Origin of the sequence: Acetobacter fabarum (assembly GCF_040702925.2) — a bacterium.
GTDB classification, from domain to species: domain Bacteria; phylum Pseudomonadota; class Alphaproteobacteria; order Acetobacterales; family Acetobacteraceae; genus Acetobacter; species Acetobacter fabarum_B.
Genome location: NZ_JBFCXX020000001.1, coordinates 398,159 through 513,501 on the forward strand (window position 1 = coordinate 398,159; position 115,343 = coordinate 513,501).

The following is a 115,343-nucleotide window of genomic DNA, read 5'->3' on the forward strand; positions in this document are numbered from 1 at the left end:
GACCTTTGTCGTCTGTTATGTCGGCCAACGCATAACCATTGGCTTCCTTGGCGACCTCTTCGGGCATTGGGTCTGCGGGGTCCTGATAATTCCACTGCATATTCAGGACAGGTTCGGGGCAGGCCCCCCCTTCCTTTGCATACAGCGCCCGGAGCTTGGTAAAAATGGTACCGATGATGTGACCATCATTCCATGCATCACCCGGCGGTCTGGCGCCTTCATAGTGCCATTGCAGCCAGCGTGCGGAATTGACGATAGACCCGTTTTCCTCTGCAAAGCAGGACGCGGGCAGTCTGAAGACCTCTGTCTGGATATCTTCAGGCTTTACATCATTGAAAGCACCTTCGTTCTGCCAGAAGTTGGCCGTTTCCGTATCCAGAGGGTCCATAGTGATCAGGAAGCGGAGTTTGGAGAAGGCATCACGCATACGGTTTTTATCAGGCATTGCAGCGAGGGGGTTAAAGCCCTGCGCAATATACCCGTTCACCTTGCCTTGATACATCATTTCAAAATAGGCCAGCATATCATAGCTGCGGTCCCATTTTGGCAGCCAGTCATAGCCCCAGCTGTTTGTGGGCGTTGCGTGATCCCCCCACAGGGTTTTCATCAGGCTGACAAAGAATTTGGGCGTATTGTGCCAGTAGTTGACCTGCCCCGGCTCATCCGCATGGGGCGTTACGGCTTGCAGGTAGCTATCCAGTGTCTGCTGGCTTTCCTTGGGCAGGTTCATATAGCCCGGCAGGCGGACAGACAGAAGACCGAGGTCCGTATACCCCTGAATGTTGGAATGTCCACGCAGGGCGTTCAGGCCACCACCGGGCATGCCGACATTGCCGAGCAGAAGCTGAATCATGGCGGCGGTACGAATGATCTGTGTACCGTTGGTATGGTGTGTCCACCCCAGAGCGAACAGGATGGTTGATGTCAGATCAGGCGCACTGGTTGCCGCGAGGGTTTCGCAGACATGCAGAAAGTCTTTTTCAGGTGTGCCGGTAATCTGCGCCACAACTTCAGGCGTATAGCGTGCGGCATGCTGGCGTAGCAGATTGATGACACAACGCGGGTTCTGCAACGTGGGGTCAGTTACGGCATACCCTTGTGCATCGCGTTCATATGCCCATGAAGATTTGTCATAGCTCCGCTTTGCAGCATCATATCCGCTGAAAAGACCTTCATGGAAACTGAAATCTTCACGCACGACAAACGGTGCATTGGTATAGGCTTTGACGTAGTCATGCTGGATCTGGTCATGTGTCAGGAGATAGTTGATGACCCCCAGCAAAAATGCACCATCAGAGCCTGCACGGATAGGGGCATAAAAATCTGCCACAGCGGCACTACGGTTGAACCGGGGGTCCACAACCATAACCTTGGCGCCATTACGGATTTTGGCTTCCATGACCCATTTGAAACCAACCGGGTGGGCTTCAGCCGGGTTGCCGCCCATAATCAGCACAACGTTGGCGTTTTTAATATCCACCCAGTTGTTGGTCATGGCGCCGCGCCCAAGAGACGAGCCCAGAGCGGAAACGGTAGGACCGTGGCAGAGCCGGGCCTGACAGTCCAAACCCAGCATGCCCAGTGAGCGTGCGAACTTGAAATCCAGCAATCCCGTTTCATTGCTGGCGGCGGAAGAGGCCAGCATACCCGTAGTGAGCCAGCGGTTTACAGTCTCACCTTTTTCGTTTTTTGCTACGAAATTTTTGTCGCGATCATCTTTGAGCAGACGGGCAATGCGATCAGTGGCCTCGTCCCAGCTGATCCGGGTCCATTCCTTGCTGCCCGGCGCACGATAGGAAGGATAATGCAGGCGGCCTTCACTGTGAATGAAGTCAACCAGCCCCGCCCCTTTTGGGCACAGTGAGCCACGGCTTACGGGATGGTCAGGGTCACCTTCAATGTGGAAGATGCTGGGTTTGGCGTTCTTGGCGCCATCTCCCAGAGAATACATAAGCAGGCCACAGCCAACCGAACAGTATGTGCAGTTGTTCCGTGTTTCCTTTGCGCGCAGCAGCTTGTACTGCCGCGTTTCCTGCGCAAGAGCCTGCGGTGGGGCGAAACCAAGGGCAATGGCGCTGGCTCCCCCCACGCACGTTCCTGCACTTTTTAAAAACTCTCTGCGCCCCAGAGCCATCTGCATCATCCCGGTATTTGTAAACAAACAGTAATTCTCAACCTGTATATATACTCTCACAAATTAAAGCATTGATCAGGATCACATTGGCGTGCGGTGTCGGTAGGATTTTGTATTTTTATGCGTAAAATCAAGGAAGTGTTGCAAAAATGCATACATTCACTGTGCCAGTCACGGGCAGAATGGGCTCAACGTAGCAGTTATCTATATTTACATGGATATAGATATATACATACCCGTCTTTAAATTATACTTTATTCATCTGATTCTTCATCAATCTCGGAATCTGTTCCTGACATACCTGTCAGGTAGATAATTTGAAAAATCAAGTTTCAGCTTGCGTGATGGCGGATGCATTGATGAATAAATTACGTAACAATGGTGTGGGACAGAATTTTGTCCCACACCATGACATAAAAAGTATTACCCGGAACAAAAGAAGACCTTACCCAGTCTTTGAGGTCAGGTATTATGCAGCGCTTTTTAGAAATTCCTGATAATATTCATCTGCCATTTTGCGTAAAGAACGCCCGATGGCTGCGTACTGGTATTCGTTCAGATTCGCCAAGGATGCACGGGCTGCGGGTTTCTGCACTCCAAAGCCTTCGCCGGGCAAAAGTACGATGCCGGTTTCATCCGCTATGCGGAACAGCATTTCGCCAGTGCTTGCACGCTTGAGCACCCATTTGGCGAATTTTTTGCCGTACAGCTCACGGGCCACGGTTTCCAGATCGATCAGTGTATAATAGTCAACCGCGTTGGCATCTTCTTTTGGTTCAACACCGAGTTCGCGGTAAAGCGTTGCCTCTCTACGGTGAATAACCGCCTTGAGAGAGGCTTTGTAATGACTGGTTTCATCCATCAGGGCAAAGAGGGCAAAGAGCACCATCTGCACCTGCTGGGGGGTGGAAAGGCCAGCCGTATGATTTAGAGCGACGGCACGGCTGTCAGCCACAAGACGGTCAATGAATTTGAGTGTACTGGAATCTGTAGTCAGGCTTGAATAACGCTGCCCAAGATCTCTACGGACACTCTCCGGAAGAGCACGAAGCAAACCGTCAATGGCATTATCTTTATGGATGCCAATAACCCCCAGACGCCAGCCGGTGGCCCCAAAATATTTGGAGAAAGAGTAAACCAGAATGGTGTTGGCCGGGCACACTGCATAAAGGGAGCGGAAGTTATCTGCAAAGGTGCCATACACATCATCGGTTAGAATCATCAGGTCAGGACGATCGTTTTTGACGATGGATGCAATCAGTTCCAGCGAAGCATCATCCATTTTTACAGATGGAGGATTGCTGGGATTGACGCAGAAGAAAATTTTAACGGCCGGGTCCTTCAGCTTTTCCAGTTCGGAAGCAGGGTACTGCCAGTTCATGCTCGGGTCAGCATGAATGGAAACAACTTCCAGCCCGTATTCTTTCAGTTGTGGAATTTCAATGTAAGGTGAGAAAACGGGCAGGCCTATTGCAACCTTGTCTCCTTTTTTCACCAAGCCATTCTGCTTGAGTGTGTTAAAGATATAAGCCATAGCGGCGGTGCCGCCTTCGGTCGCAAAAAAATCCGTGCTTTCAACAGACAGAGCACTTCCTACCATTTCACGCAGTACGTAATGTCCTGCTATCTGCTCGCTCATGGTCAGCATGCGCGGTGGGGTCGGATAATTGCACCCCAGTATTCCTTCCACCATTTCATGCAGGAAGGCAGATGCGGATAGCCCCATCTGATCGCGCACATAGCTTAGTGCCCGCCCCAGAAAGAAAATGCCACTTTTGTCGCGGTTGTCGGACAGAAAACGTTCAAATCGTTCTTCAATGCCTTCCACGCGCGCCTGGCCGCCCACGCCTGCCGTCATATAGGAAAATGACAGCTCAGATTCCGAAACGGCAAACTGGCCAAGATGGAAAAAAGCCGAGCGAGGAAGTGTGGCCAAAAAGTTGGGGTTACCACGACCGGCATTAAGCATGGCGCGGTCTGTATGGCTGGACGCCAGCCGAATGAGTTCGTCTTTCAGCTCAAAGGGGCTAAGGTTTTTGAACTTGGCGTAATCAATAGCCATCGTGTCCTCGCTTTCATAAAGTGCAAAACAGGATCAGGAAAAAGCAACAACCAGAGGCCCAAGAAGGGTCAGCAGCACGTTTGCCACGGCATAGGTGATGGCAAAGGGGGTTGTTGGAACAGAATTGCCAGCTTTGTTAAGGACTTCGCCAAAAGCTGGATTGGCGCTGCGTGAACCCGCCAGAGCCCCTGCAAAGATGGCCGTGTTGCCGTAACGAAGCACGTAGCGACCGAACAGCATGGTCAGGACAAGTGGCACAAGCGTTACAATAACGCCGAGCATAAACAGTGTAACGCCGTGTTCGATAATGGTTGCCACAGCCTGCTGGCCTGTTTGCAATCCTGTAACCGCAACAAAACCGGAAAGACCAAGGTCCACCAGTAAGGCAGAAGACGCCACAGGCATATTGCCCTTTGTGCTGTGCCTGCTTTGGTACCAGCCAAACAAGAGCCCGGAGAGCAAAGCGCCCCCTCCACTCCCCAAAGTCAGGGGAACCGATCCCATGCGAACCACAACCAGCCCCATCAACAGGCCCAGAACCAGACCACAGCCATGGAAAACAAGATCGGTTTTAACGCTGCTGGTCAAAATTGGTCCCAACTGGGACGCAACGCGCTGCACGTCCTGACTGGTGCCATAAAGCGAGATGATATCACCTGACATTGCGTGTAGATCAGCAGTCAGGGGGAGGGGCTTTCCGTTCCGGTTGATGCCTATAAGGTAAACGCCATGCCGTGCGGATGCAGCCAGCAACTGGACAGATTCTGACACTGTTTTGCCAAAAAAATCTTTGTTGGTCAGGGCAATGTTGCGACGCACCATGGTTACATCCATGCTGTCTGCGTTGCGTATTTCCTTGCCCAGCGCCTGCCCGGCGGCAATAACGTCCGCTCTATGGCCGAAGAGTAAAACCGTATCTCCAGCAGCGATTTGAGTGTCAGGAGAAAAGCCAAGAGTGCTGCCATTGCGGCGTATCTGCTCCACGGTGACCGCTGGAGTTTCTATCTGGCTAACCGTTTGCCCACTTTGCATAACGGTAAAAACGCGCCCGACAAGCTCTGGTAGAGCGGGCTGTTCACCCTCTGCATAAATATGAACACCGCCCATTTGCGCGGCTTCGGCTTTCAGAGCGTCTTCACGAATACTGCGTTTTGTAAGCCACGGTAGAACATTGACGCAAAGAATAATGGGCCCCAAAGAGCCAAAAATGTAAGTTACCGCGTAACCAACCGCGACATTTCCCTGCATCTGCTGGACCTGCGCCAGTGGAAGCCCCATTTTTTCCAAGGCGGAACTGGCTGTTCCAATAATGGCGGATTGCGTTAGGCCACCAGCGGCAATGCCTGCTGCCAGACCTTTATCCAGATGGAAGATACGGGCCACGGCGACAACAGTCAGCAAGCCGCTTATGGCCAGAACAACAGCCATAAGGACTTCGCGCATGGATTGACGCCCTAGAGAACGAAAAAACTGCGGGCCACTTTGAAAACCAACGGCATAAATAAAGAGTGCAAACAGCACTGCCTTAATGCCGGAATCAATGTGAAGACCAATCTGACTGATTGCTACAGCGGCAAGCAGAGATCCGGCAACCCCACCAAGCTGGAAAGAACCAAAGCGGATTTTTCCAATAGCATACCCAATGGCAATGGCCAGAAACAGGGCAATTTCCGGGCATGAATTGAGTAGCGTTTTAACAAAATTTGTTATTTCCATGCAGTAGGAACTTTGCTTCTCCGGTTTTCAAAGCTTACATTTCTGTTGTGACTGGCGGGCTGTCAAGTGACTCTTGCAGAGTTTATAAATAATAAACATATAATTGTTTCAATATCGGATTGTTACGGTTTTAACATAAAGTATAATATGAATGTTTTATCAATAATTATTTATACATTGTATGGAGTTTTTTATCTGACAATGTTATGCACCATGAAACATGGGATCTGTATTGAATGCGGAAAAGAAAGACGAATATGGCAAGTATAAAAAAAATAAAATATCCAAAATTTCTCGCCGCAACTGGTATCATGATGACATTTTATACGGGACCTGCGCGCGCAGCAGAGGATCAGTGGTACACAGGTTCTCTAGTCTCTCCATCAGGGGCACAACCTCGTGCTGGCCTTCTTGGCGTTGAACCCTATTATAGCTACACACAGCCTGTCGGTTATTTTGCATCGGATGGCGGCAGTCACCCACAGCATCCACGACAACAGATGTTTAGTAACTCTACCATGTGGAAATACGGAATTACCGATCACATCAGTATTCAGGCGCATACGGTGGTTAATTACGGTTGGGAGCACGGACACGGTCATTCATCAGGTCCCAAATTCGGGGATTTCCCAGTGGATATGATCTGGAGGTTTTTAGATCCAAATCCTAAAAAATATATTCCAGCTCTTAACCTTTTCGCAGGTGTGTATTTTCCCACAGGAGATTATAATAAATTACAGAACAAACAGGACAGTAATGGCACTGGCGCATATGTTTTTCGTATGGCCATTACTGAGCAGTCGACTTACGTTGTGAACGGAAACCATGCATTGCGTTTGCGCACATGGGGATGGTTCCGTCATGCACTTGCCTCCACTCATCTGGAAGATGTGACCAGTTATGGTACGGGTAATGGCTTCCACGGTCGTGGTAGTCCCGGAATGAGCGGGCAGGCTGGTTTTTCTTTGGAATATGGATTGAACCATTCCTGGGTTCTGGTCATGGATCTAGCACGAGACTGGGCAAATGGCTCCCACATATGGGGTACTGACACTACGGGTAAACATGTTGACCGTATTGCCTCCAGCAGCGGTGACTGGCAGATCGCACCTGCCGTGGAATATAATTGGAGCCCTCGTTTTGGTGTAATTGTTGGCTCTGCAATCTATTATGCAGGCCATAATACTGGTGTAAAAATCTCGCCGCAGTTTGCCGTTAATATGATTTACTAAAAAATATGATCATTGCATGATTGATAAACAAGGCATTTCATTTGCAATGATGAAATGCCTTGTTTACTTTCCGGATAACAAACGAATTACGACAGAGTAAATTCGTTCAGCAACCCTTTGAGCCTGCGGGCCTGTTGCGCCATGCCAGAACTTGCCGCAGAGGTTTCCTCCACCATTGCAGCATTCTGGCGTGTGCCCTGATCAATGGAGGAAACGGCATTATTGACTTCCTGCAACGCCGTAGCCTGTTCAGATGCAGCTTCCGCTATGGCCTTCAGATGATCGCCAATATCCGCAACACTTGAGATGATGGTGCTGATGGCATGCCCAGCTTCTTCCATAATTGAAACACCAGACAAAACCTGCTCACGGGACGTTTCTACAAGTTCCTTGACCTCCTTAGACGCATTCCCAGCGCGATTGGCAAGATCGCGAATTTCTTGCGCCAGAACCCGGAACCCGCTCCCTGCCTCACCGGCCCGTGCTGCTTCCACGCCGGTATTGAGTGCGAGCAGGTTGGTCTGAATGGCAATGTTGGACATGACATTGGTAATTTTGCTGATAGCCTCGGAGGACTTCTCAATCTCAGACATCGCGGCCGTTGCGCGATTGATCATAACTCCGAACTGTTCAGTAATGTTCTGGCAGTTGCTTACAAAGGCGTTGGCTTCAGTCACCCGTGCGGCTGTGGAAGTAACTGTTGCTGTAATCTGCTCAACTGCAGAAGCCGTTTTTTCAACCGATATAGCCTGCTGTTCCGTCCTGTGCGCCAGATCCTGAGCAGCACTATTAATCTCACCAGCCGTAATATCGATTGTTTCTGTTGTGTCATTGACAATCTCAAGTGTGTCACGCAGGGATTCAATGGCACCATTCAGATTGTCACGCATCGGGATGTAAGCTGAAGGCAGTTCCTTATCCATTTTCTGGGACAGGTTGCGTTCAGCAACTTCACTTAGGATGATGCCAAAGCTGTCCGCAACAAAAGTCTGCTCTTTCTGGATCAGTTCATCACGTGATTTCTGGCGCGCTTTCTCTGCCTCTTCCTGATAGACAGAGATCGTTAAATCCATTTCAAGCATGACTGCCGAACATAGGCTTGCCAGAGCCCCGCCTATTTCTTCTATGGAAATGGCTGTTTTTTTTGTAAATAGACCCGGTTTGGACACTAAAGTCGAGATAACGCTCCGGATCAGATGGTTCATAACAATGGCATAACCGCCAATATACCAGCGCGGTTCCAGACCAATCCGTGCGTGTACATTGCCGATAGTATAGACTTTTTCGGCATGTTTTTGGTCAAAATTGGCAGAAGAAATATTTTTCCAATGTTGCTGCTGCGCATGCTTTGCACGTTCGATATGCGTCTCAGATGAAAAAAATTTGCTTGTCTCAGGAGTTTTTCGGACCTGTTCGTAAAAAACCTCCAGCGCAACAGGAAGTTCACGATCAATAATATCTTTGATCAGACGAATGGAGGCGCACTCCTCGTCTGATAATTTCATGAATTTGCGACGGTATTCCAGATCTGCAAAATCATGGGCACGAATTTGTGAATGTTTTATTTCTTTTGAGATGCTATTCATTTCTCTTCTCCTGCTTATATCTTCCTGAGGTTTTCTGGCTGGAAATGCCCTTCTGGCCAGTAGATGCTCTCAATGATTTCGGTAAATGATGTTTGTATCTGCGGCCTAGACCATGGATGCGTAAGAAGGTCTTGTCTGCATCCAATGTAAAAGATCACCTGGCGGCATGGGACGTGCAAAGAGGTATCCCTGCATGACATCGCAGCCCATAGTGCGCAGTCGCGTTTCCTGAAACATATCTTCCACGCCTTCTGTTACAACATGTACGCCAAGTCTTTTGCCAATATTGATCGCGGCTTCAGTCACGATAAGAGAACTGACGTCTTTTTCGAAATTAATGATAAAGCTGCGGTCAATCTTGATTTCTGTCAGCGGCAGATGCGAAATACGCGACAGGGAAGAAAAACCCGTGCCAAAATCATCAAGAGACAGACCGACACCAACCTCGCGCAGGGCGGTGAGTGTTGTCATGGTCTCAATGTTCTGCTGCATCATGCCGCCTTCCGTTATTTCTATCGTCAAGCGGTTGGCGGCAAGGTTGTAACGGGAGAGCAGATTGACAATCTGTTCCGTCAGGCTGGGATTACTAAAATGTGCCGCGGACAGGTTTACACTCACAGTAGGAACATGCAGCCCGATTGCATCCCATTTGACTATCTGGGCACACGCTTCGTTCAGTGACCATAATCCAATGGCTTCAATCTGGGCGGTTTCCTCCGCTATGGGAATAAAGCGTGAGGGAGGAATGGTGCCCAATGTTGGGTGATGCCAGCGCGAAAGCGCTTCGACCCCATATAGCATATTGTTTTTAATGCTGATCTGGGGCTGGTAAAACAACTCCAGTTCAGAATCCTGAATAGCCTTGCGTAAAGCCGAACCGATGATAACACGTGCCCGGACATCATCATTCGCAATGCTTCCAAGTAAGCGGAAGCTTTTACGGGCCGTTTTTTTTGCTTCAAGCATGGCCATTTCAGCCCGGTTCAGAATATGCTCGATTTCAAGGCCGTCATCTGGGTACAGACTTATGCCGATACTTAGCGAGATGATGATTTCCTGATTATTGATAACAACTGGCTCACGCATTGCCGCGGTCAGACTATCCGCAAACGTGTTTGCAATATCGTGATCTCCGTTGGGGATAATAACGACAAAATCGTCACCACCCAATCGGCCAGTTATAAAATTGCTCCGGCATTGCGCGATAAGGCGCTGGGCCATGGTCTGTAGAAGAGCATCCCCCTGATCGTACCCCATAAGGTTGTTGATGTCCTGAAACAGGTCGACATCAAGCACAAGCAAAGCAAACGGAGCGCAGGCTGTCTGGAGGGTCATCTCCTTCAGGATCGTGGTGACCGCATTACGGTTCAGCAGACCTGTCAGCGGGTCATAACGATCCAGCCTGCTCAGTTGCTGGCGGGTTTTACCCCGTTCGATAATAGCGGCGCAGGATGGCACACAACCTGCAACAATTTTTTGGGGCCAGTTGGTTATTTTATCCCGGTTGCGCGAGTAAAGGGCAAAAATACCAATGAGTTCCCCTGCCCCGTTGCAGATAGCCGAAGCCCAGCAATCCAGGAATTCGCTTTCATACCCATTACCGGATTTGTCGTTCCAGACAATGGCGCGCGCTTCTTCCGGGGCCAGAGTGAGTGCTGTTATATCCGCATCAGTCAGCACAATGCGCATAAGCATTGCGATTTTTCTGCGTGACAACCCTTCCCCGGAGAGAATCTTAAGATTTTGTTCAGAATTTACCTGTAAAAGAACAGCTACACTATTAGGAACAAGTTGCTCAGCTTCCGTACAGAGCATGTCCGCGATGTCCTGCTCCGGGGCTTCCCCCGAGAGTTCATGAAAAACACGGTTCTGGAGGTCCAATATTTTTCTACGATGGCTTTCCTCAGTCACACCTTTAAGAAAAGCCATATAATAACGCTGCTTGTCCGGTCCGATTATCGCTGTGGAAATCGACATTTCAGCTGCGACGTAATCACCATTGGTGCGGCTGAAAACAACCTCTCGTGATGTGCCAACTATATGATTAATGCCGGTATTTCTGTTGTGGTTAATATACCCATCATGCTGGGCCCGGTGTTCCAGCGGTACCAGGCAATTCACATTCTTGCCAATCACGTCGGCCGCAGAGCAGCCCCAGAGTTGTTCAGCCGCAGTATTGAAAAAAACAATGTGATTAAGCTGGTTAATAATAACAACGCCATCGGCCGCCTGCTCGAGCATATCAAAATATAATGTTGTGTCATGAGAAAGGGCAGAAGATTCGGAAGTGAGCATTGTTGAGCCTTGGATGCGTAAAAACTATGCAGGGGTAATGAACGAGAGCGTTATTGTGATAAGAGTATAGCGACTGACCTCTATTGCGATTACAAATCCGCAAGTACAGTCCCTGCGGGGAACACCCTGAAGCTTGGTCATTCGAGAAACGACTGCCTCGAAACTTCTTGCTACGTGCACGAATAGCAGTTCCATGCCGTCATGCCGAAGTCTTTACGACTGTAGCATAAAGCTGGAATATCAAACATATCACCCAAATTTCATTTATCGACTCTGCCACAAAAGAATAATTTTAAGACAATATCAAGCTCGTTTAAGCTTTGTTAACAGAATTTCACGCGGTTGAGAATTTTGTGGGTCTGATTGAATGCATGCCTACGACCAAGGTATGCTTGGCATTGACCTAAATCAGCGCCGTGCAATACTTATTCCGCGTGCAGATAAATAAACTTAATCCATTCACGATATCGTCGATTTAAAATTTACTTTAAGTGAATCTGGCATAGCTTGAGTAAAATCTTAAGCCTATGGGAATGGTTGTTATGAAGTTATAGCGTGTGCGACACTGAGAAATGTAAGCCCGCAGCTTATTATGATGGCTTGAGTTAAGCTGCGACTTTCATGCAAATGCGCAAAATACCTTGAAGCAAAAAAGGTATGAAACACAACAGCTTTATAATTGGGAAAAAATCTGGCTGGGGGACCTGGATTCGAACCAGGGCTGACCGGGTCAGAGCCGGTAGTTCTACCGCTAAACTATCCCCCAGCAGTACGACGATTTGGAAGTGTAAAACACCACTTCCGTGCCGGTGACGCTCTACTAGCACTGTCATATTGGGCTTGCAACCCCACTCAACAAAAGAATTTTGTTTGGAGTGCATATTTATCTTGTCCCCAAGCCACGCGGTCCCCAGAATAAGAAAAGATGTGTGCAACCCTGACGACTAAGGACCGGATAGATGGATCACTCTCTTCCCTGGGCCGGTTCCTCGGTCAACAGACTTTCCGCTCTTTCGAAGGGCATGAGTGGGGATGTGGATCTCTTCGGTGCGCTTGATCTGGGCACCAATAACTGTCGCCTGATGATTGCCGCACAAACGGTTGGTGGCTTTAGGGTAGTGGACAGTTTCACCCGCGCCGTGCGGTTGGGGGAGGGTTTGCATCACACGGGTCGCCTCAGCGAGGACGCAATGGGTCGTACGGTCGAAGCACTGCAAATTTGCGCGGACCGGCTGGCTCGGCGAAAGGTGGGAATGTTCCGGGCTGTTGCAACCGAGGCCTGCCGCCGCGCTGTTAATGGGCGGGATTTCATTGCGCGCGCTCAGGCTGCGGCTGGCTTTGACATTCATGTGATATCCGGTCGCGAAGAAGCCAGTCTGGCGGTTGAGAGTTGCGCCAACCTCATTCATAATCCTCGCTTCGGTCCACCGCGGAACAGAGCCCTCCTGTTTGATATAGGAGGCGGCTCTACCGAAGTTGCATGGATACGCAGCGATACCGCGCAACAGACAGAGTCCCTGATCGGCTATCTTAGTCTGCCGGTTGGCGTGGTCACGTTATCGGAACAGTTCGGGCCAATGGAAGACCTGACACCTGAGCGTTACCGTGCCATGGTTGAGTATACCCGTACATTCTTGAATGACTTTGAAAACGTCCACCGTATCCGTTCGGAGATCAGGCGCAATCAGGTCCGGCTGATTGGCACGAGTGGCACGGTTACAACCCTTGCCAGTCTTATCCTTAATCTCCCACGTTATGCCCGCGCGGCAGTTGACGGGTCATTACTGCCCGCCAGTAGCGCGCGTCTTGCCATGCGCAAGTTGCAGGATATGGGGCTGAGCAATATTGAAAGCCACCCATGCATTGGCCCGGATCGCGCTCTTTTTGTGCTGCCAGGCTGCGCTATTTTTGAGGCTATTCACGATATATGGCCAATGCAGGATATTATTGTTGCGGATCGTGGGTTACGAGATGGCATGATTCTACGCATGCTGCGCAAAGCCTCCTCCATGTCGCGTCGTTCTACGCGGCCTCTTCATCCCCGGCAGGCTCTTTCCACACAGAATTTAATGCAGGCAACAGGTTTATGAGCGACAAGAAACCCCGTTCATCAGGGCATTCTTCCACATTGCGTGTTCCCGGGCGTGCGCGCAAAAGCAGCGCAACCCCAGGCGGTAAACTGGCAAAGGATGATGCTGAGGCGCCGCAGCGGATGCGCACGCAAACAGTGTCCCTCAGAACCGCGCGGGGCAGGACGACAGCCCAGCAGAAATGGCTTGCACGCCAGTTGAACGACCCCTATGTGCAGGCGGCTCACAAACAGGGCTGGCGCTCCCGCGCGGCGTTCAAGCTGATTGAGCTTGATGACAAGTTTGGCCTGATCCGTCCGGGGATGCGTGTTGTGGATCTGGGGGCCGCTCCGGGGGGATGGACGCAGGTTCTGGTCAAGCGTGGCGCGGCTCAGGTGGTCGGCGTCGATTTGCTGCCGGTCGACCCCGTACCCGGCGCTGAAATCATAGAAGGGGATTTTACAGATCCCGATATGGCCACCACCTTAACAACCATGCTGGGCGGCAAGGCGGACCTTGTCGTATCGGACATGGCGCCCAATACAACCGGGCATGGCCCGACTGATCATATCCGCATTATCGGCCTGACCGAAGAAGCCCTGCATTTTGCGTTTGAGATTCTGGCCGAAGGGGGTGGTTTTGTTGCCAAGGTGTTTCAGGGTGGGTCAGAAAAAGCCATGCTGGATACCCTGAAGCAGGCATTCTCCCTTGTGCGTCACGCCAAGCCGCCAGCCAGCCGTAAGGATTCGGCGGAACTCTACGTTGTCGCAACGGGTTTCAGGCCACACAGGCTTAAAGCCTGAGAATGCTGCATGGAGTGCGGGCGGTCTGTTCGATCGGGGTGACTTTGAAGCGATGATATTGAAGTGTGATCATGAGTGAGACTGTTCTTGATGTCAGGGGGTTGAGTTGCCCCCTCCCCGTTCTCAAAGCCAATCGTGTTCTTCGTGGCTTGCCCGAGGGAGCGCGTTTAAGGGTTCTGGCGACTGATCGGGCTTCCGTGTCCGATTTTCAGGTTTTCTGCAGGGAGACCGGGCATGCCCTCGTCTCTTTTGCTGATGAAAACGGAGTTTTCGCCTTTACGATCAAACGGCGGGCATAAGGCTGATAATTTCCGGTCATAGCTGAAATTCTACCAGTCATTGACAAGCAAGGCTTGGCAGAAGGCCCCTTCTCGCGCTATTGGCTGCCCTTCATGAAGGATAGGGACGCCCGCACGATGCCGGACAACATCACTTCGCTGTCTTTTGAAGACGCGCTTTCCGAACTGGAAAAAATTGTGCGCGGCTTGGAAGGTGGTCAGATGAAGCTGGAAGATGCCATTAAGGCATATGAGCGCGGCGCGGCCCTGCGGCAGCATTGTGAGGCCAAGCTGAGTGAAGCAGAAGCCCGCGTGCAGGCGATCGTGCAACGGTCCGACGGGTCGTTGGACATGAAACCGATGGACTGAGATGTCGATGACTGAGCCGACGCAAACCACAATCATTCGCGCAACTGACGCTGCGCTCCTCAAACAGGACATGAGCGCACGTGCGGGCGTGATCGAAAGCACGATCGACGCCCTGCTTCCGCCCACAAAGGGAGGAGATGCGCGGCTGATAGACGCCATGCGTTATGCCACTCTGGGCGGCGGCAAGCGCCTGCGTGGCTATCTGGCGGTCACAGCCGCCAGCCTGTTTGGCGTGCCGGAAAGCCAGTCCGCCAGAGTAGCCGCATCTGTTGAAATGTTGCACGCCTATTCCTTGGTGCATGACGACCTGCCCGCCATGGATGATGATGACATGCGCCGCGGTCAGCCCTCCACGCATCGCAAGTTTGACGAGGCAACAGCTATCCTGGCCGGAGACGCCCTGCAGACCAGAGCGTTCGAAATCCTTGCCGCAGCCCATACGCATGCAAGCGCGGATGTGCGCATCGACCTGATTCAGAGTTTTGCCGAAGCTTCCGGTGCCGCAGGTATGGTTGGCGGGCAGATGATCGACATGGAAGGTGAAGGGCGTGCTCTTCCGCTGGATGAAGTCCGCCACCTGCATGCACTTAAAACTGGTTGCCTCATCCGTTATTCGGCTGAAGCCGGTGCTATTCTGGGACAGGCTTCTGCTGATCTGCGTAAGCGTCTGAGGGTGTACGGAGCCAATATCGGTGCCGCGTTCCAGATAGCGGATGATGTGCTGGACGCCACAGCCACAGCTGAAGAACTGGGCAAAACCGCAGGCAAGGATGAAGCCTCCGGCAAGTCCACTTTTGTGGCACTTCTTGGGATTGATGGCGCAAGAAACGAGGCCGCGCGCGTAACTGAAGCCGCGATTGCCGAACTCGCGCCCTTCGGCGCACAGGCCGACCGGCTGCGAGATCTTGCCTACTACGTGATCGAACGGAGAAACTGAGAACATGGCTGACCAGAACGCCGCGTCACCGATTCCCACTTTTGGCCGTTTTCCTGCGCTGGATCGTGTTCGGGTTCCTGCGGACCTGCGCAACCTGTCTGTTGAGCAGCTCAAGCAGCTTGCGGACGAACTGCGGGCCGAAACCGTGGATGCGGTCTCCACCACCGGGGGGCACCTTGGGGCCTCGCTTGGCGTTGTGGAACTGACCGTAGCCCTGCATGCGGTGTTCGACACGCCCGATGACCGGGTGATCTGGGATGTGGGCCATCAGGCCTACCCACACAAGATTCTGACCGGACGGCGCGAGCGCATCCGCACCCTGCGCCAGCCGGGTGGGCTGTCGGGCTTTACCCGCCGCTCCGAGAGCGAATACGACCCGTTTGGTGCGGCCCACTCCTCCACCTCCATTTCCGCCGGGCTGGGGATGGCGGTGGCGCACCACCTGCGCGCGGAGGATGATCCCTCCTACCGTGAACGCAATGTGATTGCGGTGATCGGCGATGGTTCCATTTCCGCCGGTATGGCGTATGAGGCCATGAACAACGCCGCAGTAGCCGGGCCGGGTGCCGAACGCCTGATCGTGATTCTCAATGATAACGAGATGTCCATTGCTCCGCCGGTCGGGGCCATGTCCAACTACCTCTCGCGCCTCATGTCGTCGCGCAAGTTCATGGAACTGCGCGAACTGGCGGGCAAATTCGTCAAGAAGCTGCCCGCCCCGGTGGAACGCACCGCCCGCAAGGCGGATGAATATGCACGCGGCATGATTACCGGCGGCACACTGTTCGAGGAACTGGGCTTTTACTACGTTGGCCCCGTGGACGGGCACGACCTGCCGCAGCTGGTCACGATCCTGCGCAACCTGCGTGATACGGATAAAGGCCCCATCCTGCTGCATGTGATTACGGAAAAAGGCCACGGCTACCGCCCGGCAGAAAACGCGGGCGACAAATACCACGCCGTAGCCAAGTTCAACGTCATTACCGGTGAGCAGAAGAAAGGCCCCGCAGGCCCGCCCAGCTACACCTCGGTTTTTGCGCGTGAACTTGTCCGCCGCGCCCAGACCGACAAACGCCTGACCGCGGTCACCGCCGCCATGCCGTCCGGCACGGGCCTGGATGCGTTTGCCAAAAACTACCCCGACCGCTTTTTTGACGTCGGCATTGCCGAGCAGCACGCGGTTACCTTTGCCGCGGGCATGGCAACCGAGGGCCTGCGCCCGTTCTGCGCCATTTACTCCACCTTCCTCCAGCGTGCGTATGATCAGGTCATGCACGATGTGGTGCTCCAGAACCTGCCGGTCCGCTTTGCCATTGACCGTGCGGGGCTGGTCGGGGCCGATGGCGCAACACATGCCGGGTCGTTTGACATCGCCTATCTGGGCTGCCTGCCGGGCATGACCATCATGGCCCCTTCGGACGAGCTGGAACTGCTGCACATGACAGCCACGGCCGCTGAGTTTGATGAAGGCCCGATTGCCCTGCGTTACCCGCGTGGCAACGGGCTTGGACTGGACCTGCCCGCCGAGGGGCAGGTGCTGGAAATTGGCAAGGGCCGCATGATCCGCGAGATGGGGCGCCAGTCCGGTGCACAGACGGGTGGCATCGCCATTCTCTCGCTCGGACCAAGGCTTGGAGCGTGCCTGCAGGCCGCCGACATGCTGGCGGCACAGGGCCTGCCCCCGACCGTGGCCGATGCCCGCTTCGCCAAGCCGATTGATACGGCTCTGGTGGAAAACCTTGCCCGCAACCATGCGGTGCTGATCACCATTGAGGAAGGGTCCGAAGGGGGGTTTGGCACACAGGTCTGCCACCATCTGGCCCGCACCGGGCTGCTTGACCGGGTGCGCTTCCGCCCCATGACCCTGCCCGACCGCTTTATCGACCACAACACGCAGGACGCGCAGTATGACGAGGCCGGCCTCTCCGCACCTCACATCGTCGCAACCGCTCTTAATGCACTGGGGGTTAACCTCACGGAAGAACGGACGGCCTGAAGGCATGGCCCGGCGTCGCGCTGATCAGATTCTGGTCGATCGGGGCTTGGTCGAGAGCCGCACAAAAGCACAGGCCCTGATTATGGCAGGGCTGGTTTTTAGCGGCTCCAGACGCGTCGCCAAAGCGGGAGACCTGTTGGCGGAGGATGCCCCTCTGGAACTCAAGGGGCAGGAGCATCCATGGGTTTCACGCGGGGGGTGCAAGCTGGCCCACGCTCTGGAGCATTTCGCTCTTTCCCCGGCTGGACGCCAGTGTCTGGACGTGGGTGCTTCCACAGGTGGTTTTACGGATGTACTGCTGACCCACGGTGCCGAGCATGTTTATGCCGTGGATGTCGGGCATGGACAGTTGGCATGGAAACTGCGGTCCGATCCAAGGGTTAGTGTGCTGGAAAAGTGCAATGCCCGTTACTTGGACACAACGCTTATTCCGGTCGCGCCAGAAGTTATTGTGTGCGATGCCAGTTTTATTGGCCTGCGCACCGTTCTGCCCGCAGCCCTGGGCCTTGCAGCGGATAATGCATGGGCCGTAGCGTTGATTAAACCCCAGTTTGAAGCTGGACGGGAGCAGATTGGCGCCAAAGGTGTCGTGCGTGATCCTCTTGTGCATGAAAGCGTGTGCGCCACCATTCAGGAATGGTGGTCCTCCCTGCCGGGGTGGGAGGTGCTGGGTATTGAGATAAGCCCCATCACCGGCCCTGAAGGCAACAAGGAATTCCTGATCGCTGCGCAACGGAAAGCATAAAAAGCAGTGGTTCTGCATAAATCTTAAATTAAATTTTCAGGTTGCTTCCTGATTTTTGCATGGCAGATGATCAATTTTTTTGCCACAATTCTCTGAAGAATACAAAAATCAGTTCACCATCTTAAGGAAAGCAACTCAGAATCATGCGCAAGATAGCGACACTGTTTGGCGCCGCCTTCCTTTTGGCTTCCAGCTCAACTGTCTGGGCCGCCCCAGCTTATCATCCGTCTTCAGCATCGCATCCGGAAACGGAAACTGGTAGCGTTCTGTTGCGTGGGTATGAGCAGGATGGATTGCGGTTGCAAGATGATATGCAGGCAGGTGTGCTGACCATCAAAGCTGACCCGGCAACCCTGCGGGAGGATGGTAATACGGGCTCGGCTGGCCTGTATCGTCAGACGGTCAAGGACGTACTGTCCGCAGCGGCTACATATGCCTATCTTTATTTTGGACAAAATCCGGAAGCAACCAAGCTTTCGGTTGTTGCGGACATACAGGAAGAAGCTCCTGCGCCAGCCAGCATGAATGTCGGGGACGACAAGCACAGAGCACCGGCGCTGACAATGGAAATCACGCGTCCTTCCTTCCCCATTTCTGCCGATACGAAACCTGATGCGTATTCCGCGCAGACCATTGGCATGATCTTGGACAATATGGACACCTCCAAGATGACAATGGCCCCATGGCTCCAGACGGCTCTAAAAGGTCAGAACTAGTCTGCTGCCCAGTAAGGAACGGGAAAGACCGGCATAGTCTGATCAGAAAAGGGTGGGTAAAAGAGGCTGGTATCTGTCAGCCTCTTTTTTTGTTATGAACCCTTCTCTCCTCATTTTATGAAACAGTGCATACTCTCATGTCGTCTCCCGTTTCCCCTGCTTCAATCCCTGCTGATGCCGATGCGGTTACCGCGCTGAATGCCGAAGAGCGTAAGCGCATTCTGGCAAAAGCCGCCATGTTCAGCCCTCCTTCTGCCGTTACGGCGGATGGGCGGCGGGATATTGTTGGCCTTTCACGCGAGGAACTGACGGAAATTCTGGTCGAAATTGGTGAAAAACCTTTCCGAACCAAGCAGTTATGGCACTGGATTTATCATCAGGGTGTCACGGATTTTTCACTCATGAGCAGCATTGCCAAGCCGCTCCAGCAAAAGCTGGCTGAAAAATTTATTATCGCGCGCCCTGAACCTACAACCGTGCAGACTTCGCAGGATGAAACACGTAAGTTTCTTTTTCGCTTTCGTGACGGGCAGGAGGCGGAAACCGTTTATATTCCTGACCGGCGAGAAGATCGTGGGGCTGTGTGCATCTCGTCTCAGGTTGGGTGTACGCTGTCATGCACCTTCTGCCACACTGGCACCCAAAAGCTGGTACGCAACCTTGGTGCGGCCGAAATTGTTGGCCAGTTCATGGCTGCGCGGGATTCCTATGGCGAATGGCCAAGCCCTAAAGGGGACACCCCTCGCCTGCTCTCAACCATTGTTCTGATGGGCATGGGCGAGCCTCTGTATAACTACGAAAATATTGCCAAAGCCATGCGTATTATCATGGACGGCGAAGGAATTGGCCTCTCCCGCAGGCGCATTACGCTTTCCACATCCGGTGTGGTGCCGCTTATGGACCGTTGCGGGGAAGAACTGGGGATTAATCTTGCGGTTTCCCTGCATGCCGTGCGGAACGACCTGCGTGATGAAATTGTCCCCCTCAACCGCAAATACCCGATTGAAGAGGTTCTGGCTGCGTGCCGCCGTTATCCGGCTGCGAGCAATGCGCGTCGCATCACCTTTGAATACATCATGCTGCGTGGCGTAAATGACAGTGAAGCGGATGCCCGCGAACTGGTCCGGCTGATTTCTGATATCCCTGCCAAGGTTAATCTGATCCCGTTTAACCCCTGGCCAGGGAGTGACTACCGTCCCTCCACGCGCGAACAGCAGAACAGGTTTGCGCAAATTGTAATGGACGCAGGCTTTGCCTCCCCCATTCGCACACCGCGAGGCCGTGATATTCTGGCCGCTTGCGGGCAGTTGAAAACGGCAAGTGAGAGGGCAAGAAACACGCCATCCTCATAAAAACATACTTTTTTCCGGCCAGAACGTGGCGTCATCAGGAAAGCGCTCTGGCTCCGGGGCTTTCTCGGTGATAGGAGAAAGGCAAACCTGTTATTCAGAGTGATCAGGAGATTGGTGCATGGGCGCGACTTCCGCCAAAAAAGACGTTAAAAAGGTTGTTCTGGCTTACTCGGGCGGGCTTGATACGTCCGTTATCCTGAGATGGCTGCAAAAAACCTATGGCTGCGAAGTCGTGACCTTTACGGCCGATCTTGGGCAGGGCGAGGAACTGGAGCCCGCACGCAAAAAAGCCGAGATGTTCGGGGTTAAGGAAATTTTTGTGGAAGACCTGCGCGAGACATTCGTGAAGGATTTTGTCTTCCCGATGTTTCGTGCCAACACCCTCTACGAAGGTCAGTATCTGCTGGGCACATCCATTGCCCGCCCCCTTATTGCGCAGCGCCAGATTGAAATTGCTGAAGCTGTTGGCGCAGATGCCGTCGCCCATGGGGCCACGGGCAAGGGTAATGATCAGGTTCGGTTTGAGCTGGCTTATTACGCCCTTAAGCCCGACATTACGGTTATTGCGCCCTGGCGTGAATGGGACCTGACCTCCCGCACCCGTCTTCTGTCCTTTGCCGAAGAAAACCAGATCCCCATCGCCAAGGACAAGCGCGGGGAAGCCCCGTTCTCGGTTGATGCCAATCTGCTGCATTCTTCCTCCGAAGGTAAAATGCTGGAAGATCCGGCTGTTGCACCTGAGGAAATTGTTTTCCAGCGGACCATCGCACCAGAAGCCGCACCTGACCGGGCGACTGAAATTACCATCGATTTTGTGAGCGGTGACCCGGTAGCCATCAATGGTGAGGCTCTCTCCCCAGCCGCATTGCTGGCCCGTTTGAATGAACTGGGCAAAGCCAACGGGATTGGCCGTCTTGATCTGGTGGAAAACCGCTTTGTGGGGATGAAGTCCCGTGGTGTGTACGAAACACCCGGCGGCACAATTCTGCTTACGGCGCATCGGAGCATTGAATCCATCACTCTGGACCGCGAGGCCATGCATCTTAAAGATAGCCTGATGCCGCGCTATGCTTCCATTCTGTATAATGGCCTGTGGTTCTCCCCCGAACGTCGCATGCTGCAGGCTCTGATTGACGCCTCCCAGCATTCCGTAACCGGGCGGGTCCGGCTGAAGCTGTATAAGGGCAATGTGATTTGCGTGGGTCGAGAAAGCCCTAACAGCCTGTATGATACCCGTGTTGTGACATTTGAGGACGATGAAGGTGCCTATAATCAGGAAGATGCGCAGGGCTTTATCAAGCTGAATGCGCTGCGCCTGAGGCTGGGAGCGCAGATCGGCCGTAAAGGTGGCGCGCTCTAAGCGCTACTTTTTCTGAATTTTATAAGGGAGCACACCAGTACCATGTCCCGTCGATTTTCTCTTGTTCCAAGCATACTTGCGGCCAGCCTGGCCTTTTCGCTCACCGCCTGCGGTGGCCATAAGGCGGAAGAAGCAGAACTGACGCCAGCGCAGCAGATGGCAAAGCTGCGCTCGCAACCGGGCGTTACGGTGCTTAAGGATGGCTTGGCTTATAAAGTTCTGGAATCTGGCCCCAAGGATGGTGAACAGCCCCGTAAAGGGGATGTCATGATGCTGATTTACGAAGGCCGTCTGCCTGATGGCTCCATCTTTGACGGCTCTGACCAGCATGGCAACGGTGCCTATATGCAGATGCCGCTGGATGGTCTGGTGCAAGGCTGGATGGAAGCCCTGCCGCTGATGCATGTGGGTGATACCTGGATGCTGTATGTGCCGCCGGAATTGGGCTATGGGCATCGGTCTATGGGGGTTATTCCTTCGGATAGCCCTCTGGTCTTCCGTATTCAGTTGCTTGGGGTCGAGCATACGCACAATACGCCATAATAATTGTGGTGTTCAGGGTGTGTGCTCAGGGCGTTTTCCTCCTCTTGTGGGTGTTCTGCCGAGGAGGAACGCTTTGGGGACCAAGGGTGGCGAGTTTTTATAGCGTGGAAGCCCCCTTCCCTCCTAGGCATGATTATCCGTGAGGTGTTGGTTGCTAAACTGGCCCAATACCATGGGTTTTGGTCAGGCTGCCATATCACTTTATACAAAGTAAAAACGTATAAACCGTTTTTGTAATCATCTGCTTTCGGGGTCTTGCTCCGGCATTTTACAAAAAAAATGCAGCGTACCACTGGTTTTTCTTTTTCCTTACAGACAGTAGCGATAAATCCGTATGCAACGTATTTTTTCTGGCATTCAGCCCTCTGGTGTTCCTCAGCTTGGCAACTATCTGGGAGCAATTCGGAACTGGGTTAACCTGCAGGCTGATCATGAATGTGTGTTCTGTCTTGTGGACATGCATGCCATTACGGTTTGGCAGGAGCCCGCCAAATTGCGCGAACATACGCTTACGCAGGCTGCCATTCTGCTGGCATCCGGTATTGATGCCCAGCGCCATATTCTGTTCAATCAGTCCGCTGTTTCGGCGCATGCGCGTCTGGCATGGATTTTTAACTGTGTCGCCCGGCTTGGCTGGTTGAACCGCATGACGCAGTTCAAGGATAAAGCCGGTAAAGACCGGGAAAACCATTCTGCCGGTCTTTATGTTTACCCTAATCTGATGGCTGCCGACATTCTGGCTTACAAGGCAACCCGGGTACCCGTAGGTGAGGACCAGAAGCAGCATCTGGAACTGACCAATGATATTGCCCAGAAATTCAACCATGATTATGGCGTCGAATTTTTCCCACAGGTAGAAGCACTTATCCCGCCAGAGGCTGCGCGGGTCATGAGCCTGCGCGATGGGACAAAAAAGATGTCCAAATCGGACCCTTCTGCCCAGAGCCGGATTGAACTGACCGATGATGCGGACACCATTGCATTAAAAATCAGACGCGCCAAAACGGATACCGGCGTTCTGCCTGAAGACCCTTCTGGTCTGGCTGACCGCCCGGAAGCCAGAAATCTGGTTGCCATTTACGCAGCTTTGTCTGGCAAGACTATGCAGCAGGTTCTGGATTTGCATCAGGGACAAGGGTTCGGTCCGTTCAAAGCGGCTCTGACAGAGGTGGTTGTGAACGAGATTGCCCCAATTGCGCTAAAGACAAGCCAGCTTTTGCGAGACGAAACGTATCTGGTGCAAATGCTGCATAACGGTGCGCAGCGTGCACAGGCGATTGCTGAACCAATTGTTGCCGAAGCCGAAAAACTGGTCGGGTTTGTAAAGCCGCTATGACTGTTCTCTTCTGCAATATGTCTGTTCAGCCATATTGCAGAGAGGTGCCTTGTACATGTCTGTGGTCATGTGGCGGTCTGGCGTATTAGGGTTTGTGTCAGTTTTAACTAAAACTGGGTTGAATGATCATGCCAGAGCATTCTTTTTCTGAACCATCCGCTTTGTCAGATGCTCAAGTCATGGATGCTGTGGCGTTGCAACGCGCCAATCGTATGCACGAAGCAGTTGCTGCGTATAAAGTGGCGCTAGAGCAAGACCCGGACAATGCTTACGCTCTAAGCAATTATGGTGGGCTGCTCTGTGCGTTAGGGGAGTTCCAAACGGCCAAGCCCCTTCTTGCCCGTGCTGTGCGTATTAAGCCGGATATGCCTGATGCGTGGTCAAATTTTGGGAATGTCCTGTTTGAATTGCAAGATTATAGCAGTGCCATCGAAGCTTATAAACGCTGCCTGACACTGCAACCTCAGCACGCACTCGCGCTCAGTAACCTGGGGGTGGCGCTGGATTGTCAGGGGCGGCACGAACTTGCCTTGAATTTCCATAAAGCCGCAATCCAGATAGAGCCAGAAAACGGACAAAACCGGACTAATCACGCGCTCTCCCTTCTGGCGCACGGAGATTATCAGGAAGGTTTTAAAGCGTATGAATGGCGGTGGAACAGTAACATCATCGGCAAGCATAACCTGCAGGGCCCGGTGTGGAATGGAGAGTCTTTTGTTGGCAAGACTCTACTCATCCACACGGAAGGCGGGTTTGGAGATATGCTGCATTTTGTGCGCTTTGTTCCATATGCAGCCAAACGGGGCGGCAGCATTATTGTAAAAGTCCGCAAAGAATTATTAACCCTTCTGCAGCGCTCCTTCCCCGAACAGCAGTTTATTACCGTCGATGACGTAGCCCCTCCCCACGATCTGGAATGTTCGGTTGGGAGTTTGCCATATCTGCTTGGTACAACGCTGGATACAATTCCTCAGGCCAGTGGTTACCTTACCCCTGATCCAGCCAAGGTTGCTGACTGGAAAGCCCGTCTGGATAAAGACCTGTTCTTTATGTCCGCATCACCCTCACTAAAAATTGGTCTGGTCTGGGCAGGCTCGCCCCACCGGGAGGTCCGTTATGTTGAGTTTGTGGATCAGCGTAGGTCCATAAACCTGCAAAGCATGGCGCCCTTGGCACAGGTGCCCAACATTCTGTTTTACAGTTTGCAGGTTGGGGAAAAAAGCATTCAGGCCAAAACCCCGCCTGCGGGCATGAAATTGGTTAACCATGCCAATCTTCTGCATAATTTTGATGATACAGCAGCACTGATCGCTAATCTGGATATGGTGATCTCTGTTGATACATCCGTTGTGCATCTGGCTGCAGGATTGGGCAAACCAGTATGGATGCTCTCACGCTTTGACCAGTGCTGGCGTTGGCTTTCAGGCCGAACAGATTCGCCATGGTACAGTCATCTGCGTATCTACCAGCAGCCGCAACCCTTTGACTGGACTACTCCCATTAATAAAATGGTTTCCGATTTAATGAAACTGGAAAGAAAAACTCATAATTGAGAGTAGTTATTTGTCTGAGTTGTAAAAATGCAAAAAATACGCCGTCCGACCTCTTATCTTGAGGGATGAGACACGGATAAGCGTTACCCGTTGCTCCTATGTTTTTTGGCGATATCAAAAAAAAATCAATTCGACTTTCAAAAATTCATTCGCACGTTAATCAATAAAAACAGATGTATTTACTTATAATATAATACATTATAATTCTCATATAATATGATTATTGAAAATAATATTCTTTATTTGAATATGTATTTATAAAAAATATCTTGAATAGATAGTGTGTCAGGGCTATAAATTACTGCAACAGCACATATATGTGCTTTTGTTCCCGTGATGCGCGATCTCGTTTTCGTGCCCGTATTTTCATGCCCGTCGAATTATATTCCGGGCCAGCATCACGCATGCCTGCTTCCCTTGCTCCTTAGGGTGTAGCTCAACCTTGGCAGGCTGCAAAAATTATATAAGGAGAGAGCGTCTTGCCAGAGACAAGCCCTCGGTCATCCCTGCAATCGCGTGGTCTTGCTGCCTTTTTAGGCATACCTAAACCACTTTTTTTTGGTTTTGTTGGCCTGCTTCTGTTTATGGTCGGCGATGGCGTAGAAGCCGGATACCTTGACACCTATATGCTCCACCATGGGCACAGTCAGGGTGATGTGAACCTTATGTTTACAACGTATGGTGTTGCCGTCATGCTTTCTGCATGGTTGGCGGGGCCGTTATCCGATCTGTTTGGGCCACGGCGTGCCATGTGGGCAGGTCTGCTGCTCTGGGCATTGCTGGAAGTGGGCTTTCTGTCTTTGGGGCTGGGGCCGGATAACCTGTCTATGACGCTGCTGTTCTATACGCTGCGTGGGTTTGCCTATCCGCTGTTTGCTTATGGGTTTCTGATCTGGATTGCGGCAGCGACCCCTGCACGGATGCTGGGTTCTGCTGCAGGTTGGTTCTGGTTTTCTTTTTCTGCGGGACTGCCAACGCTTGGGTCGCAGTTTGCGCGCTACACCATTCCCTACATAGGGGAGCTGGCGACTTTCTGGTGCTCTTTGGGGTTGGTGATCATTGGTGGTCTGATAGCCCTGCTACTGGTTAATGAACCCGTTGGCTCCAAACCGCTCGTTGCTGCCAATGCCGATAAGAAGCAGGTTTTCTTCGGGTCTGTCAGCATTATGTGGCGTGAGCCCAAAACGCTGGTTTCTGGCATTATCCGGACCATTAACACATCATCCGAATATGCCTTTCTGGCCATTATGCCTGCCTTTTTTGTGGATCAGCTCCACTTCTCCCAGTCGCAGTGGCTGGACCTGCTTTCGCTGATCTTCCTTGGCAACATTCTGTTCAACCTTGCTGCCGGGATGTTGGCTGATAAGCTTGGCCACCGGTTTGTTATTGCCATTGGCGGATGCGTTGGCTGCTGCGTGACCATTCCCCTCTTTTATTATGTGCCGTTGTGGTACCCTGGCAATTTCACACTGGCAGCGATTGCGGGCTTTGTTTACGGGGGCACCGTTGCGGCATTTGTGCCCATGTCCGGCCTGATGCCCCTGATCTGCCCTAAGGAAAAGGCTGCAGCCCTGTCCATTCTGGGGTTGGGCGCTGGCGCCAGTACCTGGGTTGGGCCTGCGGTTGTCAGCGTTTGTGAGGCATGGTTCGGGATGGGGCTCGAAGGCGTGATCTGGAGCTTTTCTGGTCTTTATCTCTTTGCCGGGGTGCTGACCCTGTGCCTACGCATTTCACCCGAAGCGCGCCGCCATACTGAAATGCTGGAAAAAAAGAAAAAACAAACCAGAGCGGTTGATTTCCACGGTGTCCAGCAAACCGCCTGATTGCAGGTTACATTAGGCATCGGACACAAAAAGAAAGGGAGGCTCTACACCTCCCTTTCCCACTTCCGCCAAGAAGTTTTGTCTTTCAACAGGGTCGAGGTTGCTCCCCTGCACGATCACACTGCAATGATATGCATCAAGCTTAGGTGATTTAGGAGGCAGAGCCGTTTGACCGTGCTGCTACAGCTGGATTTTATGCCCCGGCAAGGCCATTCCCGACCATTTTGCTCGGGTCCACAGTCTGATCAAAAACTGTTTCACTGACACCTGAAGCCAAGGCAGCTTCTTTAAGTGTCTCATTCCGTGCCATGGCCCGGTGCGCAATGGCAGATGCTTTATCATACCCGATAACGGGGCTGAGTGCTGTAACCAGCATCACAGAGACTTCCACGTAATGTTGGATGTTGCGCTCGTTCAGGGTTGTTCCTTCAACGGAAAAGACCCTGAAATTTTTGCAGCCATCAGCCAGAATACGGATCGCATGCAACACATTTGCGGCAATGACCGGCCGCATGACATTTAACTCAAAATTGCCTTGAGCGCCCGCAAACGCAACCGTTGCGTCATTCCCCAACACCTGCGTTGCAATCATGATCAGGGCTTCACATTGGGTGGGATTAACCTTGCCGGGCATGATGGAAGACCCCGGTTCATTTTCCGGCAGGTTAAGTTCTGCCAGCCCGCACCGCGGGCCGGAACCGAGCCATCGCATATCATTGGCTATCTTCATCAGTGCTACGGCGAGGCCGCGCAGCCCGGCAGATGCGCGCACCATGGCATCAAGCCCGCCCAGAGCGGAAAATTTATTAGGGGCTGTTACAAAGGGCTTGCCGGTTAAAACAGCAATATGCTCGGCAATTGCCTTGCCAAAGCCCTTGGGGGCGTTCAGGCCCGTACCAACAGCCGTGCCACCGGCTGCCAGTTCGGCCAGATCCGCTCGGGCTGCACGGAGCGTATTCAGCGTGGTTTCAAGCTGCTGTGCCCAGCCAGACCATTCCTGCCCTACTGTTAAAGGCACGGCATCCTGCAAGTGGGTTCTGCCCATTTTGACCACGGTGTTCCACATATCCGCTTTGGCCCGAATACTGGCAATAAGTGCCTCCACCTGCGGGACAAGGGTATTTTCTATTTCAAGCAATGTGACAACATGCATGACTGTGGGGAATGAATCATTGCTCGACTGCCCCATATTTACATCATCATTGGGGTGCACGGGCGTTTTGGAGCCAATCTGCCCACCTAGAAGCTGGATAGCTCTGTTGGCAATAACTTCATTCACATTCATATTTGTCTGAGTGCCTGATCCTGTCTGCCAGACAAAGAGCGGGAATTCAGCATCCAGCAAACCAGAGCTTACCTCGTCTGCCGCCTGAATAATTGCGGCGGCCTTCCAGTTCGGGAGCCGGTTATCTGCCAGATTGACCTGCGCTGCGGCTTTTTTAACAATGCCATAGGCGCGGCAAAGCTCCAGGGGCATCCGGTCCCGCCCAATGGAAAAATGCACCAGACTGCGCTGTGTCTGCGCCCCCCAGTAATGGTTGGCGGGCACATCAATCGTGCCCATGGAATCAGTTTCCTGCCGCGTGCCGGTCGCGTCTATGCCAATGCTTACGTCCCGTAGCGTGTATGATGCTGTCATCTTCTGCCGTTCCCGCTGTAACGTTCCAAGCAAACAGCCCCCTGAGGTCGTATGTTTTCATTGTTTTTTTGAAGCGTGGTGCCAGCTATATGCCACGTGGCATCACGGGAACATACCGAAAGTTCACCCCACATACGTGGTGGTGAGAGAGCATTGCTCTGGCTTCGATTGGCATGAAGGGGCATTTGACTCATGCTACCCCAACGGCCTGTAAATCAGGCGGTTCCTCTGTATAACGCGAATGTGGGAACCTTTAGGAAAAGGTTATCTGCGGGTTTGGATGACTGATGTGAACAGATGCCTCACTCCGTAAAAAAGGTTTTCTCTGCCCGCAGTAGTCTGATGTGTTAAACCACACAGACAGGCTTTGTTCATGCGGGCGTTACGTGGGCAACGCTGCCAGAGCCGCCAGAACACCCTGAGTGCGTATAATTTTACGCAGTTCAATGACCTTCTGATCCAAGGCGGAACTCTCCAAATCCCTCCATGCATCGAACGCAGGCAGCTTTAAACCAGCGGCATAATCATCAGAATGGACAAGGGCTTCCTGTTCTGCCGTGTAGGCTGGCTCAGATGTTGTATAAGTCTGCCCCTGCGCATTGATGCCTCGCAGCATTTCCAGATACGCGGCCATGCCAAAAGCAATGCGGGAGCAGTCTTTATGGCCGAGGAGCAGATCGCGGACTGTCTGTGTCCAGAAGACCTGAATTTTTGCACAGCCATCACTGGCAATACGCAAGGTCTGATCGGCCATGGCGGGGTTGGAAAAACGGCTTAGAACACTTTGCATATAATGCTGCAAGCTCACTCCGGGAGGCGCTTTGAGTGTTGGAATAACATCCCGTGTTAAAAAATTTTCCACATTCTGCTTGAGTGCGGGGTCTTTGACCGCCTGATCCACATGCGCATAGCCCAACAGAATTGCGGGAAAACTGAGCATGATATGGGAGGCATTGAGCATGCGGATTTTAACATACTCATAATCCGTAACATCGGTTACAAACTGCACTCCGGCTTTGGTTAGGTCTGGCCGGCCATTGGTAAAATTATCTTCCAGCACCCATTGGTGAAAGTCCTCCGCCACCACAGGCAGATCATCTTCCAGCCCGCTGGCAGTATTTAGGGCTTTGGCAATATCTGCTGTAACGGTTGGGGTAATGCGGTCCACCATGGCATTGGGGAATGTAGCATTCCGCGCAATCCAGTCAGCCAGCTCCGGGTCACGTGCCTGAGCAAAACCGAGAAAAGCCTTGCGGGCAACTTCACCATTATGCCGCAGATTGTCGCAGGACATGATGGTAAATGCTTTTGTTTCCGCAGCGCGCCGGCGGCGCAGACCTTCTACAACATACCCAAAAACGGTTTGTGGGTTTTCGGGGTTTTGCAGGTCGCTTTGTACGTCTGGGTTGCTCAGGTCGAACATGCCGGTGGTTTCGTTAATATTATAACCACCTTCCGTTATGGTCATGGACACGATGCGGATATCGGGATTGCTTAAATGCTCCAGCACTTTCTGCGGGTTTTGAGGGGCAAGCAGGTAATCCCGTAATGCGGCAATGATCCGCACGGAACGATCCCCCGTTGGAGCGCATTCGGTCAGGGAATACAGGCAATCCTGCGCCTGAAACAATGCGGCTTTTTTGCTGGAATGGTCGCCTTTTGTCAGGCCAACGCCGATAATGCCCCAGTCTGGTTCTGCCTTGAGGATTTTATCAATATAAAATGCTTCATGCGCCCTGAAAAAATTACCAACACCAAAATGAACAATACCTACCTTAATATCCAGCGGGTTATAATCTGGTAAATGCACGGAAGACTTCACATTTCCAAGACATTCAAGCGTGAGCATGCGTTCCTCCAAAATATTTACAATCATAACGGCAACTGTAATGGGTCTGATGCCAAATTTCAACGTGGATATTAAATTATTATAATATCATAATTACTCATTGTGTATTTTTTAATATTTATTTTCATTATGCTACCGCCCCCTTGTTCTGGCGCATATTATCTTCCATGATACCAATATCATTTTCCCCTCTAACCAATAGGCATAAGATGAACAAACGCGAACTTGGCCGTACTGGCATTATGGTGAGTGAACTCTGCCTTGGTACAATGACATTCGGCCAGCAGAACACGCAGGCTGGAGGGCATACCCAGCTTGATCTGGCGCTCGAGCGGGGTATCAATTTTATCGACACGGCCGAACTTTATGCCATTCCACCGCGGGCCGAGACATATGGTGCAACGGAAACCATTATCGGGAACTGGCTTAAAGCCCGCGGCGGGCGCGACAAACTGGTTATCGCCAGCAAGGTTGTGGGGCGTTCGTTATCCCCGTGGTATCGACCGGGAGGTGAGCAGGCGCGCCTGACACCCCGCCAGATCCGCTATGCTCTGGAAGGTTCCCTGCGTCGCCTGGGCACGGATTATATTGATCTGTACCAGCTTCATTGGCCCGACCGCACCATTGGCCTGTTTGGAGAAGGCGGGACCACGTTCAAAGACCTCCCGCCAGATGATGCCGTACCGGTAGAGGAAACACTGGGCGTGCTGGGTGACCTTGTAGCAGAAGGGAAAATCCGCCATGTCGGCCTTTCCAACGAGACAGCATGGGGTGTTGCCAGTTTTCTGGCTGCGTCCAAAACGGGTCTGCCACGTGTTGCATCCATTCAGAACGCGTACAACCTGATCAATCGTACGTTCGAAATCGGGCTGGCAGAAATGGCCCTGCGTGAGCGTGTGGGACTTCTGGCCTATTCCCCCCTCGCCCAAGGGTACCTGACAGGTAAATATCTGGATGGTGCAAGGCCACCCGGTGCGCGCACGACCCTTTTTAATCGCGCACAGCGTTACGAAAAACCCGGTGTGGATGTGGCAATCCGCGCTTATATGGACCTCGCTCGGCAGGAAGGGCTGAACCCGGTGCAACTGGCCATAGCCTTTGTAACAAGCCGGTCGTTTGTTACGTCCAATATTATTGGTGCAACCAGCATAGAGCAGCTTGAAATCCTTCTTGGTTCTCTGAATCTGGCGATTACTCCTGAATTGGAAGCAAAAATAAACGCGATCCATCAGGTTCACTCCAACCCGGCTCCCTGATTACACTGTAATTTATGATGACTGTGTGCCGCATGAGATTGAAAAATAGAGTAGCGGGCTTGGCCCTGAATGCTACCTTTGCTTCTTTGGCAGCGTTCGGCATGTTGGCACAGCCGGTTCGGGCTGTGCCTGCGTTGAGCAAAGCAGCGCAGCAAATCCGTAATGAAGCGCATATAACCGGTGCAGCCCGCTTTACTGCGCCCGACTTCAAGCCCGGTTTAGTGCGGCATATGGTTATGTTCCGCTTTACCCCACAAACGACTCAAGCCGAACGCAATGAGGTTACAAAACGCTTTATTGCACTCCATCACCTCTCCCACCGTCCAGATGGTTCAGCGCCGGTTCTCTCGATCGAAACCGGACCACAGATCAGTGGAGAAAATGCGGATATGGGCCTTGAACAGGCTTATCTGGTGACATTCCGATCCGCAGGAGACCGCAATTTTTACGTTGGTCGCCCAGTTGTATCCGACCCGCGCTATTTTGATCCTGCGCATGATGCCTTTAAAGCGTTTGCCGCCCCTTATCTGGAAAAAGTCGTTGTTTTTGACTTTCCCGTAGAGGCGAGTGGGCCGCACTGAATACAGGCCAAGGCTACTGGATGGGCAGCCTCTTCATTTTGCGGCAAAGGGTCGTCCGGCTAATACCCAGACTAAGGGCTGTGGCGGCCATATTGCCATGGCTGACCACCAGTGCGGACCTGACAACGCATTCGTCCTCCTTTTGCAGGCTTATTTCGGAACCTGCTGCCAGTTCGGTCAAGAGGTTGAGGGAGTTTTGATCATGTCATCCGTCCATCCCATCATCAGGCGGGCGGCATGTGTTGCCCCGGTCACATCTCCATCGTCATTCAGGGCGACGAAGCACAGCGCTCCCATGACTGCTGGATACAGGGATTGCCTGTCGCTGAATCTTTCTCGTGCGCCAGGTACGGCAGAATATCGTCTTCCGCTATTCTTGCCCTGCTCTGGTTGCCATTCATGCGCTCTTCCACATAACACGATTTAAAGAAAATTTTACCTCAACGTGAAAGATTGGGATGCCTCTTATGTATTTCTTTTACCAAAGGTAGACGAACTTCACATAATACGCGTTGGTTTCGGGCGTATTACGCGCCTCAAGGGAGTGCGAATAGCGGCCGGTCACCGAAAAATGCCTGGAAATATTATACATCAACCCCAGCCCTAATGTTGTTTCCCTGCTATTGGAATCATCAAGGTAACGTTTGGCTGAATTGTCGTATGTGCCGGTCACATTCTGCCAGTCAAACGCAACAAACGGTTCCAGTTTTTGCGTTGCTTTCCAGCTGAAGCGTAAATTGGAGTAAAATACCACGCCGGGCGAATAACTATGAGCACCCTTTACATGTTTTGTAGAACCAACAACGGTGCCAGCATCCCCATCGAAGCTGAAGTGTTTCCACTCATAGTCAAAAATAAAGCTGGAAATATTGGACCAGTAATGAGGTGATGTTGCATCACGGGTACCTTCTGGCGTCTGCATAAAAGTCTGTATGCCAAAGGTGCTGTGTGCATCGGGTTTGAACCACGCAGCGGGCCCCACAATGGTTGGGCCCAGCCCCCCATAATCCGTGCCATTAGCCAGAGAATAACTTTCGGACTGGATCAGTTCAAAAGCAAAACCTACATGGGGAATGGCCTCAAAACTGCGGAAATGCACATATTTGGTCATACCCGCCCATGTATGGCTACCACCACGGGCCTGTCGCTGGCCCAGACTGTTATATGTGCTGCCCGCAGCGTTTCCATCCCCATACTGCACCAACACGTTAAAGGGTTTGAAATCGACCGGCAGATCATATTCGTGCGGGCCAATAATGCCGAGTGTCACATCCGCAGCGTGAACGGGAGACGCATAAACCAGAACCACACCGGGTACGACGAGGCGAAGCAAGGAGCGCAGCCGCTCCGGCTTTTCTGTCAGACACATCAGAAGGATTTCCGTATTCAAAAAGAAACGGGGCTCCAGAAAAAAAATCAGGAGCCCCGCATGAAAGGCGGCGTTACGGGGCTTTGGTGCCCTGTGCGCCATCGATCGTGTAAGCGATGATGTAATCACCGCTACGGGTACCAAGGCCCCCGTGGCCACCTGCAGCAATCACAACGTACTGCTTGCCGCCTGCCTCATAAGACATGGGGGTTGCCTGACCACCTGCTGGCAGACGGTCCTGCCAGAGGACCTGACCTGTAGAGAGGTCAAAACCACGCAGGTAATTGTCTGCTGTAGCCCCCATGAACACCACGCCGCCTTTGGTCACAATGTTCCCGCCAATGTTATACATGCCTGTCGGCAATGGAAGGTTGTGGTGGGTGCGGAAAGGCCCTGTATCCCGTGCGGTGCCAACCGGGTGCTGCCAGACGATCTTCTTGGTGACAAGGTCAATCGCGGTCAGCGTACCCCAGACCGGCCCTTTGCAGGGGATCTGCAGCGGATTCAGCCAGGGGTTGGTGTAGGCAATGTACGGCGTGCCATAGTCAGGTGAAACAGACAGTGCGTCACCTTTGGCAGCAGGTTCCTCGCCTTTACCGTCCCATTTCGGCAGGGTGCCGGGGCCTTCCAGCGTCTGGCGTTTTTCCAGACGGATACGGAACGGCAGGTAGCTTGCATTGGCCAGCAGAAGCTTGCGCTGCGGGTCAATGGTAATGCCCTGCCAGTCCACAATGCCATAGAATGCGGGATAGACAATGGTCGTCTGGCCCAGATGTGGCGGTGTAAACTGCCCGTCATAAGCAGACTGACGGTACTGGATGCGACAGATCATCTGGTCCAGCAGGGTCGCACCCCACATGTCAGACTCTTTCAGATCAGGCGGCGTAAGGGAAGGCATGGCTGTTGGGTATGGCTGGGTGGGCGATACGCGGTCATCAGCCACATGCCCGGCCGTGGGTACGGATTTTTCCGCAACCGGATAACCCGGAACAGGCTGGCCCGTACGGCGGTCCAGCACAAAGAACTCACCACGTTTGGTGCTCTGGACCAGAGCGGGAATGCTCTCCCCATTCGGGCCGGGCAGGTCCACCATGGATGGGCCGGAAGGAATATCCATATCCCACAGGTCATGATGTACGGTCTGGTAAATCCAGCGGCGTTCACCTGTTTCAATATCCAGAGCAACCGTGGCGCTGGAAGAGGCATCGTCAAACGGACGGCGCGAACCACCCCAGTTGTCTGGCGGAGCATTACCGGTCGGAATGTAAACCAGCCCCAGATCAAGGTCAGCCGTGTAAACGCCCCAGGCATTCGGGGTGTCGCGCGTCAGCACATCGTTCGGGCCGGGTTTCCATGTTTCGGGGGTGTGGCCGACGTCCCATGCCCACTCAATGGCACCTGTGGTGGCGTTGAATGCGCGAATGGCGCCAGAAGGTTCAAAATTGGCCTGATTATCAAAAATCCAACCACCAGTGATCAGGCGGTTTTTGGCCACCATGGGAGGCGATGTTACAAAGTGGAAGCCGTGCGGCACATGGCCAAGGTAATCCCGCAGGGAGATAAAACCATGGTCGCCGAAGTCATCACATGGCTGGCCGGTTTCGGCATTCACAGCAACCATGCGCACGTCTGCCACGGGGGAGTAGATGCGGTTGCGGCAACTGGTCTGAATTTCGTCCGGGATGTGATAGTAGGAAACACCACGGCAGGCCAGATACACGTTTTTGTCCAGATCAGCCGTTGCTGGCTTGGGGTCAAACTTCCATTTGACCTTCCCGGTCAGAGCATCTACCGCCATAACCCAGCTATGGGGGGTGCACATGTAAAGCGTGTCACCTACCTTGATCGGCGTCAGTTCCAGATTGAACTCATGCCCCTGATCAGGCCCGGCAACAGTGCCCTCACCGCCCTGCTGCACGTCGCCCGTACGGGTCATCCATGCGCGTTTGAGACGGCTGATGTTGGCGGGTGTGATCTGCCCGATGGGAGAGTAGCGATCCCCCCCAACCGTGCGGCCATAAGCCGACCAGTCTGCATCTGCCACACCATTGGCGGCCAGATCGGCCTGCCCCTGCGCGGCCATGCGATCAGCCGGTACCGTGCCGTTGATCGAGTACGAGGCAAAACAGCTAGCCACGACCACAAGAGTGGAAACGGCAACGGCCCCCAACACTTCACGCTTGTCGGTCAGCCAGTCGGCACCCGTACGCCAGACCCATGGCAGCAGAAGCCATGCCCCAAGGCCAATGAGTGTAAACAGCCGGACTTCCAGCCCCCAGATATTGAAGCCGACTTCAACAAGAGACCAGACCGTTGCTGCCAGCAGCAGAACTGCGTACAGGCGAATGGCAAGCCTTGGGTTTTTAAAACCATTAAAAGCCGCCGCCAGCATAACGCCGCCTGCCAGAATATAGAACCAGGAGCCGCCAAGGAAGAGCAGTTCCGCCCCACCCAAAAACAGGAAAAGCCCGATTAGAGCCAGTAAGACTGAGGTTATAATTGAAAATAACCCCTTATTACTCTCTCGCATGTTGTGTTTCTCTCTGAATGTGTTCAGTCAGCCCGAAACATTGAGGCAGGCTGCTACACTGCCCCTGTCCATAGCCAATTGCGTTTGATGAACAGGAAGCACCCAGAAATTGCCACAGTTGATATGGCCGTGCTCACAGATGTTTGTAGCAAAAAACCTAACCTGTTCCAGATATGAGACAGGTTGGGTAAACCACGGGTATTTTGAGGCGGAAAAACCGGTCTAATATCGGCAGAATGCGGACCTTAAACCCCGACCCGATAAAACGGGAAATAGGTGGGCGGTGCCAGATACAAAAACCGAATAAAAATATGGTGCGCCGGGCAGGACTTGAACCCGCGACCAAGCCGTTATGAGCGGCCCGCTCTAACCAACTGAGCTACCAGCGCACGATATTGCAGGCGTTACCCCGGATAACCAAGAGAACGACAGCCCCCTAGCCATACAGATCATCGTGTAAGCTGAAAAGACGCGTTGGCACATTTTTCAGGCCTATTACAGAAAATGAGAGCTCATTTTTATGGCCATGGCCCTCAGGATTCTTTCCCCAGCCTTGAGCGGGGCAAGAAAAAATAGAGCATGCCATCAAGGAAATGGTCCATGGCAAAGGCTCAATTCGCCATTTTCTTCGGTGAACGCTCCGCATGGCTCAGGTGGCGGCCCTAGCGATACTCTTCTGGGGCGTTATGCGTCTTGTGTACCGTTGGTAAGGGCTTGTGAGAGGCAAACCCGTCTATAAATCAGACAATGAACTGCGGCTCTTTGTCATTGTCTGAAATGGAGGGCAGAATGTCCGATCTGAGTCATGAAGAGGCGAAAAGCAGATATTTGCACGGCCGAAGAACGCTGGCCGCGCTGTTCCCAGAACAGGCATTCATGGCCAATCAGGCGCCATATAGATGCTTCATCAACTGCGGGCTGCGCATTTCCACTTAGGAGCATAAATGAAAATCTTGATTGATGCCGATCTGCTCTGCGAGCAGGGCGTGATTTCGGCGGAGATGGCGGCTTTGCTGAAAAACCATGCCCGTCGTGACATTGGCGGCAATGCCATCAATATTCTCGTCGCCTTCGGCTCTATTGCGGTGGCGGCCGGGCTTGTCGGCCTGATGGCATCCGCTGGGTTTTCCCTTATGGCCAGCATCGCGCTTGCGGCACTATTCGGAATGATCACCATAGGCGTAGGCTGGCTGACCTTGAAATTTCACGAGGAAAATTGGGGGCTGTTGGGCCGCATCTGGATGGTGGTCGGGGCGCTGGTGCTGGCCGCATCTGGTGGGTTGTTCGGCCTTCGCCCTCTGGATGCTTGTATTCTGGCCGCGGTAATTTTCACAGGCACAGGCATTGTTGCACAGAGCAGGCTGCTGATCGCGCTGGTGCCGTTAACGCTGGAAGCAGCTCTTGGCGGCAGCGCCGGCTATTGGGCGGGCTGCTATGAGATCTCCATCCGTTCGCCAACGCTGACGATCCTCGTTTTTACGGCTTTGGCCTTCGGAGTCTGGCGGCTGGCTCTGCTGCTGCCGCGAACTGGAGAAAGGGTGGCGCTAATTTTTGTGCTTATCAGCCTAGTTTTGGTTAATATGGGGTTTTGGATCGGCTCGCTGTTCGGAGATGATTTCAACTTCAGGACTGTTTCCCTGAATGACGGCATAAACACGTCTAGCTTCATGCTCCCGACGGTGGCGTTTGTCATCGTCTGGGCCGTGTCCTTATTCCTAACCGGCCTGTGGGCAGCAAGGCGTGGCTACCGAAGGCTGGTGAATCTCGTGACTGTTTTCGGAGCGATCGAGTTCTACACGCAATGGTATGAACGGCTGGGAGCCGAGCCACTATCCATGGTGGTGGGTGGGGTTAGCGCAATCGCTTTCGGGTATGCCCTCTGGCGCTATAATCGCTACTAGTTGGCCCACGCCGCGCCAGCCGATGTGTTTTAGGCCCGTGGTTCGATGGGTTGGATTGCTAATGAATCTTTCCATGCTCAGGACCTGCTAATTTATTGAACTGAGCGGAGTATTGTGATTCACCGCCTTGTCGGTGGAGGGTGAGCCTGTGAGTGACGTGTTTTTGCTTTCTGAGTGCAAGATGGAACGGATCAGATCGGTGGTTCAAAGCGTCTGATCATTGATGCGACACATCTCAAAGCACACAGAACGGTGCCTCCCTGCTTAAAAAGGGGCTTTTCCCCATCATACCGGACGGACAAAAGGGGGCCTGAACTCAAAGCTACACGCTGTATGTGACGGTAAAGGCCGTCCTGTCCGCCTTCATCTGACCGCAGGGCAGGTCAGTGATTTCAGAGGTGCTGATGTGCTGCTGGCGGATATGCCAGAAGAGACAAAAAGGATCATCGGGGACTGCGGTTATGACAACAATAACATCAAGCCCTCTCACACACCACGCTGGCAACAGTGGCCCAGATTTCCATATCCCGTGCAGGATCAACCTCAGTGGTGGATGCGTGTTGTCACCCGATACAAGCCACCACGTGTTGCCCCACTTCTGCAATTCCACCAGCAGAACACGCCCTGCGGCCCAGGCAATGACCAGTTGGCCTGCCTGTGGAGAGCCTGCTGTATCAGCTATCAGAATATCCCCGTCCAGAATGCCACGGGCGGCAAAGGTCGCCCCGCGCACGCGGACCGGGTAACGGCTGGGGTTCATCAGATCCAGAGTCTGGGAAAGGTCAATCGGCCCCTCAACAGAATCGGATGCCGGACTGGCAAAGCCGGTCGCGCGGTCTCCGGTATAGCGTGCATTCATCTACTTTCTCCCTAATGGAGAACATAAGAGGAACATAGTATGCAAAGTCAATCAAAAAGGCGCACGGATTGATGTGGCTTAATATGGGTCGATATGGTCCAATATGGACCGATATAAACCGATAGGACGCTTATTATTTTGTGGATTGTTTTCTGTAACCCGCAGAAAACTGGGGCAAACCGTGGTGGGTGCGACAGGGATTGAACCTGTGACCCCCGCCGTGTGAAGGCGATGCTCTACCGCTGAGCTACGCACCCGGTTTGTGTGGGTTAGATACATCTATCACGAAGGGTTTGGCAAGAGGTGATTTGCCATTAAAGTCAAAAAAATCAAATATTTTGCGGTCAGTTGACACTGCAGGAACGCGTAAGGGGAAAGTATGCTCTTTCAGGAGCAGGAAAAACGGAATTTTGTCACCAACCGGAGGTTGGGTAGTTCTCTCGCTATGATTGCCGGGGCCATTAATGTCGCCGGTTTTATGAATTTTGGATATTACTGCGCCAATATGACAGGCAACGCTTCTGCAATGGCTCTCAATCTCCAGAGTGGAAAGTTGCTGGAAGGTTTTCGCGCTATGGAACTGGGCGGAAGCTTTATTCTGGGAGCCACTGTCTGTACATTTCTGGTCAACAGAGGGCGCAGGCGGCACTGGTACGCGGCTTATGCTTTTAGTATTTTACTAGAATCTGCCATGTTGGCTCTGCTGGGAGTGGCCAATGTTTTTGTGCTGTTTGGCCCACACAGTTTTACTCCTGCGTTAATGCTCTGTTTTCTTATGGGTTTGCAGAATGCAACTGTCACCCGTATCTCGGGTTCAGTTGTGCGCACAACACACATTACCGGCATGCTGACAGACTTGGGAATGGAAATTGCCGACTGGCTGGACGCATGGCGACACAGGGTTGGTCCAGAGCACCGCTCCATTATTTGGCAGCGACTTTGGTTGCACTTGCAGATCATCTGTTGTTTTGTCGGAGGAGGTGTTATTGGGGCCTTTGTTTACCACGCGTGGCCCACATATTTTTTGTTTGTCACCGCAACGCTGCTGGCCGCATGTGTATTGCCGGGTATGGTCGTAAACGGCCTGACACACTTTGTAAAAAGACGGAGATAATCTCCCCCAGACCAGACTCTCCCCGTCTGGTCAGCTGCGTCTGCCATGCGCCGGTCAGACAGGGAGAGATTTGGATTTTAAGCCAGCACTTCCGGGTTTAAGCGATAACCGCCACCTTCGGTTACCAGCAGGGATGCATGGGCAGGATCAGGCTCAATTTTCTGCCTCAGGCGGTAAATATGGGTTTCCAACGTATGCGTGGTGACCGCAGCGTTGTAGCCCCATACCTCGTTCAGCAAAACCTGCCGGGGGACCGGACGCGTGCCTGCACGGTAGAGAAACTTCAGAATGGCAGTTTCTTTTTCCGTCAGCCGGATACGGCGGTTTTTAACCGGTTCCAGCAGCAGCTTGGCAGACGGACGGAAGGTATACGGACCGATTGAGAAAACGGCATCTTCACTGTTTTCAAACAGCCGCAATTGTGCACGCAGCCGGGCCAGAAGCTCGGCAATACGGAAAGGCTTCGCCACGTAATCGTTGGCCCCGGCATCCAGACCGCGCACGATATCGGCCTCATCATCCGAACCGGTCAGCATGATCACCGGCATACGCAGCCCTTCCTTGCGCAGTTCCGCGCAGAAATCCCTGCCATCGCCGTCCGGTAAAGAGACATCAAGCAAGATGGCATCACACCGGGCATCCGGGCCTTTCATTTTCTCGCGTGCTTCTACCAGCGTGGCGGCTTCCTGAACCAGAAACTCACCATCAACCTGTAGCTGTTCCGTCAAAGCGCGGCGGATAACCTGATCGTCGTCAACAACCAAAATGGGGCGTGCACCCGTCATGTGGTTCCATCTCCTTGTGTCAGCCTTCTATGAGTGGCTGCCTGACCTGTTCTTTTGCTATCGTGCCACGAATCTTCACGCAACGTAAGCAGCGACATGATACGTGAGCCACATGGCAGGCCACGAACAGAGGTAATATCTTGAGATGATCATACACGTGTGGCCCGTGGCGGACAGCCGCAGCTACGCAAAACTGCATTGCGGGCTCATAATAATGGATGCAGTGATCGGCAAAAGTGGCATCACCAGCCATAAGCGTGAGGGGGATATGGCCACCCCGGCTGGTCAGTTTACTCTCAGAAAAGTGTATTATCGGGCAGACCGAACCACCCGCCCCCATTCTGTTTTGCCCACGGAAACGTTAAATCCAGATGATGGATGGTGTGATGACCCCACATCTGCTGTGTATAACCAGCACATCACACGACCTAACCCTGCCCGGCATGAAGAGTTGTGGAGAGAGGATGACCTATACAATCTCGTGGTTGTTATAGGCTACAACGATGCCCCTGCCCTACCGGGGAAAGGGTCGGCTATCTTCATGCATCTGCAACGCCCTGACCACACACCAACGGAAGGATGCATCGCCCTGGCAGAACAGGACCTGCGTACTGTTTTAAAATCCGGAGCCACGGCAATTGTCATTCATGCTATGGGGGATACTCCCGACTGTACTGCCTAGGCTCAGGATTCATAACCAGAACATGACGGTTGCGGCGAGGCAGATGGCTGAGAGGAAGACGGTCGGACATCTGTACATAGCACGTTGCGACCTGTCTCCAGTCCCTGAGCCTGCCGAACATGATCTCGATATGATGGCGTCGTTTGTATGTCCGCTTGTCGTATTTGACCGTTTCCCGCAGGATTTCCGTGCCGGAATGCAGTGTTTGATCCCTTTCTCCTCCAAGGCATGCCTGCTGCAGTCAGCGTCATAGCCCTGGTCTGCCAGCATCTATTCGACTGATGGCAGACGTCCAGAAGGGCAGTTGCACCACCAGTGTCATCACTGATCTGGCCTGCTGTCATGAAGAAGTTGAGCGGACGTCCGTTCCGGTCGGTATCCTTCATAAGTTTCCTCAATCTCGCTGCCACAAGGTTTTGGATCAGGTCTTGTGTCAACGCAAACTAGGCTTGATAGAACGTAACTACTGGACCATAATTTCGTTCATCAATGATGCACTCAACTATGAAATTATGTTCCGGGATTTCTTTTTTCAAAATCATATCCCAGGAGAATTTAATAATTTCAGCGATCTCCTCATATACAACATCCGATACAGATTCACTAAAATGGTCAAATATTTCATAAATTAAGGTATTATTCATACCTTCTTCAATTTTTCTTTTATCTCCACCACAATTTCGAACCGCATTGCGAAAATTTTCTTCAGTATAATAATTTTCCAAAATATAGCACCCATCAATAAATACAAAAGATGGAAATAGAAGAGAGCAAAAGAAAATTGCATTATATGGACTGCAATTTCTAGATATGTAAGAAATTTTATCTAGGTAGCTATCTTTTTCTATGGAATTCATTATTGTGTTGGTTTTTTCGATATTAGGTATAGAGTTAATTATTTTTATCATGAGATTTCATCCGGGAATGCTAATTGGGGGTGTTGGTGAAGCATGACCCTTACCTTCCCCTTTGGCAATAAATTCTACCATATTCTGCAACACGAAACGAAGGTGCGCCTCTATATCAGCACACCTATGATATATACTTGTTGCGAGAGTCTGCCGACATTATCATAAATTACGTAGGCTCTGGATTCATAATCAGAACATGACGGTTGCGGCGAGACAGATGGTCGAGAAGAAAACGGTGGAGCATCTGTCATAGCGTGTTGCGACCCGCCTCCAGTCCTTGAGTCCGCCGAACATGATCTCGATACGATGGCATCGTTTGCATGTCCGCTTGTCGTCTTTGACCGGTTTCCCGCGGGATTGCCGTCCCGGAATGCAGGGTTTGATCCCTTTCTCCTCCAGGGCATGCCTGAACCAGTCAGCGTCATAGCCCCGGTTTGCCAGCATCCATTCGACTGGTGGGAGACTGCCCAGAAGGGCAATTGCTCCGGTGTCATCACTGATCTGACCTGCTGTCATGAAAAAGTCGGGCGGACGTCCGTCCCGGTCGGTGATGGCATGCAGCTTCGTAATCCATCCCGCCTTTGGTGCACCCAGTCAGACGGCCTGAGCCCCTTTTTTAACCGCAGACTTGATGCCGTGCGATGCGCCTTGAGATAGGTCGCATCCCATAGTCTCCTCAAGAAGCCTGAATCACATCCTGCTGCCTATACCAATGGATACTGAGCCTGACAATTAATGTGTGAATGACGATGCAATACTCAGTTCAACCAATTAATTGGTCCTGCGTTTAGGCAGCCTCTTCCTGTTTAGGGGGAGGCATAAGACCAATGGCCACCAGCCCTACCCAGAAGGGAGGAGAGGCATCGTCTTCCAGAGATACAACAGTAATGGCTGCACCTTTCTGGATCATCAGAAAAATCAGGAAGTCGCTATTTTCCTTCAAAAGTCGCTCTTTATTTTCTTCCGTAATGTTTTTGGCAACAAAGCACCACCCCTGTTTGACCAGAGTTTCCAGCAAGGTAAAGTTCCATCCCGGTTGCCCAAGCACCTTTCCCCTCGCCTCACGGCTGAGACCGCGGTACTGGTCCAGACGGGCAATGCCGGGGCTGACCTGATACACGCGCTGATGGCCAAAATGAGGAGCCAGATGCGCACAGACCAGTCCATTGTAAATGGCGTCAGGTGTTGCGGCAATCAGGTAATCCGCCGGACGTTCTTCCAGACTTTCCGCCCCTTCTTCCGACAGAACTTCTGCGCAAAGCACCGGTACACCCGCATTTTGGGCAACTGCAAGATCCCTTGCGGAGCTATCGACCAGAAGCACCGGCGTGCCCACTTCGTGCACAACCTGCGCCAGTTGTGTGGACCACTCACTTGCCCCCACAATGGCCAGTGCCGGCTGGTTGGAAAGGGTGAGATTCAATTTGCGTCCAAGCGGAATAAGCGAAAAACCATGCAGAATCATGGTCGAGGCAATAATGGCGAACACTGCGGGCATGACCAGCCCCGCACCAGGGTAGCCGGCATCCTGCAACCGGACACCGGCAATGCCAGCTACTGCGGCAGCAACAATGCCGCGCGGGGCGATCCAGCCCACAAAAAACCGTTCGGCCCAACTCAGGCTTGTGCCAATGGTTGCCAGCCATATGCCCAGTGGACGGACCAGAAACAGAACCGCCAGCGTTAACCCGCCAATAGACCACGAAAGGCCCGTGAGTTCGTGGCGTTGCAGGTCCGCCGCCAGAAGCACGAACAGCACGGAGACAATGAGAACGACAAGCGCCTCTTTCATCCGCTGAAGTTCACTCATACCCGGAATGCGCAGGTTCGCGAGACCCATACCAAAAACGGTAGAAGCGATCAGCCCTGCGCCATCCATGCTCAAAGTCCCGACAACATAGAGCATAAGCGCCAATGTAATGAACAGCGGCAGCTTCATGATGTCAGGCAGCAGATCCCGCACGCAGAGCCACCTTATGCACCACGCCGTCCCCACGCCCAGCCCGATCATCAGGACAGCACTGGCCAGCATATGAGGGACAATGGCCGTGAATACCGTACCCGATCCTTCGCCGGGGCGCATGAGCAGCACTTCAAGCACCAATGTTGCCAGAATAGCTCCCACCGGGTCGTTTAGAATGGCTTCCCAACGTAAAAATGCGGCAATACGGGGTTTAAGCTTGGCATGGCGCAACAGAGGCAGAACCACTGTAGGTCCTGTCACCACCACAATCGAGCCAAACAGGAAGGCAGGTCCCCATCCCATGCCGCCAATAGAATGGGCGGCCAGACTGCCAAGCAGAAAATTAATGGGAAGGGCCACCAGAGTCAGGCGTAAAACCCCTTCCCCGGCCTCTTTCAACTGCCGAAAATCAAGTGCCAGACCACCTTCAAAAACAATCAGGGCCACAGCAAGTGACACAAGGGGATGAAAAGCCGAGCCGATCATTTCCGACGGGTGCATGACCTGCAGGACAGGCCCGTAAAGCAACCCGAGCGAGAACAGCAGCACAATCGCGGGCAGCCGGAAGCGCCATGCCGTCCATTGTGCGAGCATACTGCCACCCAACACAAAAAAGACGAAAATGATTAAACTATCGGTCATGCGGGTCTGTCTCGGAGCCAGATGTGATCCATGTTCTTTCGTGCTTAAAGCATAAGGGCATGAAAGTTATACACCAAACTGGGAAGATAGACCGCAAAAGCAGTGGGGAAATAGCCTTTTGTAAAAAATGCTCAGTCTTTCTGTCCCTGTCGTTCCAGCACAGCTGCAAAAAAACCGTCAGTCTCATCGCGTGCGGGAGTCAGGCTGATCATGGACATCTCACGCAAACTCTCGGGGAGCGTCGGGGAGCCGGACGCAACAAGATGGAAGTCCGGATTGCGGGCCACAAACTGTTCGACCTGCCCGGCATTTTCGGCCTTCAGGAGAGAACAGGTGGCGTAGATCATGCGGCCGCCGGGTTTAACCAGCGCGGCCGCCCGGTCCATAATGGCTGCCTGCTTGACCAGTAGTTCCTCCAGATCGACCTGCGTGGTGCGAAAACGCGCATCCGGGTTACGGCGCCACGTGCCCGTGCCGCTGCAGGGCGCGTCCACCAGAACACGGTCAAACGAGGCAGCGCGCCTTTTGGCCCATTTATCCCCTTCGGTCAGCAGATGGCGCTCCACATTATGCACCCCTGCGCGGCGCAGTCTTTTAACAGCGCCTTCCAGCCGCACGACAGAAACATCACATGCGACAATATGGCCCTTGTTTTCCATCATCATGGCAAGAGCCAATGTTTTGCCACCGGCACCCGCACAGTAGTCCAGAACGCGCATGCCGGGGTCAACACCCGCCATGGCGGCAACAAGCTGGCTGCCTTCATCCTGAATTTCGACCAGACCATCACGGAAAGGCTTGCTGGCGGTTACAGGCTGGCGGCCTTCCAGCCGCAGTCCCCAAGGGGAAAGCTTTGTTTCTTCCGCATGCAGCCCTTCGCGCGCCAGAGCGTGCATGGCCTCGGAGCGGGTTGTACGCAGCATGTTAATGCGCAGGTCCAGGGAGGCAGGTTCGGCCATGGCCTTGATTTCTGTCTCAAGGTCCGCCCCAAAGGTTTCTTCCAGTCTGGGGAGCAGCCAGTCTGGCACCTCAAGCCGAACGGCCCGTGGCATATCCGCGCACTCAAGCGCCCTGCCGATCAGGGCGTTCAGCACCGCCTGTTCAGACTCACTTAGTGCTCCCGCGGCAAAACGACCGCCACCGTAAATGGATACCAGCTTTTCCATAGGGGTGCGGTCAAACACCAACTGGGCGCCTGTCAGCATGCGGGGGCTGGCTGTGCCCCCGTTCTGCTCAAGCCACCAGCCCAGCTTGCGCCAGTTGCGCATGATGTCCCACACCAGCCCGGAAATGGCACGCCGGTCGCCGCCGCCAATATAGCGTCTTTCTCTGAAAAAGCTGTTGGCAACGGCATCCGCTGGTTTGCGTGGTGCCGCCTCCATAGCCGCAAGCAGGTCGATGCTGGCGGCAAGTCTGGCTGTAGGGGTCATAAAGGCAGATCAGTCCTGACGGTAGTTGGGGGCTTCACGCGTGATGGACACGTCATGCACATGGCTTTCGCGCAGGCCAGCCCCGGTAATGCGGCGGAACTTGGCACGGACCTGCAGGTCACTGATCTCGCGCGAGCCAGTGTAGCCCATGCCAGCCTTCAACCCGCCAACAAGCTGGTGAATAACGGCAGACATGCTGCCCTTATAGGGTACGCGGCCTTCAATCCCTTCTGGGACAAGCTTGAGCGTATCCTTGACTTCCTGCTGGAAGTAGCGGTCTGCCGAGCCACGCGCCATGGCGCCAAGGCTGCCCATGCCCCGGTAGGATTTGTAGGAACGCCCCTGATACAGGAAGACCTCACCCGGCGCTTCTTCCGTGCCAGCGAGCAGCGAACCGATCATGACCACGTCAGCCCCGGCGCCAATGGCCTTTACGATATCGCCCGACGTGCGGATACCACCATCGGCAATGCAGGGAACGTCCATTTCCTTACAGGCCAGAGACGTTTCCAAAATAGCGGAAAACTGCGGCACACCCACCCCGGCAACAATACGCGTGGTGCAGATGGAACCCGGTCCAATACCAATTTTAACACAATCAGCTCCGGCGGTAACCAGTGCGCGTGCGGCTTCCGGCGTTGCAACGTTACCGGCAATAACCTGAATATCATCATCCAGCGCTTTCAGGCGCTCGACTGCGGCCAGCACACCAGCAGAATGACCGTGCGCGGTATCCACCACCAGAACATCTACCCCGGCATCAATCAGCAGTTTGGCGCGGCTAAAACCGTCTTCCCCCACGCCGGTTGCGGCAGCACAGCGCAGGCGTCCCATGTTATCCTTGATTGCCAGAGGATGGGCGACCGCCTTGTCCATATCCTTGACGGTAATAATCCCAACGCAACGGTCGGCATCATCCACAACCAGCAGCTTTTCAATCCGGTGCTTGTGCAGAAGCTGGCGGGCCGTATCCGGGTCAACGCCATTTTTAACCGTAACCAGACGGTCCTTGGTCATCAGCTCGGAAACACGCTGGGTAGGGTCAACCGCAAAGCGGGCATCGCGGTTGGTCAGAATGCCAACCAGCTTCTGGGTGCCGGGCTGCACAACCGGCAGGCCGCTGATACCATGCCGGTGCATGATCTCGCGCACGTCTGCCAGTGTCTGGTCCGGACCGACCGTAACCGGGTTGACCACCATGCCGGATTCAAACCGCTTGACCCGGCGCACATGCTCGGCCTGCTCTTCGGGCTTGAGGTTTTTGTGAATAACCCCAAGGCCACCCTGCTGCGCCATGGCAATGGCCATATGCTCTTCCGTTACCGTATCCATGGCGGAAGAAATAAGCGGAATGTTAAGCTCGATGGAGCGCGTCAGATGCGTACGCACCACGGTCTGACCTGGCACGACATCGGAAGCAGCCGGGACGACAAGAACATCGTCAAACGCCAGAGCTTCAGTAACACGGCTGTATGGAGAGGAAGTCATGCAGCGGGCACCCTTGCTGAATTACAACGTGGCGGGTTAACCCTGTAGCAAATCACTGCCGCGGGTCACCCGACCTTTGGCGCTTCCTCTTATGACTTTGGTTGGACAAACGCAAGCGCCCAAGGCCATTATTCATCATGTTTTTTTAAACATCGCCTTTTTAAACGCAATGCGTGCAGCATAAACCGGCAGACACAAACCTGCCAGAACAGCCTGACATACGGACAGGAACAGGAAAATTATTTATAAGCCGCATTATTACGAAGCATACGGGGCTTCTGGCGCAAAAAGACCACCTGTGGAGAACAGGCCCTTACCGTGCTGCCTTCAACCAGAGCGTCCCGCTCCCATGCACTCAGCAGCGTAATGCGCCAGCGTTCGCGAACGGCCTCACGCCAACGATCCGAGGTTTTGACCTGCGTCGTCTGCACAACCTGATGAAGATGCATATTCGCCTCCCGCTTTGCTGTAACGGAATACTACACGTAAAAAAAACAGTTTAGGCATGACTGTTTTGTGAAAGGTCAAAAAATACGCGCACGTATTTGCAGCACTGGGCAAACCTGCGCAGGCGAAAAAAAGCATGATGATAATCTCCTGACAGGCGATGCCTCGCATAAGGCGCTTGATCGCCTTCAAGCTGGAAAAAACCGAGCGGGGCGATGCGCACTGCGGATATCCCGCCCATTTCCAGTTTGAACAGCACCGCAAAGCACGCCATACTTTGGGCATGATACAATGGATGCCTTTTTTACTCCCCTATCTGATGGCTTTTGGCCTGCTCGCCTGTTCCGTGCCCCCTGCATGGGCCACAAATGGGCAGCCTGAAGCCCATAAGGGAGGCACGCTGCATATTCTCGCCCAAAGTGACGCAGGCACGCTTGACCCGCAAATATCTTACATTGCCCTGACAAAAGTGCTTGAAACACCAGTGTATGATACGCTGCTTACCTATCCCAAATTTTCTGGCCCCGGTGCGCATCCGGTTGTTGCCAATCTGGTTGAGGCTGTACCCCTCCCCGAGGATGACGGACGCACCTATCGCCTGACCCTGCGGGACGGGTTATATTTTTCCAGCGGCAAGCCCGTTACGGTTGATGATGTGGCGGCGTCTTTCCGTCGTCTTTTCAAGGTAGGAAGTCCAACCGCAGGACCATATTACGGGGCCATTGTTGGTGCCCGGGCCTGTCTGGAAACCCCCTCCACATGCACACTGGATGGTGGTGTGGAAACGGATGCCCGGACGAGGCAGATCATCTTCCATTTAAACACTCCAGACCCGGAGTTTCTGGACCGGCTGGCATGGATGCATGCGACTATCCTGCCCGCAGACACTCCTGCGCATGACATGGGCAACACCCCCATACCCGGAACAGGCCCCTACCGTATTGCGGAGTATGACCCGACCACTCTGTTACGTCTGGAACGTAATCCATTTTTTCACGAATGGTCGCATCAGGCACAGCCCGCAGCCTATCCGGATGAGGTTCGGGTTTCCTTTGGTCTGGATGGAGAGGCCTCTGTTACTGCCGTGGAAAACGGGCAGGCAGACTGGATGTACGAAAATGTTCCGCTGGACCGTTTAGGGGAAGTCGGGAGCCGCTACGCCAGTCAGGTGCATCTTTATGCCCCGCTCCTGTCATACTTCGCCATGCTTAACGTGCATGAGCCACCGTTTACATCGCTCAAGGTTCGGCAGGCCCTGAATTATGCGGTCAACCGGCATGCCATGATTATTTACCGGGGTGGCCCGTCCGTGGCTTCGCCCCTATGCCAGATCCTGCCCGATGGTACTCCGGGTTATGAGCCGTTCTGTTTTTACACTCAGGGGGCCTCCCCGACACATCCGGCAAAAAACTGGGTTAAGCCGGATATGGATGTAGCCCGCCAGCTCGTTAAGGAAAGCGGCATGGCAGGGCAGAAAGTAACTATTATTGTCCCATCCGAAGAACACGGCAGCGCCACGGCGGAGGATATACGCAATACGCTGGACATGCTCGGCTTCAAGGCGACAGTCCGCAGCATAAGCCCTGCCATAGCGTTTACCTACATCCAGAATACACAAAACCATTTTCAGATAGCGCTGGCTGGCTGGAATGCCGACTACCCTTCCGCTTCCAGTTTTTTACAAACCCTGTTTTCCTGCGAGACCTTCCACCCCAACTCTGACAACTCTCCCAATTATTCGGGCTTTTGTGACCCGGAGATCGACCGGAAAATGCAAGGTGCCGCCATGCTGGCCCTGACAGACAGGGCGGCAAGCAACCACGCATGGTCAGACGTTGACCGGGAGATCATGGCGCAGGCACCCTTTGTGCCTCTCTCACAGACCCAGAGGGTGCTTTTACTCTCCCGTCGCGCCAAAAACGTCATTATGACCCTGAACGATGAAATCCTTTTTTCACAAATCCAGTTACAATAACCCAGATGACTGATCACTCCCCCGCTGTACATGGCGGACGACATCATGGATAAACCGCAGCTTTGTACGTACGCCGGCGGTGAGCACAAAAGGATAAAAATCGGCCAGTCCCATGGACCGGTTCAGACTGTTGACTGCATATGTCAAAGGCAGCCAGGCTTCCATGATGTCATCAAACGGCATGTGCAGATAAGGATCAGACCTGTGGGTCGGAGCAGACTTGCCATCCACCATGGGTCCAATAGTCATATCGTAAGATAAGGCCGTTTCCAGTGTGGACACTATATGAAAATAATGCGCCCATGTTTCGGCAAAATCTTCCCATGGGTGCGACATGGCATAGTGACTGACGTAATGTTCCCGCCAGTTATCCGGTGTTGAACGCGCATAATGTTTTTGCAATGCACTCTGGTAATCTGTCCGGTCATCACCGAATACGGCCCGACACTGTTCCAGACGTCCGCCATCACGGATCAGGACATTCCAGTAATAATGACCAATTTCGTGCCGGAAATGCCCCAGAAGAGTACGGTAATACTCTCCCATTTCCACACGCATATGCTCCCTGTAGGCATCATCCGCCTCTTTGGTCGCTATGGTAATAACGCCATGGCTATGCCCCGTCATGATCGGTGGCCAACTCTGGGGCGAATCATCCAGAAAATCGAATACCAGCCCTTCCTGCGGGTCTTGCCGGCGATTTTTGACCGGAAGCCTCAATCTGAGGATAGTATAAAAAAGGCGGTGCTTGGCAATTTCCAGCTTACGCCAACGCTCCATATTGCCCGGAATGTTCAGGTTGGGAATAACCCGGTTAAACTGGCAGGCAAAACAGAACACATCCTGAACCTGCAAGGCTGGTGTCAGCCAGTTACAGACACCATACGCATGATTGGCGCAAAAAGCGCGCGTGCTGTCTCCTTTATCCTGCCCTAATGGTTGGTAAAGGCCTTTCTCCATAGGTACAAGAGCCGCAAGGCTGGCGGTTTCGGGCATATAGCCCAAAGGAGCATGACACTGGTCGCAACGGGTATTTTCAAAAAAAACCAGCTGCCCACAGGACTGGCAGGTAAAACGCTTCATCCCGCACCCTCCCTTTACATACAGCTCACAAAAAATGCTTTACCGCATCTGCTATCAGGTAAACAGACGCTCGACCTTCATGCAGACATTGAAAGTTGCCTCACACCGGTCCAGTAGCCCCGAAACAGGGGCGGCGTTTTCCGGTCTAGCAGCAACGGCCAGAGGTATATGCCCCTGCCCGGCGAGAAGGCCGGATGTCGTATCAAACCCCAGCCAGCCGCGTTGGGGAATGAAAATCTGCGCCCAGGCATGTAACTCCCCGGTCAGGACTTCCGCTCCGTCTGCCATACCTGCACTTTGAATAAGATAGCCCGAGACAAACCGGGCAGCATATCCCAGATGCCGGGCTATATTGACAAAAAGCCACGCGCTGTCACGGCAGGAACCCGCTTTGCGACGAAGAGTTTCCTCCGGGGACCATACGCCGGGCTCCAGCCTGCGCTGGTAGCCGACTGTTCTGGCAATGCCCCGGTTCATGGCCATCATATCCCCCAGCATGTCCCCTCCTGTTCCTACAGGGTAACGAGAGAGAAAATCCCTGACCCCCTCCCCGCACTCGGGCTGTGCCGAATGTTCTTCCAGAGGCATGTCGCTATGGTCATCGGGGGCCAGAGTTTGCAGGAGCGGGTCGTAAGCGGTCATATCCGCGACCAGAGACACCTCAATGTCAAAATGTGTCAACCGGTCCAGAAAGCCCACGCAGGCTACATCATTTCCGCAGGAATCACGCTCCCATTTCAGGTTGAAACCTTCTGGTCGGATATGCAAACCATATGATTCAATAGGCGTGCGGCAGGTTTCCGTCGGACGTAGCCGTATTGTCTGTGTCCCCATAGCCACGGGGCGGTCGTAACGGTAGCAGGTCCGGTGCAAAAGCGTTACCTGTGAACTCATCAGAAACAAGGCCCTGCTCATGTTGCGACCCAACGCCGTGGGCTGCCGATATCTGTTTGGTATCAGAACAATAATTTAGCGCAAAATCATATCACTCCGTGCAACACATGCAAGGGACCCATGCGGGTTTGTGCAAACAAAATACGAGTGCGTATTTTGTGCTTGGCAAATGCCGGAAATCCTGCTCCGTTAATGCATATTCGAAACGTTTTGGCAGACAGGACCAGATCTTCTTCAGTCCCGGATGCCAGAAGGGAGGCTTTAATGACGAACGCCCTACACCTTGCCCCTCCCCTAACACGCGGACTGCTGGACAACTACGCCACTCCCGATTTTTTCTGCGAGTTGATGAACCGCAAAGCCCCTGCTCCACCCCTCATAGATTGCGTAAAAAAACGTCTGTCCGCATTGCAGATACAGGAACTCCAGAACAGGACAGCCTCGGCCGAAGCTCAACTTTACAGAATGGGCATTACCTTTACCGTTTATACGGACCGGGAAGCCATTGATCGTATTTTACCCTTTGACGCCATTCCGCGCATGATTACCGCAGAAGAATGGCAGCATATTGAACGTGGAGTTCAACAGCGTATTCAGGCTATCAATCTGTTTTTGCATGATATTTACCATGAGCAGCATATTCTGAGGGATGGTGTGGTTCCGGCCGAACTCGTGCTGCAAAACGCCAATTACTGTCAGGCCATGGTTGGTTTGCACGTGCCCGGTGGCGTTTATGTCCATATCAATGGAACAGACCTTATCCGTGACCAGCAGGGCCGCTTTCTAGTTCTCGAAGATAATGCACGCACGCCTTCTGGCGTATCCTACGTCATAGAAAATCGCCACATGATGCTCAGGCTTATGCCGGATCTGGCATCTGGCCTGCCCATACGCTCGGTGGAGGAATACGGCTCACGCCTGCATAATGCCTTGTGTGAGGTCGCCCCCGAAGGTGTTGACGACCCTCAGGTTGTTCTGCTCTCCCCCGGCATTTATAACTCTGCATATTTTGAGCATGTGTTCCTCTCGCGTGAAATGGGTGTGCCGTTGGTCGAAGGCCGCGACCTGTTTGTGGATGAGCACAAGGTTTTCATGCGCACCGTTATGGGGCCAAAACCTGTCCATTCCATTTACCGTCGTCTCAATGATGAATTTCTCGACCCGCTTGCGTTTAATCCCGATAGTCTTCTGGGCGTGCCCGGTCTGGTCGAGGCTTACAGGCGCGGCAATGTCACACTGGCCAATGCGCTGGGTACCGGGGTTGCGGATGATAAAGCCGTCTATGCCTATATGCCGCGCATCATCCGCTATTATCTGGATGAAGACCCAGTTCTGGACAGTGTGGAAACACATATCTGCGCTGAGCCCGAAGGGCTGGCGTACACTTTGGCTAATCTTGACAAGCTTGTTGTCAAACCCGTTGGTGAATCTGGCGGGTACGGGCTGCTGATCGGCCCGCAGGCCACACAGGCGGAGTTGAACGATTTCAGCCAGAAATTGCGTCATAACCCGGCGAATTACATCAGCCAGCCAACAATCGGCCTGTCTGTTACACCAACACTTTGCGGGGATACGGTGGAAGCCCGTCATGTTGACCTGAGACCTTTTGCGGTTACAGGCCGTTCTGTCTGGGTCATGCCCGGAGGATTATCCCGCGTTGCCCTGCGCAAAGGCTCACTGGTCGTCAACTCATCCCAAGGCGGCGGTTCAAAAGATACATGGGTCATGGCATCATGATAATTGTTTCCCCCACTCCCCTTCTATCGCGCTATGCGGAATGCATGATGTGGCTTGCGCGCTACATGGAGCGCATGGAAAATCTGGCTCGTCTTCTGGAGGTTACGGAAACCTTTGTCCGTAACGCCGAGGGGCAGACGGCCTGGGATTCCATTCTGGCCATCAACTCGGATGAAAGCCTGTTCCAGCGGATACACAACACCACACAGCACACGGAAATCGTGCCGTTTTATGTCACGGAAACCCGTAACCCTTCATCACTGGTCTCGCTTGCGCAGGAAGTACGTGAAAATGCACGTGCGGTCCGCCCTCTTGTCTCTATTGAACTGTGGACACAGCTCAATGTGTTTTCCCGAAACCTGCTTAATCTCAAAAACGGAGATATGGCGGATCACAATCTGGCTGAACTCTGCACTCGGGTAAGACAAGACTGCCAAACCCATTTCGGGATTGCTGAAGGCACATTGTACCGTGATCAGGCCTGGCTGTTCTACCGACTGGGTAAAGCTCTGGAGCGGAGTGACCAGATTACCCGGCTGATAGACATCCGCTATCATATGCTGCTGCCTCAGTCTGAAGTGCCGGGGTCCGATATTGATCTGACGCAGTGGACATCCGTATTACGCTCGGCTGCTGCCTACCATGCCTTCCGCCGACTGCGCCCTGTCACCCTGACACCTGCCAATATTGTTGGTTTCCTGCTCAAGAATGATGGTTTCCCGCGCTCTCTGAGCACCAACCTGCGCCAGATCGACGAAACGCTTACGCTGTTGTCAAGCCATGACAACCTGCGCCAGCTCTGCTCACCTTTGCTGGAATGCGTGGCTGAGCTTCGGGCCAGCCTTCAGGACCAGACAGCTGAGGAAATTATCATCCGTGGTTTGCATGACTATATGAGCTGGATACAAACTCAGCTCAGGGACTTACAAAATGCCATAGCCGTAACATTCTGGCCGGTCATTACACTGCATGAAGCCACTCCAACAAAAATGGCTGAACAAGAGCAGAGCTAAGTGTAAGTTCACAGGCACAGTTTTAAACATGCCCCTACCGGAGTGAAAACATATGGGATGCTTAGGGTGATCAGGAAGACAACATTTTTAAACGCCGTATCAGGCTTTTTGGTCACGCTTTCTGTCGTAATCAGCGCATGTCTGAGCACCGGAGCGGCTCATGCAGCCTTATCCGAGGGAAGCAGTGCCCCAGATTTTACACTCCGAGGAGCTCTGGCTGGCGAACCCTTTACATTTTCACTCAAAACGGCTCTCACACAAGGGCCTGTAGTCCTCTACTTTTTCCCTGCCGCATTTACTACGGGCTGCACGCAGGAAGCGCATGATTTTGCAGAGGCTGCAGAGCAGTTTCATGCTGCTGGAGCCACGCTTATTGGCATAACTGCGGGGAATACTGATAGGGTTGCTGAATTTTCAAAAGTGGAATGCCGGGATAAATTTGCTGTTCTGGCAGACCCGGGAGCTTTAACAGCTATTCTGTACCACTCAGTTAATACAGAGCGTCATACTTTACTCTCACAGCGCACATCTTATGTTATTGCACCAGATGGGACTATTCTACTGAGCTTTACCAGCAATAACCCGGAACAGCATGTTTTGGAAACTCTGGATGCCTTGAAAAAGTGGCGTGAAGGTAAAAGACAGAAATAAACCACACTGGTAACACGACATTAAAATCCGATTTTTTGCTCATTTCAGTATGACCTGTAATAATATAAGACATGAGCCATAAATATAATATGTTGAGCCGCAGATTTTTTGGTTTTTCCATCATGGGGTTAGGTCTTGCCTCTCATTTTGGAAAAGCCTTCGGAGACAACGCTCCCCCTCCCGCCCCTATTCCCAGAGCTGCGTTACCCAAAGCTAGCCCGGAAAAAGCGGCAAAAAAAATTGGACCGCGCATTTTATGTTATGTTGGCGGCTATACGCGTTCAGGCCCGGCCGAGAGTAATGCAACTGGCATAACCTTATTTGAAATGAACCCGGAGAGCGGTATCTTAACCCAACTGGGGCACGTAATCCCTGCGGATAATCCTTCTTTTCTGGCGTTCTCTCCGGACCAGAACAGCCTGTACACGGTTAATGAAATCAGTGATTTTGAAGGCGGACATACGGGGTCCGTCACGGCTTTTCAGGTCAATCGCCGTACCGGGGTGCTCACCAAATTAAACGTCATGAGTAGCGGCGGGGCAGATCCTGCGCATTTAAGTGTGCACCCATCGGGCCAATATCTGTTTATTGCCAATTATACCGGTGGCAGTGCAGCCGTCATGCGTATTCAAGCTGATGGTAGTCTGGGACTGTTGACTGATCTTGTGCATAATACCGGGCCTAAAATGCCAGAACGGGCGGCGGATAACCCTCCCGGTAATTATGCGGTGAGCGACCACTCTGGCTCCCATGTGCATATGATTCAAGCTGATGTGAACGGCAAGTTTGTTCTGGCCTGTGATGCCGGGCTGGACAGGATTTATGTGTGGCAGTTTGATATGGAAAGCGGCACTTTAAAACCTGCCGAAAAACCCTGGTTGAGCATGGAGCCGGGTTCTGCGCCTCGCCATTTCTGCTTTAGCCATGACGGGAAGGTTATTTACATTCTGGGAGAACAGGATTCCCGTGTGGTTGTAGCGGATTATGATGCCAAGACAGGGGCCATGCAGGTCAAGCAAACAGCTTCAACCGTGACTGCCCAGTTTAGGGGAAGTACACTTGCCGCTGAAATTATTTTGCATCCGACGGGAAAATTTCTCTACGTTACTAATAGGTTAGGCAATGCCATTGCCTGCTTTAAAGTGCATGAAGACGGGTCGATCACTTTGTTTGATGAAGTCTGGGTACATGCAGATTACGGGCGAGCTTTAAGTTTTGATCCGTCCGGGAAGTTTGTGTTTGTTGCCAATCAGCGGAGTGATTGCATTACATCCCTGCGCGTCAATACAGAAACAGGTACGCTTGATTTCACCTGGCACTTTGTACCCATTGGAACCCCAACATCTTTTGCATTTACTGTTCTTGACTCTGTTTGATCATTAAAAACGCGTTGCACATTAAAGTGCAACGCGTCATTTCAGTTTTACTTGTAAAGACTATCAAAAACGCCGCCGTCAGAGAAATGTTCTTTCTGCAGCTTGGTCCAGCCACCCAGGCTCTTTACATCAAAGGTATTCACTTTAGGGAAGAGTGCCTTGTTTTCTTCCAGAATTGCAGGGTCAACAGGACGGAAATAGTGTTTTGCACCAATTTTCTGCCCTTCAGGCGTAAACAGAAAATCCAGATATGCTTTGGCTACCGCTTCGGTCCCATGCGCCTTGACATTTTTATCTACAAGCGATGCAGGAGGCTCTGCCAGAATGGTCTGTGATGGCACAACAATTTCAAACTGATCCGGTCCAATATCACGCGTGGCCAGAAGTGCTTCGTTTTCCCACGCTAGCAGAACATCGCCCAGATTACGCTGCACAAAACTGTTTGTAGCGCCTCGTGCGCCTGTATCAAGCACCGGCACGTGTTTGAACAGGTTTTTCAGGTAGGCTTTGGCGGTTTCTGGCGTACCATCCTTTTGGTGCAGAGCCCATCCCCATGCTGCCAGATAGTTCCAGCGCGCGCCACCAGATGTTTTGGGGTTGGGAGTAATAACCTGCACGCCATCACGGATCAGATCCGGCCAGTCATGAATGTTTTTGGGATTACCTTTACGAACCAGAAATACAATGACGCTGGTATATGGGGTTGCATTATGGGGTAGCCTACCTTGCCAGTCAGCCGCAATAAGGCCATGCTGAGCCAGCAGATCAATGTCATAGGCCAGACCGAGTGTCACCACATCCGCTGGAGCCCCTTCCATTACAGAGCGCGCCTGTGCTCCTGAGCCGCCGTGCGCTGATCTGACACTCACGGTATCTTCCGGATGATTTTTATGCCACTGCGCAGAAAATGCTTTATTCACATCGGCGTAAAGCTCACGCGTTGGATCGTAGGAAACGTTCAGCAGGCGATAGGATTCCGCATGACCTGCTGTTATCTGTGAGCCTGCCAGAAAAAAAACACCCAATACCGCCGTTACTTTGGAAACGGCACGACGAACATTAAAAAAGTTTTCCTGCTTCATAAGCCTGGTCCTTCATTATAAAATCAGATCAGAATACAGCCTGTACACGGCCAGAAACAGCGTTGCCACTGCGGCCAAAGAAATTGGCATCCGTTGATTTTGCACCATTGTAGCTGGAAACACTAAAGTGTGTATAATCCAGCATGACCTTGATATGCTGGTTGGGGTACCAGTTCAGCCCACCTTGCCATACGGTCTGCTTATTGCCTGTTTCTCCATTGGTGTTAATGATATTACCAGTCATTTTCGTTGTGCCAGATGTCCGCAGGTCGGTAACACTCCAGCGCCCGCTAACCTCCAGCGCGCCCCAATGCCCCTTGGACGGATCAAAATCATATTCAACCCCGGGGGTCGTAAACGCAGCAGTTTTTTCGTTATAACCACGTCCATACCCCAACAGAGTATAGTTTGCAGCTACGTACCAACCGTCAAAGCCAATGGCAGGTGGGTTTATGCTCGCCGCTACGTTATCGTGCTGCGCTCCAATATGATAATATTCCCCCTTAAGCAGGAGTTTTTTATACCGAAAGCCAAACTGTGGCCCAGCAGCCCATATCTGGGAAATATTTGTTAGAGCACCAGACGTCAACAACTCAGTTTCACCCAAAGAGACTTCAACATTATTCTTGAAAGTTGTAATCCTTCCATTATTTGATTGATTAACTTTAAATGCCACCGTTGCTCCAATCCCGACATGCACATCAATATCTCTGGAAACATAAGGGCGACCCGCCGCACGGAATACAGCGCCAGTTTGACTGTCTGTTATAGTTTTGTCAGATGTCCGATCACCAAATTTCTGCCCAGTAAAATATCCTGAAACAAGCCAACGTTTTTCGTAATGCTCACCACCTATGCTAAAGCGGGCTACGCCCCCCGCAATATTACGGACCAGATCAACAATAGTCGGACGCTCCAGAAATTCAAATGCTCCCGAACGCTCGGCATTTTCTTCTTCCATACGGGGCTGAAAATACCCGATGGTCAGATTTGTATTGTGCAGGCCAGTGTAATTCAAATTGGCTTCAAACAGACTAACAGTGCCATCACTGTTATTGGCACCAAAGTCTGGTGTTACGTTCACGACCCAATCTTTATACCGCCAGGACATATAAATACGCATACGCCTTGCATTTTCAGTAAACTTGTTGAAGTTCCCTGCACTTTCCTTCCCGCGCTGACCAACCCCCATAAAACCTCCCAAATCTTCCTGCGCCATCAGGCCAATGGAAACGGCATAAGCCTTATCATCCGATGCAATGGTTAGCCTACCTTTGGGAAAACCGATTTTAATGCCACCAATATCCACACTTTCATCTTTGGCGGATGCTGCCTTGAAGCCATTCCATGACTGTACCGGCCCTCCTGGCAGGGCAATACGGCTATCATTGGGGCTACGCGGGCCATTATCGGCGGGCAGAACAACCGGGGCTTCCCGGAACCGGGGTTGTGCATCATCCGGACCGGCTGCCATTAACGTGCGAGGGGTGTGCCCTACTTTGCGACTATGCAGATTGGCGACATGCTCATACTTGTCCACCCGTGCCTGAAGACGGTGGATTTCTTCCATCATTTCCCGGTGCATTGCAGCAATCTCGCGCCGTAACGCTGCGTTTTCTGCATCCGATGTTGCTGCCATCGTTACATATGGAAAAAAAAGGCCTGATACTGTTGTTGTTAACAGAACACCAGCCCGAACAGACACCACCATAAGCTCCCCCAAACTTAAAAAGTTTTATTTTAATATGGTGTAATACCATAAAACAAAGATGATTATGTTTTGACCCCGAACCATTCAAAACACAACAAACGCCCCACTACCTACTTTTTGCAGATAATGTTCGACACAACCAATATGAATTACGAAAACTGTCTGATGCCAGTGGCATCATGTCAAACGATTGCTGGCCCCTGCTGGCGCGGTTAAACCGCGCTCAGGTTCTGTTGCGCAAAAGTTGTTTTGAATTTGCGAATAACAGATGTCCGCAAATCCTGCCCATTCGGGTAGCGCTTGTTATGCAAGCTCTGCACGCTTTCATGCGCTGCATAAAAACGGCGGGTCTGGCGATCTTCTTCAAGAATAATGGCACCAACAAAAGTGCCATTAATTTCAATAATACGCGATTCAAACATGATTTTTCCCCACCAGGTAATAACCGACCCGGAAGGTAATAAAACCCACAGGTCAGGCGTTAAATGTTTTAACGTCGTAACATCGGCCTAGCCGACACATTCGATCCCACAGGTTTTGCATCTTATATACGCTCCTCATGTGCCACGCGCTTAACGTGTGGTTGTGTATCACCCATATTTCCACGATAGTCAATTATATAATTTTAAAAATAGTTGTTTTTTTATATCACGATAATTGTTGTTATTTTATAGGTATCTCTCTTGGTAACCATCAAACTGATAAACCTGCCCCGGGCTTGCGGCTCTAAACCGCTCTAAACTGCAATTTCCCGCCAAAAGAGCGGCTTGCAGAGCTTTTTCCGGTGCTCGGATACCTTCATCCGTAAGCTGAAAAGTACCCCAATGGATCCCTATGGCCTGTCTTGCCTGTATGTCTTTGTAAATACGCACTGCTTCATGTGGATTGACATGCTGCTCTGCCATAAACCATCTCGGTTCGTAAGCGCCAATTGGAATGATGGCTACGTCCGGCGCACCATAGCGGGCATGCAGGGCGTGGAATAATGCGCCATCGCCGTAGGCTGTATCTCCGGCAAACCAGAGTTTTTGGCCGCGGATATTCAACCAGAACCCTGCCCACAATGCCATTCGCCGGTCAAAAATGCCGCGTGCAGACCAGTGGTATGCTGGTGTCAGCGTTACACTCAATGCCGGGGGAATAACCTGTTGCTCATACCAGTCTCCAGTAAGAATACGGGCTTCTGGGATGACTTTTTTAACTATGTGATCATTCCCTAAGGGCATGATCATCAAAGGGTTATGTGCGGCCTGTAACCGCTTGAGTGTCGCCAGATCAAGGTGATCATAATGATTATGGCTGATCAGCAGCACATCAATCGGTGGTAGATTTTCAAACGCGATGCCCGGTGCATTAACCCGTTTGGGACCAGCCCAACGCAATGGGCTGGCTCGCTCTGACCATACCGGATCGGTCAGGATATTGAGCCCTGCTGCCTGAATAAGCACTGTAGCATGGCCAACCATGGTGATACGCAGGGCATCCACGCTTTTTTCTGGCACAGATGCCGTTATGGAAACAAACTCTGGCCATGGAGTACGTTGTGACGTACTTCTCCAGCGCCACAGATCACGCAAGGAGCGGTCTGTGGAAGGCTGCCCGGGATTGAAAAAACGGGTTCCATCAAAATGGTCTGTTCTAGGACCTGCATAGTATTTATTGTGCGTTAGAAAAACCATGCACGCCCCTCCCCAAGGCCGAACATGGTGCGCCCAATGATACAGACGCACCATGCATAAAGCTGGAAGTGTGTTCGGCTCTCAGCCTTGCTGCTGTTTCAGCTCTGCATCAATTTCCAAGGCCTGCCGAGCCATTGCCAAAGCCCCCTCCCGGCTTGCCGCGCCACAAATAAAGCGCGCGGGATGAGCAAATACTGCATCGGCAACACCACAGACTGCGGCAAGGTCCTGCCCGTTCAGGCCACCCCATGCTTCTGGCAGGGATATGCGCTGGCCGAAAGCACCGCGTTCTGGCGGAATAGCCTTAACATTCCATTGCCCGCTACCCGTGGGCGAAACCACGTAAATAACGGGAAGATCATGCTCAAAAATAACTTTTTCGGTTGGCATGCCCGTTTCCATCAGCAGAATACGCTTGTCCTGCGCATTTTTATACGCGGACAAAACGCGCTCGGTCGCTTTCAGGCTGGCACGAACACGATCTACCGTGTTGACCAGATGCGATGCGACTGCGGTTGCCGCATTGGCAAAACCAAGGGTTTCACGCCGCTTGGCTTCTTCCGGGCCGTGGAGTTCCGCCGTGTCCCATGGGGGGCTACAGGCCGAAACAATATCCGCCAGTGACAGCTTGCCCATCTTGGCTATGCCATTGTCATCCTGATCGATCGGCACAACCAGTGATTTATCAATACTCTGCCAGATAGCCGTAATTGTAGCGTCATCCACATTAGTGCGCACCAGATTGCGTACAGCAGCCTTACCGTAGTCTTTCCACAGCAGCCCGGCGGCACTGTATGGCGTGCCATCTTCGCGCAGGGGTTTATCCTTCATGTGGTGGTCGTAACGGCCTTTTGGAGGGTCATAAACTCCTCCAACATCGAACACGATATCAGCGGCCTGAATGCGCTCGGGATCGCGCGAGCGGTGGAACTTCAGGCAATCATCGGGGCCTTCGCCCAGAATACGGGCACGTAGATCCCCCATTGGGGCCAGCGCATAATGGAGAACAACATACCCGAGTGTTTCATCAACATGGAAGTTACCCGAATGGGTCAGTGCGGTTGTGATGGTAGCCTCATGACCGAGACCAATAGGGGTATGTTCAGACATGACGATGACCTGCTACAGACTGAGGATAAATTTTCATAAGCTTCCTCATGCCGCAGGCTCTGGTATCAGACAACCGGCTTTGTCAGAATATATGAACTTAATCCGGTTTTTTCGGGTCCATGCTCAGACAGAGAAACTGTGTTTGCTCCCTAAAAACACAGTATGCGCCATCCCTCAGTTCTGCGGGATGGCGCACGGGGCATAAACTCGACCTATATCCGGGAATTGCTGTTTATTTGATAACCGCACAGGCTACCCGATCCCCTGCCCCGCCAATCGGCTGGCTCTGGTAATCATCGGGATGGGCATGAATGACCAGTGACGAGCCATCCGCATCCAGGAGGGCAGGCTTACCTTTACCAGCTTTCAGTGCAACCAGAGGGGAGAAAAGCTCTACCGTAGCTGTGCCATCAGCTCCCACAAACACGTTAGGCAGATCGCCTGCATCGTTCGCATTAGGGTTCAGCAGTCCATGCACAACCGGAGACGTTGCATGGACATGTGGTCCAGCCGTTGTAAACTTTGGCCCTTCGCACACGCCCTTGTCGTGGAAGTGCATTCCATGCCAACCTGGTGTCAGCCCTTTTGCTTCCACCCGTAGTATAACGCCTTTGGGTGCGTCGGTAATGGCAAGAGTGCCGTGTGCCGCACCATCCGCGCCCACCAGAGTGCCCGAAGCTGTATCGGCCGCATGGGCCAGAGATGGCAGCAGAGCCATTGTGCACGCCAGAAGAACCAAATACTTTGAATGAACCATAACCATGGCGCATGTCCTTTCAGTCAGAAATCAAGAGGGTTTGCCCCCCTTGGCGTATCATAAAATACTGGCCACGGGGTTTAGTCCGTGTGTTTACCAGAGAACCCTAGAACATCGTGCGGCAATCCACCACGTCTGATCGGAGAGGCAAAACAGTCCTGTGTAGATACAGTCATGCCGCATCCCGGAGCGACTGTCTGGAAATCCAGATAAAAACGCACTCTACCCTAGTAGGTTCCCACAGCAATTCCAGGCTCAGGACCTATTAATTTATTGAACTGAGCGAGAGGTTGTGATTCACAGGCTTACCGATGGAGGGTGGCCTGTGAGTGATGTGTTTATGCTGTCTGAGAGCCAGATGAAGCGGATTGAGCCGTTTTTCCCTCTGGCGCACGGAGTGCCACGCGTGGATGACCGGCGTGTTCTGAGCGGGATCGTTTATGTGATCCGCAACGGTCTTCAGTGGAAAGACGCCCCGAAAGCGTATGGTCCGCACAAGACCTTATATAATCGCTTCATCCGGTGGAGCCGCCTGGGTGTCTTTGACAGGATCTTTGTCGCCCTGACAGAACAGGCCGGCTGTTCAAAGCGTCTGATGATCGATGCAACACATCTCAAGGCGCATCGGACATCGGCCTCCCTGCTCAAAAAGGGGCTTTTCCCCGCCATATCGGACGGACAAAAGGCGGCCTGAACTCAAAACTTCATGCCGTGTACGATGATCAGGCCGACCTGTCCGCCTTCATCTGACTGCGGGACAGGTCAGTGACTTCAGAGGCGCAGACGTACTTCTGACAGATCTCCCCGACGAGACAGAAGAAGTCATTGGGGACAGAGGCTATGACAGCAACCGGATCAGGTTATCGCTTGCTGAACGCAATATCACTGCCTGTATTCCCCCGAAAAAGAACAGGACATCAAAGCCACCTTACAATTGGCATCTGTATAAGAAGCGCCACCTCATCGAAAACATGTTCGCAAAGCTGAAAGACTGGTGACGGGTGGCAACACGATACGACCGCTGCGGCTCATACCTTCATGTCTGCAATCCACATCGCAGCAAGCTTCATCTTCTATCTCAAAGAATGTGTCCTGAGCCTAGAAAAAATGAAATGGCAATGCTACGTGGAATGCAGTTGCTTTCAATATCTAGATGTTGGGCGGCATGAATTTTGTGTAACCTTGAAGGGGTGACTCTTTGTCTTACTGCTTGCAAGTTAATTGGTCTGGAATGAGTCTACTATGTCTGGAGTCTTCGGGTGAAATGGTAGGTAGAGACGAAGTCAGAGAGGTTCTGGCGTAACTGGCCATCCGTTTTGAAGTGAAAATTTTGAGGATTAAGCAATCATAGAGAGCTGTAAGCAAAAAATAAAATATTTTTACAACATAAATAAATGGGAAAGGTTTTAATAAAACATGGGAATATTAATCAGAAAACAAGACGAAAAAAGAATATTATTTATTTTTATTTTTTATATATTATTTTCTTTTCCTATATTTTTGGCGAATGTTTACTATAATGATGATGATGCGAGAGCATTATATGGAGCGACTTGGAGTAGAAGTGGTAGAATTTTTTCTACTGCTTTAATGAACTTATTAGATTTACGGTTTAGAAATATTTTGGATTTATCTCCTTTGGGGCAAATCCTAGGTTTACTAGTCCTTGCTTATGCTGCTGTCCGTTTTACTCAAAGAGTTACTCAGTCTACACAACCAAGCTATTTTGCATTATGTATGTGCGGATTGCCATTAGCAATACAACCATTTTTCTTACAAAATCTATCGTATAAATTTGACTCATTGACAATGCTAATGGCTCAAGCTTTAGCTGTGTTTGCTTGTGTATTGCCTGCGCAGTGGTCGAAAAAACGAAAGTTTAGTGCATGTTTTATGTTACTTATTGGAGTAATGGGCTTCTATCAAACGGGTGTGAACACATTTTTAGCATTATCCCTACTTATTTTTTTATGTGATTACCAATATGATAATACTCTAAAGACTTGGGGTGATCTTGGTATAAAAATAGCAGCCTTTTTTGTAGCTGCCTTGTTGTATAAAGAGCTGATTATACCCGCTACGATACATGGTCAGCTTGAACGTCATCAGGCTGTTACGCTTGATTGGAAGACGTTATCATTTCATGTTTTTTCAGATAATATAACTAATATCTTAGTTTTAGTTTCATCGTTACTAACGCAGGGAGCTAAGCCTTTATTATTGGGTTTATACAGCTTTGCTACTTTGGGTTCGTTTATAGCTGGTGTTCAGTATTTTTGTAGGAAAAATCTATCTGATGTTTGTGTTGGTATTTTGTGCTGCATTCTCCCTTTTATAAATTTATGCCTATTATCGGGAATGCTGTTAATGCTTAAAAATGTTGAATATGTTCCCCGTGTTTTAACGTCATTTTCAGCATGCATCATTTTTGTTAACTTATTTTTCATGAAAAGTTTTTTAAGAAAAATTAGATGGATAGCATTTATTCCTATTTTATATTTTTTTGTTATTTCTTATAGTTATGGAAATTTGCTTGCGGAAAATTCACGTTTTGAACTGTATCATATACAGCGTGTTGCTTCTGCATTAAAAGATGCAGGCTTTCATTCGGGTGATAATTTGTTCTTATATGGCAATGAACCTTTGTCTCCTATTGTAGAAAATGCAGTCAAAGCCATGCCGATTTTAGATCATTTAAAGCCGTATCTCGCTATCCGTGATGATGAGTATTTTGGTTATATTATTTTACGAAGCCGTGGGATTGATGGAAAGGAGCATACTGCACAAGCTTGGGTAGACGCACGAGGCTGTTTGAATCGAGCTAATCAAGTATATGTCACTGCTGATTTCATGGTTTTTCGTAATGATCGAACATTTTGTGTAAAAGAACAAAATGGGAGTTATTAATAATAAATAGGATTTTATTCTAATTCTTGGAGTGATTATAATGATCACTCCAAGTCATTGGGTGTATAAACACTCTCCATATTGGCAATTTCAAAAAGAATTTTAAATTTTATATGTGTCTATTATTGAGGGTTCACTTATCACTTTCTGGTTTAGAATCATAGTTGTGATAGGACTCTACAAAATAAAGTGGCCTGTTTTTTGTTTCATTAAATATTCTTCCTATATATTCTCCAATGACACCCAAACTTATAAGCTGCACACCGCCTAAAAATAGGATAACACTCATTAGGCTTGCATAGCCTTTTACATGAGACCCAATTATAATAGTATTCATTATTATCCATATACCATAACATGCGGAAACAAACGATACAGCGAAGCCAAAATATGTTACTAATTGCAGAGGGAATACAGAAAATGAGGTAATCCCTTCTAAGGCTAGATTCCAAAGTGACCAATAATTAAAACTTGTTTTTCCACCTGATCGAGGGGCTCTCTCATAAAGTAACTCTTTAGAGGGATAACCAACCCAACAAAAAAGTCCTTTCATAAAACGATGGCGTTCACGCATTTGCAATAGATCATTAAGTAATCGTCGGCTCATAAGTCGAAAGTCTCCCGTGTCAGGTGGAATGACAATCCGGTTACCTAGTTTTGCCATGACGCGATAAAACATCCAAGATGTTATTTTCTTTAAAATACTTTCGCCATCTCTTATGCGTCGTCGTGCATACACCATATCTATATCATGAGACCACACAGAAACCATACTTTGTATTACTTCTGGTGGATCTTGTAAGTCGGCATCAATTACAATAACACCGTTAGTGCCACGCGCATGATCCAAACCTGCCGTTAGAGCAATTTCTTTTCCAAAATTTCGTGAAAGATTAATAACGGCAACTTTCTTATCCTGTTTCTGCAAATCATATAAGATAGCAAGAGTTTGATCTGAGGACCCATCGTTCACATATACAACTTCCCATGTGTGTCCTATTGACTCCATTACTATACCTAGTCGTGTATGAAACTCTGCCAGTACACACGATTCATTATAGCATGGAACAACAACACTTATTTCAACAGAGGCCAGCATTTGTGAATTATTACCTTACAGTTACATTATTTCAATAAGAAATCGCCTATATCTCATATCTAAGTGTCTGACCGGAAAGGTGCCTTGGCTAATCCAGCAAGTATTTTTCTTAATTCGGTCGTTACAGCCATTTAGGCTAGTCTGCTCTGCTCAGATACTTGAAGTTGCGTGTTAGTAGTGCCTAGAAAAAGAGTCTTTACACGTGATTTCCTTTTTTAAATTATCTTTTCAGGTTAATACAAAATTGCAGGAATAACAAAAACGAAATGATTATAATTAAGAACTCGGTAAAATTCCAGAGCTGCTGTAAAAAGGCTGATCCGCGAGACGCGCATTGGTGATCTATATATCCGACGCTAGGTGTTTAGTCCCGGGATTTGATGGGTTGGATTGACGATGAATCTTTCTGGCTCTGAAGTCCAGATCTTGCAGATGTATTCATAGGGTGTGAGGCCTTTGAGTGTCTTGAGCCTTCGTCTGAAATTATACGCGCCATAAAGTCATTGAGATGCGCCCTCAACTGGTCATGGCTGTCGTAATGGAAGCGTTTAACGGTTGCCTCCTTGATTGTACGGTTCATTCGCTCGACCTGACCATTGGTCCAGGGGTGATTGGGTTTCGTCAGGCGATGCTCGATTCCGTTGGCTTCGCAGATCATGTCAAAACGCATGGAACGTGACCAGGCCGTGCTCCGGTTGCGGGGCTGCTCAGCGAACTGGATGCCGTTGTCCGTCCCGTCTTCTGGTCTTCGACAGTCTGGCGCTTCCGCCATTTCGCAACTGTTTTCGGGTTGATCCCGAACTCCTTGCTCAGCGACGAGAGCGAAGCCTGCGATCGCTGTAGTGCTGCTCGCACCGCGTGCGTGGTCGTGGCGCTCCCATGATGTATCTGTCCCATAAGACTTCCTTACCACTCGTGTGAAAATATCACACCATCAAATCCCGGGACTAAACACCTAGAATACCTACGCGCCAATGTTGGCCTCATGACCTGTTGTTCAACGTTTTTTCTGATCTTTGTCACGCAACCCTGTGGCAGGTCAGGCTTTATGAACAGATAATTTTTTACCAGAAACATCACTTAATAAAATACTATCAGGCGGGTCGGATTCCAATAATGCACATGACATCGGTTGTGCTTCTACTCTTGTTGATAACGGCGGTAGCAGGGCCTGCTGCCCGACTGATGCGCCTGCCATTGCCACTTTTATTGATAATCTGCGGTATTGTGGCATCACTTCTCGGGTTTCATATTGATTTTGAACCCGACACCTTTTTGCTCCTCTTTATTCCTCCCCTGCTTTTTTCCGACGCATATCTCATGCCGTTACACGATTTTCGTGAATTGCGCTGGCCTATCCTGCTACTGGCCGTAGGACTGGTTATTTTTAGCACCATCACGGGCGGGTATTTTATTCACTGGCTCCTTCCTGTAGTCCCCCTTGCCGCAGCATTTGCCCTAGCGGCCATCCTTTCCCCCACCGATGCAGTGGCCGTGGGGGGCATGATTGATGAAGAGCGCGTTCCCAGACGCTTTTTACATATTCTGCAAGGAGAAGCCCTGCTGAATGATGCTTCCGGCCTTGTCTGCTTCAAATTTGCCGTGGCTGCCAGTCTGACCGGCACTTTTTCCGTCATGCATGCCCCTGTCGGATTTATGCTTGTGGCCGTGGGTGGCATTTTAATTGGTATGGCTTTGACGTTTGGCTTTAATTTTATCAACCGTATTCTGTCCCGCCATGGTTTTGACGAACCCACAACACAGATCACGCTCATGACCCTGTTGCCTTTTGCTGCTTACCTGCTGGCTGAGCATCTGGAAGCATCAGGCATACTCGCGGCAGTCAGCGCTGGGTTAAGTCTTAACCAGAGCAGGGTATTTGGTTCGGCCCAGACCGCCACACGCCTGCGCGGAAGTGCCGTATGGGAAATGATTACTTTTGTTTTTAATGGTCTGGTCTTTCTGCTGCTTGGGCTACAACTGCCAGATATTGCAACACAAGGCATCAACACCGCCAATCAGGCGGGAGACAGCACATGGTCTTTGGTTGGCACCATTATCCTGCTGACCAGCATGCTGCTTCTGCTCCGTCTGGTCTGGATATTTTTCGTGAGCAGCACACGCTACCTGATTGCAAAAATACGTGGGCATAAGACAGGCCGGGTTTCCGTTACGGAAACAGCGGCCATGACCATAGGTGGTGTTCGCGGCGCGGTAACACTGGCGGGTATCCTCTCCCTTCCCATTGCGGAAAACGGTTTGCCGGCATTCCCCATGCGGGATCTGCTTGTAACCTTTGCTGCCGGTGTCATTATGACATCTCTCCTGATCGCAGCACTTGTATTGCCACCTTTAAGCCGCCGCCTCCGCCATGATGGTGGAGACCCGGTTAACCGGAAAGCAGATGAAGCCCGGACCCTGCTTGCGCTGGAAGCGATTGCGGAAATGGAGCGCCAGTCTGCCCTTGTCACCAAACAGCTGGACGAAATTACCGCACAGCAACGTGCAGAAGTGACAGCAGCTTTGATTGCTGAATACCGCTTCAGACTGCGGCTTCTGGAAGACGCCCCTGATGACAAACTTAAGGCCGAAGACTGCCAGAACCCCGACGGCCCGCACCGGGATACGGCTTTGGCAAGGCGGCGGTTTGAGGCAGCCCTGCGTCTCCATCTACTCCGGACAGAGCGTAAGGCTCTGGCGCGCATGCGGCAGGAAGGACAGGTGAGTGACGAAATAGAACGCCTTTTAACCCATGACCTCGATCTGGAAGAAACCGCACTTTCGGGCAGTGCTCGCGCCCTGCCGAGACATCTGCACTACACGGACGGCCCCAAAATGTTCAACCCGCTCATTTATACGGGCTGAGTGATGGCTCTGTGCGCCATGTTCAGGATGCAATATCGGTCAAAATAACAACAGCGTCCTGTGTGGCCATGACAACCACACGTTCCGTCTGGGTCAGCATTGCTCCGTCCCCCTCGCTCAGAGGCATGTCACATATGGTAATGCCTCCACGAACCACCAGCACATACAGGTCCCGGCCCGGCATTGTCTGGTAAGCTGCTCCTTCCCCTGCGGAAATGTCAGCATGCAATACCCTGCTGAGCGCCCTGAGTGTTACGGGGGCGCCGTCATCTATGATCTCCGTCTCCTCCGGATCATCTTCGGGAAAACCGGAGGCGACAATCCGAAAACCGCCATCTTCCAGCTTTGGAAAAGCCTCTCTCGCTTCCTGCGTGGGCTCTCCGCCCTCCGTATCAGCCAGAAGCCAGAACTGGATAAACGAGGCCCCGTCCGCCCCAGCCTGCCACGCCATGGCGTGAACACCCATCCCGGTGCTGAGCAGATGCAGACCGCCAGAGTGTATGGATTCTGCTGGAAAATCCTCCACATGTGTCCGCAATGAACCGGAGCGCAACCATGTTATAATATCCACATTGGCTTCTGGCCCCAGTTGGTAACAGCCTTGCGATGGAATTGTTCCAAGATTGATCGCCCTTAGCCGCCCCTCATGCTCATCATGCTGCGGCGCCTGATAATCCGCAAAGGCAAAATGGCACCGCAAGGTAAGCGTATCGGAATGGGCCAGACCCAGACTATCCGCCCGACGGATGGTTATCATGGCGTATTCTCACACATGCTTGGACGTCTCTCCGGCGTCTGGGTACAGTATTTCCCAGCCACCGCCAATGGCACGGTAGAGATGCGTAACAGAACCCGCCACATGCGCGGTGGCCTCGACCAGTTCACTTTGTGAAGCCAGCAAGACGTTCTGCGCACTCAGCACATTCAAAAAGTCGGATGAACCCTGCACATACTGCGCCTGGGCAACACCAAGGGCTACCTCGTTCTGCTGTACGGCCTGCGCCAGTTCATCCCGTCTTTTCTGTGCGGCGGTAAAATCAGCCATGGCGTCATCAATTTCCTGCCATGCCTTGAGCACTGTGCGCTGGAATAAAACCGAAGCTTCCTGCTGCTGCGCCTTACGCAGGTGGAGTTGTCCAGTCAGCCGCCCGCCTTCAAAAATTGGTAGTGTCGCGGTAGGGCCAAACCCATATTGGCGGGACGCCCATGACCCAAGCCCACTAAACTGGAGCGCCTGCACATCCAGACTGCCAGACAGTGTAATACGTGGGAAAAAATCGGCCACAGCCACGCCTATACTGGCTGTGGCCGCATGGAGCCGGTCTGCCGCCATCCGAATATCCGGCCGTCGCTGTGCCAGCTCCGATGGCAGGCCGACGGGCACATAATCCGGCACTGGGGGCACCGCCGCTGGCTTCCCCAATACGGTATCAAGAGCACCGGGCTCACGCGCAACCAGAAAGCTCAGGCTATTCAGCAAATGTGTGGCCTGCGCCTGCAGGGGCGCTGCACGGGATTCAAACATGTGCAACTGCCCCGTTGCCTGCGCCACATCCAGCCGGGTTGCAGCCCCCTGCTCCAGCCGCATGGTGGTGAGTTGCACACTGTGACGGGCAATGGCGATATTATGGTCCAGAATACCAATCTGCGCCTGTGTGGCACGCAGGTCTATATAGGTCTGGGCAGTTTCAGCCATAAGGGAGACCAGTATGTCACGCCGGAATTCTTCCGTGGCATGTACGGCAGCAGTTGCCGCCTCGACCTGCCTGCGCACATGCCCCCACAGATCCACCTCCCATGAAGCATTCATTCCGTATTGTGGAAGGTTAAAAGAAGGGTTGCCAACACTCCCCGGTAACGCAGCGGGCCCAAAACCCTGAGCACCATTGGCAACGCTTCCCGCTCCGGCCTGCTCCATGCTCCCCATCAGTCCCAGAATACCATTGCTGCTCGCCCGTTCCCGCGCGTAGGAGGCATTGGCCTCCATGTGGGGGAGTTGGGCGGCACTGGCAATGCGTCGCTCCGCCCGGCTCTGCATCAACCGCAGACTGGCAGCCTGCAGGTCCAGATTGGACGCAGCGACTTCCCGCTCCAGCTGTGACAGAACCGGATCATGGAAGAGGGTCCACCAGGCAGGATCGGTTGAGGCCGTGCTGATCCGGCTTTGCGCGGGAGACTGTGTCGCCCGCCATGTCGCTGGCGCACTGACCTGAGGTTTATGGTAATCCGGCCCAACAGTGCAGCCCGCAAGGGCGAGCAATGAAAGGCCGGTGAGGAGCAGGTGCTTCATGCCGTTACTGCCAGATATAGCGTGCATCATGGGCATGTGACCCTTCGGGTTTTGAGGCTGTGTCAATATTCACTTCCACCGACATACCAACCCTGACCTTAGCCGCCATGGGCTGGTCAGGGTCAAATGTCAGCTTGACCGGAATACGCTGGACGACCTTGGTAAAGTTACCGGTGGCGTTATCTGGCTGAATGGGGGCAAAAGCCACGCCAGTGGCAGGGGCCAGTGAATCCACATGGGCCTTGAGTGGCTGGCCGGGAAATGTATCCACCCAGACAGTCGCCCGCTGGCCGGCCTGAACCTTGGTGAGTTGCGTTTCCTGAAAATTGGCAAGCACATAAGCGGACTGCGTGGGCACCACCGCCAGAATACCCGTACCCGGATGGACATAGGCCCCAACGCGCACACCGCGCTCACCCACAACCCCGTCCACCGGTGAGGGAATGGAACAATAGGACAGGTTGAGCTCTGCCTGTCTGGCGGCTCCTTGCGCGTGCAGCAGAACGCCTCTGGCATGTTCAAGCTGCGCCTGAAGCACCGCAACCTGACGCACCGCGGCATCTACCCCCGCCTGATCGCGGGTTATGGCTGCCAGTGCTTCTTTTTCATGTGCTTCGGAAGACTGCTTCTGCTCAATGGTACCGGCCCCACCGGATGAAAGGTTGCGGTAGCGTGTGGTGTTCTGGCGTGCGAACATCAGGTCAGCCTGATCTGCCAGAACAGCCGCACGGGCCTGTGCTATAAGGGCGTCCTGCCGGGTCAGTTCCGCAATCAGGTTTGCAACATCTCCCTCAGCCGCCAGCACATTGCCTTTGGCAATGTCCAATGCTGCACGGTAATCATCATCTTCAATATGGGCCAGTTCCTCACCTGCACGCACACGCTCGTTGTCCTGAGCAATAACGCGGTCTATGCGACCAGCGACCTTGGGGGCTACGGTTGTAAAATCGGCCGTAACATACGCATCATTTGTGTACTGGTTAACACCATCCCCATTAACCAGATATGCGCCGCCCCATGCAGCAAGGGCAAGAACGCCAGCAGCACATCCGGCATAAAGCAGAGGTTTTTTGTAAATCATGATCTGTTATTCCGGTTTAATGAGCGGGAGTATTGGGGGAAGGTGCACGCGGTGGATACACGCGGTGCGGCAGAACAAGATTCATGGCGGCATAACCGAGACAGACCCAGATCAGCCCGTAGTACAGATCGTTCAGTGCAAGAACCAGCGACTGCTCATGCACAAAGGTGTGGAAAACCTGCAATCCATTCCAGGCAACATGCGCACCATCGACTGATGTGCCGCCAAGCTGCTGGTCAATTGGATTACCCATACCCTGTAGCGCCAGTTGCTGTGTGCCGTGGTGATCGAGCAGCATGGTGGAATGATATTGCTCGCGTCTGCGGGTGGCGGTTGAAAAAATGGCAAAAGCGACCGCACTGGCCAACCCTTTGAGCATGTTCACCATACCGGAAATAAATGGCCCATCTGCAGGCCCCATAGCCATTGTCGCCAGCATAAGGGTGGGGATAACGGTCATGGGCTGGCCAAATACCTGAAGTATCTGAAGCGGGTAAAAATTATCCCGTACCCAGTCCACGGTCAGCCACGTGCCTAACCAGGCGGAAATGGCAAGGCACACCATGCCGCCCGCCAGCACGAAGCGGCAGTCCACCTTGCGATTATTGCATATCCAGGCGATCAGGGGCAGCATGATCAACTGAGGCAAAGCCACAACCAGAGATACCGGCACCATTTGTATCGGCCTGTAACCCCGCACGGATTGCAGGTACGCCGCCGGTATTTCCGCCATAATGGAGCAGATGGCCAGAATACCCACCAACGACAGCAGGGATGCCTGGATATTGCGCGAACGCCAGTACTGAATTCTAAAATACGGGCTTGGGTGAAACGCCTCATTGATCACAAAAACAATAAATGCCGCCCCTCCCCAGAAGGTAAGATTGGTAATGATGGGGGAACGGAACCAGTCAAGCCTGTCCCCCTGATACAGCACGATCACCAGAGAGCAGATGGATGGCAGCCCGACCAGAATGCCCAGCCAGTTGAACTTCGCAAACCGTTCAAAATACATTGGATCACGCGGCAGGCCGTAGGCCATCATGGCGATGGCAAGGGCTGCTGTGGGTATGACCTCCCAGTACAGCCAGTGCCAGCCGACATGTTCAAACCAGAATGCTTCCAGCGGCAGGCCAAGATTAGGGCCAAAAGTGGCACTCATGGCGTAGCCTCCAATGCCAAACACACGGAGCTGCGGTGGCAGGTATTTCAGCATCACGGTCATGAGCACCGGTGGCAGACACCCAGCCGATAGCCCCTGAAACGCCCGAAGAATACAAAGTGATGTTACGTCCGGCATAAAGGGAGCCGGAATGGACAGCAGCGCCAGAACCGCGGTCATGAAAATGGAAAACCGGTAGATCGAGAACGTCGTGTAGAACCAGGGGGTAAACGCCATGGCCGCTATGTTGAACGCTTCGTAAATGGCGATAAGCCACGTCCCTTCGTCATGACCAATGTGCATGGCCCCACGAATGTCGGACAGGCCGATGTCGGTCACATGCTCATTAAAACCTGCGACATGCACGGCAAGCAGCATGCCCAGACACCCGATAACGGTGCGCAGGCCAAATGGCGGAATATAGGAAAACTGCGGTGGTGACGCATGGATTACAGGCGCACCAGCCGCTGGTGCAGGAGCGGCATTTGTCATGCCTCACATGTTCCCGATCAGCATGCCAGAAACAACCCCCATTCATGGCAACTGACGATTCCACTTTTCGGAATAATAAATGGTGGTGCCTGCGCCAGATAACGTCTATTTTTGCAGCCATGAGAGGCTATGACCTAGATCTGCTGCGCTTCCTCCAGGTTCTGATAGAAGAGGAAAGCGTCTCGCTGGCGGCGAGGCGGCTGAAGGTAAGCGAGCCAGCCATGAGCCGCCATCTGGCGAAATTGCGCGTGGTTTTTGCTGACCCCATTCTGGTGCAGTCCGGCCGTAGCATGAGCGCCTCTGCCTTTGCCGCAGGCATTCTGGACAGGGTGCAGGAACTTGTTCGGGCGGCAGACAGCCTGATAGAAACACGCGCGCTGGCCAATCTGGCCAACATGGCGCCCACCTTTACCATCCGCGCGAATGATCTGGTTGTGGCATCCCTCGCCCTGCCACTCTTGCAGGCGCTGAAAAAAGAATGCCCACGCTGCGAACTGGTCTGGGCACCAGAGATTGATGACCCGGCCTCCGACCCGCTCCGCAATGGGCGCGTTGACCTCTATATTGGCGCAACGGATGTGATGAAGCCTGAAATCAGGCGCCAGACCCTGTTCCGTGACCATATGCGGGGCGTTGTACGCCGTGACCATCCTATTCTGGCAAAGCCTGTTACCCCCCAGAGCATGGCGCTTTACGATTATATCAGCGTTTCCCGCCGTGGCCGTGCTCAAGGCCCGATTGACTGGATTTTACGCAACCAGTTCGGGCTGACCCGGCGTATCGCCATGGTGGTACCCAATTACCATTGCATGGTGGAAAGCGTGAAGGAGTCTGACCTTATTCTTCCACTACCGGGTATTGTCGTAGAGCATATTTCAATCAAGGCACTAAAGCTGGCAACTTTTGAGTTTCCGTTATCCCTGCCCAGCATTGATGTTTTTCAGGCATGGCACCCACGACGGGATACGGACCCCGTGCATCGCTGGATGCGCGAAACCCTTTTCCGTGTTTCACGGCAGGTTCTGGGGTCTTACACATAATAATCAGGCAGTTTTACAAAAAACCTGCTGTGCGGATATAGGGTCGCAGATCACTCAAAAAAGCCTTGACACTTGCCCGCGTGTGCTGCCGCGTTGGCAGAACAGCGTACAGGTCAATTTTTTCGCCCTGCAGGTCTGGTAAAATACGTACCAGTTTTCCTTCTTCAAGGTCCTGATAAACGTCGCAGAGCAGCTTATAGGCAATGCCCTGCCCCGAGAGTGCCCAGTCGTGAATAATCTCGGCGTTGGTGGTGGACAGACGGGGTTCCACCATAACCACATCTGTTGCTGTCTCGTTCCCGATGACCCACTTGTTTAACAGAGCCATGGTTTTGTTTTTGCGCAGACATAAACAGTCGTGTCTGGAAATATCACGCGGGTGGGTTGGCATGGAATGGCGTGCAATATAGGCAGGGGACGCACACAGCACCCGCATTGTGGAGGCAAGGCGGGTTACCACGGCCCCCGGTGTTTCTGGCAGACCAAGACGGAGCACCACGTCCAGATAATCGTTAAAGTCATAGTTCCCTTCAGGGGCAAGAGCCAGATTGATCATCAGGCGTGGGTGTTTGGCGCTAAAGGCTTCAATAAACGGAGCGATCTGCCTGCGGCCCAGTTCCACCGGAGCACCAATGCTCAACGTGCCACGCGGCGCGTTGGTGCTGGACGATATTTCCTCTTCCAACTGGTCAATATCGGCCACAATGGTCAAAGCCCGTTCGTAGTACAAACGTCCCGTCTCGCTTAGCCCAAAATGGCGTGTGTTCCGGATGACCAGCGTACTGCCCAGCCGCATTTCCAGACGTGCCAGACGGCGGGATACCGCTGCGGGAGATGTGCCCAGACTGCGCGCCCCAGCGGAAAGACTGCCAGCATCCACCAGACTTATGAAAAAACGTAGATCCCCGGTTTCGTCATAAGACACGGCGCCTGCTCCTTTGATAACACACTCTGGTCACCCAGCTTTGCGTTTAGCGTAATATTATTTTTCCTTCACTGTCACTACCGAAGATGTGAAAGGAGAGGCATATTAAGCTCAGAACATCATGGTAAAGCGCAAAACATCCTTTGCCTATCTGTCAAAACACGGACAGATGATACGAACTAGCAACGGAATGAGACAATGCCAATGCAAGCAACCGCCGAGCGGATCAAGGAAGATTATAACGACCCTGCCTTATCGCCCGAAGACACCCTGAGACAGAACCTTATCGGCACATGGGAACTCGTGTCTTACAAGGTGGAAGAGAAAGAAACCGGCAACTTTATCAACGCAATGGGGCCAGCGCCCCGCGGCCGTGTTGTCTTTACCCCTGATGGCTGGGTCGCTTTTAACTTGGAAGGCAGCAACCGCCTTGCCGCGACAACAGATGCCGACCGCTCCCAGTTGATGAAAACACTGGTGGCCTATATCGGGCGCTACCGTGTTGAAGGTGACCAGTGGATTACCAGCGTGCAGACCGCATGGGCACCAGAATGGGTCGGTACCGAACAGCGTAGAACTGTCACCCTTGACGGTGATTACGCGGATGTTGTTACCCCATGGCGTAAAATGCCTAACTGGGCGGCCGGGCGGCTGTCGCGCAGTATTATCCGCTTCCGCCGGGCAGGCACGGCGTAACGCCGCCACACAGAACACCCCACATACAAACCATGCGTTAGGGAAGCATGGTTTGTATGTGGCAGCTTTACCCGGTCAGACCGGGCATACGCCACTTGCGCATTGCAGATGGGCCCAGTCCACAACCTCCTGCACCTTTTCATCCACAATTCCTGCGGTAATGGCTGCAAAACGACCTGCAGAAACTTCCTCCTCCGGCAGATATTCGTAGCCAAGGTCTGAATCCGCACGGCTTGGCAGCACGGCACAGCACCTGACCCCCGGCTGGTACGTAGCGACCATCGCACGGAAATTTTCCAGATCATGACGATCCGTATAAATTTTGAGCGTGTAGGAAACCTGATTCCCCTGCTCTGCACCAATCCAGTATTTTTCCAAAAGTTCCAGCCAGCGAAACTGTTCCTCCGGCGTGGCTTCCGGCGCCGTCAGAACCCGCTCTCCCATACCCAGTCGCTGGATCAGGGGCACCGTTGGAAATCCGACAATGCTCATGCCGGGAAAACTCCGTAATGACCGAACAGGGTAACCTTTTGCCTCGTATGTGGACAAAAGCGGGTCCGTACCATTTTCCCACACGCCGTCTTCACGCCGTACGCCTTTGAACTGTACCCAGCGCAGATACTGCCGTCTGGCAGGCAGGTGTGCCCCTTCGGTCAGGCCGAACAGCTTGGAAGTTGTTCCTGCGGGTTTGACCGTGGTGACCGTAACCGGGCGTTCCGTGCCCATATCCTGCGCATAGGCGTTGGCCTCTGCTTTGGCGATGCAGGAAAGCTGGCGCACAGTTTTCCAAAAAGATGCAGCCCGTTTTTCGTCCAGCATATCCTTGAAGCCAAGGCCAAACCGCAGCCATGCCCATTCATGCAGTCCGGTGGGGCCAATGCCTATGCGGTTTGTTCTGGCCACTTCCTGCGCATACAACGCATCCATCCGGTTTGCCCGCAGCAGAAAACGAACGCCCAGCCGCACGGAATCCCTTACCCGTGCATCCCATGCCTGTTCCAGCTCAAGCGGAAGATCGCCCGGAGTAACGTCCTCCAGAGGCACAGGACATGCCAGCAACGGTGCAAAATCCCCGATAACGCAATAGCCACCAGTTACGTGGAGCGTAATTTCACCACACGGGTTGGTCGTAACCGGAAAATGCGCCGTAGCCGCGCAACCAGCCAGTTCTGCCAATAATGCCGCTGCATGCGTTGCCTGATAGCGGGACGAGCGAAAATCCCTGCCATCCGCATACACGGGTTTACGGCGGGCACTGCCTGTCCGGTTATCTTCCAGCTTGTCGCCGTTAATGAAACCGGGTTCACCGTTAATCCACGCGCAACGGGTTGCTTCCGCAAACACCGTTCTTGCATGCTCGGCAAGTGGTCCTACCTGTGCTGGATCATTCACACACTGCCAGAATTCCTGATCCACCATGACCGAATGATTGGCTGTCCATAGCCCCCCTTCCTCCTTGGCACGAATAAAACGGAGGACTTCCGTGTCCCGCCACGACTTGGTGGCCATACGCGCAGCACGGCGAGCACCACCGACCTGCACCTCAACCGACAGGTAATGGTCCACACGCAACGCCTGCTCCCATTTGGGCATGCCGTTGCTGCGTGCGGGTTCAATCACATGTACGCGCACATTCAACAGCCCACGCAGGAGCGAGATCGGACCAGAGGCGGGCCGCCCCTGCATACCGGCAATAGGACTACCCGCGCAGCGAATGCGGCTGAAATCCAGCACCAGAGAGCGACCCCGCGCACCCTGAAAGGCCATAGCCTCAATCATTTCAACCGCTTTGGCCCACCCTTCACGGCTATCTTCTATAACATGCACAAGGGCATCGGGCTGTTCTGGCATGGAGGTGTGAACAAACTGGTTTAAAAAACTGCTAACCTGCGCTTCCATGTCGGCATCAAACGCATCCAGCAGTGTGCCCCATGGCAATATCTGCATTTCCAGACCAAAATGGAGCAACCCTGCCCGGTCATGCGGGTAATCCGGATGATCTTTCCCCAGCACAAAGTGCAGGTCGGGAGCCTGTGCCCAATCTACAATGCAGAGCTCATCATCATACGCACGCCCCACTCCCGAGCCATTCAGCAACAGGTAGAACTTGGCAAAGGAGCAGATAGCCGTTGCGCAATTGGTAAACACTTCCATATTGCGCCCGGGCTGATCCTTATCTCCATGCTGAAGGTGCCTGCCGGATGTCAGCAGCGCGCCGGTGGCAATGGCATTGCGCAGTTGCTGGGTTTCCCTTTCATCCACAGAGGCAAGCAGGCCCGTATTGCCTGCGGCTACTCTGCTGGCCACTGTCCCAAAACTTTCATGATCCGATGGCCGGAAGACTGTTCGCCGCCCGACGGCCTCCCCCATGCCACGATCAAGTGCACGGGCCGGCGCCGGGCGCAGGCCGAAAGCCTCTTCAAACGGGTAGCGCGACGCTGCCACAGGTCGCGCGGCAAAGGTGCTCGCGTGTAAAAAATGCCCGTTCATAGATTGACTCCATCATCTCGTCCGGCCGCAGGAAATCGGCCAAAAATCGTTCATGTTGTGTCTCGATGGAGAGAATTACACCATATCTGGTATTTGGCACGAACAAAATTCCGCACAAAACCCCGCCTCCGCGGTAAGGGCAGGATTTCCCTGAGCTTCTTCCTTATTTTTTGCGAATGCACCGCATTATTAATTCCAAGGATTAGGAGTGCAACTCATTCTCGCAGGACTCTTGTGACTGTCGCGGTTTTCCCCATGCTCCCGGTGCAACGCCTGCAATGCTCCTGCCAGCAGGCATCACGCATCTTGTATCTTGCCATCCTGCCTTATGGGCTTATGCTGTTTGCCACCGTTACCGTGTGCGTTACTACTGGGAGCTTGTGTCCGTTGTCCACACCTCAACTTGCTGATCCAAAACTGACTCAGGCCGCAGTTTTTCTGGTTCTGACCCTTAACAGCGATATTTCGGTCAATCCGCAGGTTCTGGACCTTCTGGGGGATATTTCGTCTCTTGTGCGTGGAATTGGCTTTCGTATTTCAGATGGCCAGCTGAGTTGTGTCACCGGAATTGGGTCACAGGCATGGGACCAGCTTTTTGGCGCACCGCGCCCCAAAGAACTCCACCCCTTCCGTGAGATCAATGGTGTGCACCATGCCCCGGCAACGCCGGGGGATCTGCTTTTTCATATCCGTGCAACCCAGATGGACCTCTGCTTTGAACTGGCTACGGCACTTGTGGCCCGGCTGGAAGGTGCCGCGAGTGTTGTGGATGAAGTCCACGGTTTTAAATATTTTGATGCCCGCGACCTGCTCGGCTTTGTGGATGGCACGGAAAACCCTTCTGGTCAGGTTGCCACGAATGCCACGATCATTGGTGAAGAAGACCCCAACTTTGCCGGGGGAAGCTACGTGATTGTGCAAAAATACCTGCATGACATCAAAAAATGGGATGCCATTCCCACCGAAGTGCAGGAGCACATTATTGGCCGTAAAAAGGTATCGGATATCGAATTACCCGAAGCCGCAAAGCCAAGCTACGCCCATAATGTTCTCACCAATATTGAAGAAAATGGTGAGCAACTCCAGATCGTGCGTGAAAACATGCCCTTTGGCACCATAAGCAAGGGGGAGTTTGGCACGTATTTTATTGGCTATGCCCGCTCCCCGGCCCGAACGGAGCAGATGCTCCAGAACATGTTCATTGGCAAGCCACCGGGTAATTATGACAGACTGCTGGACGTGAGCACCGCAGTAACAGGTTCGCTGTTCTTTACACCCACCTGCGAATTTCTGGACGCTGCCCCGGACATGAAAGAGCAGGCACAACCCGCCGCCCCTGCCCCTCAGCCTCCACCGCGTGACAAGCAAGACGGTTCCCTAGGCATTGGATCACTCAAGAATTAAGGACGCCAGACATGAACAACCTGCACAAACACCTTGCCCCCATTTCCGCCGAAGCCTGGTCCCAGATTGAGGAGGAAGCCACCCGCACCATCCGCCGCCATCTGGCGGGCCGCCGTGTTGTGGATACTCCAGACCCCAAAGGCACCGCTTTTGCTGGCGTTGGAACCGGGCGGGGCAAAAAAATCAACATCTCGGATACTGGTGTAATGGCGACCCAGCGGGAAGTGCTGCCTCTGGTTGAACTGCGCATTCCTTTCACCCTGTCCCGTGAAGAAATTGACGCCGTAGAACGCGGCGCTCTGGATTCAGACTGGCAGACAGTCAAGGACGCCGCGCAAAAAATTGCTTTTGCCGAAGACCACGCCATATTCAACGGCTTTGAGGCCGCAGGTATCTGTGGGCTGCGCAAAGGCACTTCCAACACACATATCAGGCTGCCGGAACAGGCCAAGGACTACCCCCACGCTGTTGCAGAAGCCCTGAACACTCTGCGCCTTGCTGGTGTCAATGGCCCCTATTCGGTTGTCCTGGGCGCACAGGCGTATCAGGCTGTCAGTGGCGGAGATGATGATGGCTACCCCGTTTGCAAACATATCGAAAGCATGATTGACGGACAAATCATCTGGGCCCCCGCCTTGGACGGAGCTTTTGTCGTTTCCATGCGCGGGGGCGATTTTGTGCTCGATATCGGTCAGGATTTCTCTATTGGTTATCTGAGCCATACGGCCGAAACCGTGGAACTCTACCTTCAGGAAAGCTTCATGTTCCGTGTACTGACCAGCGAAGCAACAGTCACTCTTGAACATACAGCCTCTGCTTCCTGACGTCTCCTTCCCTCGGCCTGTCTGAACGTCAGATAGGCTGATAAAGGGCGGCCTATGCACGGTACGGGAGCGGCCAGAACGCCCTATCGTTCATAGAGCCGCCTTTTTTGCGTGCATATCAGTCCCTGCGCAAAACTTAATGCCCGCAGCAGTTTACGAAGTCCCGGTGTTACGCGATAAGACTGCTTTGCTGTTCCCCCATAGGCGCGTTTTTCCGAGGTTTCATGATCCGTCTCGACAATATCAGTAAACATAATGGTCACCGTGTGATCTTTATCGAGGCATCAGCTGCCTTGCAAAAGGGCGAGAAAATCGGACTGGTTGGCCCCAACGGTGCAGGCAAGACCACGCTTTTCCGCCTGATTACAGGGCAGGAGGAACCGGACGAAGGGCATGTGCTGACCGACCGTGGCATCACCATCGGCTTTTTCAATCAGGACGTAGGGGAGATGGCAGGCCGCAGCGCGGTTGCCGAGGTCATGGATGGTGCTGGCCCCGTAGCCGAAGTGGGAGCAGAACTCGCCAGACTGGAAACCGCTCTGGCTGATCCCGAGCGGTTTGATGAGCTGGACACCATACTGGAGCAGTTTGGCGAGGTTCAGGCCCGTTTTGAAGAACTCGGTGGCTACGCACTGGATGGCCGCGCGCGTGAAGTGCTGCATGGGCTGGGCTTTAGCCAGGAGATGATGGACGGAGACGTGGCACTCCTGTCCGGTGGCTGGAAAATGCGTGTCGCACTTGCCCGTATTCTCCTGATGAAGCCAGACGTGATGCTGCTGGATGAGCCAAGCAACCATCTGGACCTAGAAAGCCTGATCTGGCTGGAGCAGTTTCTGGCGGGCTATGATGGCGCCCTGCTCATGACATCGCATGACCGGGCGTTCATGAACCGGATCATCAACAAGGTGATCGAAATTGACGGTGGCGCTCTGACCAGCTTTTCAGGCGATTACGAGTTCTACGAACAGCAGCGCGCCCTGAATGAAAAGCACCAGCAGGCCCAGTTTGACCGGCAACAGGCCATGCTGGCCAAGGAAGTCGCGTTTATTGAACGGTTCAAGGCACGCGCATCCCATGCGGCACAGGTGCAGAGCCGGGTTAAAAAACTGGATAAAATTGATCGGGTGGAACCACCAAAGCGTCGGCAGGCTTTGTCTTTTACATTTCCGCAGGCTCCCCGCTCGGGTGATTCCGTAGTCAACCTGCGCGGTGTGGATAAAAGCTACGGCTCGCGCGTTATCTATAAAGGTCTGGACCTGTTAATCCGGCGGCAGGAACGCTGCTGTGTGCTGGGCGTGAATGGTGCTGGCAAATCCACCCTGCTCAAGCTGGTAACCGGCACAACCGAACCCGATGCAGGCACCGTTACGCTGGGTGGCAGTGTTAAAATGGGATATTTTGCCCAGCATGCCATGGACCTGCTGGACGGCGAGCGCACGGTGTTTGAAACATTGTGCGATACCTTCCCTCTGGCCAATCAAGGGGCTTTACGCACGGTTGCAGGCGGGTTCGGCTTTTCTGGTGATGACGTGGACAAAAGCTGCAAGGTACTATCCGGTGGCGAAAAAGCCCGGCTTGTTATGGCATTGATGCTGTATGACCCGCCGAATTTTCTGGTGCTCGACGAACCAACCAACCATCTGGATATCGCGACTAAGGAAATGCTGATTGCCGCACTGGCCGATTATGATGGCACCATGCTTTTTGTCTCGCATGACCGGCATTTTCTGGCAGCCCTTTCCAACCGTGTGCTGGAACTCACCCCAGATGGCCTGCACCGCTATGATGGGGGATACACCGAATACGTCGCCCGAACCGGACGGGAAGCTCCGGGGCTGCATGAGTAGAAAAACCAGCAGACCCCGGCAACTGATCGCGGGGTGAAAGGCTATTCGGATATGAAGCACTATTCCGCAGCCCAGACCGCAGAATGCCTACCTTTTGCCAGTCTGGTCGATGCGCTGGCCGTTGCGGTGCAGGACTACGCCAATGGTGCCATCATCTGTCCCGAACGCACGGTTGTTGGTGCGCCGGAAGGGACTGGCCTGCTCATGGCCATGCCCTGTGCAAGCCCGGATATTCTGGTCACCAAGCTCTTGACCATATGCCCCGATAACGCCGGCACGTCACGCCCGACCATTCAGGGACAGGTAACCTGCGCGGATGCAAAAACGGGCGAACTCCTGTTCTCGCTCGAGGGCCCAACGGTAACCATGCGCCGCACCGCGGGCATAAGCATGCTGGGCATACGCCTGCTGGCCCGCAAACCGGTCCGTAAAGTGCTGATTATTGGCACAGGTGCACAGGCCAGCGCCCATTGTGCAGCCTTGGCCAGCCTGTACCCCCAGACAACAGTCTTTGTACGCGGCCGAACTCCCGAACGGGCAAAAGATTTTTGCGGACGGTACCAAGCCCTGCCTCTCGACCTGCGCCCAGCAGCCCCGCAGGATACCCGGTTTGATGTCATGATCACTGTTACGCCAAGTAAGGCTTGTCTGTACAATGAACAACCAACCCCAGACAGCCTGATTATTGGCGTTGGCGCTTTTAGGCCAGATATGATTGAAGTTGGACCGCGCGCTGTACACGCAAGCCAGCTTTATGTTGATGACCCGATAGGCGCACCCAGCGAAGCAGGTGATCTGCTTCAGGCTGGTGTGAACTGGTCGCACGTGCGCCCTCTTGCTTCAGCACTCCATACACCGCCTTCTTTGGAGCAGGCTGTCTTTTTCAAGTCCGTTGGGTGTGCCGCGTGGGATCTGGCTGCCTGCCGCGTTGTGGCGCACTAATCCTGCCTGAGTGTACCCACAGTCCATGTCCCCTTACACGAGGCCATGGACTATGGAGAGTGTCGTATTTACGCAGGAATATTCTGCACAATGGCGGCACCAAGTTCACGCGTGCCCGCAGTGCCACCCATATCTGGGGTACGGGGCGCTGCCGGATTTTCCAGCGTTTTTTCAATTGCCTGCATCACCAGCCCTGCGGCTTCTGGTTCCCCCAGATGTTCCAGCATCATGGCGGCAGCCCATATCTGCCCTACGGGATTGGCAATAAAGCGGCCAGCAATATCGGGTGCGGAACCGTGAACAGGCTCAAACATGGAGGGGTAAGCCCGTTCAGGGTTAATATTGGCCGAGGGGGCAACTGCTATTGTGCCCGTAACGCCCGGTCCCAGATCAGACAGAATATCCCCAAACAGATTACTGCCAACAACCACATCAAACCGCTCGGGGGACATGACAAACCGTGCGGCCAGAATATCAATATGGTACTGGTCCATCCGCACATCCGGATACTCTTTGCCAATCGCTTCAAACCGGGAATCCCAGTAGGGCATGGAATGGAAAAGACCGTTGGATTTGGTGGCTGACGTCACATGCAAACGCCCTAGTTTACGGGCATAGTCAAACGCGTAACGGAGAATACGGTCTGTTCCATAACGGGTGAATACCGCAGTCTGCATGGCTCCTTCGGATGGTGTGCCTTCACCGAACACGCCGCCAATCTGGGAATATTCGCCTTCACAGTTTTCGCGCACAATCCAGAAGTCGATATCGCCGGGCTTTTTATTAGCCAATGGGCACGGAATACCCGGCAAAAGCCGGACCGGGCGCAGGTTGACATACTGGTGAAACTCCCGCCGAATGGGAATAAGCAGTCCCCAAAGCGAAATATGGTCTGGAACGGACGGAAAGCCCACAGCACCCAGCAAAATGGAATCACTTTGCGAGAGCTGGTCAATGCCGTCCTTTGGCATCATCTGCCCGGTGCGCAGCCAGGTTTCGCAGTTCCAGTCATAATTGCGGAATTTTATTTCAAAATCGCAAATTTCCGCTACACGCTCCAGAACATTCAGGGCTTGCGGCATGACTTCCGTGCCAATACCATCTCCCGGAATAACGGCTATTTCATAAGTCCTCACGCGATTTTATCCTTATTACCAGTGCAACAGACACGTCTTTTTCAATCAGAGGGCATGCTCTTGTGTGGCGCATGTATGGGCAAGAGTATGCCAGTAGCGCACCCCTCTGGTTATGATTGAATCGTCAAAATCATAATCAGGGGAATGGAGTTTGTGAGACTCTCCATTCCCGATCATGGCATAGGCTCCGGGCTTTTTTTGCAGCATGAAGCCAAAATCCTCGGAAGCCAGACTAGGGGTAATATCCATATCCGGCGCAGGGCCACCCATTTGCGCGTCCAGTGCGCGCATGGCGTTGCGTGCAAGCTGTGTGGCATGGTGCTCGTTGACCGTAACGGGATAAGGCTGATGAAAATTCACCTGTATGGTAACGCCATGAGCCATCTGCAGCCCATTGCACAGGCGTTGCAGCCCATCCTTGAGTTCACCAAGCACCACCGGGTCCAGAGCACGCAGGGTGCCGGCCAGCCGGGCCGTTTCTGGCAATATGTTATCCGTCGTTCCTGCATCAAAAACACAGAAGGACACCACGGCAGGAATGGTGGGGTCCGTGCGGCGCGCCACCAGTAACTGGGCCTCCTGCACCAATGCAGCCCCAATGGTCAGCGGGTCCGTGCCCAGATGTGGCTGGGCGGCGTGGGACCCCTTGCCTGTAATCTGGATTGCAAAGCGCCAGCCACCTGCCATGATCGGGCCAGAACGAACCCCCATGCGCCCGGCTTCCAGCCCCGGCCAGTTATGCAGGCCAAAACAGTAATCCGTTGGAAAGAGATCAAACAGACCTTCATCTATCATGACCTGCGCACCAGCCCCGCCCTCTTCCGCAGGCTGGAAAACAAAGTGCACCCGCCCACATGGCGGTGGATCCGACTTAAGCAGTGCCGCTGCACCGAGTAGCATGGCCGTATGCCCATCATGCCCACAGGCATGCATAACCTCGGGTGTGCAGGATGCCCACGGCGTTTGTCCTGCCTCGCTTACTGGCAGGGCATCCATATCGGCGCGCAGCATAATGGCGGGGCCGGCAATTCCTGTATCCAGCGTGGCGACAACCCCTGTTCTGGCAAGGCCGGTATGGGGCGCGTAACCCAGATGACGCAAATGTTCGGCAACAAGGGCCGATGTTCTGTGCTCCTCAAACCTGAGTTCGGGATGCGCATGCAAATCCCTGCGGAGTTCAGCCAGAAAAGCCGCATCAACAGTCAATGGTTCCATAACTGTTTTACTCCGCCGCCATGAGCACGCTTTTAAGCCTCAGATTAGCTTCAAACGCCTGCCTGCCAAGGTCTTTGCCAATACCGGAACCGCCAAACCCGCCAGTTGGAATAACAAAATCTGAAGAACGGCCATAACGGTTTACCCACACTGTGCCAGCCTTGAGCGTACGAATGGCGCGCATGGCTCTGGGCAGGGAGGCAGTATGCACACCGGCCGCCAGCCCATAAACGGGATGTTCAGCCAGTGCAAATGCCTGATCATCCTCATCAAACACCTGTATGGCCAGTACGGGACCAAACACCTCTTCCTGCCATATGGGGCATTCTGCATTCTGCACCCTCACCATACCGGGGGAGAGGAAAACTCCACCAGTGTTCGTATCCATGCGTTTGCATGCGACCAATTCCTGAGCACCGGCATGCACACTGCCTTGCACCAATGCAAGAATACGGTCTGCCTGAGGTTCTGAAATAATGGGGGAATACGAGGCGTTTTCATCCCACGGGGCTAATGCCTTTACTTGCCCGCACCGTGCAACAAGTGCTGCAATCAAGGCTTCAGCCACACCACGCTGCACAATAAGGCGGGAACCGGTAACACACACCTGCCCGGCATTGCCCGTAAAGGCGCGGAAAATGCGGTCAGCCACATCATCCACACTCGGAATATCATCAAACACCAACTGCGGGCTTTTCCCCCCCAGTTCCAGCGTAACCGGCTTTGGCCCACTTTCGGCCGCAGCTTTCATGACTGCAATACCCGTGCGGGTGGACCCGGTAAAACTGAGTTTGCCAATAGCCGGATGCCGACAAATGGCCTCCCCCGTTGCAAGGCCAGTGCCCTGCACAACATTGAACAACCCTGCGGGCATTCCGGCCTCAACCGCCAGTTCCGCCAGTCTGACTATTGAAAACGGCGTCATTTCAGATGGCTTGAGCACTGTGCCATTCCCTGCGGCAAGGGCGGGCACCACTTTCCAGCTCGCCATGACCAGCGGAAAATTCCATGGCGCAATGGCCCCGGTCACGCCATAAGGTTCATACACGGTCATACCCAGAAGATTGGTGGCCGTTGCGGCTACGTCTCCACCAACCTTGTCGCAATACTCTGCAAAAAACCTTATCCCTTCAGCAAGGAAAGGAATATCCCAGCCAACTGTCTGGGCAATGGGGCGGGTGGAACAGACTGTTTCCAGCCGGGCCAGTTCCATGGCATTGCGTTCGACCAGATCAGCCCAGCGACGCAGAACTTTTGCACGCTCGCGTGGGGCACAGCTCGCCCACCCACTTTCGCGCTGTACGCGGGCAGCAGTTTGTGCGGCCTCGTCCACCAGAGCGGCTCCGGCTTCTGGCAGATATGCCAGAACACGGCCATTCCCTGGGCTGGTTACGGCAATATCCGCCCCACCGGGCACAAGCTTGCCTGCCAGAAAATGCCCAACGGGCAGCGCTACATCTTCTGGACGAAAACCAAGATTGCTCACGCTCTACTCCCCTGCATTGTGGCTGTTGCAAGCACCATATAGGTCATTGCGGTATCGTAGTTTTTCTTATCCCCACCGCTGGCGCAAATACTAAAACGGAGCAAAGAGCAATTTAATGCTTTCTGGTCGCCCTCACCCCCAGAACAGCACAATCCGCTATCACAACGACTGGTTACGGCACCATATTTTCCGCCTGTAGCAGCATAGGAAAAACAAGGCCAACAACACAACGGATACTAACTGCCATGACTCCAGAGACACTCGTATCACTCGATCGCGCTCATCTGATTCATCCCGTCTCATCATGGCGTGATCAGGAAGAACATGGACCTCGTATCCTGCAATCCGGTCAGGGATCATGGCTGACCGATATTCATGGCAACAAATTGCTCGACGGGTTTGCCGGGCTCTGGTGCGTTAACGTGGGTTATGGCCAGCAAAGTGTTGTGCAGGCCGCCGCAGAACAGATGACCCGCCTGCCCTACGCCACCGGCTATTTTGGCTTTGCAAGCGAGAGCGCCATTACCCTTGCCTCCCGCCTTGCTGCCGTAACCCCGGGGGATCTTAACCGGGTCTTTTTCTCTCAAGGTGGGTCAGATGCCGTGGATAGCGCCCTGCGCTTTATCCGCTTTTACCAGCATGCCCGTGGCACACCAGAAAAACGCCATGTGATTGGTCTGGCCCGTGGCTACCACGGCAGCACTTATACCGGTGCTGGCCTTACTGCTCTTGCTGCTTTCCACCGCAATGCGGATGTGCCTCTAGCCTGGCAGCATCACATTCCCAGCCCCGACCCTTACCGCCACCCCAAAGGACCGGATGCCGCCGCCATCATTGCTGCCTGTGTGGCTGACCTCCACAACAAGGTGGCCGAACTTGGTGGGCCTGAACACGTAGCCGCATTCTTCTGTGAACCCGTGCAGGGGTCGGGCGGTGTTGCTGTGCCTCCGGTAGGGTGGCTGAGTGCCATGCGCAACGCCTGCCGGGAGCTGGATATTCTGTTTGTAACAGACGAAGTGATTACCGGTTTTGGCCGCACCGGTCCCCTGTTTGCCTGTGAGCATGAAAATGTTGTGCCGGACATGATGACCGTCGCCAAGGGCCTGACATCTGGCTACGCCCCTATGGGCGCCGTATTCATGAGCGAGGGCATGTATGCCACAATCCGCGATGCAACCCCCGCAGGTGTTGCTGTCGGTCATGGCATGACCTACAGCGCCCACCCCGTTAGTGCTGCCATTGGCCTTGCCGTGCTGGACCTTTACCAGAACGGGCTACTTGAAAACGGCGTACGCTCCGGCGTGCATCTGGCCAAGCGCCTTGCCAGCATGAAAGACCATCCTCTGGTGGGCGATACCCGGTCCATGGGCATGCTTGCAGCCATTGAACTGGTGACAGACAAACAGGCCAAAACCAAGCCTGCCGCCTCTTTGGGTATTTCCAAAAAACTGGCCAGAATTGGTTACGAAAATGGCGTTCTGTTCCGCGCCTTTGGCGATGACATCATCGGGCTGGCTCCTCCATTGTGCATGACGCTGGAAGAGACAGATATTCTGTGCGATCGTATCGAGGTCGTATTGAACACCTTGCTGGACGACAAGGACATAGCCGCAGCAATTGCCTGAGACACCGAGCCGTGGCGCAAACACCGCCACGGCCATGGCAGGAGATCCACCCTCATGAAGGGACTTTTCCGACGTGTGTCCGAAACACAACGGTCACTCATTACCATCACAGTCAACGGACAGCCCGTAACAGCGCTTGAGGGAGACACCATTCTAACCGCGCTCCTTCTGGCTGGCGCGCAACTCCGTTTGAACGAGTTCGATCAAAAACCACGCGCGGGTTTCTGCCTCATGGGAGCCTGTCAGGATTGCCGCGTATGGACTGAAAGCGGCGATGAACTGCGTGCCTGTTCCACCCCGGCCACCCCCGGCCTACGTATAGTGACAGCAGAGGTGCCATGGACAAGCCAGTAGTTATTGTTGTCGGAGCGGGGCCTGCTGGCACACGCGCGGCACAAACCCTTGCCCAGGCAGGCCTACGCCCGATTGTGCTGGACGAAAATCGCCAGCAGGGTGGCCAGATCTACCGCAGGCAACCGGAAAATTTCATACGCCCGGCCTCAAAGCTCTATGGGGCGTCTGCACGTGCCGCCACAGCATTGCACAAGGCTTTTGCAGACTTGCTCCCCCGTATCGACTACCGCCCCGAAACACTGGCATGGGGCGTTGTGGACCAGCAGGTTCTGGTTGAACATAACCAGCGGGTGGATGCCATTTCCTATGATGCGCTGATCATTGCCACGGGGGCTACCGACCGCATTATGCCCTGCCCCGGCTGGACATTACCCGGCGTATTTACCCTTGGGGGTGCCCAGATCGCGCTCAAAGCACAGGCCTGCGCCGTTGGTGCGGCCCCAGTCTTTATGGGTACGGGACCGCTTCTGTATCTGGTCGCGTGGCAATATCTCAAAGCCGGTATAAAACCGCAGGCGGTACTGGATACATCAACCCTTAAAACCCGCCTTAAAGGCCTGCGCGGCCTTCGCCACCGGCCCGCCATACTGGCGCAGGGTGTGCGTTATATGGCCGAGCTCATGCGTGCAGGCGTGGCCCTGCATGCAGGGATTCAGCCCGTGCGCATAGAAGAGCGGGATGATGAAGGCGGGTTGCGTGTAAGAGGTGTAACCTGGCGCAACAGCCGAGGCCAGCTACGCCATACCGTGGGGGATGCCGTAGGCATGGGGTATGGCCTGCGCTCGGAAACGCAACTGGCCGACCTGTTGAAATGCGATTTCGCTTTTGACTCCATATCCCGCCAGTGGCTGCCCATTACGGACGTGGATGGTGCAACCTCACAACAGGGTGTTTATACGGCCGGTGATGGCGCTGGCATACGCGGCGCGGATGGTGCTGAATCTGCTGGAGCTCTGGCCGCCCTGCGCTGCCTTGCTGATCTGGGCTTTAGTGTATCCCCTCAGGAAGTCGTACGTTTGCGTAAGGCGCTGGAGCCTATGACTGCCTTCCGTGAAGGATTGGAAGCGGGTTTTCCGTGGCCATGGCGTCATGCCGCCTCCTTGCCGGACGAGACTGTTATCTGCCGCTGCGAAAACGTGACAGCGGGAGATATCCGCCGTGCGGCCGGGTCTCTGGACGCACCGGAACTCAACCGCGCCAAAGCCTTTGTACGTGTGGGCATGGGCCGTTGTCAGGGGCGCATGTGCGGCCTTGCCGGGGCAGAAGTTCTGGCAGCCGCCCGAAAAACGCCCATTGAACAGGCAGGCCGCATCCGCAGTGCAGCTCCCATTAAACCCTTACCCGCCAAAATCCGGGGTATTATGACATGAGCCATCCTGCCCAGCCTGTTACAAACACCACTGCACGAGCCGATGTTATTATTGTTGGCGGCGGTATTATGGGGGCTGCAACCGCGTTTTTTGCGCGCCAGCGGGGTTTGTCCGTTATTCTGCTTGAGCGCGATCTGGTCGGCCAATATGCCTCAGGCACCAATTTTGGTAATGTGCGCCGTCAGGGCCGTTTTTTGCCCCAGCTCCCCCTTGCCAACAGGTCCCGCGCCCTATGGGGCGACCTTCCCCGCCTGATTGGAGAAAATGTTGAATTCCTGCCCACTGGACATGTACGCGTTGCCTTTAAAGCCGAGGACAGTGCCCGACTGGAAAAATACGCGCAGGACTGCAAACCCTACGGGCTAGAACTGGAGCTTTACAATGGTCGCAAGGCTGTAGAGCGCTTTCCCATGCTCGCGCCGGATGTAGACTGCGCCTCTTTTTCTCCGCTTGACGGGCACGCCAACCCCCGCCTTGCCGCTCCGGCTTTTGGCCGCGCGGCGCGACGGGCGGGTGCCACCGTGCAGGAACGGACTGAAGTCAGCCATATTACGCGCACAGCAGAAGATTTTGTGGTGGAAACTGCTGATGGTCTACGCTTTACTGCCCCACTGCTCCAGATTTCCAGCGGAGCATGGGGACAAAGAATGGCTGCCGCTTTTGGCGAAAACCTTCCCCTCACCCCCAAAGCACCACAGATGGGGGTAACAGAACCCGTTCCTTACCGTATTCACCCGGTTATCGGCTATGCTTCGTGGGTAGAAGAAGAAGGCGTATATCTGCGGCAGGTGGAACGCGGGAATATTGTATTTGGTGGCGGGCTGCGCAGCACCGTGGACCTGAATACCAAACGAGCACAGCTTAACCCGCTGAACCTCGTACGGCAGATGCCACATCTGGAGCGCATTCTACCCGACTTTGCCCGCCTGCGCATTATCCGGACATGGAGCGGCATTGAAGGCTATACTGATGATGATCTACCCGTCATGGGGCCAAGCGCTCGTGTGCCGGGTCTTTTTTATGCCTTTGGTTTCTGTGGTCATGGTTTTCAGCTCGGGCCGGGTGTAGGGGCCACCATGGCAGACCTTCTGGCTACGGGTAAAACCGAAATTCCCCTTGAACCGTTCAGCATTACCCGGTTTGCGGCCCCGGTTAGCCCATAACATTCCCTGATCTGCCTGCCGTTTTGGGGCGGGCAGATCAGGCCAGATATGTCCACCGCATTATCTGTGGTCCCTTTTCCAACATACAGAAGGCTCTGCTGCATAAACCAAGAAAGCAGTAGCATTCTCCATTCGGTTTATGTTGTCATACCGTAACGTTAACCAGACGGATAAAAACATCATGACGACGTTCAGGCCAAAATTCGTAACATTTGACTGCTACGGCACACTGACCCGCTTTCGCATGAGCGACATGGCGCGCGAGCTTTACGCAGATGTCGTTCCCCCCGAAAGCATGGAACAGTTCTGCAAGGACTTTGCCGCCTACCGGCTGGACGAGGTTCTTGGCCCATGGCAGCCCTACCGTTACGTGCTGCTCAATGCCGTGGAACGCACCTGTAAAAAGTGGAATGTTCCCTTCGCACCAGAAGTAGCCAACAAGTTTTATGAAGCCGTTCCCACCTGGGGTCCATGGGACGATGTGCCCGCAGGGCTGTCCAAGGTTGCCAAGGAAGTGCCTCTGGTCATCCTTTCCAACGCATCCAATACACAAATCCACTCCAATGTAGCCAAGCTTGGCGCACCTGTGCATGCTGTCTTTACGGCGGAAGACGCGCAGGCATACAAACCGCATATGCGTGCATTTGAATACATGCTGGACAAGCTGGGTTGCGGCCCGGAGGACATCCTGCATGTTTCATCCTCCCTGCGTTATGACCTGATGACCGCGCATGATTTGGGTATTCGCAACAAGGTTTTTGTCGCTCGCGGGCATGAACCCTCCACGCCGTATTACGGTTACACCGAGATCCCCGACATTGGTGGCCTCCCCGGCGTTCTGGGCCTCTAAGCCTTCACTCCGGAGCGGGGCGATTACGCCAATATAGTATTCGCCCCGTTCTGTTTCCTTTTCCCCCTGTTTTCCCCCAGTTGGAGCGTGTTGATGCTGAACCGACGCAACATGATGAAACAGGGAACATGCCTGCTGGCCTCAGGTTTTTGTGCGGTTCAACCGTGGTCAGGTGCTGCGTGGGCGGCTGGTGGCAATGCTGACGGAGCCGGTTTGGCAGAAGCCAGGCCGCAGGACGCACAACCCCGCACCGGCGGGCACGTGCGGGCCGCCTCCACCTCAGGCTCCCTGAGCGATACGCTGGACCCTGCGCGTCAGTCCATGGCGACTGATTACATGCGGGGCAATATGTTTTACGATGGTCTTGTCGCACTGGACGAGACCCTGACCCCCCATCCCGCCCTTGCCCTGAGCATCGACAGCACCGATTTCAAAACATGGCATATCCAGTTACGCAGTGGCGTATGCTTCCATGATGGGGCACCCCTGACATCGGCTGATGTTGTGTATTCCATCCTTCGCCATAAAGCACCTGAGCTTGGATCGCAGGTCCATTATCTGGCCATGGCCATGCGCACCGTAAAAGCCGATGGACCACTTGGCGTCGTGATCGAACTGGATGCACCCAATATTGCATTCCCTTCTGTTCTGGGGTTGACCAATTTTGCCATTATCCGCGATGGTACAACCCAGTTTCATAAAGCCAATGGTACTGGTCCGTTTACCTGTGCCGTTTTCCAGCCCGGCATCCGCTCAGTAGCCCTACGCAATCCCAATTTCTGGAAATCTGATGGCGTATGGGTAGATTCTCTTGAACTCATTTCCATCAGTGATGATATGGCACGGCATAATGCCCTGCTCTCGGGTGATGTGGACATTATTGCTTCCGTGGACCCCCGGCTTGTAGCACTCATCCGCAAACGCAATATCTCAGTGCTGGAAAGCCCGACAGGGACTTACACCAATCTGGCTATTCGTCAGGATGTGGGGCCGGGCCAGAACCCGGATTTTGTGCAGGCGATGAAGCTGCTGTTCAACCGCGAACAGATGCGCAGTTCCATTTATCTGGGCTTTTGCCGCACAGGCAACGACCAGCCCCTCCCCCCCGAACACCGTGACTGCAATACAACCCTGCCTCAGACCAGATTTGACCCGGACAAGGCGAGATTCCTGCTCAAAAAAAACGGTTTTCTCAACCAGAGCCTGCCACCACTCATCTGCTCTCCCGCGGCAAACGGGTCTGTGGAAATGGCCGTGCTCCTCCAGAATGCGGCCCAGAACATCGGATTGAAGCTGGATGTACGCCGTATGCCTGCTGATGGGTACTGGAGCCAGTCATGGATGCGTTTCCCCATGGGGTTTGGCAATGTTAACCCCCGTGCCTCCGCGGATATGACCTTTGCGCTCAGCTTTACCTCGACTGCCCCATGGAATGAATCCCACTGGCGCGACCCACAGTTCGACCAGTTGCTCGCCCTCAGCCGCCAGGAGCCAGATTCTGCAAAACGGCGCGCCCTGTATAACGATATGCAAGCCATGATCCATACGGGTTCGGGCGTATGCATTCCAAGCTTCATTACCAGTCTGGATGGCTTTCACCCCCGCATACAGGGTTTACGCCCACATCAGGGGGGGCAGTTGATGGGGTATAATTTTGCCCGTCACATCTGGGTGGATGAACAGACGCCCCCCTCCGCAGCAGGGGGGACTGCTCCATGACGGCAAAGCTTGGCATAGCCATTGCCCGCAGGCTTGGCGCATCCTGCGTATCGCTTGTTTTTGTAGTGGTCGCGGTCTTTTTTATTACCTCCGCCCTGCCCGGCGATGTGGCGCAATCCCTTCTGGGGCAGGCGGCAACACCAGATGCGGTTGCCGCCCTGCGTCACAGCCTGCGGCTGGACGAACCTGTTCTTCTGCGTTTTGCAAGCTGGGCAGGTGGATTGCTCCGGGGTGACTTTGGCATGTCACTGGTCAGCCACCAGCCTGTCATGAGCATGGTGCACGAACGCCTTCTGCACTCGCTTTTACTGGCTGGTATTACAACGCTTTTTGCAGTTCCCATGGCTTTGCTGCTTGGCACGCTTTCGGCCATATTCCGCAATACGGTTTTTGACCGTTGTGTGTCCGTACTGACACTTTGCGTTGTTTCTGTTCCCGAGTTTCTGGTCGCAACACTGGCGGTTCTGGTGTTTGCCGTGCAACTGCACCTGCTGCCCGCCCTTGCCAGTATCAGTGATATTCATTCCATCGGATCGTTTCTGGCGGCGTTCTCCATGCCGGTCGCCACACTGGGATGTGTGATTGTGGGGCAGATGGCACGCATGACACGCGCCGTCATGGTGAATGTGCTCAGCTCATCATGGGTGGAAATGGCCGTACTCAAGGGAGTATCTCCCACAGCCATTATCCTGCGCCACGTTTTACCCAATGTTGTAGCGCCACTGTTCAATGTGATGGCGCTCAGCCTTTCCTACCTGCTCGGAGGCGTGGTCATTGTGGAATCTGTTTTTCATTACCCCGGGATCGCCAGTCTGATGGTGGATAGTGTGACATCACGCGATATTCCGCTGGTACAATCCTGTGCTCTCATCTTTTGCGCCGCCTATCTGCTGCTGACCACGCTGGCCGATATTGTCGCCCTGTTCTCCGCGCAGGAAAGGAGCCGTGCATGATGCTGACCCTGCCCCTGCCACGCTCCCTGACCCCATTTTTGCAGGCACCAGCACTCCTCGCCATGCTGTGGCTGCTACTGGCCCTTATCGGGCCATGGATTGCTCCTTACCTGCCCGGAGAAGTGGTGAGCACCACCGTATTCGCTCCCGTGTCGGTCCAGCATCTGCTGGGCACGGACTATCTGGGCCGCGATGTACTGACCCGCCTGCTCTATGGCATCAGCAGCACCGTACTGCTTTGTGCGGCTTCCACAGTCATGGCCTGCGGCGTTGGCGCCTTTCTGGGCATGATGGCGGCCCTTAAACGAGGGATGACCGATACCCTGCTCTCACGCTTCATGGATGGTGTGATTTCCATCCCCTCGCTGTTAAGCGGGCTTGTGGCGGTGGCAACCTTTGGCTCCTCCATGCCGGTGCTTGTACTGGCGATGGCATGCATTTACTTGCCCGGTTCCTACCGCACATGCCGGATGCTGGCACTCTCCATCGTGCAGAAAGACTTCATCCTTGCCGCACGGATGCGGGGAGAAAAAACGAGCTATCTGGTCCTGCGGGAAATCCTGCCCAACATGGCAGGACCAGTGCTGACCGATGTGGGGCTACGGTTTATTTATGCCGTAAGATTACTGAGCAATCTCAGCTTTCTGGGTGTCGGGTTACAACCCCCGCAGACAGATCTCGGCTCCCTCACGCGGGAAAATCTGCTGGGTCTTGTTTACGGAGCGCCAGCCGTTATCGCGCCAGCACTGACCATTGCGTTTCTGACCGTGGGGCTCAATCTTGCTCTGGACAGTAAAGGGCGCCGCCAATGAACGGGTATTCTACCCTGCCCCTTATTACGGTCCGGAACCTCTGTCTGACTGGCCGCAGGGCCGCAGGACCGGAAACCACCATTGTCTCCAATGTCAGTTTTGACGTGGCGGAAGGTGAGATGCTGGCTTTGATCGGTGAATCCGGCTCAGGTAAAACCAGCATTGCCCTTGCCCTGACCGGCTATGCCCGCGCGGGCTGCCGTATCGCTCAGGGCGAGTTACGGGTAGCCGGACACGACGTACGCAGCATGGATGCGGGCGAATTACGCAGCTTTCGGGGCAAAACCATTGCCTATATTGCCCAGAATGCCGGTGCCGCCTTTAACCCGGCCCTGCCTCTTATGGAACAGGTGATCGAACCGGCCCTGACCCACCACATCCTCCGTCGCAAGGAGGCCGTGGACCATGCCATAGCACTGTTCGAAATGATGGCCCTGCCCACGCCCCATACTATTGGCGCGCGCTACCCGCATGAATGTTCAGGGGGACAACTCCAGCGGATCATGGCCGCCATGGCGCTGATAACCGAACCTGAAGTGGTTATTTTTGATGAACCCACAACAGCACTGGATGTAACGACACAGATCGAAGTGCTGGAAGCTTTTAGGCTCGCCATGCGCAAGTGTGGGTTTACGGGTGTTTATGTCACCCATGATCTGGCCATTGTCGCCCAGATGGCCGACCGCGCCGTTGTGCTCAAAAATGGCAGCGTGCAGGAAGAAGGCCTGACCAGACAGATCCTGAGCAAGCCCACCCAGCCTTATACCCGCCAGCTTGTTGCAGCCAGCCAGCAGCACCTGCGCAACCACAATGCGTTGCCGCCCGCGACACCGTTGCTTGATGTGCAGAATCTGATGGTCGGTTATGGGGCCATTATGGCCGACGGTCACCCCAGACATACCATTGTCAACAACGTAAGCCTGCCCGTTCGCGCGGGTGAAACACTGGGGATTATTGGCGAATCAGGTTGTGGTAAAAGTACCCTTATCCGGGCCATAGCCGGTATTCAGCCCTGGTCAGGGGGCAACATGCTCTTTGCTGGCCAGCCCCTCCCCCCCAGAATTGAGGACCGTACCCCCCAGCAGCACCAGCACCTGCAACTGGTCGCGCAGAACGCGGATCTGGTGCTTAATCCGGCCCTGAGCGTAGGTGCCACGCTCCGCCGTGTTCTGACATTTTATAACGAAGATGCCTCGGACGCAGCCCTGAACCGGGTTCTGGACATGGTGCGCCTGCCTGCTGCCGTGGCCGGGCGCTACCCCACCCAGCTTTCCGGTGGCCAAAAACAGCGCGTCAACCTTGCGCGCGCTCTGGCCGCCCGCCCCCGGCTTGTGCTCTGCGATGAAATTACCGCAGCGCTCGATACCGTTGTGGCCGCCGCCATTCTGGACCTGATGATGGAACTCAAGCGCGAGCTGGGGCTATCGTGGCTTTTTGTTACGCATGACCTGCACGCGCTCCGTTCTGTCTGTGATCATGTGGCTGTTCTGTACGCCGGGCATTGCGTGGAGTTCTCCACGGCGTCCGCCATGAACACGCCCCCACACCACCCCTATACCCGCAAGCTGGAAAACTCCGTGCCAGAAATGCAGCCCGGCTGGCTGGACGAGGTTATTCGGCAAAACGGATTAAAACCGGGCAGAACGACCCCGGTTCCTGCTCATGGCTGCTGCTACATGCCGCGATGCCCGGTCGCTGTCGCAGACTGTGCTCAAACCCTACCCCCAACGTGGCAGGCGCCTTCTGGCGCACTGATTAACTGCCACTTACAGGCATCAGACCTATCCTGATCCCCTTTTTATGAGGAGAAATACCATGGCGCAACCTGCCCTGACTGATTCCACACTCTTCCGCCAGCAGGCTTTTATAGCCGGTATCTGGTGTGATGCGGGAGACAACCAGCGGATTGATGTGGATAATCCGGCAACGGGAACCATTATTGGTTCCGTGCCAGCCTGCACTGCACAGGACACCCAACAGGCGATTGAAGCCGCACGCATGGCGCAACTGGCCTGGAGGCGCAAAACCGGCACGCAGCGGGCCGAAGTGCTGGCCACATGGTACCAGCTTGTTATGGACAATTTGGAAGACCTTGCCACGATCATGACCGCAGAGCAGGGTAAGGTTCTGGCTGAAGCACGGGGAGAAGTGCGTTATGCTGCATCTTTCCTTAAATGGTATGCCGAAGAAGCGCGCCGGAACGAGGGCAGTATTCTAAGCACGACAGACCCCGCCAGACGCGTACTGGTGCTTAAACAGCCTATTGGGGTCACGGCCGCCATTACACCGTGGAACTTCCCGCTGGCCATGATCACCCGCAAATGTGGCCCAGCTATTGCTGCAGGGTGCAGCATGGTCATCAAACCTTCTGAACTGACACCTTTTTCCGCCCTTGCCCTTGCCGTGCTGGGCGAACGTGCTGGCCTGCCTACAGGGTTGCTGAGCGTGATTACAGGCCTGCCCGCAGCGGTGGGCAAAGTCCTGACCGAGAGCCCGGTTGTACGCAAGCTCACCTTTACTGGTTCTACGGGTGTTGGCAAAATCCTGCTCGGACAGTCTGCCGCGACCGTAAAAAAATGCAGCATGGAGCTGGGCGGCAATGCGCCCTTCCTTGTGTTTGATGATGCGGATGTGGAAGCCGCAGCCGAGGGTATTATACAAAGCAAGTTCCGCAATGCCGGGCAGACCTGCGTCTGCGCCAACCGCGTACTGGTGCAGGAAGGCATATGGGACCGCCTGCTTGAGGCCGTTATGCGCAAGGTCGAAGCCTTGCAGGTGGGTGCTGGCATGGACGAGGGCAGCACGATTGGGCCGCTTATCAATGATTCTGCCGTAGCCAAAGTACGCGCCCATGTGGAGGATGCCTTGAGCCGGGGGGCCCGTTACGTGGGTGCGCCCCTGCGCACGGAAGGCCGTTTTGTCTGGCCGGTCGTGCTTGAAGGTGTAACCACTGAAATGCGTGTGGCTCACGAGGAAACATTTGGCCCCGTACTGCCCCTGTTCCGCTTTAAAACGGAAGAAGAAGCCATAGACATCGCCAACAATACGCCTTTCGGGCTGGCCGGCTACTTTTTTACCAACGACATCCGTCGTTTGTGGCGCGTGGGGGAAGCACTGGAATTTGGTATGATCGGGCACAATACCGGCGCCATTTCCATGGAAAGCGTGCCTTTTGGCGGGATCAAGGAATCCGGCCTTGGCCGCGAAGGAGGGCATGCGGGCATGGAAGAATTTCTGGAAACAAAAAGTCTGCACCTTGGCGGGCTTGACGTTTAACATCCGGAACATTCTGATCAGTATTTCATCAGCCCCGCGCCGGGGCTGACCCATCCTTGCGCTGGAGATCGTCTCTGCCATGCAGCCCACCCCAAAGCTGGACAGAATTGACCTTAAAATTCTTACGCAGTTGCAGCGCAATGGTCGTCTGACCAATGTCGAACTTGCCAACAGGGTTGGTCTTTCGGCCAGCCCATGCCTGATCCGTGTCAAACGGCTGGAAGCTGCTGGCTACATAACAGGCTACGGCGCTCAGATTGATATCCGTAAGATCACGTCCATCCTGACCGTGTTTACGGAAATCACCCTGTCTGATCACAGACGCCATGATTTCGCACGTTTTGAAAACCATGTCAGCAAGCTTGATACCGTTGTGGAATGCCACCTGATCAGCGGTGGGTATGACTATCTGGTCAAGTTTATTACCCGCGACGTGGAACATTACCAGACGATCATGGAAAACCTTCTTGAGCTGAACATCGGGATCGAGAAGTACTTCAGTTATATCGTGATAAAATCCCCTATTGTAAAAGAATCTTTTCCGATTCAGGACTTTTTCCCGGAGCAGAAAATTTGACCCAGACCGCAACCTCCCCCCCAATCCTGCAGACCCAGCTCGCATTCCGCCCCATGACCCCGGAAGATCTTCCTCAGGCATGGCAGCTCTCCAAGGATCTGGCATGGCCCCACAGGCTGGAAGACTGGGAGCAGATGCTTGCTCTGGGCAATGGGTTTGTCGCCACAACCATGGACGGCTCCATTGTGGGGACGCTCCTGTGGTGGGCATGGGGCCCCCAGGCAGCCAGTCTGGGCATGATTATTGTCAGCCACGCATGGCAGGGGCATGGCATAGGCAAACACCTTATGGCTTTGGCCCGGCAGGCCCTGCCAGGTTACAGGCTCCACCTGAACGCCACATCCGCCGGAGTTCCGTTATACGAAAAAAGCGGCTTTCGTTCCACGGGTGTCGTCATGCAACATCAGGGCAATGTTTCCACCGTCCCCCTGATCCCCCTTCCAGAAGGCTGCCGTATGCGGCCAATGGGCACTGCAGATCTGGACGCGATCTGTGCCATGGACAAAGCGGCTCTCAAACTCGACCGCTCTACCCTGCTCACGCGGTTGATGGAGGATGGACGCGGTATTCTTGTGGATTCAGAAAAAGGTATTCTGGGTTTTTCCTTCTGCCGTAAATTTGGCTGGGGGCAGGCCACAGGCCCGATTATTGCACTGGATCAGGCTTTTGCCCTGCCCATGCTGGCCTACTGGGCTGGAACCTGCGCAGGGCAGTTCCTGCGCGTGGACATTCCACAGGACGAAACCGTGGCAGGACTGCTTGACCAGTGGGGCCTGTTATGTGTGGGCTCTGTTGTATCCATGTCCACCGAGATGTCTGAAGCCAGAGATGCAACCATACAGTCCCCCACCTGCTATGCCCTGTGCAGCCAGGCGCTGTGTTGAGACTGGTACGACTATTCTTATTTTGTAGGAAACTACGCTATGTCTTTTCTGCTCAAATCCACCCGTGCGCGCGCAGAAGTCTGGAAGCCACTGTTCCAAAAAGCGCTGCCTGACCTTCCCTTCCATATCTGGCCGGAAACTGGAAACCCGGAGGATGTGCGCTTCATTGCCGCATGGGAGCCTCCGGCGGACCTGCTTGAGCACTTTCCCAACCTTGAGGTCCTGTTTTCAGTCGGGGCGGGTGTTGACCAGTTCGATATGAGCGCAATACCCGAGCATGTGACCATTATCCGCATGATCGAACCCGGCCTGACGGACGGGATGGTTGAGTACGTTCTGTGGGCAACCCTGACATTGCACCGCGAGATACTGACCTACCTGGCCGAGCAGAAGCAGCATGTCTGGAAAACCCGACATAACAAAATAGCCTCACAGCGCCGGGTGGGTGTTATGGGTCTGGGCACGCTCGGTACCCCGGTGGCCAGCGCTCTGGCCCATGCCGGGTTTAACTGTCGCGGCTGGTCACGCTCACGCCATGCTGTAACCAATGTAGCCTGTTACGCAGGTGCGGAGGAACTGGACGCTTTTCTGGCTGAAACAGATATCCTGATCTGCCTGCTCCCGCTTACAGACGCTACACGGGGCATGCTCAACGCCGATCTGTTTGCAAAACTGCCTAAAGGGGCGCAACTCATCAATGTTGCACGGGGTGCGCATCTTGTAACACCAGACCTGCTTGCGGCCCTTGATAGCGGCCAGATTGGAGCGGCCATTCTGGACGTAACGGACCCCGAGCCTCTCCCCGCGGACAGTCCTTTATGGACGCACCCCAATGTGTTGATCACTCCCCATGTGGCCAGCAATAGTCAGGCAGAAACCGCAGGACGTGTGCTCCTTGATACCGTACAACGCTATCTGGCTGGGGAGCGGGATTTTCCCTCTAAAGTCAATCGCTCCAAAGGCTATTAACCGTTTATCTGGCAATATAAAAACAGGCGGGGATCGTAATCCCCGCCTGTTCCGCCTCCCTGCTTGACTCCCCGTGGCTGTTAACAGCGTTCCGGTCACCCCGGTATAGGGAGTGACCGGATGGAAGCATAAGACACTCAGGGCTCCAGATTCTGCACATAATCCTTGGCCCGGTAGTATGCCCCCACAACCGGCAGGAAGTGTGACGCCAGACCATAAAACGGAATCTTTGGCCAGGACCGCCCTGCAAGTGGGTTGGTACCGCTCATGCCACTCATGGCTTCAGCCATACGCTGGCCCATGTAAACAGACATCTGTGTACCATGCCCGCTATACCCCATGGTGTAATACACACCATTCCACTGGCCAGCACGTGGCAGACGGTCAACAGTCATATCCACGTCCCCACCCCAGCAATACTCTATTTTAACATCTGGCAAGGCAGGAAGTGTCCGGCGCATGGCGGCGAGCAGCATATGCCCACTTGCAATATCCGTTGTGGTCCGTGAACGTGAAAAACTGGCACGACCGCCAAAAATAAGCCTGTTATCCGCCGTTGCCCTAAAATAGTTATGGATGTTCTGCATCGTCACCACATTGCGGCCACCGGGCATGACCTGCTCAAGAGTTGTGGCATCCATGGGCTCGGTTGCGACAATGAAGCTCCCCACCGGCATAATACGCTGGCGGAACCAGGATGGACCATGCCTGCTGGTGCCAGTTGCCATAAGCACGTTTTTTGCAAAAATCCGGCCATGCGGAGTTGAAACCTCAAAACCTCCCTTACCGGATTTGATCCCGGTCATGGGCGTGTTTTCAAAAATCAGGCCGCCCGCCTTCATAACCGACTGGGCCAGCCCCACACCAAAGCGGCCCATATGCATGCGCGCACTCTGCGGATAGATCAGCCCACTGTTAAACAGATCTGATTCCAGTTCACTCCTGATCTGCTGCCCATCTATAAACTTTACGTCTGGGTCGGCTTCTTTCTGGAGTTTTTCATAATCAGACAACAGAGCAGCCCGATGGGCCTGCAAGTTGCCAACCTTGAGCTTGCCGCAGCGCTCAAAATCGCAGTCAATCGCGTTATCCCGCACAACGGTCTCAACCGTATCAACCGCCGCGTTAAAGACCCTGTAAAGAGATGTTGCCTTATCTACCCCCATATTTTTGCATGCGAAGGAAAAGCTGCCCGCGAGGCCGTTATTCACATGGCCACCATTCCTGCCCGAAGCCTCGCCCACCACGCGCTCACGCTCAAGCAGAACAACAGATGCGCCCAGCTGGCGTAACCGCAGGGCAGCGGAAAGGCCGCTAAATCCCCCCCCTACCACCACGGCATCCACTGAGCCGGGCAGAGCGGCAATGGGGCTGGCTGTAAATGATGGAGCTGTTTCCAGCCAATAAGAGGTTAACTTCATAACGCGTTCCTCATAACCTTATCAGGAAAAGGTAATATGACTAGCCTGGGAAAGGCTGAGCCCTGCTGTTTCTGGTGCCCAACGCCAGGATATAAGTGCCCCAAGGGCAAGAAGAGCAAAAGCGCCAAAAAGGGTTGCCTGCACGCCAAAATGGGCCACTCCAACAGGGAGCAGAAAAGTACCCAAAGCAGCCCCCAGCCTACTGGCAGAGGAGGCAAAACCAACCGCAGTGCCACGTATTTCTGTTGGGAACAGCTCATTTGGATACACGAACTGAAGGCCACTCCCCGCAGCTTCCACGGCTGAATACACAATAAATGCAACCAGAACCGCCCATCCGGCCTGCCCCGGCCAGACCACAATAAAGAGTAGCGAGAGTGCAGCCAGCACAAAAGACCAGATCAGGAGCGTTCTGCGCCCGATTCTGTTGATCAGCCCGAATGTGACCGGCAGAATACCAAGGAACGTAAAGCATGTGACCACACAGGCCGCAAGAACTGGATTGGTCAGGTGCATTTGCGCCAGAATTTGCGCCTGCAGGGTATGGATGGAAAAGGCAGGAGCACTTTGCAGTATCCAGAACACACTCACAAAAAGCAGCAATCCCCGGTAGCGTGGGCTGCACAGCAGAGCCATAACCTGCCGTATTCCCCCATCAGTTCCCGCAGGAGAAGGCGCTTCAAACGCAACATCCATATTCAGGAATGTTTTAACAATATGCCGCGCTTCCGCCACCCGCCCAACGCTGAGCAGCCAGAGAGGAGATTCCGGCATACCCGCACGGCACAGCAGTAAAAAAAGTGATGGTACAAAGCTGGAGCCAAGAATAAGCTGCCAGTTACCGGGAAAAAACGAAAGCAGCGCATACCCGACAATAAAACTGCACACATACCCCAGCCACCAGAAGGTAATCAGCCCGCTCAGTGCCGGTCCACGCCAGCGCCGGGGCATGAACTCGGTCACGTAAGCTGTCGCAATCGGGTAATCCGCGCCAATGGCAATGCCGATAAGAAAACGCCAGACCAGCAGACCGGCAAAGCTGACACAAAAAAACTGGGCGGCGGAAAAGACCGTGAACATAAGAATGTTCACGGTATAGAGGATCTTGCGCCCGAACCGGTCAGAGGTGACCCCTCCCGCCAGCCCTCCCACAAAAACACCGGCCAGAGAGGCAGCCCCCACAAACCCGGTAGCGTTGGCTCCCAGATGGAAACTGGAAACCAGTAACGGAAGCACAACACCAATAATGCCCAGAATATAGCCGTCGCAAAAAGGGCCACCACCAGCAATAAGCGCTAGACGTAAATGAAAGGCCGATGCTGGTATGTCATCAAGGGTCCGGACTTCCATGCCTTGTATCCTCTCAGGAGTATAACATTTGCAGGCCACCCTGGTCTGCCAGGTCTGCGAGTTCCTTCAAGGTAGAAAAATGATAGTCTGGCTTTGTCAGGGTTTCGACCGCAATGGTGCCACCAAACCCACCGATGGCTTTGCGCCGCTCAATCCAGCATACCGTATAGCCCAGTTTACGGGCTATTCCGATGTCATGGTACTGGCTTTGTGCAACGTGCAGAATGTCTCCTTGCAGAATACCATCCCGGCTCAGGCGGCCCCGGGCAAAACCAAAAAAGGCGGTATCCGGTTTTTCGCACAGGGCATCATCCACCGTGATGGAATCATGGAATGGCATGCCGAGCGTTTTTTCCATGCCTGAAAAAGCCCAGCGTTGCGTGTTGGTCATGGCAACGAGCTTGAAGTGCCTGCCAAGGCGCTGCATGGCTTCCACACTATCTGCAAACGCGGGCCAGTCTTTGGCCGCGTAAACAAATGCATCAGCGTAAGCCTCAGTTTCAGGCAGGCCGAACTGCGCAGCCAGTTGCAGGTAAATGGGCTTTAAATCCTGCGGGAAAGGCAGGGTCTGCCCGCGTGCACGCATTCCCCTGTAAGCACTCAGGAATGCTTCACGCTCTATCGTAACTCCACACAACCTTTGCAGCGCGTCTAACATCCCGCTTTCAAAGTCGATCAGGGTACCGACAACATCAAAGGTTAACGCTTTGGGAAAACGGGCCACGTCAAAATCTCCATAACTAAATGCTTAAAAACCTGTCGAGAAGGAAAGGACACCGGCAAAACCACCGCCAACATAGTACTGCGGAGCACTCCCGGCGACCGTATGGCCATTCACCACCATGGTCCGGGCATTGGTTTTGATGCTGCTTGTGCCAGACAGGTAGCCGCTATTGGCAATATTGAGCAGGTTCAGTTGGATCTGTGGATGTTTCGCAAGCCACATATTCTTGAAGCGGTAACCAATATTGGCATTGAACGTTTCATAACCTGAAATGGACTCATCGTTCATGAACGTTGAATACTGTTTGCCAATATAATTCATGTTGAACCCGGCAAAGATGGATCCATCATCGTAGTTCAGACCAATCGCCGCCGTGAATTCGGGCGTATTGACAGCCCGCTTGCCTTTGGTTGGCAGGGCAACTGTCGTGTTGGAACCATCGCTGGTGCCCGCAGACAGATTATTGTCGATGGTCGCATGTTCATACTGCCCCGAAACGTAGGGGCTGAAGTGGTGCCACCGCCGCAGCCCTACTTCGAGCTGCACACCGCGCATGGTCTGCCCACCGGCATCAATCGATTCAGAAACAGGCAGCCCCCCCTGATAGGTGGTTGTGCTCAGTTGCCTGTGCGTAAAATTGTAGTTGAACAGGGAAACAGATACGTTTGCAAAACCTGTGTGTCTGTAACCAATTTCCTCACCAATAGCAAATTCCGGGTTGATCTTGGTAGCATGACGGGTGGACAGCTTGCCACTGCTGATGCTGTAGCGGTCCGCATAGGTCATGATTGAGGCAGGCATACGGAAAGAAGAGGTGCCGTTAATATAGATCTGGTCGTTCGGTGTAATTTTAAAGCTGGCCATGAACTGTGGCAGCGGCTCGGCAACACTCTGCCCGGTAGCGTAGGTTACCCCCGGCACGTTATTGGTTTGCGAACGTGTGACCATGACTTCCTTGAACCCGGCGGTAAGTGTCAGCCGGTCATGGAATGCCTTGTACGTATCGTTGATGAACAGCGCGTTGGTTTGCTGGATGAGGTGAATGTCATATGTCCGCAGCACACTGCCATTGGCAGTCAGGATGGGGTTGTTGCCCCACATGCTCGGCACACTGCCATCCGGGTTGACAGCCTGATAGTTCTGCGGTTCAGACTGGTCAAAGTAGGAATACCATGCACCACCGGTCACCGTGTTATGCCCGCGCGTCCAGGACAGGGCGGCGTTAATACCCGAATATGCCAGTGTGTAGGTATCAATAGAGTCCGCGATAATCGTGTTATTTGTACCCGGAACCTGGAGTGGCCCTGCCGGGTTGGGACCCAGATAACTGTTGTTCCGGTCCAGCGTAGTGCCGCCGTTGTCATACCCCCATGAGTAGGTAAAATACGGGGTAACATCCAGCGCCAGCCCGTGGTCGAACTTCATATTGATCGGCGCGCCCAGAATGAACTTCTTCATCCTGTTTTCGTAATACTTGTAGTAATTCCCGGGTGAGGAACCAAACGGAGTATCGTTATAGTTGAAGTTGACGCCCTGCGCATCCCACTGTGCCTTGGTGGGTGCACGCAGGTAATACTGCTGGGCATCGTTATAGCTCATGACAAAAGCGGCGTGGTTATCGCGGCCCCAGTCTTTCACAAACTTCATATCAACATGGTAACGCTGGGTGCCACCCACACCGCGCCATTCATCCGCCACACGGTGCGAGAAGGAAACAAAGCCCCGTACACCCGTTTTGCCAATTTCACCCGTTTCAACACGGATAAAATGACGGCGCAGGCTGAAGGACCCATAAGAGGCATCAATCAACCCACCAAAATGGTGTGAAGGATCATGCATGGTTTCAGACAGTTCACCTCCAACCGCATTATAGAGTGGGGAGCGTGTATCTGGTGAACCCTGCGTAAGTGTCAGGGACTGGATGTTTTCGTTATCCGCTGCCGCAGATGTATATGGCAGCAGATACACAGGAGCCGCCGCGGGAATACCTTCAAACAGAAAACCGATTTCCTGCTGGTTAAGCCCACGCACGGTCAGGCCCTGCTGGTCATCATTCGTGCCAAGCGGGTCGTTGCCTGCATACACAACGCCAGGAAGACTGGCCACAAGGGCGGCAGGGTTGCTGGTGGGGCTCTGCTTTGCAATATAATCACGCGTCAGACCACTGCGGGATTTGGCAATGGTCTGCGGCGGCATCATGCCCCCACCGGGCGTTCTATTGGTCACCCCATTGGACAGGGTCACATGCCCTGTTACGCCCACTTCTTCCGTTCCAGCCGATTCAACCGCTGTTGCACGGCGTTCGGCGGCACCTGTCTTGGACGCCACGGAGTTTTTACGTGGCAGCGCCTTGGCCTGCCGTTTTGTCACCTGTGTGGACTGATCGGTTTCCGCCCACGCTGTTCCGATACCGGAACAATATAGCCCGCCAAAACTGGCTAAAGAAGAAACCGAGAGCAGCAGAGCCAGAGAACGGGACATGCCCCTCTGCGCCACATTGCGCGGAAACCGCGCCAGCGTACAGTTCCGCGAAACAAAAGAAGTTTGAGTGTTTGCCATGCCTATCCTCCGGAACACCCAAAATAGGGCGGTAAAGCGTGAGACAGCGCCAGTTGTCCGAATGATTATGTGCGGATCAGTGCAGCGGAATACTCCGATTTGCCTAGCTATACAGTACATCATATCGTTTTTATATCGGAATGAGTGAAATTCTCCCGAAGCATGCCATCCTTTCATAATGACTTAAGACCGCCTCTTCCTACCGGCCTGAAAAAAGCCCTGCCCGGGTGATCTGCTTTGATGCAAGACAGCTCGATGCATCCTTGAAAGGAAGCGTAAAAAAAAGGCTGCCATCATGGAATGGCAGCCTTGATGATACTTTTTGAAGGATATGGTGATGCCACCACATCCTCAGATGCTCACCGTTTTACAGTTCTACCGGACGGAAAATACCGTATATTTTTTTTACCACGTCAAGACTCTCCCACGAACAGCTTGCCCCGCGACAGATCAGGAAAGCATCTCCAGCCTTAAAGGTCTGTTTTTCACCGGCTGCGTTGACAAAAGAGACACAACCTTCAAGCAGGTACATGAACTCGTCATGCACATAAGGAATTTTTTTCCTGAAATAAGGAGTTGCTGACCATGTGCCACCATAGAACTGCCCGTTGCACGACCGCCACGCAGGCGCACTCTGGCATTCCGGGGTCGAGCCAATCAGATATTCGGCCGGAGGCGGATTAGAGGGAGACATAACTGCTGCGGTATCAATTGCAACCACACCAGGCTCTCCCTTTTCCGTTTCCGTTACCCCCATGGCAAATAGCCGGGTGCCCGGCGTAGCAGACCATTCAAATGCTGTGCCTGCATTGACCTTGCTCCCCTGCCCTTCAAACATGGAGGTGCCATTGATGGAAAACTGGCCATTCAGCACAAACAGAAAAACATCTTTGTCAACGGCGTCAACATGACCATTACCCTGCGGCGCCACCAGTTCAAGCTGAACCGCACCATCTGTTACAGGCAGTGCGTAGCGGGCTGTTATATAATCTCCGGCTGTAAGCGGGCATGTTGCAGCCAGTGCCTTCAGGTCCAGGGCACGTTGCATATCGAGCATTTTTCTCAATTCCTGTTGCGCATGGTTCAAATCGCTCTGGCCGGGCAGGCCTATTCCCAATAAGGATAACCCCATCCACTGCGCAGGATATGGTCGTTTCAGGGCAAAAAACGTTATTTAAATTTATTGCACGACCGTATCCCATACATCCTCCCTGTTAAGCCCGGGTACTGCAAACTCCTGTGCCTTACAGTACAAGATACCCGGATGCCCCGGACAAGGCATGCCGTCCTGTTCCTGCATGGAGCCTGTATGGACCCTTCCTCCCCCTAGCCAATGTCATCTGCCTTGCTCCACGGGCAAGGCTGCGTCAAATTACACATATGATCCGTATTTTCATCGATTCCGACGCCTGCCCCGTCAAAGACGAAGTGTACCGTGTCGCCACACGTTATAAGCTGCATGTTTTCGTTGTTTCCAACCGCATGATTGCAGTACCTGCGTCTCCACTCATCGAGCGCATTGTTGTAGATTCCGGCCCCGACGTAGCCGATGACTGGATTGCCGAGCGTGTTCGAAGCCGGGATATAATCATAACCGCTGACATCCCCTTAGCCGCGCGCTGCGTGGAAAAAGGCGCTTATGTCCTTGAACATAAAGGCAGGTTACTTGACAGTGATTCCATAGGCATGGCCCTGGCCATGCGGAACCTTATGACCGATCTGCGCTCAGCCGGAATGGTCACATCCGGGAGCGCCGCATTTTGTAAAGCAGATCGCTCCCGTTTTCTTTCTGAACTCGATACACTGATAGTCAAAGCCCGCAAACCGCCGATACATCTGTTACCTCCCAACGGGTAACAGACTGGTCATGATTTCTTATCTATGCATAACAATACGACGTTGCTGCGTATGCCGGTTGTAAATGTCTTTCTGGTAAAATGCTTACTGTGCTTCTGAGGCAAAAATGTTAACGCCCAGCGCCTCGGCAATAAACTGTACAGCAAATTGCCCGCGCACACTGTTCCCGGCCGCGTCAAGAGGGGGCGAATAAACACCAATGGCCAACCTGCCGGGGACCACGGCCACAATACCGCCACCTACACCACTTTTTCCTGGCAGCCCAACCTTGAACAACCACTCGCCAGACGTATTGTACAGACCAGCCGTAGCCATAACAGCCAGCACGTGAGCACTTGTAGCTGCATCAACCACAGCATAATGGGTGCGTGGGTTAGTCCCCCCATTTGCGAATGTCGCCCCCATGGTTGCGAGATCAACCGCATCCACATCGTAGGAACATTCGCGCGTATAAAGATCAACCGTCTCCGATACATCAGCGTATAAATGATCATAACTTTGCAGTAACATCGCAATAGCCTGATTATGCTGGTTACTGGCCATTTCAGACCGGTAAACATTATCATTCAGATGTAATGTGCGCCCGGCAAATGCAGAGGCAGTGTCTATAATATTCTGCCATTTTGCATCCAGTGTTTTACCCACGACCAGACTGGTAGTTGCAATAGCGCCTGCATTAACAAGCGGGTTACCTGGAGGCGGGCTACCACCCAGCCTGTCATTATTCAGTTCTACCGCCAGCACAGAATTAAACGGCAGACCAGTCGCATTCACGCCGATCTTATGCAGAATACTCTCTGCCCCCTGCTTGTGCAGAACATCCGCAAGTGTAAAAATTTTAGAGACAGATTCCACAGGAAACGGATGCCCTGCATCCCCAATCCGGAATACCCGCCCATCCACGGTTACAACAGCAATGCCATAAAGTTTGCTGTCCGCCTTGGCCAGATACGGAATGTAACTGGCATTTTTTCCATCCATGACAGGCTTGTACTTCTCATAAGCCTCTTCAATCACTTTCTGGATAACAGCGGAAGATACCTGCTGTGGCTTGTCCCGCGCACTGGCTTGATCCGCAGACCGCACGGTAAACCCTGCTGTTAATATTAACAGAGCTGATATTTTGATAAAAAACTTATTCCGCATGCCATAGATCTTCCGCAGATATTTGTATAATATATTATTACAACATACTTCATGGAAAATAAAATCTCACACTATCATTTAAAATAACATGCTCCCTTCTCTCTCCATAGCAATGGACAGGGATTAATAGACAAAACCTTTCTTCTATCGCGATATGAAGTGATGTCGGAACATCACGCATGGCTAGGCCAGTGGATATACATATGCTGTAGCAGAGACGGATATTCCAGTTCCTCTCGCTCCTCCGGTTCCAGCGTCAAAAACTGGCTGGAAAATTTTTACCTGCTTGCGGGGGATGACCAACAATCCGCCGTATTACGGTCAACAGCAGACATGGCGGAATGGCATGATAGAATGGCGCTTCAGCAGGATGATCGGCTTGCAAGTTGCCGAATGCACGGCTCCAAGCCATGCGGGGCCGGGGTATCGGTCAATGGCAGGTGAGCGTCGCCGCTATGGCGAGGCATCCGATGACGATCTTCTGCGCTGGTCAGGGATGGGAGATCGTGACGCGTTTGACCAAATCGTGCTCAGGCATGGTCCATATGCGCTGCGTACGGCCTGCCGCCTGACTCGTAATGTCGAAGCCGCAGAGGATCTGGTGCAGGACGCCTTCGTGCGGGCATGGAGCCATGCGCGCAATTTCGATGGTTCGCGCGCGCGATTTACCACATGGCTTTACCGGGTCATCGTCAATCTCAGCATTGATCTTACCCGCCGGAAGCAGATGGAACCTCTACCTGAAGGATTCGACATGGCCGATGACGGACCGTCCGCTGAAAGCCGTCTGGAAGCAATGCAGGAACGTCAGGCGCTTGTCACAGCACTTCAGGCAGTACCGCCGAGGCAGCGGGCAGCGATGGCGCTGGTGTATGATGAAGGTCTGTCCGGTGCAGAAGCCGCACGCCGCATGGGGCTTTCAGCCAAGGCGGTGGAACGGTTGCTCGCACGAGGGCGAGCGCTCCTGCGGGAGACGCTGGGGAGAAATGCTCGCGCGGAAGGAAAACAAAGCTCATGATGACGCAGAAAAGATTCCGCTACCTGGCAGAGTGTTACGGCGCGGACCTTTCCCGCTGGCCTGTGGCTGATCGTGGACCGGCTGAGGCACTGCTCGCTGGCTCAACCGAAGCGCGCCTTGTCCTGCAGGAGCAGCAGGGTGTAGACGCGGTCATTGCCAGTGCGTTTGATGCCCAGAATGCGGAGCTTGTCGCACAGACTGCTCATGAAGACACACATGCAGCCCTGACGCGCCTGCGCGCGGGTGTAGCGGGACGGATTGCCGAACAGAGCGGGACAAAAAGTTCATCGCGTGAATGGTGGCGCTTCATGCCCTGTCGGCCAATAGTCTATCCAATCTGGGCGATGACAGCGAGTGAGCTTGTCATCTTCCGTCGCGCGGGATTGGTACTCAGTTGCGCCTTTGTCGTGACAGGCGGTTTATGGCTGGGATGGATACAGTCATCCGGGGGGGTGAGCGACATGCTCAACACGCTTCTTGTGATTCCAGTAAGCGGTGACGGATTATGATTTTTTACAATGCAAAGAGCTGGCCTTACCGATGGCTGCTGGCTGGTTCTCTTCTGCTGAATCTCTTTCTTGTCGCCAGTGTTGGCGGTCAATATCTACGCCATCGTGAAAGACATATGCCCATTTTCATGCGCGTTCTACAGCATGTAACGTCTCGGCTTGATGCACAGGACGCAAAGACTTTCCGCTCCGTATTGCATCAGGAGGCACCTCATTATACTCAGGCGCAGGAAAACCTCGCACGGGCCCGTGCGGAAATCGACCGTCAGTTACTGGCACCGCAATTCGACCCGGTGGCAACCCGCGCGGCCATGCAACAATGGCAGGCCGCATGGAATGTCTTCGTCAGCACATTCAGCGACGCTCTGGTCGAAGCCATGGGCCGTCTGTCTCCAGAGGGACGTCGTGCGCTGGTCAGCGCCACACCGCACCGGCGACCTGTTCCTGATCTATTTTCAACAAAGTAGGATACCGCTGAAACGCCTGAGCCGGGGGACGCCGATCCGTCATCCGTAGAATATCCGGTTGCAGAACGACCAGATATTCTCTCCAACTCTGGCGGTTCAGACTTCATATTTCACAAATACCATGTTACATGCAGGCCACGCTTTCTCTGCAGGCAGATCATGTTTTCCCTGCTCGGCGCTCTCACCCTTATGGCATGTACATCGCCCGCTCCGGTCACTCCGAGTTTTACGGTCTTGCCCCGACCCGACGAGACTTTTGCTGCGTTCCAGAAAAATAATGCCCAATGCCGTCTCTACGCACAGACACAGACGGGCGCAACACCATCACAAAACACAGCATCAAACGGCCTTAAAAGCGTCGCTCTTGCCACTGGCATCGGCGGCTTCCGGCGCTTTGCTGGGAAGCATCACCGGCAATGC

The 115,343-nt window shown here is 53.4% G+C and carries 92 protein-coding genes, 3 tRNA genes and 7 pseudogenes (2 of these 102 running past the window's edge); 52 read left to right on the forward strand and 50 right to left on the reverse strand.

Going from position 1 to position 115,343, the window contains the following annotated elements; genetic code table 11:
• The 3 genes from fdnG to aspT all read right to left on the reverse strand — a co-directional run.
• Positions 1-2,134, reverse strand: partial view of a formate dehydrogenase-N subunit alpha gene (gene fdnG, locus AB2L51_RS01870; RefSeq protein ID WP_395580884.1) — the 5' portion only. 920 nt of this gene lie to the left of the window's left edge; the window shows 2,134 of its 3,054 coding nt (coding positions 1-2,134); its start codon is at positions 2,132-2,134; its stop codon lies beyond the left edge, outside the window.
• A gap of 469 nt (positions 2,135-2,603) precedes the next feature.
• Positions 2,604-4,196, reverse strand: coding sequence for a bifunctional aspartate transaminase/aspartate 4-decarboxylase (locus tag AB2L51_RS01875; RefSeq protein ID WP_395580885.1), 1,593 nt, complete (start codon positions 4,194-4,196; stop codon positions 2,604-2,606).
• A gap of 33 nt (positions 4,197-4,229) precedes the next feature.
• Positions 4,230-5,912, reverse strand: a complete 1,683-nt coding sequence (aspT, locus tag AB2L51_RS01880) for an aspartate-alanine antiporter (RefSeq protein ID WP_395580886.1) — start codon at positions 5,910-5,912, stop codon at positions 4,230-4,232.
• Positions 5,913-6,223: 311 nt separating this feature from the next.
• Here aspT and AB2L51_RS01885 point away from each other — a divergent pair, with 311 nt between their 5' ends.
• A complete protein-coding gene (locus AB2L51_RS01885) occupies positions 6,224-7,144 on the forward strand; it encodes a hypothetical protein (RefSeq protein WP_395580987.1) in 921 nt (306 codons plus the stop codon).
• Between the two features lie 86 nt (positions 7,145-7,230).
• On the opposite strand, the gene AB2L51_RS01890 is transcribed toward AB2L51_RS01885, so the two are convergent.
• The 4 genes and pseudogenes from AB2L51_RS01890 to AB2L51_RS01905 all read right to left on the reverse strand — a co-directional run bounded on the left by AB2L51_RS01890 (position 7,231) and on the right by AB2L51_RS01905 (position 11,791).
• Positions 7,231-8,730, reverse strand: coding sequence for a protoglobin domain-containing protein (locus AB2L51_RS01890; RefSeq protein WP_395580887.1), 1,500 nt, complete (start codon positions 8,728-8,730; stop codon positions 7,231-7,233).
• A 105-nt stretch (positions 8,731-8,835) separates the two neighbouring features.
• Positions 8,836-10,425, reverse strand: a complete 1,590-nt coding sequence (locus tag AB2L51_RS01895) for a putative bifunctional diguanylate cyclase/phosphodiesterase (protein ID WP_395580988.1) — start codon at positions 10,423-10,425, stop codon at positions 8,836-8,838.
• A 261-nt stretch (positions 10,426-10,686) separates the two neighbouring features.
• Positions 10,687-11,025, reverse strand: a pseudogene (locus AB2L51_RS01900) (PAS domain S-box protein); the annotation flags it as partial.
• A gap of 692 nt (positions 11,026-11,717) precedes the next feature.
• A tRNA-Gln gene (locus AB2L51_RS01905) sits at positions 11,718-11,791 on the reverse strand.
• 193 nt (positions 11,792-11,984) lie between these two features.
• On the opposite strand from AB2L51_RS01905, the gene AB2L51_RS01910 reads away from it, so the two are divergent.
• From AB2L51_RS01910 to AB2L51_RS01975, 14 genes are all read left to right on the forward strand, one after another.
• Entirely contained in the window at positions 11,985-13,115 is a 1,131-nt protein-coding gene (locus AB2L51_RS01910; RefSeq protein ID WP_395580888.1) for a Ppx/GppA phosphatase family protein, read from the forward strand.
• Complete coding sequence (locus tag AB2L51_RS01915) at positions 13,112-13,897, forward strand: RlmE family RNA methyltransferase (RefSeq protein ID WP_395580889.1); 786 nt, start codon at positions 13,112-13,114, stop codon at positions 13,895-13,897. The genes AB2L51_RS01910 and AB2L51_RS01915 overlap by 4 nt, the downstream gene beginning before the upstream one ends.
• Before the next feature lie 71 nt (positions 13,898-13,968).
• The gene (locus AB2L51_RS01920) at positions 13,969-14,196 is read left to right on the forward strand and encodes a sulfurtransferase TusA family protein (protein WP_166117078.1); all 228 of its coding nucleotides are present in this window, start codon (positions 13,969-13,971) and stop codon (positions 14,194-14,196) included.
• Between the two features lie 93 nt (positions 14,197-14,289).
• Entirely contained in the window at positions 14,290-14,544 is a 255-nt protein-coding gene (locus AB2L51_RS01925) for an exodeoxyribonuclease VII small subunit (protein WP_173957829.1), read from the forward strand.
• A 1-nt stretch (position 14,545) separates the two neighbouring features.
• Entirely contained in the window at positions 14,546-15,481 is a 936-nt protein-coding gene (locus AB2L51_RS01930) for a polyprenyl synthetase family protein (RefSeq protein WP_395580890.1), read from the forward strand.
• A 4-nt stretch (positions 15,482-15,485) separates the two neighbouring features.
• Complete coding sequence (dxs, locus tag AB2L51_RS01935) at positions 15,486-17,477, forward strand: 1-deoxy-D-xylulose-5-phosphate synthase (RefSeq protein WP_395580891.1); 1,992 nt, start codon at positions 15,486-15,488, stop codon at positions 17,475-17,477.
• A gap of 4 nt (positions 17,478-17,481) precedes the next feature.
• Positions 17,482-18,222 (forward strand): TlyA family RNA methyltransferase, encoded by a 741-nt coding sequence (locus AB2L51_RS01940; RefSeq protein ID WP_395580892.1) that lies wholly within the window; start codon positions 17,482-17,484, stop codon positions 18,220-18,222.
• Positions 18,223-18,365: 143 nt separating this feature from the next.
• A complete protein-coding gene (locus tag AB2L51_RS01945) occupies positions 18,366-18,938 on the forward strand; it encodes a hypothetical protein (protein ID WP_395580893.1) in 573 nt (190 codons plus the stop codon).
• Between the two features lie 137 nt (positions 18,939-19,075).
• Complete coding sequence (gene rlmN, locus AB2L51_RS01950; protein ID WP_395580894.1) at positions 19,076-20,290, forward strand: dual-specificity RNA methyltransferase RlmN; 1,215 nt, start codon at positions 19,076-19,078, stop codon at positions 20,288-20,290.
• Positions 20,291-20,408: 118 nt separating this feature from the next.
• On the forward strand, positions 20,409-21,650 hold the full coding sequence (locus AB2L51_RS01955; RefSeq protein WP_395580895.1) for an argininosuccinate synthase: 1,242 nt from the start codon (positions 20,409-20,411) through the stop codon (positions 21,648-21,650).
• Between the two features lie 42 nt (positions 21,651-21,692).
• Positions 21,693-22,193, forward strand: coding sequence for an FKBP-type peptidyl-prolyl cis-trans isomerase (locus tag AB2L51_RS01960; RefSeq protein ID WP_086646756.1), 501 nt, complete (start codon positions 21,693-21,695; stop codon positions 22,191-22,193).
• 334 nt (positions 22,194-22,527) lie between these two features.
• Positions 22,528-23,529 (forward strand): tryptophan--tRNA ligase, encoded by a 1,002-nt coding sequence (gene trpS / locus AB2L51_RS01965; RefSeq protein WP_395580896.1) that lies wholly within the window; start codon positions 22,528-22,530, stop codon positions 23,527-23,529.
• Positions 23,530-23,657: 128 nt separating this feature from the next.
• The gene (locus AB2L51_RS01970; protein ID WP_395580897.1) at positions 23,658-25,082 is read left to right on the forward strand and encodes a tetratricopeptide repeat protein; all 1,425 of its coding nucleotides are present in this window, start codon (positions 23,658-23,660) and stop codon (positions 25,080-25,082) included.
• A 479-nt stretch (positions 25,083-25,561) separates the two neighbouring features.
• A complete protein-coding gene (locus AB2L51_RS01975) occupies positions 25,562-26,905 on the forward strand; it encodes an MFS transporter (protein ID WP_395580898.1) in 1,344 nt (447 codons plus the stop codon).
• Between the two features lie 193 nt (positions 26,906-27,098).
• Here AB2L51_RS01975 and fumC read toward each other — a convergent pair whose 3' ends face one another.
• Positions 27,099-28,544, reverse strand: coding sequence for a class II fumarate hydratase (gene fumC, locus AB2L51_RS01980; RefSeq protein WP_395580899.1), 1,446 nt, complete (start codon positions 28,542-28,544; stop codon positions 27,099-27,101).
• A gap of 382 nt (positions 28,545-28,926) precedes the next feature.
• Positions 28,927-30,393, reverse strand: coding sequence for a mannitol dehydrogenase family protein (locus AB2L51_RS01985; protein WP_395580900.1), 1,467 nt, complete (start codon positions 30,391-30,393; stop codon positions 28,927-28,929).
• A gap of 209 nt (positions 30,394-30,602) precedes the next feature.
• Between AB2L51_RS01985 and AB2L51_RS01990 the strand changes: the two genes are divergently transcribed.
• On the forward strand, positions 30,603-31,649 hold the full coding sequence (locus AB2L51_RS01990) for an aldo/keto reductase (RefSeq protein WP_395580901.1): 1,047 nt from the start codon (positions 30,603-30,605) through the stop codon (positions 31,647-31,649).
• A gap of 101 nt (positions 31,650-31,750) precedes the next feature.
• On the forward strand, positions 31,751-32,230 hold the full coding sequence (locus AB2L51_RS01995) for a Dabb family protein (RefSeq protein ID WP_395580902.1): 480 nt from the start codon (positions 31,751-31,753) through the stop codon (positions 32,228-32,230).
• A 13-nt stretch (positions 32,231-32,243) separates the two neighbouring features.
• Here AB2L51_RS01995 and AB2L51_RS02000 read toward each other — a convergent pair whose 3' ends face one another.
• From AB2L51_RS02000 to AB2L51_RS02015, 4 genes are all read right to left on the reverse strand, one after another.
• A complete protein-coding gene (locus tag AB2L51_RS02000; protein WP_395580989.1) occupies positions 32,244-32,321 on the reverse strand; it encodes a helix-turn-helix domain-containing protein in 78 nt (25 codons plus the stop codon).
• A 387-nt stretch (positions 32,322-32,708) separates the two neighbouring features.
• Positions 32,709-33,599 carry a transporter gene (locus tag AB2L51_RS02005; RefSeq protein ID WP_395580903.1) on the reverse strand — a complete coding sequence of 297 codons (891 nt, stop codon included), beginning with the start codon at positions 33,597-33,599 and terminating at the stop codon, positions 32,709-32,711.
• Between the two features lie 73 nt (positions 33,600-33,672).
• Entirely contained in the window at positions 33,673-36,129 is a 2,457-nt protein-coding gene (locus tag AB2L51_RS02010; protein ID WP_395580904.1) for a membrane-bound PQQ-dependent dehydrogenase, glucose/quinate/shikimate family, read from the reverse strand.
• Between the two features lie 312 nt (positions 36,130-36,441).
• Positions 36,442-36,518, reverse strand: a tRNA-Ile gene (locus AB2L51_RS02015).
• 555 nt (positions 36,519-37,073) lie between these two features.
• Here AB2L51_RS02015 and AB2L51_RS02020 point away from each other — a divergent pair.
• The gene (locus AB2L51_RS02020) at positions 37,074-38,030 is read left to right on the forward strand and encodes a hypothetical protein (protein WP_395580905.1); all 957 of its coding nucleotides are present in this window, start codon (positions 37,074-37,076) and stop codon (positions 38,028-38,030) included.
• Between the two features lie 213 nt (positions 38,031-38,243).
• A pseudogene (locus AB2L51_RS02025) lies at positions 38,244-38,496 on the forward strand (transposase); the annotation flags it as partial.
• Between the two features lie 132 nt (positions 38,497-38,628).
• On the opposite strand, the pseudogene AB2L51_RS02030 reads toward AB2L51_RS02025, so the two are convergent.
• Both AB2L51_RS02030 and AB2L51_RS02035 read right to left on the reverse strand, forming a co-directional pair.
• Positions 38,629-38,889: pseudogene (locus AB2L51_RS02030) on the reverse strand (S24 family peptidase); the annotation flags it as partial.
• Between the two features lie 182 nt (positions 38,890-39,071).
• Positions 39,072-39,146 (reverse strand) — tRNA-Val (locus tag AB2L51_RS02035).
• Between the two features lie 122 nt (positions 39,147-39,268).
• Between AB2L51_RS02035 and AB2L51_RS02040 the strand changes: the two genes are divergently transcribed.
• Positions 39,269-40,003, forward strand: coding sequence for a YoaK family protein (locus AB2L51_RS02040; RefSeq protein WP_395580906.1), 735 nt, complete (start codon positions 39,269-39,271; stop codon positions 40,001-40,003).
• Between the two features lie 77 nt (positions 40,004-40,080).
• Here AB2L51_RS02040 and AB2L51_RS02045 read toward each other — a convergent pair whose 3' ends face one another.
• Positions 40,081-40,788 carry a response regulator transcription factor gene (locus AB2L51_RS02045; protein WP_166116912.1) on the reverse strand — a complete coding sequence of 236 codons (708 nt, stop codon included), beginning with the start codon at positions 40,786-40,788 and terminating at the stop codon, positions 40,081-40,083.
• A 145-nt stretch (positions 40,789-40,933) separates the two neighbouring features.
• Between AB2L51_RS02045 and AB2L51_RS02050 the strand changes: the two genes are divergently transcribed.
• Positions 40,934-41,470 carry a L,D-transpeptidase family protein gene (locus AB2L51_RS02050; RefSeq protein WP_395580907.1) on the forward strand — a complete coding sequence of 179 codons (537 nt, stop codon included), beginning with the start codon at positions 40,934-40,936 and terminating at the stop codon, positions 41,468-41,470.
• A 9-nt stretch (positions 41,471-41,479) separates the two neighbouring features.
• On the opposite strand, the pseudogene AB2L51_RS02055 reads toward AB2L51_RS02050, so the two are convergent.
• The 7 genes and pseudogenes from AB2L51_RS02055 to AB2L51_RS02085 form a co-directional block, all read right to left on the reverse strand.
• Positions 41,480-41,862: pseudogene (locus AB2L51_RS02055) on the reverse strand (transposase); the annotation flags it as partial.
• 51 nt (positions 41,863-41,913) lie between these two features.
• Positions 41,914-42,378, reverse strand: a complete 465-nt coding sequence (locus AB2L51_RS02060; RefSeq protein WP_395580908.1) for a hypothetical protein — start codon at positions 42,376-42,378, stop codon at positions 41,914-41,916.
• A 192-nt stretch (positions 42,379-42,570) separates the two neighbouring features.
• Positions 42,571-43,046: pseudogene (locus AB2L51_RS02065) on the reverse strand (IS5 family transposase); the annotation flags it as partial.
• 122 nt (positions 43,047-43,168) lie between these two features.
• On the reverse strand, positions 43,169-44,986 hold the full coding sequence (locus tag AB2L51_RS02070; protein ID WP_395580909.1) for a cation:proton antiporter: 1,818 nt from the start codon (positions 44,984-44,986) through the stop codon (positions 43,169-43,171).
• A gap of 131 nt (positions 44,987-45,117) precedes the next feature.
• Positions 45,118-46,416 (reverse strand): RsmB/NOP family class I SAM-dependent RNA methyltransferase, encoded by a 1,299-nt coding sequence (locus AB2L51_RS02075; protein WP_395580910.1) that lies wholly within the window; start codon positions 46,414-46,416, stop codon positions 45,118-45,120.
• Positions 46,417-46,425: 9 nt separating this feature from the next.
• Positions 46,426-47,904 (reverse strand): IMP dehydrogenase, encoded by a 1,479-nt coding sequence (gene guaB / locus AB2L51_RS02080; RefSeq protein ID WP_395580911.1) that lies wholly within the window; start codon positions 47,902-47,904, stop codon positions 46,426-46,428.
• A gap of 239 nt (positions 47,905-48,143) precedes the next feature.
• Positions 48,144-48,353, reverse strand: a complete 210-nt coding sequence (locus AB2L51_RS02085) for a hypothetical protein (RefSeq protein WP_395580912.1) — start codon at positions 48,351-48,353, stop codon at positions 48,144-48,146.
• Between the two features lie 176 nt (positions 48,354-48,529).
• Here AB2L51_RS02085 and AB2L51_RS02090 point away from each other — a divergent pair, with 176 nt between their 5' ends.
• Positions 48,530-50,326: an ABC transporter substrate-binding protein gene (locus AB2L51_RS02090; RefSeq protein WP_475557836.1), complete on the forward strand. Its 1,797-nt coding sequence runs from the start codon at positions 48,530-48,532 to the stop codon at positions 50,324-50,326.
• Here the strand turns inward: AB2L51_RS02090 and AB2L51_RS02095 are convergent.
• Positions 50,318-51,409 (reverse strand): zinc-binding metallopeptidase family protein, encoded by a 1,092-nt coding sequence (locus tag AB2L51_RS02095; protein ID WP_395580913.1) that lies wholly within the window; start codon positions 51,407-51,409, stop codon positions 50,318-50,320. The two genes, AB2L51_RS02090 and AB2L51_RS02095, sit on opposite strands and share 9 nt — an antisense overlap.
• 54 nt (positions 51,410-51,463) lie before the next feature.
• Positions 51,464-52,303 (reverse strand): transglutaminase family protein, encoded by an 840-nt coding sequence (locus AB2L51_RS02100; protein ID WP_395580914.1) that lies wholly within the window; start codon positions 52,301-52,303, stop codon positions 51,464-51,466.
• A gap of 264 nt (positions 52,304-52,567) precedes the next feature.
• Between AB2L51_RS02100 and AB2L51_RS02105 the strand changes: the two genes are divergently transcribed.
• From AB2L51_RS02105 to AB2L51_RS02120, 4 genes are all read left to right on the forward strand, one after another.
• Positions 52,568-54,040 (forward strand): circularly permuted type 2 ATP-grasp protein, encoded by a 1,473-nt coding sequence (locus AB2L51_RS02105; RefSeq protein WP_395580915.1) that lies wholly within the window; start codon positions 52,568-52,570, stop codon positions 54,038-54,040.
• The gene (locus tag AB2L51_RS02110; RefSeq protein ID WP_395580916.1) at positions 54,022-55,053 is read left to right on the forward strand and encodes an alpha-E domain-containing protein; all 1,032 of its coding nucleotides are present in this window, start codon (positions 54,022-54,024) and stop codon (positions 55,051-55,053) included. Before AB2L51_RS02105 ends, AB2L51_RS02110 begins: the two co-directional genes overlap by 19 nt.
• 57 nt (positions 55,054-55,110) lie before the next feature.
• Positions 55,111-55,704, forward strand: a complete 594-nt coding sequence (locus tag AB2L51_RS02115; RefSeq protein ID WP_395580917.1) for a peroxiredoxin — start codon at positions 55,111-55,113, stop codon at positions 55,702-55,704.
• A gap of 71 nt (positions 55,705-55,775) precedes the next feature.
• Positions 55,776-57,080 (forward strand): lactonase family protein, encoded by a 1,305-nt coding sequence (locus tag AB2L51_RS02120; RefSeq protein ID WP_395580918.1) that lies wholly within the window; start codon positions 55,776-55,778, stop codon positions 57,078-57,080.
• Positions 57,081-57,127: 47 nt separating this feature from the next.
• Here AB2L51_RS02120 and AB2L51_RS02125 read toward each other — a convergent pair whose 3' ends face one another.
• From AB2L51_RS02125 to sodC, 6 genes are all read right to left on the reverse strand, one after another.
• On the reverse strand, positions 57,128-58,162 hold the full coding sequence (locus AB2L51_RS02125; protein WP_395580919.1) for a sulfate ABC transporter substrate-binding protein: 1,035 nt from the start codon (positions 58,160-58,162) through the stop codon (positions 57,128-57,130).
• 28 nt (positions 58,163-58,190) lie between these two features.
• Positions 58,191-59,873 carry a porin gene (locus tag AB2L51_RS02130; RefSeq protein WP_395580920.1) on the reverse strand — a complete coding sequence of 561 codons (1,683 nt, stop codon included), beginning with the start codon at positions 59,871-59,873 and terminating at the stop codon, positions 58,191-58,193.
• 212 nt (positions 59,874-60,085) lie between these two features.
• Positions 60,086-60,295, reverse strand: coding sequence for a hypothetical protein (locus AB2L51_RS02135; protein WP_395580921.1), 210 nt, complete (start codon positions 60,293-60,295; stop codon positions 60,086-60,088).
• Between the two features lie 246 nt (positions 60,296-60,541).
• Positions 60,542-61,552, reverse strand: a complete 1,011-nt coding sequence (locus AB2L51_RS02140) for an MBL fold metallo-hydrolase (RefSeq protein WP_395580922.1) — start codon at positions 61,550-61,552, stop codon at positions 60,542-60,544.
• A gap of 81 nt (positions 61,553-61,633) precedes the next feature.
• Positions 61,634-62,662 carry an MYG1 family protein gene (locus tag AB2L51_RS02145; RefSeq protein ID WP_395580923.1) on the reverse strand — a complete coding sequence of 343 codons (1,029 nt, stop codon included), beginning with the start codon at positions 62,660-62,662 and terminating at the stop codon, positions 61,634-61,636.
• A gap of 232 nt (positions 62,663-62,894) precedes the next feature.
• A complete protein-coding gene (sodC, locus tag AB2L51_RS02150) occupies positions 62,895-63,425 on the reverse strand; it encodes a superoxide dismutase[Cu-Zn] (RefSeq protein WP_395580924.1) in 531 nt (176 codons plus the stop codon).
• A 319-nt stretch (positions 63,426-63,744) separates the two neighbouring features.
• On the opposite strand from sodC, the pseudogene AB2L51_RS02155 reads away from it, so the two are divergent.
• Together AB2L51_RS02155 and AB2L51_RS02160 are read left to right on the forward strand one after the other, a co-directional pair.
• Positions 63,745-64,499, forward strand: a pseudogene (locus AB2L51_RS02155) (IS5 family transposase); the annotation flags it as partial.
• Between the two features lie 336 nt (positions 64,500-64,835).
• Positions 64,836-66,326: a glucosyltransferase domain-containing protein gene (locus AB2L51_RS02160; protein ID WP_395580925.1), complete on the forward strand. Its 1,491-nt coding sequence runs from the start codon at positions 64,836-64,838 to the stop codon at positions 66,324-66,326.
• A 133-nt stretch (positions 66,327-66,459) separates the two neighbouring features.
• Here AB2L51_RS02160 and AB2L51_RS02165 read toward each other — a convergent pair whose 3' ends face one another.
• The 3 genes and pseudogenes from AB2L51_RS02165 to AB2L51_RS02175 form a co-directional block, all read right to left on the reverse strand.
• Positions 66,460-67,425 carry a glycosyltransferase family 2 protein gene (locus tag AB2L51_RS02165; RefSeq protein WP_395580926.1) on the reverse strand — a complete coding sequence of 322 codons (966 nt, stop codon included), beginning with the start codon at positions 67,423-67,425 and terminating at the stop codon, positions 66,460-66,462.
• Between the two features lie 356 nt (positions 67,426-67,781).
• A pseudogene (locus AB2L51_RS02170) lies at positions 67,782-68,158 on the reverse strand (integrase core domain-containing protein); the annotation flags it as partial.
• A gap of 306 nt (positions 68,159-68,464) precedes the next feature.
• Complete coding sequence (locus tag AB2L51_RS02175; RefSeq protein ID WP_400920565.1) at positions 68,465-68,662, reverse strand: hypothetical protein; 198 nt, start codon at positions 68,660-68,662, stop codon at positions 68,465-68,467.
• Between AB2L51_RS02175 and AB2L51_RS02180 the strand changes: the two genes are divergently transcribed.
• The gene (locus AB2L51_RS02180; RefSeq protein WP_395580991.1) at positions 68,611-70,290 is read left to right on the forward strand and encodes a Na+/H+ antiporter; all 1,680 of its coding nucleotides are present in this window, start codon (positions 68,611-68,613) and stop codon (positions 70,288-70,290) included. The two genes, AB2L51_RS02175 and AB2L51_RS02180, sit on opposite strands and share 52 nt — an antisense overlap.
• Before the next feature lie 22 nt (positions 70,291-70,312).
• Here AB2L51_RS02180 and AB2L51_RS02185 read toward each other — a convergent pair whose 3' ends face one another.
• From AB2L51_RS02185 to AB2L51_RS02200, 4 genes are read right to left on the reverse strand one after another with little or no spacing between them, the layout of a single operon-like run.
• On the reverse strand, positions 70,313-71,047 hold the full coding sequence (locus AB2L51_RS02185) for a pirin family protein (RefSeq protein WP_395580927.1): 735 nt from the start codon (positions 71,045-71,047) through the stop codon (positions 70,313-70,315).
• Between the two features lie 9 nt (positions 71,048-71,056).
• Positions 71,057-72,580, reverse strand: coding sequence for an efflux transporter outer membrane subunit (locus AB2L51_RS02190; RefSeq protein ID WP_395580992.1), 1,524 nt, complete (start codon positions 72,578-72,580; stop codon positions 71,057-71,059).
• Between the two features lie 4 nt (positions 72,581-72,584).
• Positions 72,585-73,661 (reverse strand): HlyD family secretion protein, encoded by a 1,077-nt coding sequence (locus tag AB2L51_RS02195; RefSeq protein ID WP_395580928.1) that lies wholly within the window; start codon positions 73,659-73,661, stop codon positions 72,585-72,587.
• 16 nt (positions 73,662-73,677) lie between these two features.
• Positions 73,678-75,315 (reverse strand): MFS transporter, encoded by a 1,638-nt coding sequence (locus tag AB2L51_RS02200; RefSeq protein ID WP_395580929.1) that lies wholly within the window; start codon positions 75,313-75,315, stop codon positions 73,678-73,680.
• A gap of 119 nt (positions 75,316-75,434) precedes the next feature.
• Between AB2L51_RS02200 and AB2L51_RS02205 the strand changes: the two genes are divergently transcribed.
• Positions 75,435-76,355, forward strand: coding sequence for a LysR family transcriptional regulator (locus AB2L51_RS02205; RefSeq protein WP_395580993.1), 921 nt, complete (start codon positions 75,435-75,437; stop codon positions 76,353-76,355).
• Positions 76,356-76,368: 13 nt separating this feature from the next.
• Here AB2L51_RS02205 and AB2L51_RS02210 read toward each other — a convergent pair whose 3' ends face one another.
• On the reverse strand, positions 76,369-77,280 hold the full coding sequence (locus AB2L51_RS02210; RefSeq protein ID WP_395580930.1) for a LysR family transcriptional regulator: 912 nt from the start codon (positions 77,278-77,280) through the stop codon (positions 76,369-76,371).
• Positions 77,281-77,478: 198 nt separating this feature from the next.
• Between AB2L51_RS02210 and AB2L51_RS02215 the strand changes: the two genes are divergently transcribed.
• Complete coding sequence (locus AB2L51_RS02215) at positions 77,479-77,976, forward strand: lipocalin-like domain-containing protein (protein ID WP_395580931.1); 498 nt, start codon at positions 77,479-77,481, stop codon at positions 77,974-77,976.
• 75 nt (positions 77,977-78,051) lie between these two features.
• Here AB2L51_RS02215 and AB2L51_RS02220 read toward each other — a convergent pair whose 3' ends face one another.
• The gene (locus AB2L51_RS02220; RefSeq protein WP_395580932.1) at positions 78,052-80,466 is read right to left on the reverse strand and encodes a recombinase; all 2,415 of its coding nucleotides are present in this window, start codon (positions 80,464-80,466) and stop codon (positions 78,052-78,054) included.
• Positions 80,467-80,853: 387 nt separating this feature from the next.
• Between AB2L51_RS02220 and AB2L51_RS02225 the strand changes: the two genes are divergently transcribed.
• From AB2L51_RS02225 to AB2L51_RS02240, 4 genes are all read left to right on the forward strand, one after another.
• A complete protein-coding gene (locus tag AB2L51_RS02225) occupies positions 80,854-81,870 on the forward strand; it encodes a Dyp-type peroxidase (RefSeq protein ID WP_395580933.1) in 1,017 nt (338 codons plus the stop codon).
• 11 nt (positions 81,871-81,881) lie between these two features.
• A complete protein-coding gene (locus tag AB2L51_RS02230) occupies positions 81,882-82,694 on the forward strand; it encodes a family 1 encapsulin nanocompartment shell protein (RefSeq protein WP_395580934.1) in 813 nt (270 codons plus the stop codon).
• 224 nt (positions 82,695-82,918) lie between these two features.
• Positions 82,919-84,541, forward strand: a complete 1,623-nt coding sequence (locus AB2L51_RS02235; protein WP_086646799.1) for an ABC-F family ATP-binding cassette domain-containing protein — start codon at positions 82,919-82,921, stop codon at positions 84,539-84,541.
• Between the two features lie 51 nt (positions 84,542-84,592).
• Positions 84,593-85,483 carry a delta(1)-pyrroline-2-carboxylate reductase family protein gene (locus tag AB2L51_RS02240; protein ID WP_395580935.1) on the forward strand — a complete coding sequence of 297 codons (891 nt, stop codon included), beginning with the start codon at positions 84,593-84,595 and terminating at the stop codon, positions 85,481-85,483.
• Between the two features lie 68 nt (positions 85,484-85,551).
• On the opposite strand, the gene AB2L51_RS02245 is transcribed toward AB2L51_RS02240, so the two are convergent.
• Genes AB2L51_RS02245 through AB2L51_RS02255 form a run of 3 tightly spaced genes read right to left on the reverse strand, consistent with a single transcriptional unit; the run spans position 85,552 to position 89,320 of the window.
• Complete coding sequence (locus AB2L51_RS02245) at positions 85,552-86,619, reverse strand: tartrate dehydrogenase (protein WP_395580936.1); 1,068 nt, start codon at positions 86,617-86,619, stop codon at positions 85,552-85,554.
• 45 nt (positions 86,620-86,664) lie between these two features.
• Positions 86,665-87,834: an amidohydrolase gene (locus AB2L51_RS02250; protein WP_395580937.1), complete on the reverse strand. Its 1,170-nt coding sequence runs from the start codon at positions 87,832-87,834 to the stop codon at positions 86,665-86,667.
• A 7-nt stretch (positions 87,835-87,841) separates the two neighbouring features.
• Positions 87,842-89,320, reverse strand: a complete 1,479-nt coding sequence (locus AB2L51_RS02255) for an aldehyde dehydrogenase family protein (protein WP_395580938.1) — start codon at positions 89,318-89,320, stop codon at positions 87,842-87,844.
• Positions 89,321-89,565: 245 nt separating this feature from the next.
• On the opposite strand from AB2L51_RS02255, the gene AB2L51_RS02260 reads away from it, so the two are divergent.
• From AB2L51_RS02260 to AB2L51_RS02320, 13 genes are all read left to right on the forward strand, one after another.
• Entirely contained in the window at positions 89,566-90,945 is a 1,380-nt protein-coding gene (locus AB2L51_RS02260; protein ID WP_395580939.1) for an aminotransferase class III-fold pyridoxal phosphate-dependent enzyme, read from the forward strand.
• Positions 90,946-90,999: 54 nt separating this feature from the next.
• The gene (locus tag AB2L51_RS02265) at positions 91,000-91,299 is read left to right on the forward strand and encodes a (2Fe-2S)-binding protein (RefSeq protein WP_395580940.1); all 300 of its coding nucleotides are present in this window, start codon (positions 91,000-91,002) and stop codon (positions 91,297-91,299) included.
• The gene (locus AB2L51_RS02270) at positions 91,284-92,669 is read left to right on the forward strand and encodes an FAD/NAD(P)-dependent oxidoreductase (RefSeq protein WP_395580941.1); all 1,386 of its coding nucleotides are present in this window, start codon (positions 91,284-91,286) and stop codon (positions 92,667-92,669) included. Before AB2L51_RS02265 ends, AB2L51_RS02270 begins: the two co-directional genes overlap by 16 nt.
• Positions 92,666-93,832, forward strand: a complete 1,167-nt coding sequence (locus tag AB2L51_RS02275; protein WP_395580942.1) for an NAD(P)/FAD-dependent oxidoreductase — start codon at positions 92,666-92,668, stop codon at positions 93,830-93,832. The genes AB2L51_RS02270 and AB2L51_RS02275 overlap by 4 nt, the downstream gene beginning before the upstream one ends.
• Before the next feature lie 181 nt (positions 93,833-94,013).
• Positions 94,014-94,682 (forward strand): haloacid dehalogenase type II, encoded by a 669-nt coding sequence (locus AB2L51_RS02280; protein WP_166115059.1) that lies wholly within the window; start codon positions 94,014-94,016, stop codon positions 94,680-94,682.
• A gap of 93 nt (positions 94,683-94,775) precedes the next feature.
• Positions 94,776-96,401 carry an ABC transporter substrate-binding protein gene (locus AB2L51_RS02285; RefSeq protein ID WP_395580943.1) on the forward strand — a complete coding sequence of 542 codons (1,626 nt, stop codon included), beginning with the start codon at positions 94,776-94,778 and terminating at the stop codon, positions 96,399-96,401.
• On the forward strand, positions 96,398-97,354 hold the full coding sequence (locus tag AB2L51_RS02290; protein ID WP_395580944.1) for an ABC transporter permease: 957 nt from the start codon (positions 96,398-96,400) through the stop codon (positions 97,352-97,354). The genes AB2L51_RS02285 and AB2L51_RS02290 overlap by 4 nt, the downstream gene beginning before the upstream one ends.
• Positions 97,351-98,166 (forward strand): ABC transporter permease, encoded by an 816-nt coding sequence (locus AB2L51_RS02295; protein ID WP_395580945.1) that lies wholly within the window; start codon positions 97,351-97,353, stop codon positions 98,164-98,166. Before AB2L51_RS02290 ends, AB2L51_RS02295 begins: the two co-directional genes overlap by 4 nt.
• Complete coding sequence (locus tag AB2L51_RS02300; RefSeq protein ID WP_395580946.1) at positions 98,163-99,956, forward strand: ABC transporter ATP-binding protein; 1,794 nt, start codon at positions 98,163-98,165, stop codon at positions 99,954-99,956. Before AB2L51_RS02295 ends, AB2L51_RS02300 begins: the two co-directional genes overlap by 4 nt.
• Positions 99,957-99,981: 25 nt before the next feature.
• Entirely contained in the window at positions 99,982-101,442 is a 1,461-nt protein-coding gene (locus tag AB2L51_RS02305) for an NAD-dependent succinate-semialdehyde dehydrogenase (RefSeq protein ID WP_395580947.1), read from the forward strand.
• A 79-nt stretch (positions 101,443-101,521) separates the two neighbouring features.
• A complete protein-coding gene (locus tag AB2L51_RS02310) occupies positions 101,522-102,019 on the forward strand; it encodes an Lrp/AsnC family transcriptional regulator (protein WP_166115069.1) in 498 nt (165 codons plus the stop codon).
• Positions 102,016-102,903: a GNAT family N-acetyltransferase gene (locus AB2L51_RS02315; RefSeq protein ID WP_395580948.1), complete on the forward strand. Its 888-nt coding sequence runs from the start codon at positions 102,016-102,018 to the stop codon at positions 102,901-102,903. Before AB2L51_RS02310 ends, AB2L51_RS02315 begins: the two co-directional genes overlap by 4 nt.
• 39 nt (positions 102,904-102,942) lie before the next feature.
• Positions 102,943-103,872, forward strand: coding sequence for a 2-hydroxyacid dehydrogenase (locus AB2L51_RS02320; protein ID WP_395580949.1), 930 nt, complete (start codon positions 102,943-102,945; stop codon positions 103,870-103,872).
• 137 nt (positions 103,873-104,009) lie between these two features.
• On the opposite strand, the gene AB2L51_RS02325 is transcribed toward AB2L51_RS02320, so the two are convergent.
• The 5 genes from AB2L51_RS02325 to AB2L51_RS02345 form a co-directional block, all read right to left on the reverse strand.
• The gene (locus tag AB2L51_RS02325; RefSeq protein ID WP_395580950.1) at positions 104,010-105,293 is read right to left on the reverse strand and encodes an NAD(P)/FAD-dependent oxidoreductase; all 1,284 of its coding nucleotides are present in this window, start codon (positions 105,291-105,293) and stop codon (positions 104,010-104,012) included.
• A gap of 21 nt (positions 105,294-105,314) precedes the next feature.
• Complete coding sequence (locus AB2L51_RS02330) at positions 105,315-106,643, reverse strand: MFS transporter (RefSeq protein WP_395580951.1); 1,329 nt, start codon at positions 106,641-106,643, stop codon at positions 105,315-105,317.
• Positions 106,644-106,656: 13 nt separating this feature from the next.
• On the reverse strand, positions 106,657-107,367 hold the full coding sequence (locus AB2L51_RS02335) for an HAD-IA family hydrolase (RefSeq protein WP_395580952.1): 711 nt from the start codon (positions 107,365-107,367) through the stop codon (positions 106,657-106,659).
• 24 nt (positions 107,368-107,391) lie between these two features.
• The gene (locus AB2L51_RS02340) at positions 107,392-109,848 is read right to left on the reverse strand and encodes a TonB-dependent receptor (protein WP_395580953.1); all 2,457 of its coding nucleotides are present in this window, start codon (positions 109,846-109,848) and stop codon (positions 107,392-107,394) included.
• Positions 109,849-110,293: 445 nt separating this feature from the next.
• Entirely contained in the window at positions 110,294-110,983 is a 690-nt protein-coding gene (locus AB2L51_RS02345; protein WP_395580954.1) for a cupin domain-containing protein, read from the reverse strand.
• 323 nt (positions 110,984-111,306) lie between these two features.
• Between AB2L51_RS02345 and AB2L51_RS02350 the strand changes: the two genes are divergently transcribed.
• The gene (locus AB2L51_RS02350) at positions 111,307-111,783 is read left to right on the forward strand and encodes a YaiI/YqxD family protein (RefSeq protein WP_395580955.1); all 477 of its coding nucleotides are present in this window, start codon (positions 111,307-111,309) and stop codon (positions 111,781-111,783) included.
• A gap of 84 nt (positions 111,784-111,867) precedes the next feature.
• Here AB2L51_RS02350 and glsA read toward each other — a convergent pair whose 3' ends face one another.
• Positions 111,868-112,869, reverse strand: coding sequence for a glutaminase A (gene glsA / locus AB2L51_RS02355; protein ID WP_395580956.1), 1,002 nt, complete (start codon positions 112,867-112,869; stop codon positions 111,868-111,870).
• Positions 112,870-113,275: 406 nt separating this feature from the next.
• Here glsA and AB2L51_RS02360 point away from each other — a divergent pair, with 406 nt between their 5' ends.
• The 3 genes from AB2L51_RS02360 to AB2L51_RS02370 are packed head-to-tail and all read left to right on the forward strand — an operon-like array spanning position 113,276 to position 114,923.
• A complete protein-coding gene (locus AB2L51_RS02360; protein ID WP_400920540.1) occupies positions 113,276-113,947 on the forward strand; it encodes a sigma-70 family RNA polymerase sigma factor in 672 nt (223 codons plus the stop codon).
• Entirely contained in the window at positions 113,944-114,456 is a 513-nt protein-coding gene (locus AB2L51_RS02365) for a hypothetical protein (protein ID WP_395580958.1), read from the forward strand. Before AB2L51_RS02360 ends, AB2L51_RS02365 begins: the two co-directional genes overlap by 4 nt.
• Entirely contained in the window at positions 114,453-114,923 is a 471-nt protein-coding gene (locus tag AB2L51_RS02370) for a periplasmic heavy metal sensor (protein WP_395580959.1), read from the forward strand. Before AB2L51_RS02365 ends, AB2L51_RS02370 begins: the two co-directional genes overlap by 4 nt.
• Before the next feature lie 349 nt (positions 114,924-115,272).
• Here AB2L51_RS02370 and AB2L51_RS02375 read toward each other — a convergent pair whose 3' ends face one another.
• Positions 115,273-115,343, reverse strand: the 3' portion of a protein-coding gene (locus AB2L51_RS02375; RefSeq protein ID WP_395580960.1) for a hypothetical protein. It continues 136 nt past the right edge of the window; only the last 71 of its 207 coding nucleotides appear in the window; the start codon falls outside the window, past its right edge; its stop codon occupies positions 115,273-115,275.

Excerpts from the sequence above, each read along its gene's own strand:
- AB2L51_RS01875 (WP_395580885.1), bottom strand. The coding sequence starts at position 4,196 with ATGGCTATTGATTACGCCAAGTTCAAAAACCTTAGCCCCTTTGAGCTG.
- aspT (WP_395580886.1), bottom strand. The coding sequence starts at position 5,912 with ATGGAAATAACAAATTTTGTTAAAACGCTACTCAATTCATGCCCGGAA.
- AB2L51_RS01885 (WP_395580987.1), top strand. The coding sequence starts at position 6,224 with ATGATGACATTTTATACGGGACCTGCGCGCGCAGCAGAGGATCAGTGG.
- AB2L51_RS01890 (WP_395580887.1), bottom strand. The coding sequence starts at position 8,730 with ATGAATAGCATCTCAAAAGAAATAAAACATTCACAAATTCGTGCCCAT.
- AB2L51_RS01895 (WP_395580988.1), bottom strand. The coding sequence starts at position 10,425 with ATGCTTATGCGCATTGTGCTGACTGATGCGGATATAACAGCACTCACT.
- AB2L51_RS01910 (WP_395580888.1), top strand. The coding sequence starts at position 11,985 with ATGGATCACTCTCTTCCCTGGGCCGGTTCCTCGGTCAACAGACTTTCC.
- AB2L51_RS01915 (WP_395580889.1), top strand. The coding sequence starts at position 13,112 with ATGAGCGACAAGAAACCCCGTTCATCAGGGCATTCTTCCACATTGCGT.
- AB2L51_RS01920 (WP_166117078.1), top strand. The coding sequence starts at position 13,969 with ATGAGTGAGACTGTTCTTGATGTCAGGGGGTTGAGTTGCCCCCTCCCC.
- AB2L51_RS01925 (WP_173957829.1), top strand. The coding sequence starts at position 14,290 with ATGAAGGATAGGGACGCCCGCACGATGCCGGACAACATCACTTCGCTG.
- AB2L51_RS01930 (WP_395580890.1), top strand. The coding sequence starts at position 14,546 with ATGTCGATGACTGAGCCGACGCAAACCACAATCATTCGCGCAACTGAC.
- dxs (WP_395580891.1), top strand. The coding sequence starts at position 15,486 with ATGGCTGACCAGAACGCCGCGTCACCGATTCCCACTTTTGGCCGTTTT.
- AB2L51_RS01940 (WP_395580892.1), top strand. The coding sequence starts at position 17,482 with ATGGCCCGGCGTCGCGCTGATCAGATTCTGGTCGATCGGGGCTTGGTC.
- AB2L51_RS01945 (WP_395580893.1), top strand. The coding sequence starts at position 18,366 with ATGCGCAAGATAGCGACACTGTTTGGCGCCGCCTTCCTTTTGGCTTCC.
- rlmN (WP_395580894.1), top strand. The coding sequence starts at position 19,076 with ATGTCGTCTCCCGTTTCCCCTGCTTCAATCCCTGCTGATGCCGATGCG.
- AB2L51_RS01955 (WP_395580895.1), top strand. The coding sequence starts at position 20,409 with ATGGGCGCGACTTCCGCCAAAAAAGACGTTAAAAAGGTTGTTCTGGCT.
- AB2L51_RS01960 (WP_086646756.1), top strand. The coding sequence starts at position 21,693 with ATGTCCCGTCGATTTTCTCTTGTTCCAAGCATACTTGCGGCCAGCCTG.
- trpS (WP_395580896.1), top strand. The coding sequence starts at position 22,528 with ATGCAACGTATTTTTTCTGGCATTCAGCCCTCTGGTGTTCCTCAGCTT.
- AB2L51_RS01970 (WP_395580897.1), top strand. The coding sequence starts at position 23,658 with ATGCCAGAGCATTCTTTTTCTGAACCATCCGCTTTGTCAGATGCTCAA.
- fumC (WP_395580899.1), bottom strand. The coding sequence starts at position 28,544 with ATGACAGCATCATACACGCTACGGGACGTAAGCATTGGCATAGACGCG.
- AB2L51_RS01985 (WP_395580900.1), bottom strand. The coding sequence starts at position 30,393 with ATGCTCACGCTTGAATGTCTTGGAAATGTGAAGTCTTCCGTGCATTTA.
- AB2L51_RS01990 (WP_395580901.1), top strand. The coding sequence starts at position 30,603 with ATGAACAAACGCGAACTTGGCCGTACTGGCATTATGGTGAGTGAACTC.
- AB2L51_RS01995 (WP_395580902.1), top strand. The coding sequence starts at position 31,751 with ATGTTGGCACAGCCGGTTCGGGCTGTGCCTGCGTTGAGCAAAGCAGCG.
- AB2L51_RS02000 (WP_395580989.1), bottom strand. The coding sequence starts at position 32,321 with ATGGCCGCCACAGCCCTTAGTCTGGGTATTAGCCGGACGACCCTTTGC.
- AB2L51_RS02005 (WP_395580903.1), bottom strand. The coding sequence starts at position 33,599 with ATGTGTCTGACAGAAAAGCCGGAGCGGCTGCGCTCCTTGCTTCGCCTC.
- AB2L51_RS02010 (WP_395580904.1), bottom strand. The coding sequence starts at position 36,129 with ATGCGAGAGAGTAATAAGGGGTTATTTTCAATTATAACCTCAGTCTTA.
- AB2L51_RS02020 (WP_395580905.1), top strand. The coding sequence starts at position 37,074 with ATGAAAATCTTGATTGATGCCGATCTGCTCTGCGAGCAGGGCGTGATT.
- AB2L51_RS02040 (WP_395580906.1), top strand. The coding sequence starts at position 39,269 with ATGCTCTTTCAGGAGCAGGAAAAACGGAATTTTGTCACCAACCGGAGG.
- AB2L51_RS02045 (WP_166116912.1), bottom strand. The coding sequence starts at position 40,788 with ATGACGGGTGCACGCCCCATTTTGGTTGTTGACGACGATCAGGTTATC.
- AB2L51_RS02050 (WP_395580907.1), top strand. The coding sequence starts at position 40,934 with ATGATCATACACGTGTGGCCCGTGGCGGACAGCCGCAGCTACGCAAAA.
- AB2L51_RS02060 (WP_395580908.1), bottom strand. The coding sequence starts at position 42,378 with ATGATAAAAATAATTAACTCTATACCTAATATCGAAAAAACCAACACA.
- AB2L51_RS02070 (WP_395580909.1), bottom strand. The coding sequence starts at position 44,986 with ATGACCGATAGTTTAATCATTTTCGTCTTTTTTGTGTTGGGTGGCAGT.
- AB2L51_RS02075 (WP_395580910.1), bottom strand. The coding sequence starts at position 46,416 with ATGACCCCTACAGCCAGACTTGCCGCCAGCATCGACCTGCTTGCGGCT.
- guaB (WP_395580911.1), bottom strand. The coding sequence starts at position 47,904 with ATGACTTCCTCTCCATACAGCCGTGTTACTGAAGCTCTGGCGTTTGAC.
- AB2L51_RS02085 (WP_395580912.1), bottom strand. The coding sequence starts at position 48,353 with ATGCATCTTCATCAGGTTGTGCAGACGACGCAGGTCAAAACCTCGGAT.
- AB2L51_RS02095 (WP_395580913.1), bottom strand. The coding sequence starts at position 51,409 with ATGAAGCGTTTTACCTGCCAGTCCTGTGGGCAGCTGGTTTTTTTTGAA.
- AB2L51_RS02100 (WP_395580914.1), bottom strand. The coding sequence starts at position 52,303 with ATGAGTTCACAGGTAACGCTTTTGCACCGGACCTGCTACCGTTACGAC.
- AB2L51_RS02105 (WP_395580915.1), top strand. The coding sequence starts at position 52,568 with ATGACGAACGCCCTACACCTTGCCCCTCCCCTAACACGCGGACTGCTG.
- AB2L51_RS02110 (WP_395580916.1), top strand. The coding sequence starts at position 54,022 with ATGGGTCATGGCATCATGATAATTGTTTCCCCCACTCCCCTTCTATCG.
- AB2L51_RS02115 (WP_395580917.1), top strand. The coding sequence starts at position 55,111 with ATGCTTAGGGTGATCAGGAAGACAACATTTTTAAACGCCGTATCAGGC.
- AB2L51_RS02120 (WP_395580918.1), top strand. The coding sequence starts at position 55,776 with ATGAGCCATAAATATAATATGTTGAGCCGCAGATTTTTTGGTTTTTCC.
- AB2L51_RS02125 (WP_395580919.1), bottom strand. The coding sequence starts at position 58,162 with ATGAAGCAGGAAAACTTTTTTAATGTTCGTCGTGCCGTTTCCAAAGTA.
- AB2L51_RS02130 (WP_395580920.1), bottom strand. The coding sequence starts at position 59,873 with ATGGTGGTGTCTGTTCGGGCTGGTGTTCTGTTAACAACAACAGTATCA.
- AB2L51_RS02135 (WP_395580921.1), bottom strand. The coding sequence starts at position 60,295 with ATGTTTGAATCGCGTATTATTGAAATTAATGGCACTTTTGTTGGTGCC.
- AB2L51_RS02140 (WP_395580922.1), bottom strand. The coding sequence starts at position 61,552 with ATGGTTTTTCTAACGCACAATAAATACTATGCAGGTCCTAGAACAGAC.
- AB2L51_RS02145 (WP_395580923.1), bottom strand. The coding sequence starts at position 62,662 with ATGTCTGAACATACCCCTATTGGTCTCGGTCATGAGGCTACCATCACA.
- sodC (WP_395580924.1), bottom strand. The coding sequence starts at position 63,425 with ATGGTTATGGTTCATTCAAAGTATTTGGTTCTTCTGGCGTGCACAATG.
- AB2L51_RS02160 (WP_395580925.1), top strand. The coding sequence starts at position 64,836 with ATGGGAATATTAATCAGAAAACAAGACGAAAAAAGAATATTATTTATT.
- AB2L51_RS02165 (WP_395580926.1), bottom strand. The coding sequence starts at position 67,425 with ATGCTGGCCTCTGTTGAAATAAGTGTTGTTGTTCCATGCTATAATGAA.
- AB2L51_RS02180 (WP_395580991.1), top strand. The coding sequence starts at position 68,611 with ATGCGCCTGCCATTGCCACTTTTATTGATAATCTGCGGTATTGTGGCA.
- AB2L51_RS02185 (WP_395580927.1), bottom strand. The coding sequence starts at position 71,047 with ATGATAACCATCCGTCGGGCGGATAGTCTGGGTCTGGCCCATTCCGAT.
- AB2L51_RS02190 (WP_395580992.1), bottom strand. The coding sequence starts at position 72,580 with ATGAAGCACCTGCTCCTCACCGGCCTTTCATTGCTCGCCCTTGCGGGC.
- AB2L51_RS02195 (WP_395580928.1), bottom strand. The coding sequence starts at position 73,661 with ATGATTTACAAAAAACCTCTGCTTTATGCCGGATGTGCTGCTGGCGTT.
- AB2L51_RS02200 (WP_395580929.1), bottom strand. The coding sequence starts at position 75,315 with ATGACAAATGCCGCTCCTGCACCAGCGGCTGGTGCGCCTGTAATCCAT.
- AB2L51_RS02205 (WP_395580993.1), top strand. The coding sequence starts at position 75,435 with ATGAGAGGCTATGACCTAGATCTGCTGCGCTTCCTCCAGGTTCTGATA.
- AB2L51_RS02215 (WP_395580931.1), top strand. The coding sequence starts at position 77,479 with ATGCCAATGCAAGCAACCGCCGAGCGGATCAAGGAAGATTATAACGAC.
- AB2L51_RS02220 (WP_395580932.1), bottom strand. The coding sequence starts at position 80,466 with ATGAACGGGCATTTTTTACACGCGAGCACCTTTGCCGCGCGACCTGTG.
- AB2L51_RS02230 (WP_395580934.1), top strand. The coding sequence starts at position 81,882 with ATGAACAACCTGCACAAACACCTTGCCCCCATTTCCGCCGAAGCCTGG.
- AB2L51_RS02235 (WP_086646799.1), top strand. The coding sequence starts at position 82,919 with ATGATCCGTCTCGACAATATCAGTAAACATAATGGTCACCGTGTGATC.
- AB2L51_RS02240 (WP_395580935.1), top strand. The coding sequence starts at position 84,593 with ATGAAGCACTATTCCGCAGCCCAGACCGCAGAATGCCTACCTTTTGCC.
- AB2L51_RS02250 (WP_395580937.1), bottom strand. The coding sequence starts at position 87,834 with ATGGAACCATTGACTGTTGATGCGGCTTTTCTGGCTGAACTCCGCAGG.
- AB2L51_RS02260 (WP_395580939.1), top strand. The coding sequence starts at position 89,566 with ATGACTCCAGAGACACTCGTATCACTCGATCGCGCTCATCTGATTCAT.
- AB2L51_RS02265 (WP_395580940.1), top strand. The coding sequence starts at position 91,000 with ATGAAGGGACTTTTCCGACGTGTGTCCGAAACACAACGGTCACTCATT.
- AB2L51_RS02270 (WP_395580941.1), top strand. The coding sequence starts at position 91,284 with ATGGACAAGCCAGTAGTTATTGTTGTCGGAGCGGGGCCTGCTGGCACA.
- AB2L51_RS02275 (WP_395580942.1), top strand. The coding sequence starts at position 92,666 with ATGAGCCATCCTGCCCAGCCTGTTACAAACACCACTGCACGAGCCGAT.
- AB2L51_RS02280 (WP_166115059.1), top strand. The coding sequence starts at position 94,014 with ATGACGACGTTCAGGCCAAAATTCGTAACATTTGACTGCTACGGCACA.
- AB2L51_RS02285 (WP_395580943.1), top strand. The coding sequence starts at position 94,776 with ATGCTGAACCGACGCAACATGATGAAACAGGGAACATGCCTGCTGGCC.
- AB2L51_RS02290 (WP_395580944.1), top strand. The coding sequence starts at position 96,398 with ATGACGGCAAAGCTTGGCATAGCCATTGCCCGCAGGCTTGGCGCATCC.
- AB2L51_RS02295 (WP_395580945.1), top strand. The coding sequence starts at position 97,351 with ATGATGCTGACCCTGCCCCTGCCACGCTCCCTGACCCCATTTTTGCAG.
- AB2L51_RS02300 (WP_395580946.1), top strand. The coding sequence starts at position 98,163 with ATGAACGGGTATTCTACCCTGCCCCTTATTACGGTCCGGAACCTCTGT.
- AB2L51_RS02305 (WP_395580947.1), top strand. The coding sequence starts at position 99,982 with ATGGCGCAACCTGCCCTGACTGATTCCACACTCTTCCGCCAGCAGGCT.
- AB2L51_RS02310 (WP_166115069.1), top strand. The coding sequence starts at position 101,522 with ATGCAGCCCACCCCAAAGCTGGACAGAATTGACCTTAAAATTCTTACG.
- AB2L51_RS02320 (WP_395580949.1), top strand. The coding sequence starts at position 102,943 with ATGTCTTTTCTGCTCAAATCCACCCGTGCGCGCGCAGAAGTCTGGAAG.
- AB2L51_RS02325 (WP_395580950.1), bottom strand. The coding sequence starts at position 105,293 with ATGAAGTTAACCTCTTATTGGCTGGAAACAGCTCCATCATTTACAGCC.
- AB2L51_RS02330 (WP_395580951.1), bottom strand. The coding sequence starts at position 106,643 with ATGGAAGTCCGGACCCTTGATGACATACCAGCATCGGCCTTTCATTTA.
- AB2L51_RS02340 (WP_395580953.1), bottom strand. The coding sequence starts at position 109,848 with ATGTCCCGTTCTCTGGCTCTGCTGCTCTCGGTTTCTTCTTTAGCCAGT.
- AB2L51_RS02345 (WP_395580954.1), bottom strand. The coding sequence starts at position 110,983 with ATGCTCGATATGCAACGTGCCCTGGACCTGAAGGCACTGGCTGCAACA.
- AB2L51_RS02350 (WP_395580955.1), top strand. The coding sequence starts at position 111,307 with ATGATCCGTATTTTCATCGATTCCGACGCCTGCCCCGTCAAAGACGAA.
- AB2L51_RS02360 (WP_400920540.1), top strand. The coding sequence starts at position 113,276 with ATGATAGAATGGCGCTTCAGCAGGATGATCGGCTTGCAAGTTGCCGAA.
- AB2L51_RS02365 (WP_395580958.1), top strand. The coding sequence starts at position 113,944 with ATGATGACGCAGAAAAGATTCCGCTACCTGGCAGAGTGTTACGGCGCG.
- AB2L51_RS02370 (WP_395580959.1), top strand. The coding sequence starts at position 114,453 with ATGATTTTTTACAATGCAAAGAGCTGGCCTTACCGATGGCTGCTGGCT.